The organism is Marinobacter changyiensis (assembly GCF_009193265.1).
In the GTDB taxonomy this organism is placed as follows: Bacteria; Pseudomonadota; Gammaproteobacteria; order Pseudomonadales; family Oleiphilaceae; genus Marinobacter; species Marinobacter changyiensis.
In genome coordinates, this window is record NZ_VZZZ01000001.1 from 397,580 (window position 1) to 512,922 (window position 115,343).

Consider the following 115,343-nt stretch of genomic DNA (forward strand, 5'->3'; position numbering starts at 1 on the left):
CTTCTTCGGCTACGGAGTCACCCTTGCTGACGGTGATTTCGATAACCTCGACTTCATCCGCCCCGCCGAGATCCGGAACTTTGATTTCCTGTTCACTCATGGCGGTCTCCTTAGCTCAACACCGGGTTCGATTTATTGCGATCAATGCCGTACTTGCGCATTGCCTCCAGAACCTGGTCTTCCTTGACCTCGCCGTCACGAGCCAGTGCAGTCAAAGCAGCCACCACAACGTGATAACGGTCCACTTCGAAGAAGCTTCGCAGCTTCTCACGGGTATCACTGCGGCCGAAGCCATCCGTACCCAGAGTCACGTAAGTGCCAGGCATATAGGCCCTGACCTGCTCCGAGTGCAGCTTGATGTAATCTGTGGATGACACCACCGGGCCTTTCATTTTCTCCAGGCACTGGGTGATGTACGCTTTTTTCGGGGTGTCGTCGGGGTGGAAACGATTCCAGCGGTCAACGTGCTGCCCCTCACGGGCCAGTTCATTGAAGCTGGTCACACTCCAGATATCACTGCCGACGCCAAAGTCGTCTTTGAGCAACTGGGCACCCGCACGCACCTCATTCAGGATGGCACCGGAACCCATCAGCTGAACCCGAGGGCTCTTGCTTTTACCCTTCGCTTCGACCGACTCGAACAGGTACATGCCTTTTATGATGCCTTCCTCGATACCTTTGGGCATGGCGGGCTGTTCGTAGTTCTCATTCATGATGGTGATGTAGTAGAAGACATTTTCGTTGCGCTCGTACATGCGCTTCATGCCTTCGTGGACCACCACCGCCATTTCGTAAGCGTAGGCCGGGTCATAGGCAATGCAGTTCGGGATGGTTTGCGCCAGTACATGGCTGTGACCGTCCTGGTGCTGCAGACCTTCGCCGTTCAATGTAGTGCGCCCGGAAGTACCGCCCACCAGGAAACCACGGGCCTGAATGTCACCCGAGGCCCAGGCGAGATCTCCAACGCGCTGGAAGCCGAACATGGAATAGAAGGTGTAGAACGGAATCAGCGGGAAGTCGTTGGTGCTGTATGACGTTGCCGCTGCCATCCACGCAGCCATCGAGCCGTGCTCGTTGATGCCCTCTTCCAGAATCTGGCCCTTTTTGTCTTCCCGGTAATACATGATCTGGTCACGATCTTCCGGTACATACTTCTGACCTTCGGCGGTATAAATACCCAACTGCCGGAACATGCCTTCCATACCGAAGGTCCGGGCTTCGTCCGGCACAATCGGAACCACACGCTTACCGATGCGCTTATCCTTGGTCAGTGCCGTCAGCAGGCGGACAAATGCCATGGTGGTGGAGATCTTGCGGTCACCGGTGCCTTCCAGCAGGTTCTTGAAGATGTCCAGCTCGGGTATCTTCAGCGGCTGGCTATCCTTGCGGCGCTTGGGATAAAAGCCACCCAGATCCTGCCGGCGCTTCTTCATGTAGACCAATTCCGGGCTGTCTGGCGCCGGTCGGTAATAGGGCACCGCTTCCAGCTCATCGTCTTTCAGCGGTATCGCGAACCGGTCACGGAAGGCCCTCAGCTGATCAATGTCGAGCTTTTTGAGGGAGTGCGCGGTGTTCTGAGCTTCCCCTGCTTCGCCGAAGCCGTAACCTTTGATGGTATGGGCCAGAATGACCGTCGGGCGGCCACCGTTGTTGTGCACCGCGTGATGATAGGCAGCGTAGATCTTGTAGGGGTCGTGGCCGCCGCGGTTGAGCTTGCCGATCTCGTCATCGGAGAGATTCTCGACCATTTTCGCAAGTTCCGGGTATTTGCCGAAGAAGTTCTTGCGGGTGTATGCCGGACCATTGCTCTTGAAGTTCTGCAGATCGCCGTCACAGGCTTCTTCCATCACGCGCTGCATGAAACCTTCCTGATCACGGGCAAACAGCGGATCCCAGTGACGACCCCAGACCACCTTGGCTACGTTCCACCCGGCGCCCCGGAACACACCTTCCAGTTCCTGTATGATCTTGCCGTTACCGCGCACCGGCCCATCCAGTCGCTGCAGGTTGCAGTTGATCACGAAAATCAGGTTGCTGAGATTTTCACGCCCTGCCATGGAAATGGAACCCAGGGTTTCAGGCTCATCACACTCGCCGTCACCCACAAAGCACCACACCTTGCGGTCACCCATTTCAATCAGTTCCCGGCTGTCCAGGTACTTCATGACATGGGCCTGATAGATGGCCTGGATGGGACCCAGACCCATGGAAACGGTAGGGAACTGCCAGTAATCCGGCATCAACCAGGGGTGAGGGTAAGAGGGCAGGCCTTCGCCATCGACTTCCTCGCGATATTTATCAAGCTGGTTTTCTTCCAGCCGTCCTTCCAGGTAGGAGCGCGCATAAATACCCGGAGAGGAGTGGCCCTGGAAATAAATCAGGTCCGATTCCCGCTTTTCATCACCGCCATGAAAGAAGTAGTTAAAGCCCACATCGTAGAGCGTGGCCGCTGAAGAGAACGAGGAGATGTGGCCGCCGAGCTCGCCTGGACGCTGGTTCGCTCGCAAAACCATGGCCATGGCGTTCCAGCGAATCAACGAGCGAATTCTCCGCTCCATAAAAAGATCACCGGGCATTGGCGCTTCCCGGGAAACGGGAATGCTATTCCGGAACGGTGTCGTGATGGAGTAAGGGAGTTCAGTGCCGTCCCGACTCGCCCTTTCGGACAATCGCTCGAGAATGTATTTGGCGCGATCAACGCCTTCTTGTTCTATCAGAGACTCCAGTGCATCTAACCATTCACTGGTCTCGATGGGATCATCGTCCTGGTACATCAAACCCTCCCCTAACCTTATTTAGTGCAGCGGCTTCCGCTAAAACAGGCAACCGGCCGCGCGATGTGAAATTCAAACCGTTACAAATGCAGGTGTCTACTCGAATGTTTCCTATACAGCATAGAACAGGATTATTAACTTTCCTGTCTAAATTGGCCGCAACTGCCAAGCCCGGGAGAAACTCGATTAATGAATACCCTCGGCAAAACCTGATGGATCAGTGCGGCTTTAATTTTGTAGTATTTTTACTACGAATTCGCTCAAAAACTCTAAGAATAGTGAGGAATAATGCCCTTAGTTGCGATTTCAAACAACCTGCATACGACCAATGTCGTAGCATTACGAATGGTGAGCCAAATCCTTGCCACTCTAAATAAAATCTTCACGATAAAGCCCCTTTATACCGACACGATTCCGTTCATTTCAACACCAGCCAAGTGTTTGGTCCGCATTAGAGCGCAAGACAGGCAAGAATTTTGATTAGACCTGAAAACAGTTTCACACTTCTGTATACTTTCTCGCCTATTTTTAGTCGATGGGCGAGCCGCCAGATCCTCTCGCCGACAACACAATGCAACTCGAGGACGCTCCATGAACTCTATCGTCAGCTTTCCAGATCGCATCCCCGCTGTCGAATTCGAAGAACGGCGCTTTCAGGTGTTCACCGATCGCCAGATGGACAAAATCGAGGTGATTCAAAACCTGCCGGAAGCCACCCTGTTTGAAATGAAAGTGGTTGCCAGCGTATTGCCGTTCCGGGTCAACGAGTATGTGATCAACGAGTTGATCAACTGGGACAAGGTCCCCAACGACCCGATCTATCAACTGGTGTTTCCCCAGAAGGGCATGTTGAAAGACGAGCATTTTGAACGCATGGCAAAAATGCATCGCGATGGCGCTGATAAAAAACTGATTCAGGCGGTGGCCAAGGAAATCCGCGACGAGCTCAACCCGCATCCGGCCGGGCAAATGGAGATGAATCTGCCCGAGTTTGATGGCGAGGTTCTTGAAGGCGTTCAGCACAAGTACCGGGAGACCGTGCTGTTTTTCCCGTCCCAGGGCCAGACCTGCCACTCCTATTGCACATTCTGTTTTCGCTGGGCGCAGTTTGTGGGTGACAAGGACCTGAAAATGGCCAGCACCGATGCCGGCAAACTTCACGGCTACCTTAGGGAGCACCCGGAGATCAGCGACCTTCTGGTTACCGGCGGCGACCCCATGGTGATGAAGACCAAACATCTGGTGCAGTACCTGGAGCCATTGCTGGAACCGGAATACGACCATATCCAGACCATCCGGATTGGCACCAAAGCCCTCACCTTCTGGCCCTACCGCTTTGTCACTGACAAGGACTCCGAAGAGCTGCTGGACCTGTTCACCCGGCTGGTAGACGGCGGCAAGCACGTGGCTATCATGGCGCACTACAACCACTGGCAGGAAATCACCACCGACATCGCCGAAGAGGCCATCCGTCGCATCCGTGCCACCGGCGCCGAGATCCGCGCCCAGGGCCCGCTGATCAAACACGTCAACGACAACGCCGACGACTGGGCCAGACTGTGGAAGAAAGAAGTACAGCTGGGCATCATCCCCTACTACATGTTTGTGGAGCGGGACACCGGCGCCAAGAACTACTTCGAGGTGCCATTGGTGGAAGCCTTCCACATCTACCGCGATGCCATCAAACAAGTCTCCGGCCTCGCCCGCACCGCCCGCGGCCCCTCCATGAGCGCCGGTCCCGGCAAGGTGGAAATTCAGGGCATCACTGAAATCCACGGCGAGAAGGTGTTTGTGCTGCGCTTTATCCAGGGCCGTAACCCGGACTGGGTGCAGCGCCCGTTCTTTGCCCAATACAGCGAGACGGCCACCTGGCTGCATGAACTGAAGCCGGCTTTTGGGGAGGAGAAGTTCTTCTTTGAGGATGAGTTTGAGGAAATGAAGAGGGGGAATGGCTGAGTCAGAAACCGAAGAACGGGGGTCGGAGCCCCCGTTCGTCTGTCAGTGCATCAGGGTATACAGCTTACGCCGGTATGTCCGCACGTCCGCGTTGTTATTACCCAGCTTGTCGAACAGCTCGATCAATGTGGTTTTGGCGATGCCGTCCTTGTAGGAAGCGTCGGACTGGATCAGTCGAATCAGCAAGTCCATGGCCTCGGCATTATTGTCTTTCAGTACATGCTGCAAGGCCAGCTGATGCAGCGCAGCGGAATCCTTCGGGTTGGCGTCGAGGGTTTTCTCGAGCTCCTGTATTGGCGGCAGTTCACCGGCCTGCTTCATGAATTTCAGACGGGCGGCGAGTTGTCGGGCCTGGGGCTGCATTTTCTCTTCGGGAGGCAAGCTGTTCAACACTTGCTCTGCCGTTTCGATGTCTCCCAGCTCGGCCTTGATCTGGGCCAGGTCAATGAGCACCTTGAGATCACCGGGATCATTCTGGTTCATTTCGGTCAACACGGTGAGCGCACCGTCCAGATCGCCTTCTTCCCAGAGCCGGTGGGCTTTGTCGTGGGGGTTCTCGGCCGGCGCTTCCACATGCTTGTCCAGCACCTTGCGAACCTCCCCCTCCGGCAGAGCGCCATTGAAACCGTCCACGGCCTGGCCATTCTTGACGAGTATGACGGTCGGCAGGCTGCGCACGCCCAGGCTGCCGGAGAGCTCCTGCTGCTCATCAGCGTTGACTTTGGCCAGCATGAAGCCGCCTTTGTAGTCATTCGCCAGTTTCTCCAATACCGGTGTCAGCTGTTTGCAGGGGGCACACCAGTCAGCCCATACATCCACCAGTACCGGCGTTGTCATGGAGGCCTGCATGACTTTTTCCTGAAAGTTTTCAGCGGTGGCATCGAAAATATACGGCGAACTGCTCATGGTTGAGTCCCGATCCATAAAATAAAAATGATACCTCAATAGGTAGAGGCGGGGCGGGCAAATTCAAGTCCTGACCGAGCCCAGCCTTGAAATAACCGCCAGCGCCGTCACATTACGGGAATAGCCTTTAAACCTGTTGAACCATATAGGGACGCATACGCCGCATGAATGACGACAGCCAGCAGGACCCACATGATGATGTCACCGAATACATCGGTAAAGACGAGAGTAAGAACAGCCTCACGCTTGCCCGTCAGTCCATGCCCCGGCGCATGTACGTCATTCCGGTGTCCAACCGCCCATTTTTCCCGGCCCAGGTTCAGCCAGTTGTAGTTAACCAGAAACCCTGGCACGAGACGCTCAAACGCGTCAGTGAAACGGACCACCACATGTTGGGGCTCTGCTTCGTGGACAATCCTGTTCAGGATGACCCGGTGCCGGAGAGTGACGAGCTCGAAACCATGGGCTGTGCCGTGCGCATACATCACGCCCAGCAGGAAGACGGCAAGATCCAGTTCATCGCCCAGGGCGTGCAGCGGATCCGGATTGTGCAATGGTTGCGTCGCAAACCGCCGTACCTGGTCGAAGTCGAATACCCGGAGGAACCCGAGGAGCAGAAGGAAGAGCTCAAGGCATACACCCTCGCCATCATTAGTGCCATCAAAGATCTGCTTCGCACTAACCCGTTATACGGCGAGGAGGTCAAACAGTACCTGTCCCGCTTCGGGCCGGAGGACAGCTCACCGCTTGCGGATTTTGGTGCTTCGATGACCAGTGCCCGGGGTACCGAGCTGCAAGAGGTGCTGAACACCGTTCCCCTACTGCGGCGAATGGAAAAAGTCTTGCTGCTGATGCGCAAGGAACAGGAAGTTGCCCGGCTGCAGGCCGAGATCAACGAAGAAGTGAACGACAAGGTCCAGAAGCACCAGCGCGAGTTCTTTCTCCGGGAGCAGCTCAAGGTCATCCAGCGTGAACTGGGCATGGCGAAGGATGACAAAACCGCCGATGCCGAACGCTTCCAGGCCCGGATGACCGAACTGTCACCACCGGATCACGTGGTGCAGCGCTTTGAAGACGAGCTGGAAAAGCTGCGGGTGCTGGAACAGGGTTCTCCGGAATACGGCGTCACCCGGAATTACCTGGACTGGCTGACCCAGGTGCCCTGGGGCCAGACGTCCAAAGACCACTTCGATCTCGCGGAAGCCCGCCGCATTCTCGATCAGGATCATGACGGCCTGGACGATGTTAAGGACCGCATCGTGGAGTTCCTTGCAGAGGGCACCTTCAAAGGCGAAGTCTCCGGATCGATCCTGCTTCTTGTTGGCCCGCCGGGGGTCGGCAAAACCTCTATCGGGCGCTCGATCGCCGATGCACTTGGCCGCGAATTCTACCGCTTCAGTGTCGGGGGCATGCGGGATGAGGCGGAAATCAAGGGCCATCGCCGCACTTATATCGGCGCCATGCCCGGTAAATTTGTTCAGGCTCTGAAAGACGCCAAAGTCGCCAACCCGGTCATCATGCTGGATGAGATCGACAAGATCGGCGCCTCCTATCAAGGTGACCCGGCCTCGGCCTTGCTGGAAACCCTGGACCCGGAACAGAACCGGGAGTTCCTTGATCACTACCTCGACGTGCGGATGGATCTGTCCAAAGTGCTGTTTATCTGTACTGCCAACCAGCTGGACACCATTCCCCGGCCCTTGCTGGACCGCATGGATACCATCCGCCTGTCGGGCTACATCACCGAAGAAAAGCTGGTAATTGCCAAACATCATCTGCTGCCACGCCTGCTGAAACGGGCCGGGCTTTTGAAGAAGCAGTTCAACGTGACCGATGCGGCCATTCGTCAGGTCATCGAAGGCTACGCCCGCGAGGCCGGTGTTCGGGGCCTGGAAAAACTGCTCCACAAACTGATTCGCAAAGGCATCGTCAAGCTCCTGGAAAAGCCGGGCACCCCGGTAAGGGTCGGCATTTCCGATCTTGCCGGTTATCTGGGGCAGCCCCAGTTCAAGCGCGAAAAAGCCATGAAAGGCATCGGTGTAGTAACCGGGCTGGCGTGGACGGCCATGGGGGGCGTGACATTGAGTATTGAGGCATCGCGTATCCACAGCAACCAGCGCGGCTTCAAACTGACCGGTCAGCTTGGTGACGTCATGAAGGAGTCCGCAGAAATCGCCTACAGCTATGTGTCCTCCAACCTGAAGCGCTTCAAAGGTGACCTGACCTTCTTTGACAAATCGTTCGTGCATCTTCATGTGCCCGAAGGCGCCACGCCGAAAGACGGCCCCAGTGCCGGCATCACCATGGCCACCGCCTTGCTGTCCATCGCCCGGGGTGAAGCTCCGCAGCAGAATATCGCCATGACGGGCGAACTGACGCTGACCGGGCAGGTGCTGCCCATTGGCGGGGTGCGGGAAAAAATCATCGCGGCCCGGCGACAGAAAATCGATACCTTGATCTTGCCAGAGGCCAACCGGGGTGACTATGAAGAGCTTCCGGACTATCTGAAGGAGGGGCTGGAGGTAAACTTTGCCAAGCACTATTCCGATGTTTACTCGGTGTGCTTTGGCAACAAGCCGCGAAAGGAATCCAGCGTCCATTAATATTTCTGGTCTGACCAGTGTGGGCGCGCATTGACACCAATCATGCCGTTATCTTTACTGAATTCGTCGTAGATCAAAAAAAACAAATAGCCGGTCTCTCCCAAGTCACCGGTTCCCAACTCGATGATCAAAGAGAGCGGCAAACAATGCACAAAAAATTCTCGATCCTGTATGTGGCCGCAGGCCTCGCTTGCGTTCCTTTCGCTTATAGCCAGTCCGACGACACCCTCAAGAAACTGGGTAATTTCCAGACCACCGGAAAGTCCGAATTTACCGTAATCGACCAGAAAGGCGACAGCGCAGACGCCATCCGGAAAACCCTTGAAAAGATCCAGCTCCCAGAGGGTTTCGAGATCAGTCTGTACGCGCTGGTTCCGGATGCCCGCCACATGGCTGTCGGACCCCAGGGGGTGGTTACCTTTGTGGGTACCCGGAAAACAGAGGTCTGGGCCGTGACCGACCGGGACAAAGACCGGGTCGCCGATGAAGTCAAAAATTTCGCGCCCTCGCTGGCCAAAGCTGTGCCCAACGGCCCCTGTTTCTCACCGGACGGCGTGCTTTATATCGCAGAGCAGAACCGGGTGCTGGCTTACCCCGCCGCCGAGTTTTTCTATGAGGGCGGAGACGTGGTGGCTTCCGAAGTCATTCCCGGAGGCAAGCTGATTCCCGAGCAGTTCGTGAGCTACAATCACACCGCGCGGGTATGCGATGTCGGGCCCGACGGGAAACTCTATATCTCCCTGGGACAACCCTACAATGTCGCACCTCCCGAGCATCTGGATACGTTTAACGAGGTCGGTCTCGGCGGCATAATCCGGGTCAATCAGGATGGCACAGGACGGGAGGTATACACCCGGGGCGTCCGGAACTCCGTCGGCCAGGATTTCCACCCCTCCACCGGAGAACTCTGGTTTACGGATAACCAGGTCGACGGCATGGGTGATGACATTCCACCAGGAGAAATCAACCGCCAAACCGCTATGGGCCAACATTTCGGCCACCCCTGGTACGGTGGCGGTGACGTGCGTACCAATGAATATAAAGGCGAGGAAGTGCCGGTGGAGGTGGTGTTCCCGGTTGTTGAAACCGTGGCCCATGCCGCGGACCTCGGCATGATGTTCTACACCGGCAAGATGTTTCCGAAGCAATACCAGGGTGGGATATTCTCAGCGCAACACGGTTCCTGGAACCGGACCACGCCCATCGGCGCCCGTGTCATGTTCACGCCGGTAGACCCGGAGGGCAACATTGCTGGAGAGACGGTTCCGTTCGCCGAGGGATGGCTGGATGAGAACGGCGAATACTTGGGACGCCCGGTCGATGTGACGCAGCTTAAGGATGGCTCACTACTGGTCTCCGACGACCTGGCTGGCGCCGTTTACCGAATCGCCTACACCGGTTCAGACTCCTGAACTCAGCACCGGGGGGAGCACCCCCGGGTCTTTCGGAGAAACCCTATGACAAGAACAACCCAGGCGGCCCTGTCAAGAACATTGATTCTCGCATCTTTTCTGGCTACCGGCTCGATTGCCCAGGGTGCAGATCCTGCAGAAGGGCGGAAACTCGCGGCCCAGTGCAAGACCTGTCATGGTCTGGACGGGATTGCAAAGATACCCATCGCACCACACCTCGCTGGCGAAAGTCAGATTTATATCGAAAAACAACTAAAGGCTTTTCGCAGCGGCCAGCGGGTGAACGAGATGATGTCTGTGGTGGCAAAAAACCTGACGGATCAGCAAATTTCTGACCTTGCAGCCTGGTACCAATCTATCGAGATCACCGCAAAGATGCCGGAATAAGCCTTAAAACCGATGCCGGGTTCTCAGGACCCGTCATCGGCTTTTCCAGCCATCTTCCCGCAGCATTGGCCCGAGGTCGAGTACGGGCGAGGCATCGATGTCGTCGGCGTCCATCATATTGGCGACCCGCTGCAGTGACGCGATGATCATGGTTTGTTCCCATTCGTGCAGGCTCTGGAACTTCTTTACGAACTCTTCCTGCAGGGGTTCCGGGGCACGGGCGAGAATGTCGACCCCGTCTTCGGTCAGGTGGGCGTGAACCTTGCGCTTGTCCTGGGTGTTGCGCACCCTGTAAACCAGCTTGCGGAGCTCGAGGCGATCAAGAATGGTCGTCACCGTGGCCTGACTGAGGCTGACCTTGTCAGCGATGGTGCCGATGGTGACTTCTCCGAGATCCCGGATGGTTCTCATAATCAACAGTTGCGGGCCGGTGAGTCCCGAGTGTTTACTCAGTCGCTTGGAGTGCAGATCTGTCGCACGAATAACCCGCCGGAGCGCAATCAGCACCTGCTCATAATTGTTCACGTCCCTACTCCTCAACTGACCTTACATCAAAAAAGGCCCCTGACCGCTGCCTACGCATTTTATTTATACCACTAACTATTAGAGGTCTTTGCATCGTAGAATGCAAGCGTGGCTGGTTGCTTTATTTCTGCTCCAATTCGTTCCTGAACTTGACAACAAGCAAGGCCTGGTGTTCTTTTAATCCGTTGAGAACATAAGAATAACCCTGACCCAAAGTAGGACAGACCCAATGAATACATCCGTAAAGAAACTTGTAGCAGGTATTGGCGCTTCCATTGCTCTGATGGGCGCCGGCAGCGCATTCGCTGAAATCAAGATCGGTATCGCCGGCCCAATGACCGGCCCGGTTGCCCAGTATGGGGACATGCAGTTCTCCGGTGCCCGCATGGCAATCGAGCAGATCAACTCAAATGGCGGTGTCATGGGGGAAAGTCTCGTTGCCGTCGAACTTGACGACGTGTGTGATCCCAAACAGGCCGTCACTGTTGCCAACAGAATGGTGAACGACGGTGTTCGCTTTGTTATCGGCCACCTCTGCTCAAGCTCCACACAGCCTGCCTCGGACATCTATGAAGATGAAGGCATCCTGATGATCACACCGGCATCGACCAGCCCGGATATTACCGAGCGCGGCTATGAGTTGATCTTCCGCACTATCGGCCTCGACAGCATGCAAGGCCCTGTTGCCGGTGAATACCTGGCCAGCCTGAACCCGGAGCGGGTCGCTGTTATCCACGACAAGCAGCAGTATGGTGAAGGTATTGCCACAGCCGTACGCGATACGCTGCTGGAGAATGACGTTGAAGTTCCCATGTTCGAAGGCATCACTGCTGGCAGCAAAGACTTCTCGTCACTGGTGACCAAACTGCGGGACGCCGGTGTCGACTATGTCTACTACGGCGGCTACCACCCGGAGCTCGGGCTTATCCTGCGCCAAGCGCGTCAGGCTAACCTGGATGCGGTCTTTATGGGCCCCGAGGGCGTTGGCAACAAAGATATCAACACCATCGCCGGCGAAGCTGCGGAAGGCCTGCTGGTAACCCTGCCGCCTGCCTTTGACGAGAAGGCCGAGAACCAGGAGCTGGTCAAAGCGTTTGAAGACAAGGACGAAGACCCATCAGGCCCCTTCGTGCTGACTTCATACACCGCGGTTCAGCTGGTGGCTGAGGGTATCGAACAGGCCGGATCCACCGACCCGTTTGAAGTCGCCGAAGCACTTCGCAGCAACACATACTCCACTCCGATCGGGACTGTTGAGTATGATGAGAGGGGCGATATGAAGTCGTTTGAGTTTGTTGTTTACGAATGGCATTCAGATGGCAGCAAAACTCCGGTAAACTAAGCCGCAATCGTTAATTAACGGTAATGGAACACCTTCTCACCGCGATCCGGGAGAAGGTGTTTTTTTAAGCCCCCGGAAGTTTTCACTTCACCCCTGGCGGCACCCCGGCAGGGGTGAAGTGAAAACTGAAAGGTGCGGGTTTTCGGAGCCAAAAAACAATGCAAGACCTCCTGTACTTCATTCAACAGCTCATTAACGGGCTGACGATCGGGAGCGCCTACGCCCTGATCGCCATCGGCTACACGATGGTTTACGGCATTATCGGCATGATCAACTTCGCCCATGGCGAGGTCTACATGATCGGTGCCTACACCGCGCTCATTACCATAACTGGCCTTGCGACCCTGGGTGTGGCCTGGCTGCCCCTGGTTCTGTTGATTGCCCTGATTTGTGCCGTCATTGTCGCCAGCTCAATGGGCTGGGCCGTTGAACGGATCGCCTACCGACCGGTGCGGGGTCGACACCGGCTGATCCCCCTGATCTCCGCCATCGGCATGTCGATCTTTCTCCAGAATTATGTGCACCTTGCACAGGGCTCGAGAAACATGGGGTTTCCGCTGCTGATCGAAGGCGGCTTCCGGTTCGGCGCTGAAGACTCGTTCCAGACCTCTATCTCTTACATGCAGATCACTATATTCATCACCACCCTGATCTGTATGACAGCGCTCTCCCTGTTTATCGCACGCTCCCGGACCGGCCGCGCCTGCCGCGCTGTCTCCCAGGATTTGGGCATGTCGAACCTGTTGGGTATCGACACCAACAAGATCATTGCGGCAACGTTCGTCATCGGCGCCGCACTGGCCGCCGTTGCAGGCTTGCTGCTCGGCATGTACTACGGCTCCATTGACCCGCTGTTCGGCTTTATCGCCGGCTTGAAAGCCTTTACGGCTGCGGTGCTTGGCGGCATTGGCAGTATCCCTGGCGCGATGTTGGGTGGACTTATTCTCGGCGTATCGGAAAGTATGACCTCGGGCTACCTGAGTGGCGAGTACAAGGATGTGGTGTCCTTCGGACTACTGATTCTGATCCTGCTCTTCAAACCCACCGGCCTGCTCGGCAAACCGGAGGTGGAGAAGATCTGATGGCAACTCACAACATCAAGCACGCGCTGTTTAGCGCCATCATTACTCTGATCATTTCCGCCCCGATCCTGGGGCTTGACCTGGAGTCTGCGGGCACCGAGCTGAAACTGACAGGTGCCAGCACCTCTACGCTGGTGTCCATTGTGCTGGCGGCGATTGTCGTTTTCCTGTTCCAGACCTTCCGCGACAGCATCATGGGCGCGCTCGGGCAGATGCCAAAACTCAACCGGTTTGCAGACCGTGAGCCGATGCCCCAGGAGAAGCGCCTGAAGCTGGAAAACATCTTTCTGATCGTGCTGGTTGCCGGCGCTCTTTTGTGGCCGTTCATCGCCTCCCGAGGCTCGGTCGACCTTGCCACACTGGTGCTGATCTACGTCATGCTGGCGCTGGGTCTGAACGTCGTTGTCGGCCTGGCGGGCCTGCTGGACCTTGGCTACGTGGCCTTTTACGCCGTGGGGGCTTATACGTTTGCCTTGCTGTCCCAGTACTTCGGCGTGTCGTTCTGGGTGGCCCTGCCGACCGGTGCCCTGATCGCGGCCTTATTCGGTTTTCTGCTGGGCTTCCCGGTACTGCGCTTGCGGGGTGACTACCTGGCCATCGTGACGCTCGGGTTCGGCGAGATCATCCGCATTCTGCTGAATAACTGGACGTCACTTACCGGCGGCCCCAACGGCATCGGGGGCATCCCAGACCCAACCCTGTTTGGTATGGAGTTCGGCCGCCGGGTCAAAGAGGAAGGCAACATCTCCTTCCACGACTTTTTCGGTATCGCCTACGACAGCACCCATAAGATCATATTCCTGTACCTGATCGCCCTGGTGCTGGCGCTGGTCACTTTCCTGATCATTCGCCGCCTCATGAAAATGCCCGTGGGTCGTTCCTGGGAGGCCCTGCGAGAAGATGAAATTGCAGCCCGCTCCCTGGGCCTGAGCCGTACCGGCGTAAAACTCTCTGCCTTCACCATTGGCGCGTTCTTTGCCGGCTTTGCCGGCACTGTCTTCGCCTCCAAGCAGGGGTTTATCAGCCCCGAATCCTTCGTATTCCTGGAGTCGGCCATCATCCTGGCCATTGTGGTTCTCGGCGGCATGGGGTCGCAGTTTGGCGTCATCCTTGCTGCGGTTGCCGTTACCGTCCTGCCGGAGCTCGCGCGGGAATTTTCGGAATACCGGATGCTGATATTCGGCGCCGCCATGGTGCTGATGATGGTATGGCGCCCCCAGGGGCTGATGCCGATGCGCAGAATTCACATAATACTCAAGAAGCAGGAGTGACGGATCATGCTTGAAGTACGCAATCTGTCGATGCGCTTTGGCGGGCTCCTCGCGGTGGACCAGGTATCCCTGGACGTTCAGGAACACGAAATTGTCTCGATTATTGGCCCCAACGGAGCCGGTAAAACAACCGTTTTTAACTGCATGAGCGGGTTCTATAGCCCCACCGGCGGGCAGATCCTGTTCGAAGGCAAGGAAATCCAGGGCACTCCGGATTACAAAATCTCCCGAATGGGTCTGGTCAGAACCTTCCAGCACGTCCGGCTGTTCGGGAACATGTCGGTAGTGGAAAACCTGCTGGTTGCCCAGCATCGTCATCTCAACACGAATCTGTTGTCTGGCCTGATCAAAACACCCAACTACCGGGAAAAGGAACGCAAATCCCTCGACCGGGCGGCCTACTGGCTGAACCGGGTTGGCCTGCTTGATCTCGCCAACCGGGATGCCGGTAATCTCGCCTATGGGCAGCAAAGACGGCTGGAAATCGCCCGCTGCATGGTCACCGAACCGAAGCTGCTGATGCTGGACGAGCCAGCAGCAGGTTTGAACCCGGCCGAAACCCGGGAGCTCAACCAATTGATCATCAGCCTCAAGGAGGACTATCGCGTCTCCGTTGTGCTTATCGAACACGATATGAGCCTGGTAATGGAAATTTCAGACCGCATCAACGTCATCAACCAGGGCCGGCCGCTGGCCAGCGGTACCCCGGAAGAAATTCGCCGTAATGATGATGTTATCAAAGCCTATCTGGGCGAGGCCTGAGGAACTCACATGCTTTTACTTGAAGATATTCATACCCATTACGGCAAGATCGAAGCCCTGCACGGGGTCTCCGTTGAGGTGAAAAAGGGCGAGATCGTCTCCCTGATCGGCGCAAACGGAGCGGGCAAGACCACCTTGCTGATGACCGTCTGCGGCAGTCCCCAGGCCACCTCTGGCCGGGTGGTCCTGGAAGGCAGAGACATTACCCGCGACAAGACCTCCGACATCATGCGCTCGGGAATTGCCATTGTGCCGGAAGGGCGCCGGGTGTTCCCCGGGCTCACCGTGGAGGAAAACCTGCACATGGGCGGTTTTTTCAACACCAAAGCCGAAATCCGCAAAAGCCAGCAGCATGTGTACGGGCTCTTTCCCCGACTCAAGGAACGCGAGCACCAACGCGCCGGCACCATGTCCGGAGGTGAGCAGCAAATGCTGGCCATAGGCCGGGCCCTGATGACCAAGCCCCGGATGATCATTCTGGATGAGCCCTCCCTGGGACTGGCGCCGCTCATTATCAAGCAGATTTTCGAGATTATCGGTCACCTACGGGAGGAGGGCATTACGGTGTTTCTGGTCGAGCAGAATGCCCACCAGGCACTGCACCTGGCAGACCGGGGCTATGTGCTTGAAAACGGGCTCATTCGCCTGCAAGACACCGGCGCCAACCTGCTGGCCAATCCGGACGTTCAGAATGCCTATCTGGGGGGCTGAGACCGCGCATCCATCTGTTTGATATCCAGTTGGCGTTTTCATTTTCTGGTCTATACTGACAGCAACGGTTTTTCCGCTTGGAGCGTTTTGGAGTCAGGACCGTTAACGCTTTGTTTTGCCTCAGCGATTCGGGGTCAGCATTGCGTTCAAATGCGACGACAGCTGAACAATCTATCAAGGAGTGGACAATGAAAAAACTGATCGCGGGTGCGCTGCTTATGGGTGCCTCTACCCTCGCTTTTGCCCAGCCTGGTTGCGGTGTAGGAGCCATGATCTGGAAAGGACAATCCGGTATTGCGCCGCATGTTCTGGCCGCCACCACGAACGCCACCTTCGGCAACCAGACTTTTGGCATGACAACAGGCACGCTGGGCTGTCAGACCAACGAGTCCGTTCAATCCATGGCGATGTACATGGACAGCAACATCGACAAGGTCGCCCGTGACATGTCCCGTGGCAGCGGTGAAAACCTCGATACGCTCGCTGTTCTGCTAGGGGTTGATGACGCCGACCGTGATGCCTTCCGGAGTGTGTTACAGAACAATTTTGCTACCATTTTCCCGTCGTCAGACACCACGTCTGACCAGGCCGTCAATGCCATTGTGGCACTGCTTGAAAAGCACGAGTCTCTGAACAAATACGTTGCAGCCTAGACAGGCCGGCTCTGAAGGACTGGAAGGGCGCCAGGGACGGCGCAAACTTCGACTAACCCTCTAACATCCGATCATTCATGCGCTCACTGTTCCGTCTCGGGCTGGCTGCTCTCAGCCTCGCCACCAGCACGTGTTCGCTGGCCGATCTGGCGACCATACCTCCCGGGCTCCATCAGGACCCGACCTGGCTTATGCTCGGCCACTATCAGATGGACCGGTTCGGGAGCGGCTACACCAGCCAGGCCGACGACCCGGCATTCTTTATCAGCCCGAATGGCAAACATTCTCCTAAAGCCGAACTTGAAGCCACGCTCGGCGCCATCCAGTTACCCGGGACCGGGAATGGTCACGCCCGCTGCCGATTCCCTGCCCGGGACAAATGGCTGAGAGCACGCCTGAATCTGCCGCAAGAGCCGGCCAAATGCGGCGACTACCGTGAGTGGCGCGAGGAACTCAATACCGAAACCGTTACACTGGTCTTCGCCGCCTCGTACCTCAATAGTCCCTCGTCCATGTTCGGCCATACCTTTATTCGGCTCGACCCACCGAAGGACGAGGAAGGTACTAACCTGCTCTTGGCCAACACCATTTCTTACGCCGCCGACGCGGAAGCTCACGACAATGAACTGGTGTTCGCCTACCGGGGCATTTTCGGCGGCTATCCCGGAATCACCACAATTCAGCCCTATTACGAAAAAATTCGCCTCTACTCGGACATCGAAAACCGTGACCTGTGGGAATATCAGCTCAACCTCAAACCCGATGAAATCGACATCATGGTGGCCCATGCCTGGGAGATACGGGACCGGAACTTTGACTATTACTTCTTCGATGAGAATTGCGCTTACCGGCTGCTCGCGCTGATCGATGTGGCCCGGCCCGGTACGGACTTGCTCGGGGAAGTCAGCACCCATGCCATTCCCTCCGACACCGTACGCTGGGTGGTGGATAAAAAGCTGGTGGCATCGGTGCACTACCGACCCTCCGCGGCCACCAGTGTCAGTTATGCGCTCGATCAGTTGCCTGACGATGACCAGAACCTGGCTGCAGCCATTGCCAATGGCTACGTCGCTGTGGATAGCAATGAAGTCACCCGGCTTGAACCCGAACGACGTGCGCAGCTGATCGATGCTACTTATGATTACGTGCGCTACCAGACCGAAGCGGAGAGCTGGCCCAGGGGCCATGCAGCACCCCTCTCCCATGACCTGCTGCGGGCCCGCAGCCAGATTCAGGAAGCGGAGCCACTCCGGAAGCCGTCCGCACCGGAGGTTCGTGATGACCAGGGCCACGATACGTTTCGCGCCAGCGTCGGCGGCGGCCAACAAGGCGACCGGAATTATGCCCAGCTTACCCTGCGCCCTGCCTACCACGACCTGCTCGACCCACCAGAGGGCTATCGCCCGGGCGCGCAGCTGCAGTTCCTGAGACTGGACGCGAGGCTCTACACCGATAATGAGGAAGTTCAGCTCGAGCAGCTTACCGGTGTGGAGATTCGCTCCCTGTCCCCCCGCGACCAGTTCTTTTCTCCCCTGTCATGGCAGGTGGGTGTTGGGGGGCGGAGAACCGAGCTGGCGTCGGGCAAGCGCGTATTTGCTCCCTATCTTGAAGGTGGTGCCGGTGGCAGCTGGCGCCTTGGTCCGAGGACCCAGGCACTGGCAATAGCTACTGCCGATATAGAAATCGACGATGATATCCGACGGGGCTACGACGTTGCGCCGGGTGCCGACCTTGGCCTGCTGCATCAGAACAAGCGCTTCAGCCTACTCTCCGGCGCCCGCACCAAAGCCTGGATAGTCAGTAACCAGCACCGTCAGGATGAGCTCTACCTCAGAGCCAATTGGCATTTTGGACGCGACTTCAGCGTTGGCACTGAACTCACCCGGCAACATCACTACCAAAGGTACCAGACCCAATGGCAGCTCGGACTAAACGCCTACTTCTAGGCCTGATACTGGCAATCACCCTGCTCATGCAGGTCGGCTGTAGCGGACTGTTCTTCTATCCTGATCGCAATGTCTACATCACCCCTGACCGACTGAACCTGAGCTACGAAGACGTTTACCTGGAGACCGGTGACGGTGAGACCCTCCATGGCTGGTGGCTGCCCTCTGAAGGCGCTGCAAAGGGTCATATCTACTTTCTCCACGGCAATGCCCAGAACATCAGCAGCCACCTGTTGAACGTAGCCTGGCTGCCCGAGAGAGGCTACAACGTCTTTCTGATCGACTATCGCGGCTACGGGCAGTCTACCGGCGCCCCTGACATCGAGGGCACCCTGCACGATGCCGAGACCGGCCTGCGCTGGCTGGTGAATAATCGTGACCCAAAACCCATCGCGCTAATGGGACAGAGCCTCGGTGGGGCGCTGGGTATCGCGTTGGCCAGTGAATGGAGCCAACGCAGCGAAGAGCCCGCGCTGAACGCCGTCATTCTCGACGGTACCTTCTCGGGATTTCGCACCATCGCCCGGGAAAAGCTGTCGGCGTTCTGGCTTACGTGGCCCCTGCAGGTGCCCCTGAGCCGGACCGTACCGGACGATTACGAAGGTACCAACTACATTGCCGGTATCAGCCCCACCCCGGTCATGGTCATTCACAGCGTGAGGGACGGCATCATTCCCTTTCACCACGGCCAGGCCTTGTTTGAGGCCGCCAGTGAACCCCGGGTATTCCTGCGGACCGACACCCCCCACGCTGCTACCTTTGTGATACCGGCATACAGGGACCGGGTTATTGAATTTCTGGAGCAATAAAAAAACCCACCAACCGTTTCCGGAAGGTGGGTTTCTGGTCTCACTTCACTAATCAGATAGCGGCAAGATCGGTCGGCTGTTCACCTTCCTTGACTTCCTTCATGGACAATTTGACTCGTCCACGGGCGTCAACATCCAGCACCTTGACCAACACTTCCTGACCTTCACTCAGCTCGTCGGTCACGTTCTCGATGCGACGATCGGATATCTGGGAGATGTGGACCAGGCCGTCTTTACCCGGCAGGATGTTCACAAAGGCGCCAAAGTCCACTATGCGCTCAACCTTGCCCTTGTAGATCGCCCCTACCTCGATTTCCGCGGTGATTTCCATCACACGCTTCATCGCTGCCTGCGCTGCGATCTGGGTGTCGGCGTAGATCTTCACGTAACCATCGTCGTCCAGGTCAATCGAGGCACCGGTCTCTTCGCAGATACCACGGATGGTAGCGCCGCCCTTACCGATCACGTCACGGATTTTCTCCGGATTGATCTTGATGGTGGTGATGCTTGGTGCACGATCGGACAGCTCGGCGCGGGGCGCTGAAATTACCTTGGCCATCTCGCCGAGGATATGCAGACGGGCTCCGTGAGCCTGCTCGAGCGCCAGTTCCATGATCTCGTCGGTAATGCCGTTGATCTTGATATCCATCTGCAGGGCGGTGATGCCCTCGGAGGTACCGGCAACCTTGAAATCCATATCGCCCAGATGATCTTCATCACCCAGAATATCGGTCAGGATGGCGAACTTGTCGCCTTCCTTGACCAGACCCATGGCAATGCCCGCAACCGGCGCCTTGATCGGTACGCCAGCGTCCATCAGTGCAAGGCTTGAACCGCACACGGAGGCCATTGAGCTGGAACCGTTGGATTCAGTGATCTCGGACACCGCCCGAATGGTGTACGGGAACTCTTCAATCGTGGGCATAACCGCAGCCACACCACGTTTGGCGAGACGGCCATGGCCAACCTCACGACGACCCGGTGAACCCACGCGGCCAGCTTCACCAACGGAGTACGGAGGGAAGTTGTAATGGAACAGGAACGGGTCACGACGCTCGCCTTCCAGCGCGTCAATAATCTGCATGTCACGGGCAGTACCCAGCGTGGTGGTAACAATCGCCTGGGTTTCGCCACGGGTGAAAAGCGCCGAGCCGTGAACACTGGGCAAGATACCGACTTCAATCTCGATAGGACGGACAGTTTTGGCGTCACGACCGTCAATACGGGGCTTGCCCTCAATCACGTGGTTACGAACCACGGACTTCTCGACTTTGCCGAAGTACTTCTTGACCTCGTCAGCAGACGGCTGGCCTTCTTCTTCACCGGCCAGTTTCGCAACAACTTCGGCTTTGATGATGCTCAGACGGGCATAGCGTTCCATCTTGTCGCGGATGGCATAAGCTTCCTCGATCGCATCGGCAAAGCCTGATTTGATCGCTGCGATCAGGTCGGTGTTTTCGGTGGCTGGCTGCCAGTCCCAGCGGGGCTTACCCGCTTCGTCTGCCAATTCCTGAATTGCCTTGATGGCAGTCTGCATTTCCTGATGGGCAAACAGTACGCCGCCCAGCATCTGGTCTTCCGACAGGCCTTTGGCCTCGGACTCGACCATCAGAACGGCATCTTTAGTGCCGGCAACGACCATGTCCAGCAGCGACGAGTCGAGCTCTTCAAACGTCGGGTTCAGAAAATACCCGCGCTCGTTCGTGTAGGCCACACGGGACGCACCAACCGGACCGTCAAACGGAATGCCCGAGATGGACAGTGCTGCCGACGCCGCCAGGATGCCGGCGATATCCGGATCCTGGGATTTATCAGACGACATAACCGTCAGGATAACCTGCACTTCGTTCATGAATCCGTTCGGGAACAGCGGGCGAATCGGACGATCGATCAGGCGCGACGTCAGTGTTTCTTTATCGGATGGGCGACCTTCGCGCTTGAAGAAACCGCCGGGAATTTTGCCCACAGCGTAGGTTTTTTCGAAGTAATTGACGGTCAGTGGGAAGAAAGGCTGGCCCGGCTTGGCATCCTTGGCACCGACCACGGTGCCCAGAACAGCAATATCACCAACAGTGACCAGAACCGAGCCAGTTGCCTGGCGGGCAATACGGCCCGTTTCGAGAGTGACGGTCTTGCCGCCGAGTTCAAATGTCTTTTTTACCGGGTTCACGGTAACTCCTTATCTATCGTGTCAGTTCAGTCTGATAGCACACCCATGCGCGCTATCTCGATCGCTGCAATTCGTCCCTGCCGGGTGAATGACGAAGGCATGCCGGCCTGAAAGCTAACAGGCTGTTGCAAAAACCCGGTATGGAACCGCCGGGCGTTTCAACAACCTGCTATGGTTTTGGCTTTCGGTTACGACAGACATCCTGCGGATATCACCGGACACAGCCGGAAGCGCAGCGTTGCTGGAGGTGTTGTCGATGCGCCGGAGCGCAAATTACACAATCAGCACGTTAAGCAGTCCTCCTGAACAGGCGGGAGAACCGAATGGCGAGAAGCACAAACAGCGGGGGCAAGCCCCGCGGTTTGATGAATGGCGCAGCATGCGCTGCACCACCCAGACAGATCACTGGACCCAGACGGATCAGCGACGCAGACCCAGACGCTTGATCAGCTCAAGATAGCGATCAGCGTTTTTCTTCTTCAGGTAGTCAAGCAGCTTACGACGCTGGTTAACCATCCTGATCAGGCCCCGGCGGGAATGGTGATCCTGCTTGTTGACCTTGAAGTGACCCTGCAGCTTGTCGATGTTGGCGCTAAGAAGGGCCACCTGAACTTCAGGGGAACCGGTATCGCTTCCATCTTGCTGGTAGTCTTTTACAATCTGTGACTTCTCTGCGGCAGAAAGTGCCATTACTCACCTCATTGTTTGCGATGCGAATGTGACATCCGGCCGGACCGCGCATCTCTGCAGCCCGGCTAGACAGTGACGTTACCCCCGAGGGGGAACCTCAGCTGTTTTTGACCAGACGACGGGGCACAATTTTAATGTCACCGTCATCGGGAATTCCTTCACCCAGACCCACAAACCGATTGTCACCATAAAGACGAACCGGCCCTGTGACGGTCTGATCGGATATTCTAACGGGTTGTCCGTTCAATATCGACCGTAACCTGTCCGACGCCAACTCGAGGCTGGGGAACATCGACAGGGCAGCATCCGGCTCGACCAGCAGAGCATCCAGCGACTCGTCACGGGAACGAATAGCTTCCAACTGATCAATGGTGTGCGTCTGCTCCAGCGTAAACCCGGAAGCCATGGTACGGCGTAAGGCAATAACATGGGCGCCACAACCCAGGACCTGGCCGATATCTTCTACCAATGAGCGAATATAGGTGCCCTTGGTGCAACTGACGGATATATCAAATTCGTTCTCCCGCAACGCCAGCAGGCGAAGCTCATAGATTGTCACCGGCCGGGCCGGGCGCTCTATTTCAATGCCTTCGCGAGCGTACTCGTACAGGGGTCTGCCTTTATGTTTGAGCGCCGAATACATGGAAGGCACCTGCTGGATATCGCCCCGGAAGGCTTCCAGCACGCTTTCAAGGCGGACTTCTGTCAGATCCGACGGCACCGCCTTTTCAACGACAACCTTGCCCTCACTGTCGCCCGTCTCGGTTGTGACGCCCATCCGGGCTGTCGCCACGTAGGCCTTGTCACTGTCGAGCATCATCTGGGAAAACTTGGTGGCCTCGCCAAAGCAAAGCGGCAGAACACCGGTGGCCAACGGGTCAAGGGCACCGGTATGACCGGCCTTGGCGGCACCGAACAGGTGCTTTACCTGTTGCAGAATCCCGTTAGACGTCAAGCCCATAGGCTTGTCGATAACCAGAATGCCGTTAACGTCGCGGCCTTTACGCCGGCGACTCAATCCTTTGGCTCCGCGTGGTGATCAGAGACATCAGAGGCATCGCTGTCATCCGGGCTTGTGTCCTGATTAACAACCACAGCGGACTTCTTGCCTACCGCCTCGTTGATCAATGCGTCCATGTGACGGCTCTTGCCAAGCAGGGCGTCAAAATGAAACCGCAGGTTTGGCACCATGCGCAGCTTCATCGCGCGACCCAACTGACCACGGAGAAAACCCGCGGCCTTGTTGAGCACAGCGAGCGATTCTTTCACGGGCTCCGATTCCGCCGTCAACTCTTCGGTCGTCAGCAGTGACACATAGATGTCAGCGTATCCCATGTCGCGGCTCACTTTTACCGCGTTGACCGTCACCATTCCGACTCTCGGGTCTTTGATATCCCGCTGAATCATCTGGGCCAGTTCGCGCTGTATCTGATCGCCAATCCGATCAATACGGCTAAATTCCTTGGGCATAATTAGGCCTGCAATAGTCAGGGCGCGCTGTCACCAGCGCGCCCCGGGGGTCAATCAATCATCATCTGGCTTCGTTCAGCCTGCGGATTCCAGCTTGCGCTCGACCCTGACGCGGTCGAATACCTCAATCTGGTCACCGACCTTGACGTCGTAGCCTTTAACACCGATACCGCACTCCATGCCGTTACGGACTTCCGCGGCATCATCTTTGTAGCGACGGAGGGATTCCAGCTCACCTTCAAAGATAACCACGTTATCCCGCAGCACACGAATCGGCTTGCTACGGTAAACCGTGCCTTCGGTAACCATGCAGCCCGCAACCTGGCCAAACTTCGGTGACCGGAAGGTCTCACGCACGTCCGCAATGCCAATGATATCTTCACGGAACTCAGGTGCCAGCATACCGGTCAGCGCAGCTCGCACGTCATCTATCATGTTGTAGATGATGCTGTAGTAACGAAGATCCAGGCCTTCCTGCTCAACCAGGCGCTTGGATGCAGCATCCGCACGCACGTTGAAACCGAAGATAACGGAGTTAGTGGCCATCGCCAGACTGACGTCGGTTTCGGCAATACCACCGACACCGGAGCTGACGATTTTAACCTGTACTTCGTCATTGCCCAGATCCTGAAGCGCCTTGGTAATGGCTTCCAGTGATCCGCGCACGTCGGTTTTGAGCACAACGTTGAGGGTTTTGACCTCATCCTTGCCCATATTTTCAAACAAGTTTTCGAGTTTGGCTGCCTGTTGGCGCTTGAGGCGGGATTCACGCTCCCGGCCCTGACGGAATTCCGCCAGTTCTTTCGCCTTGCGCTCATCAGCTACGGCGAAGAATTCATCACCTGCGTCCGGTGTCCCGTTCAGGCCCAGAATTTCAACAGGAATCGACGGGCCGGCTTCTTTGGATGGCTTGCCGGCTTCGTCCGTCATGGCACGCACTTTACCGAAGTAAGCGCCCGCAACGACCATATCACCCTGTCTCAGGGTACCGTTCTGGATCAGCACCGTTGCAACCGAACCGCGACCACGCTCAAGGCTGGATTCGATCACCACACCCTTTGCCGGAGCGTCAGGCACTGCGGCCAACTCAAGGACTTCCGCCTGCAGAAGAATGGCTTCGAGGAGATCGTCAATACCGTCACCGGTGTGGGCAGACACAGGAACAAACTGGACGTCACCGCCCCAGTCTTCCGGTATCACTTCCATACCCGCCAGTTCGGTTTTGATCCGGTCAGGGTCGGCCCCTTCCCTGTCCATCTTGTTAATGGCTACAACCAGCGGAACCCCGGCTGAACGTGCATGCTGAACCGCTTCCCTGGTTTGTGGCATAACACCATCATCAGCGGCGACCACCAGGATCACGATATCCGTGCACTGGGCACCGCGGGCACGCATGGCTGTAAAAGCTGCGTGGCCCGGAGTATCCAGGAAGGAGATCATGCCATGACCGGTTTCCACATGGTAGGCACCGATGTGCTGGGTAATACCTCCGGACTCACCGCTGGCAACCTTGGTGCGTCGGATATAGTCGAGCAACGAAGTCTTGCCATGGTCAACGTGACCCATAACACTGACAACCGGTGCACGCTTGACCTTTTCGCCTTCAAACGAAATCTCGCTCAGCACGGACGCCTCAAATGCGTCGTCACTAACGGCTTTGGCTTTGTGGCCCAGTTCTTCAGTCACCAGAATCGCGCTTTCCTGATCCAGCGGCTGATTAATGGTGGCCATGATACCCATGCCCATCAAGGTCTTGATCACATCGGCGGATTTAACAGCCATGCGCTGAGCAAGATCACCCACGGTAATGGTCTCGGGAATTTCGACTTCTCTAACCATCGGTTTGGTCGGCCTCTCGAAAGCGTGTTGCTTTTCTTTCGGTTTCTTTTTCGCCCGCAATGGCTTACGCAGCGTTGTATCTTCTTCGTCCTCGGCAAGGACCACTTTGGGCTCCTCGGCCGGACGGTTTCTCGGACCACGGTGACCGGCAGACTTTTTCTTCGGCTTACCGTCATCAGGCTCATCCACGACGCGCTCGCGAGCCTTCTCTTTCTTTTTCTTCGGCTTGCGGTCTTTGTCTTTCGCGTTTTCCGGATCAGCAGGCGGGATCGCCATTTCCGGATCGATCAGATCTCCCGGCTTGTCAACCACCGGAGTCTCTTTCGACGGCTTCGCAGGCTCTTCAGAAGCAGTTGCAGCCTCTGACGCTGCGGGTTTCGCCTCATCCGTCGCAGCAGCCACTACCGGTTGCTCCGGTACTTCCGCCGGAGTCACCTCAGCAACTTCCGGGACCACCGGCTCGACTTCTGCCTCCGGCTGGTTGTCTTCACGCTTGATGTACGTTCGCTTTTTCCGAACTTCAACGTTTACTGTCTTGGCGCGACCTGCACCGCTTCCGGCTTTCAGCGTGGTTGTCGTTTTGCGTTTGAGAGTGATCTTCTGCGGCCCTGAGTCTGACTCGCCGTGGTTCTTTCTCAAAAACGCAACCAGCTGCTGCTTCTCATCACTGGATACAGAGTCATTTTCTGAGCGGGCTTTCAGGCCAGCCTCTACAATCTGACGCAGCAAGCGATCCACGGGAGCGCCTACATCTGCGGCCAGTTGTTTTACCGTTACTTCAGCCATACTGGTCATCCTCCCGATTAAGCCTGGTCCTGAAACCAGGGTGCGCGTGCTGTCATGATAAGCTGACCGGCACGCTCTTGTTCCATTCCGTCAATTTCGAGCAAGTCGTCCACCGACTGCTCAGCAAGATCTTCCATGGTGCGGATACCCATGCCCGCCAGCTTGAACGCCAGCGAACGATCCATCCCTTCCATGGCCAACAAATCTTCGGCGGGCTCACTGCCCTCAAGAGCCTCTTCACTCGCCAGGGCCTGGTTCAACAAGGCATCCTTGGCGCGACGACGAAGCTCCGTCACCGTATCTTCATCAAACCCTTCGATTGCCAGCATTTCCTCCATCGGAATGTAGGCTACTTCTTCTATAGAAGTGAACCCCTCATCGATCAACACACCGGCGAATTCTTCGTCGACATCGAGATGGCTGGTGAAGTGCTCAAGCAAGCGACTCTGCTCCTGCTCTTGCTTCTCACCGGCTTCTTCTTCGGTCATCACGTTGAGCGTCCAGCCCGTCAGCTCACTGGCCAACCGAACATTCTGACCATTGCGGCCTATGGCTTGCGCCAGGTTGTCTTCAGCTACCGCGACTTCCATGGTGTGACCATCTTCGTCCATCACAATGGAAGCGACCTCTGCAGGCGCCATCGCATTGATAACCAACTGGGCCGGGTTGTCGTCCCAAAGCACAATATCGACACGCTCACCGCCGAGCTCGTTCGATACGGCCTGAACCCGCGAGCCCCGCATACCAACACAAGCGCCAACCGGGTCGATACGACGGTCATTGGTTTTGACAGCAATTTTTGCCCTTGAGCCCGGGTCACGGGCAGCTCCGCGGATCTCGATCAGCTCTTCAGCGATTTCAGGCACTTCGATGCGGAACAACTCAATCAGCATTTCCGGGCTGGTCCTGCTGAGAATCAGCTGGGGGCCACGATGATCGGTACGAATTTCCAACAGCAGCGACCGTACCCGGTCACCCATGCGGAACGTCTCACGAGGAATTAACTGATCCCTCGGCAGCAGTGCTTCGGCGTTGGACCCCAAATCAACGATTACGTTATCGCGGGTCACTTTCTTAACTGTTCCGGACACTAACTCACCGACACGGTCGCGGTAACTGTCAACAATTTTTGCCCGCTCGGCCTCGCGCACTTTCTGGAAAATAATCTGTTTGGCTGCCTGGGCACCAATACGGCCGAAGGCGACGGATTCAACCTTTTCTTCATGGGTATCGCCGGGCTGGAGCGCCTTATCAATTTCCTCGGCCTCCTGCATGGTGAGCTCGCTCCCCAAAGCCGGTACCGCATCGTTGTCAACTATCAACCAGCGCCGGAAGGTTTCGTACTCACCGGTACGACGATCAATCGAAACACGGATGTCCGCATCTTCATCGTCGTACCGTTTTTTGGCGGCAGTGGCGAGAGCCAGTTCAATGGCCTCAAAAATTACGTCCTTATCGACACCCTTCTCATTCGAGACGGCCTCAACCACCAGCAAAATCTCTTTACTCATTGGATTGCCCTGCCTTTAAAATTAGACTCGCAGTCAACCGATTTACTCGAAAACCGGAATGATGTTTGCCCGCTCAATACTATCGTATGGAAGCAGGTACTCATGGTCGTCGACAACGACCACCACGTCCTGATCCTCAACACCTTTGAGCAGTCCCTGAAAGTTTCTGCGTCCTTCGAACGCCATGCGGAGTCGGACCTGTACTTTATGGCCCACAAACGCCTCGTAATGTTCGAGACGAAACAGGGGTCTGTCCATACCGGGCGAGGATACTTCCAGGGTGTACTCGGACTGGATCGGATCCTCAACGTCCAGTACACCGCTGACCTGACGGCTGACCTTTTCGCAGTCTTCGACTCCGATACCGTCTTGTGCATCGTCAATAAATACCCTGAGAAGGGACTGATAACCCTGCGATCGAAACTCAAGACCCCAGAATTCATACCCCAGGCCTTCTATGACCGGCCGCAATATGGCTTCAAGTTGCTGTAACTTAGCTGACAAGTGGCTCACTTCTCCGTAACGGTTTTGGTTGCCCTACAAACAAAAAAAGGGCTGTCTATCAGCCCTTTTCATGCACCAGGGCCTGCTGCGCCAGGCCCCGTAATCAAAAAGCCCCTAATACTCAGATGCGCTGGAAACACTCAGCGCCATCTGCCTTGGGGCTCCTTGTAGCAAGAACTAGCAGGTGCCTTTCCAGCCCCTGCCGACAGACACCTGGCCTGTCATGAGCGAATCTGGCACTGCCAAAACCCGCTGCATCAATCGCCGGAGTATAAGGATGCCGGCCATACTGGTCAAGGACTGACCAAAAAAAACGGCTTGGGTCTTCCAAGCCGTTCTTCAAAAAATGGTGCCGATGGCCGGACTCGAACCGGCACAGCTTTCGCCACTACCCCCTCAAGATAGCGTGTCTACCAGTTCCACCACATCGGCTACAAACTTCACTCGAGCTCGGGGATGGAAGACTCTTCCCCGCTCTCGCCTTCACTGGACCGCACTTCACCCGCTGGCGATTCATCCGCCGCGGCTGGTGATTCCTGAACCATCGGGATTCCCGCCTGGCCTGCCACTTCCGCACGCTGCTTGGCAAAAATCGCCAGAGAAAAACTGGTCGCGAAAAACACGATCGCCAAAAAGGTTGTGGCACGGGTCAAAAAGCTGCCACTGCCCTGGCTTCCGAATACTGTCTGCGAGGCTCCGCCGCCTCCAAAGGCTGCGCCGGCGTCCGCGCCTTTGCCGTGCTGGATCAGAACAAGACCCACCAGCGCCACCGCAATCACGACGTGCACAACGACTACCAGCGTTTCTATCCAATCCATAAATTATCTCTCAAAACTCGCTTGAAACTTTGGGCTTCGTTTTCAGACCGCGCGACAAATACTCGCGAAATCGTCTGCCAGCAGCGATGCTCCGCCTATCAGGCCGCCATCAATATCCTGCTGTCCAAACAGTTCGCGCGCATTCTCAGGCTTGACGCTACCTCCGTAAAGGAGCGATATATCAGAAGCAGGAGCACCTAATGATCCCAGCACGCCCCTCATATGGAGATGCATTGCCTGGGCATCCTCTGCCGTCGCTGTCTTACCGGTCCCGATGGCCCAAACCGGCTCATAGGCGACCACTATCTTGTTCCACTTGTCGCTTGCCAGCCCCTGCAGCGCTATCTGCAACTGCCTCGACACGACCTCTTCAGCCTGGCCCGCCTGGCGTTCTGCCAGGGTCTCACCTACGCAAACCAGAGCAACCAATCCTGACTTCAAAACCTGCTGAACCTTCTCCGCTACAACCTGATCGGACTCGGCAAATAACTGTCTGCGCTCAGAATGACCTACGAGCACATACTCACAACCAACATCCGCCGCCATGCCCGCCGAAATCTCACCCGTAAACGCGCCTTGATTCCATTGTGCCACGTTCTGGATGCCGACGGCGAACGGGGCATCCGATACCAAACGCTTAACCTCAGCAACGTAGAGCGAGGGTGGAATAATAACAACCTTAACATCTTTATCAAGTACTGAAAGCTGAACTTTCAATTCACTAATCAGAGACTTGGCAAAGCCTTCTGATCCGTTCATCTTCCAGTTTGCGGCTACTATTTTGCGTCGCATCATAACCCCATAATTCACGGGAGGCGGAACTATACAGCAGTCAATTCGAACAGACAACCGGATTCAGGCTGATGAATTGGAAACCACGACCGCAAGCTCTTCGGCTACCCGGGCTATCACCGCGGCGTTTTGGCCTTCCGCCATAACGCGTATCAGGGGCTCAGTACCGGAAGCCCGCAACAGGATACGACCGGCGCTCCCAAGCTCCTGCTCTGCGGCCTTCACGGCATCGGAGATATCCGACCGAGAGAGCGGATCAAAGCGTTCGGCAATCTTCACGTTTATCATGGTCTGCGGCAGCTTGGTCATGGCCTGGCGTAACTGGTTCAGAGGTTTTCCGGAACGCCAGACTGCTAACAGCACCTGAAGAGCGGACACGATACCATCCCCGGTGGAGGTGGAATCCCGAAGCACCAGATGGCCAGACCCTTCGCCACCAAGCAACCAGCCATTCTTGACCAACTGCTCCATGACATAACGATCGCCCACTTTGGCACGCTCGAAGGCTATACCCTGATCCTGTAGCGCCAGCTCAACCCCGAGGTTGGTCATCAGGGTGCCGACGACACCCCCGACCAGCGTACCCGCAGCTTTGCGCTGGGAGGCGATGATAAACAGCAACTCGTCACCATCAACATAGGAACCGTCGCGGTCAATCATCAGAACACGGTCGCCATCCCCGTCAAATGCAATCCCGAGATCGGCCTTGTTCTCCAGAACAGCGTTACGAAGCCTCTCCATATGGGTTGAACCAACATTGAGATTGATATTCAGCCCGTCGGGATCAGCGCCTATAACAGATACCTCGGCCCCCAGCTCTCTGAACACTTTGGGCGCTACGTGATAAGTCGCACCGTGGGCGCAATCAAGGACAATTTCCAGCCCTTCAAGGGTAAACTCGTTGGGCACTGTGCTTTTACAAAATTCGATGTAGCGCCCCGGTGCATCGTCAACCCGAAACGCCTTACCGAGTTCACCTGAGTCACAGACTACCAGTGGCTCATCCAGCCAGCGCTCTATTTCAGACTCAAGATGATCATCCAGCTTGGTGCCGGCCGCCGAGAAAAACTTGATGCCATTATCATGATGCGGATTATGGGAGGCGCTGATCACAATTCCTGCCGAGGCGCGAAACGTTCTGGTCAGGTAAGCAATAGCGGGTGTTGGCATCGGGCCCAGCAGTTTCACGTCAACACCAGCTGCGGAAAGTCCGGATTCCAGCGCGCTTTCAAACATATAACCGGACAAGCGGGTGTCCTTGCCAATCAGCACGCTATTACGCTGCCCATCACGTTTGAAGGCCATTCCTGCGGCCCAACCCAACTTGAGCATAAAGTCCGGAGTAATCGGAGCTTCGCCGACCCGGCCTCTTATGCCGTCCGTTCCAAAGAATTTTCGTTCTGTCATTGAACCATTACCTCCATAGCTGTGACGACCTTCACTGCATCCACGGTCTCCCTGACATCATGAACCCGAATGATGGATGCTCCTTTCATAGCCGCTATTGTCGCGGCTGCGAGGCTGGCAGGCAACCTTTCCGACACATCCCTCCCGGTAATCTGTCCTAACATGCTTTTTCGTGACAGCCCAGCCAGAACAGGGTAACCCAAGGCCCGCATTTGCTCCACGGCGGCCAGTAGCTGCAGGTTGTGGTCGAGGCTTTTGCCAAATCCGAAACCGGGATCGAGCAGGATATTGTGTGCCAGCACTCCTGCCTCTTCAACCAGGCGCACCCGGGACATTAAAAAGCTGGCCACTTCACGGTTAACGTTGTCGTAGCCGGGCTTGACCTGCATGTCACCGGGCTGGCCTTTCATGTGCATCAGACATACCGGCACCCCGGCTTCGACTGCGGCCCTCACCGCCCCGTCCCGCTGCAAGGCGCGAACGTCATTGATAAGGCCCGCCCCCAGCCGTACCGATTCGGCGATCACTTCCGGAGTGCTGGTATCTACCGAAATGACCGCGTCCAACTCGGCGGCTATCGCCTCCACCACAGGACATACCCGGTCCAGCTCTTCCTGCACCGACACCGGGGACGATCCGGGTCGCGTGGATTCACCGCCGACATCAATGAATGCAGCCCCGTCACTTACCATTCGCCGGGCCTGCATAAGAGCTGCATCGCGCCGAATGAAGCGCCCACCATCGGAAAACGAATCCGGCGTAACGTTAAGGATGCCCATCACGTGGCACTGGGCGAGGTCCAGAGAGCGTCCGGCAAAATTCATCAACATGTCAGGGCTTCCCATTTCGGGCTGAGCTAAAAGCAAAAAAACGCCGCCCGTAACAAGGGCGGCGTTTAGTGGGTGCTGTCACAAACAGGCTCTGCGAAACTTCCCGTCTGGCCTGTGGCAGCGAACTCGTCTAGTGCTCTCCCGCCGGCCGACCAACGCCACCAGTCGGGCGACCTTCGTCCGGGGAGCCTTCAGGCGTCGACCGGCCATCCGACCCTTCCACCGGCACACCACCACTGGGGCCTCTGTCATTCCAACCCTTCGGCGGGCGCGGCGTGCGGCCTTCCATGATGTCATCGATTTGTAGCCGGTCGATGGTTTCATACTTCATCAGGGCGTCAGCCATGTTATCAAGCTTGTCCCGGTTATCAGTCAGTAACTGACGAGCCTTCTCATAACACTCATCGATGATGCTACGAACTTCCTCGTCGATACGCTGAGCAGTTTCAGGCGAGTAAACCGTCTGGGCCTGCCCGGCTGAGCGGCCCAGGAAAGGTTCCTCACTGTCGGTGTCGTACTGCAATGGCCCCAACTTTTCCGACAGACCCCAACGGGTGACCATGTTACGGGCAAGTTTCGTCGCCCGCTCGATGTCATTGGAGGCACCAGTTGTTACACCATCAAAACCAAGCGTCAACTCCTCGGCCAAACGACCACCAAACAAGCTGCAGATCTGACCAATCAGGAAGCGCTTGCTGTGGCTGTACTTGTCCTCTTCAGGCAAGAACATGGTCACACCCAGTGCCCTGCCCCGGGGAATAATACTGACCTTATAGACTGGATCATGTTCAGGCATCAGGCGCCCGATGATGGCATGGCCGGATTCATGATAAGCCGTGTTCAGCTTTTCTTTCTCGTTCATCACCATGGACTTACGTTCAGCGCCCATCATGATCTTATCTTTTGCCAGCTCCAGCTCTTCCATGGTGACCAAGCGCTGGTTACGGCGGGCCGCGAACAAGGCGGCCTCGTTGATCAGGTTGGCAAGATCAGCACCCGAGAAACCAGGCGTGCCTCGCGCAATCAGGGCAGGCTCCACACCATCTGCCAGGGGCACTTTCTTCATGTGCACCTTGAGGATCTGCTCGCGACCAATGATGTCTGGCAAACTCACCACGACCTGGCGGTCAAAGCGGCCCGGGCGAAGCAGGGCCGGATCAAGCACATCCGGACGGTTGGTGGCGGCAATGACGATAACGCCTTCGTTGCCCTCGAATCCGTCCATCTCCACCAGCAGCTGGTTGAGTGTTTGCTCACGCTCATCGTGACCACCACCCATGCCAGCACCACGATGACGACCCACCGCATCAATCTCGTCAATGAAGATAATGCACGGGCTTTGCTTCTTGGCCTGCTCAAACATGTCCCGGACCCGGGATGCACCCACGCCCACGAACATCTCGACGAAATCAGAACCCGAGATCGAGAAGAAGGGAACCTTGGCTTCGCCTGCAATTGCCTTGGCAAGCAATGTCTTACCGGTACCAGGCGACCCCACCATCAACACGCCTTTCGGAATACGTCCACCGAGACGCTGAAACTTGCTGGGATCCCGAAGGAAATCGACGATTTCCTTGACGTCTTCTTTGGCCTCATCAACACCGGCCACGTCTGCGAAGGTCGTCTTGATCTGATCTTCGCTCATCAGGCGGGCTTTGCTTTTGCCAAAGGACATCGGTCCTTTGCCACCGCCACCGCCTTGCATTTGACGCATAAAGAACACGAAAAGAGCAATTATGATCAGGATCGGGAAAGCAGCGACCAGAAGCTGGGTCCAGATGCTCTGACGCTCTGGCTCCTTACCGATGATTTCAACATCGTTCGCCAGCAGATCATCCATCAGCTTGTTGTCAGGCACCTGGGGCCGAATCGTTTCGAAACGGCTGTTATCGCCCGACGTGCCCTGGATTTTCAGGCCATCTATGGTGACTTGCCGTACTTGTCCCTCTTGGACCATCTGTACGAACTGCGAGTAATTAACTTGCTGACCGGTGGTTGTCGGTGTGAAGTTCTGAAACACCATCAGTAGCACGGCGGCTATTATGAGCCATAAAACCAGATTTTTTGCCATATCGTTCAAGGATCGTCACCTGTGAATTGAAAGGTTGCGTGTCAGACAGACCTCTTTCGACACCTTACACTACTTGTACGCCTGTCCACCAGAAACAGCCCATCCGTATCGACCCCAAGGCGTGCGTCAACCTTTGAAACCTTTACAGACCTGATATACCTCCCGGGAACGCGCCCGGGATGAATCCGGTTTTCGACTTACCACGCTGCTGAACGACTGACGCATAGCCGCCAACAATGCTTCGAAACCTTACCCTGAAATACACTCATTACAAACACTCCTTATGGAGCAAGTACTTGCCGAGTCATATCCAGAGCCAGTTCAATCAAACCCAAGGCTTTCGGGATGCCTACCGAAGCCATACTACTAATATTGGGTGCCATATCTGAAATTACAACGTCAGTACGCCGACATCCCGATAATTCCAACCCATCAGCTTGAAAACCTTTGACCCAGGTACCGTCAAAATGTTCCCTGAGCCAGCGGTCGCTGGATTTTGAGCGACCCCCTCTGCACCTCCGGCCCGGGATTCCTGAATGAACGCCACCATAAGTGGTATCGGCAATTTAACCACCGGCGGACTCTGATACAATCTCACTATAATACGGATTTGGCGGCCAGGGTGTCGCCGGCATTTTATCAATAACCTCCATCAAGAGATTGAATTATGAGCCTGTCGCCTGAACAGCGTCGCGAATACCGGGCGATTGCCCACAACCTGAAGCCGGTAGTAATAATCGGCGACAAGGGCCTGACAGAGAACCTTCAGCAGGAACTTGACCGGGCTCTGAATGACCACGAATTAATCAAAGTGAAAATTGCCAGCCCGGACCGGGAGCAGCGCCAGGAACTTACCGACGCGCTTTGCAAAGCCTCGGGAGCCCAACTGGTGCAAAGCATCGGCAAGATTGCCGTGATTATGCGCCGCGCCGCCAAGCCCAACCCCAAGCTGTCGAACCTGCAGCGCACTCAGTAGATCGGGTCGGAACAAGCATTAAAAAAGCCGGCATCAGGAAGACCTGTGCCGGCTTTTTAGCGCTTTCGAATAAGCCTAAACGTGCTCCACTTTCTCAATTTCATACTCGACGGTGCCCGAGGGTACGCGAATGGCGACTACATCGCCTTCGCTCTTACCGATCAATGCCCGGGCAATCGGCGACGACACAGACAACCGGCCGGCCTTGATATCCGCCTCATCCTCACCGCAAATCTGGTAGTGAACCTGCTCGTCCGTATCCACATTCAAAAGATGCACGGTCACACCGAAAATCACCTTGCCGGTATTTTCGATAGTGGTGACATCAATAACCTGGGCTACGGACAGCTTGGATTCAATTTCCTGAATCCGCCCTTCCATAAAGCTTTGCTGCTCGCGCGCCGCATGATACTCGGCATTTTCTTTCAGATCACCATGTTCTCGGGCGGTGGCGATTGCCGCAATTACCCGGGGACGATCCTCAGATTTAAGCTGTTTGAGCTCTTCTCGAAGGTTGGCTTCGCCCTTGACGGTCATTGGAACTCGGGTTGTCATAACATTCACTTTCCTGTGTGCAGTTCCTGGAGCCGGCGTACCGTTCTCTCAGGCCCAAAATTAATTGCCCGGCAGAAAGCTTCACCCCCCGCCAGAGTCGTTGTATAGGCCACTTTGCGCTGCAAGGCGGACTGGCGAATCTGGGCTGAGTCCGATATTGCCTTGCGGCCTTCTGTGGTATTGATAATCAACTGGATCTGGTTATTTTTGATCGCATCAACAATGTGCGGCCGGCCCTCGCGCATCTTGTTGACCCGTTCGACGGCAATGCCTGCAGCGCGTAGCGATTCCGCCGTACCGGTGGTGGCGACCAATTTGAAGCCTGCAGCTACCAGATCCCGAGCCACTTTGAGCGCGCCGGGCTTATCCACATCCCGAACCGAAATGAAAGCAGTGCCCTGCACCGGCAGGCACTCGCCCGCTGCCAATGCAGCCTTGGCAAAAGCCTCATCAAAGCTGTCGCCAATACCCATCACTTCGCCGGTGGACTTCATTTCCGGCCCCAGAATCGGGTCCACCGCCGGGAACTTACTGAACGGGAACACCGACTCCTTCACCGCAAAATGCGTAGGTATGATCTCCTTGGTGAAGTTCTGTTCTGCCAAAGATTTACCCGCCATGCAGCGTGCCGCGATTTTCGCAAGCGAGACACCGATGGCCTTTGACACAAACGGCACTGTTCGGGACGCTCGCGGATTCACTTCAATAACGTAAACCTTGTCATCCTGCCATGCCAACTGCACATTCATCAGGCCAACAACATCGAGCTCCAGGGCCATCTTGCGAACAGTTTCCCGCATTTCGTCCTGCACGGCTGCCGGCAACGTGTAGGGCGGAAGTGAACACGCCGAATCACCGGAATGAACCCCCGCCTGTTCGATGTGCTGCATGATGCCACCAATGACCACATCCTTGCCGTCGCAGATGGCATCAATATCAACCTCGATGGCAGCATTCAGGAAGTGATCCAGCAATACCGGGCTGTCATTGGAAACCAGCACGGCGTTACGCATATAACGCACCAGCTCGGCTTCATCATAGACAATTTCCATGGCGCGGCCACCCAGAACATAAGACGGGCGCACCACTAACGGATAACCTATTTCACGGGCGGCCAGAAGGCCCTCTTCGTGGCTTCGCACGGTGGCGTTCTCAGGCTGAAGCAGGTTGAGCCGGGTAATCATCTGCTGAAACCGCTCCCGATCCTCAGCACGGTCAATCGCATCGGGGCTGGTACCAATGATGGGCACACCGGCGGCTTCGAGGCCCCGGGCCAGTTTCAGCGGGGTTTGGCCACCGTATTGGACGATCACACCCTTGGGCTTCTCGATGTGAATAATTTCCAGCACATCTTCAAGGGTTATGGGTTCGAAGTACAACCGGTCGGAAGTATCGTAATCCGTGGACACGGTTTCCGGATTGCAGTTGATCATGATGGTCTCGTAGCCATCTTCCCGCATGGCCAGAGCCGCATGCACACAACAATAATCGAACTCGATACCCTGGCCGATGCGATTCGGCCCGCCACCGATAACGACAATTTTCTCGCGATCCGTCGGCTCCGCCTCGCATTCTTCCTCATAGGTCGAATACATATACGCCGTGGAAGAGGCAAACTCAGCCGCGCAGGTATCCACGCGCTTGTAGACCGGGCGGATATTCAGTTCATGGCGCAGTTTGCGCAGGCTGACCTCGGAGATGCCCAGCAGTGTGGCAATCCGGCCGTCGGAAAAGCCCTTGCGTTTGAGGCGGAACAACGTTTTGTGATCAATATCCGCCTTACCGGCCGTCTTGAGCTCGGCCTCTTCCCGGATCAGATCCTCGATCTGGGCCAGATACCAGGGGTCAACCTTGGTATGCTGGAACACCTCATCTACCGACATACCCTTGCGAAACGCGTCGCCGATATACCAGATGCGCTCGGCACCGGGAACGTTAAGTTCACGGGTCAGGTTCTCACAGCCGTCCTTGGTGGACAGGTCAACCATTTCCTCAAAGCCCTCGGACCCGACTTCCAGCCCACGTAACGCTTTCTGTACCGACTCCTGAAACGTCCGGCCAATGGCCATAACTTCACCCACGGATTTCATCTGGGTCGTGAGACGCGCGTCCGCTTGCGGGAACTTCTCGAAGGTAAAACGAGGAATTTTGGTAACGACGTAGTCGATGCTGGGTTCGAACGACGCCGGTGTAATCCCGCCGGTGATTTCGTTCTGGAGCTCATCGAGAGTGTAGCCCACCGCCAACTTGGCAGCGACCTTGGCAATAGGAAAACCGGTGGCCTTGGATGCCAGTGCCGACGATCGTGAAACCCTGGGGTTCATCTCGATCACCACCATACGGCCGTTTTCCGGATTGATACCGAACTGGACGTTGGAACCGCCGGTTTCCACACCGATTTCACGCAGTACCGCCAAAGAGGCGTTCCGCATGATCTGATATTCTTTATCCGTCAAAGTCTGGGCAGGTGCCACAGTGATGGAGTCGCCGGTGTGAACACCCATGGCGTCGAAATTCTCGATCGTACAGATGATGATGCAGTTGTCGTTGCGGTCACGCACCACTTCCATCTCGTACTCTTTCCAGCCGATCAGCGACTCGTCGATCAACAGCTCATTGGTGGGGGAAAGATCCAGACCGCGGGTGCAGATCTCTTCAAACTCATCGCGGTTATAGGCAATACCACCACCGGACCCACCCATGGTAAAGGACGGGCGGATAATGCAGGGGAAACCAATGCTGTCCAGTACCTGGAAGGCTTCTGCCATGGAATGCGCAATCGACGCCCTGGGCGTATCCAGGTTAATGGCCTTCATCGCCTTATCAAACCGGTCGCGATCTTCGGCCTTGTCGATGGTGTCCGCATTGGCGCCGATCATTTCAACACCGTGTTCCTTCAATACACCGTGCTTCTCAAGGTCCAGCGCGCAGTTCAGAGCAGTTTGTCCGCCCATGGTAGGCAGCAACGCATCGGGTTTTTCGCACTCTATAATCTTGGCGACGGTTTTCCAGGTAATCGGCTCGATATAGGTCGCGTCGGCCATCGCCGGGTCGGTCATGATGGTGGCCGGGTTGGAGTTGACCAGGATGACGCGAAAACCCTCTTCCCGCAGGGCCTTGCAGGCCTGCGCTCCGGAATAGTCAAACTCACAGGCCTGGCCGATGACGATGGGGCCGGCACCCAGGATAAGAATGCTTTTGATGTCGGTACGCTTTGGCATTTCGTTGTAAACCTGTCAGCAAACTATAAGTTCATGCAGCGCAGAACGCGGCTGTGAAACGGTGGAAGACCCGCAATCAGGCCACTCGCTCTTCCATCAGTCGGACAAACTCATCAAACAGGGGCGCCACATCGTGGGGGCCCGGGCTTGCTTCCGGATGTCCCTGAAAACTGAATGCCGGCTTGTCCTTGCGCCGGATGCCCTGCAGAGTGCCGTCAAAAAGTGACTTGTAGGTAACCTCCAGATTGTCCGGCAAGCTGGCCTCATCCACGGCAAAGCCGTGGTTCTGACTGGTGATCATCACCTTTCCGGTGGCGAGATTCTGGACCGGATGGTTTGCACCATGGTGCCCGTGTCCCATTTTGAGCGTCCTGGCACCACTGGCCAGGGCTAACAGCTGGTGACCGAGACAGATACCAAAGATCGGGATTTCAGTTTCAAGCACTTCCCGGATTGCCTGTATGGCGTAATCACAGGGTTCCGGATCACCGGGGCCGTTGGACAGGAAGATACCGTCCGGCGCCATCGCCAGAACGTCCGCCGCCGATGTGGTCGCAGGCACAATGGTGACGTCGCAGCCGCGAGAGGCGAGCATGCGCAGGATGTTGAACTTTATCCCGTAATCCCAGGCCACCACGTTGAACCGTGTGTTTGCACGCAAGCCATAGCCAGAATCCAGATCCCATTCGGTCTGGTCCCATTTCCACGTTTTCTGTGCACTGACTTCTTTTGCCAGATCCATACCCTTGAGGCCCGGGAAGGCGTTTGCCAGCTCCAGTGCCCGCTCGGCAGTCGCACCAGCACCCGCCACGACGGCTCCGCTCTGGGAACCCTTGTCTCGCAGAATTCGGGTTAGCCGACGAGTATCGATATCGGCGATGCCAACAACATTGTTATCCCGCAGGTACTGATCAAGGGTTTTGGTGGAGCGCCAGTTGCTGGCCAATAATGGCAAATCCCGAATTACCAGCCCGGCAGCCTGGATACGATCAGACTCGACGTCTTCCTCGTTGACTCCGGTGTTGCCGATGTGGGGATAGGTCAGGGTGACAATCTGGCGCGAATAGGAAGGGTCGGTCAGGATTTCCTGATACCCGGTCATGGCAGTGTTAAAGACAACCTCGCCGCTGGTTTCTCCGTCAGCGCCTATGGCGATACCGTAAAACAGGCTGCCGTCTGCGAGTGCAAGGATTGCTGGTGTGCTCAAGGCTTGTATCCTCATCGAGTGGCGTATCGTCAGTTCCGAATCGAGCCCTGCAAACAGTGGACTCCAACGTCACGAACAGGAACGCAAGCGCAAATTCAGGTCGCAAAAAAGCGAGAGGGGTACTGAAACCTCTCTCGCTTTTTCGATGCTAGCTTTTCAGGCTACGCTTGGTGCAGTTAAACCGCCTTATTGTAAGAAAATGGGCGGTCTGTGTCCACGGCTAATGTCCTGCTCGCTGCCAGGGCTACTTCAGGGAAAGCACATCCTGCATGTCGTACAGGCCGGCCGGCTTGTCGGCCAGCCACTGAGCGGCGCGCACCGCACCTTTGGCGAAGGTCATCCGGCTGCTTGCCTTGTGGGTGATTTCAAGCCGTTCCCCGATACCTGCAAACAGCACCGTGTGATCACCGACCACATCACCGGCCCGTACAGTCTCAAAACCGATCTCTGTTCGCGAACGCTCACCTGTGAAGCCTTCCCGGCCATAAACCGCACACTCTTTGAGATCCCGGCCGAGAGCGCCCGCAACCACCTCCCCCATGCGAACCGCCGTGCCGGAAGGCGCGTCTTTTTTGTGACGGTGATGGGTTTCTATGATTTCAACATCATAGTCGTCACCCAGGGCTTCGGCCGCGGTTTTTAACAGATTCAGCGCAACGTTGACCCCTACACTCATATTGGGCGCAAACACCACCGGCACAGACTCCGAAGCTGCCCCAAGCTGGAGTTTTTCAGACTCGGTCAAGCCGGTGGTGCCAATCACCATCTGCTTGCCATGCTCTTTGCAGTAGGCGAGATTCTCGAGGGTCAGGTCCGGGAAAGTGAAATCGATCAGAACATCGAAATTAGCAACAGCTTCGTCAAGGCTGCCAACCATCAACACACCAAGCTTGCCTACGCCGGCAATTTCCCCGGCATCGGCGCCGATAAGTGAACTGTCCGGATTGACAATGGCGGCCCCCAGGGTAACGCCATCCGCATCCTGCACCGCTTCAATCAGGACCTTGCCCATGCGCCCTGCTGCTCCGGTTATCGCTACCCTCATGATGACTGTCCTTAAAACTTCATTTCGTCGAAGAAACTTTTAACACCTTCAAACCAGGAGGTCTTCTTGGGGCCATGCCGGCCGCTACTGCTGTCATCCAGCGTGCCCTGGAACTCCTCAAGCAATTCTTTCTGGCGCTTGGTCAGATTAACAGGCGTTTCCACCATCACCCGACATAACAGATCACCCGCCGGACCACCGCGTACTGGCGCCACGCCCTTGTTTCTGAGACGGAACAGCTTGCCGGTCTGGGTCTCTGGCGGGATCTTCAGTTTGACCCGACCGTCCAGTGTTGGCACCTCGAGTTCGCCGCCCAGAGCAGCATCAACAATGCTGATCGGCACTTCACAATACAGGTTCCGGCCATCCCGGGTGAATATGGAATGTTCACGTACCGCGACCTGCACATACAGATCGCCTGCCGGGCCACCATCCATGCCCATCTCGCCTTCCCCGGTCAGACGAATACGATCACCGGTATCCACGCCCGGCGGCACTTTCACAGACAGTGTTTTCTGCTCCTCAACCCGGCCAGCGCCCCGGCACACCTTACAGGGATTCTTGATAATCTGACCGGCGCCCCGACAGGTCGGGCAGGCCTGCTGAACCGTGAAGAAACCCTGCTGCATCCTTACCTGACCCATACCATTACAGGTACTGCAGTTCTCCGGGCGAGAGCCTTTTTCCGCCCCGGAACCGTCACAGGTGTTGCACTCAACGTGGCCTGGTACGCGAATCTTGACAGTCGTCCCTTTGACCGCCTCTTCCAGGTCAAGCTCAAGGGTGTAGCGAAGATCTGCACCACGAGTGGTGCGACCCCGGCTCCCGCCGCCGCCACCAAAGATATCGCCAAACACATCGCCGAAAATGTCCGAGAAACTGCCCCCAGCGCCACCGAAGCCTCCGGCACCACCAGCCTGCCCATCAACACCCGCATGGCCGAACTGGTCATAAGCGCCACGCTTCGATGAATCCGCAAGCACTTCGTAAGCCTCACTGGCTTCCTTGAACTTGTTATCGGAGTCTGCATCGTCGGAATTTCTGTCCGGGTGATACTTCATTGCAAGCTTACGATAAGCTCGCTTGATGTCTTTCTCATCCGCATCCCGGGCGACACCCAGAATCTCGTAATAATCGCGCTTGGCCATGCTTTAAACCCTGTTTTTTGTGCCGGCAGCGTGAGGCCGGAACATCATCATTCTGGTTCGAAAACGCAGCAGGGCTTTTCCCCACCACACGGGATACCCGACGGGCATCCTTTAGAACGCGGAAAACGCGGGGAGAACTCCCCGCGTTTTTCCAGACTGACAATCGCCTTGTTTAGCGTTTGTCTTCGTCTTTGACCTCCTCGAACTCAGCATCCACGGCATCATCCTTGGCACCACTTTGCTCAGCGCCCTGACCTTCTGCTTCTTGAGCTTGCCCGGCCTGATCCGCGTACATTTTCTGAGCCATTTCAGAAGACGCTTCGGTGAGCTTCTGGGTCTTGGCTTCGATGGCATCCTTATCGGTGCCGGTCAAAGCTTCTTCCAGCTCCTTGATGGCGGTCTCAATGGCTTCCTTATCGTCCGCACTGACCTTGTCGCCAGCTTCATTCAGCGTCTTGCGAACGCTGTGAACCATGGCGTCACCCTGATTTCGCACGGTGACCAGCTCTTCGAATTTGCGGTCTTCGTCCGCATTCGCTTCAGCGTCACGAACCATTTTCTCGATCTCTTCCTCATTGAGGCCGGAAGAGGCCTTGATGACGATCGACTGCTCTTTACCGGTTGCCTTGTCTTTGGCAGACACGTTCAGAATACCGTTGGCATCAATATCAAAGGTGACCTCGATCTGCGGCACACCCCGTGAGGCCGGTGGGATATCGGCCAGATCGAAACGTCCCAGAGACTTGTTCTGGGCAGCCTGCTTACGCTCCCCCTGGACCACGTGGATGGTAACCGCAGTCTGGTTATCGTCGGCGGTCGAGAAGGTCTGCGACTTCTTGGTCGGGATTGTGGTGTTCTTCTCGATCAGTGGCGTTGCAACACCACCCATGGTCTCGATACCCAGGGTCAATGGCGTCACGTCCAGCAGCAACACATCCTTGACGTCGCCGGACAGCACCGCGGCCTGAATGGCAGCACCGACGGCTACAGCTTCGTCAGGGTTAACGTCTTTACGGGCTTCTTTGCCGAAGAAGGCTTTAACTTTTTCCTGAACCAGCGGCATGCGGGTCTGGCCACCGACCAGAATCACTTCTTCAATCTCGCTGCTCTTCATGCCAGAGTCTTCCAGCGCCACTTTACACGGCGCCAGGCTGCGCTCGACCAGCTCTTCAACCAGTGATTCGAGCTTGGCACGGGTCAGTTTCACATTCATGTGCTTCGGACCGCTGGCATCAGCCGTAACATAAGGCAGGTTTACGTCGGTCTGCTGGCTGCTGGAAAGCTCGATTTTCGCCTTCTCGGCCGCTTCTTTCAGACGCTGCATCGCCAGGGAATCACCGCGCAGATCAATGCCGCTGTCTTTCTTGAACTGGTCGGCAAGGAATTCGATGATTTTCATATCGAAATCTTCACCACCCAAGAAGGTGTCGCCATTGGTGGCCAACACTTCAAACTGGTGCTCACCATCAACATCGGCGATTTCGATGATGGAGATATCAAAGGTACCACCACCCAGGTCATAGACAGCGACGGTGCGATCACCGCTCTTCTTGTCCATACCGTAGGCGAGCGCAGCGGCGGTGGGCTCGTTAATAATCCGCTTCACGTCCAGCCCGGCGATCCGGCCGGCGTCTTTGGTGGCCTGACGCTGGCTGTCATTGAAATAAGCGGGAACGGTGATAACCGCTTCGGTCACCTTCTCACCCAGATAGTCTTCTGCCGTCTTCTTCATCTTCTTGAGAATTTCAGCAGCCACCTGCGGCGGCGCCATTTTCTCGCCTTTCACTTCAACCCAGGCATCGCCGTTGTCTGCCTTGGAGATTTTGTAAGGCACCATCTTGATGTCTTTCTGCACGACACTGTCTTCAAAGCGACGGCCAATCAGACGCTTGATGGCATAAAGCGTGTTATGAGGGTTGGTAACCGCCTGGCGCTTTGCTGACTGCCCGACCAGGATCTCGCCGTCATCGGTGTAGGCAATAATGGACGGCGTGGTGCGGTCACCCTCTGCGTTTTCAATAACTTTGACCTTGTCGCCATCCATGATGGCAACACAGGAGTTGGTTGTACCCAGGTCAATACCGATAATTTTGCTCATTGATTCGCTCCAATTCGTAGTTCAATCTGGTTTTGGGCTTACGATCCGTTCTATTCAGCGCGGGTGCCGTTTAGTGCATATATTGGCGCCACATTCGACTTTTCAAGCCTGCTCATCGATTTTTGGTGCATCCTGGGCCTTGGCAACCACCACCATGGCCGGACGTACCAGACGTCCATTCAGGGTGTAACCCTTCTGGACCACAGCCACTACGCTGTTCGGTTCCGCATCCGGCGCAGGCACCATCGACATAGCTTCGTGCAACTGCGGATCAAAAGGCTCTCCGATCGGGTTTATCTGAGCGACGTTGAATTTGCTGATGCTGTTCATGAACAGGTCAAGCGTCATCTCAGCGCCTTCACGTATCGTCGCCACCAGCTCGCTGTCCGTTTCTTTGCCTTCGGTATTTTCAACAGCTTTCTCGAGACTGTCCGCAACCGGGAGCAGCTCCTTAACAAATTTCTCGACCGCGAATTTATGGGCCTTCTCGACATCAATCTCGGCCCGGCGACGCACATTCTGCATTTCAGCCTGGGTCCGGAGCATCTGTTCCTGGTAATCCTGAACCTGCCCGCGCAGAGCCTCAACCTCGTCTGTCGTCAGTTCTGACGCTTCTTCGGGCGGTGTTGGCTGCTGCGATTTTTTCGGTTGCTCCACAGGCTCTTCGCTGATGGCGTCTCTCAGCTCTTTCTCCGGATCGTCGTAGCGTTTTTCGTCCGCGCTCATGAATCACTCCTGCTTAAATCATGTTGAACCGGCGACCGCCGGCCATCTTTAATAACTTGTTGTCGGATATGGGGCCGGTTAGTCCGGTTTCAACCTTACACAAATCACAAACCGATGATTTGCAAACATCAAAAACACTGTATATATTCACATGTACTGTACGTAAAAACAGTGCTGGCATCACAATGAACAGCGCGAAGCACACCGAAGGAGAAAGGCATGCTCACACAACTGACGGTATCCAACTACGCCATAGCAGAAAGGGTCGAACTGCAGTTCAATGGAGGCATGACGGCACTTACAGGTGAAACCGGCGCAGGTAAATCTATTGTGCTGGACGCGCTGGGGCTGGTGATGGGTGGCCGAGCAGATGCAGGCGCGGTGAGGCACGGAGCAAAACGGGCAGACATAACGGCCATCTTTGATGTCACCAACATTTCCGAAGCCACCACCTGGCTGATTCAGAATGATCTCGATGATGATGCCCACTGCATTCTCAGACGCGTGATCAGCAAAGACGGCCGCTCGCGCGCTTACATTAACGGGCAACCCTGTCCGCTTGGCCACCTGCGCGAACTGGGCAGCACCTTGATGGACATACACAGCCAGCACCAGCATCAATCACTGCTGCAGAAAGATACCCACCGCAAGCTACTGGATGAATTCGCTGGCGCCCAGGCGCTGGCACCGGCTGTCAAAGCCGCCTGGAAAGCCTGGCACAAAACCCGGAACCGCCTGACCGAACGCCAGCATAATGCCGACGAAGCGGAAGCCCGGCTGCAATTGCTACGCTACCAGGTTGAAGAGCTTGATCGCCTGGCGCTCGAAGCCAATGAACAGACTCAACTGGAAGAAGAACAGGCGCAACTAAGCCATGCCGATGACGTACTGCAGCGCAGTCAGCAGGCCGCTCTGTTATGTACCGAGGACGACACCAATGCTGCCCAGATGGTTCGGCAGGCCCTGAACCAACTGGAGCAGATGCCCGTTGAGGTCGCGGCCCTGTCAGAAACCCTGCAGATGCTCAATGAAGCCTATATTCAGCTGACCGAAGCCGGGGACAATCTACGCCATTTCATCGAAGACTATGATGCCGACCCGCAGCGGCTGGCGAGCGTGGAGGAGCGCCTGAGCGCGATTTATCAGATGGCCCGTAAACACCGAATTCAGCCCGAGGAGTTGCCGGAGCTTCATCAGCGCTTGTCGGAAGAACTTGCCTCACTGGACCAGGGGGAAGGCAGCATTGAGAAACTGGAAGAAGAGCTTGCGGAACAACTGAGTGCCTATCGTGAACTGGCCGGCGAGCTCTCAGGCCTGCGACAGCATGCAGCCGGTGAGCTTGACCAGAAGATAGCTGCCGAGCTGACACAGCTCAGTATGCCCGCTGTTCAGTTTATCACTCACCTGAACACACAGACCGACGCCGAGCCATTGCCCCACGGCTATGAGGATATTGAGTTTCTGGTCAGCACTAACGCGGGCCAGCCAGCACGACCGCTTGCGAAGGTAGCCTCAGGCGGTGAGCTGTCGCGCCTCAGTCTGGCCATAGAAGTGGTGGTTGCCCAGACCTCCACGACTCCGACCCTGGTATTCGATGAAGTGGACGTCGGGATTGGTGGCGGCACCGCGGAAGTGGTAGGCCGGCTGTTACGCGCCTTGGGCTCAGGCGGTCAGGTGCTTTGCGTTACCCACCTGCCACAGGTTGCCGCGCAATGCCATCAACATCTGTTTGTCAGCAAATTCACTGAAAAGGATGCGACCTTCTCCAAAATCGAACCCCTGGATGACAATGGCCGTGTAACGGAGGTTGCCCGGATGCTGGGTGGGGTCGATATGACGGAGCAAACCATTGCTCACGCCCAGGAAATGTTCAGCAAGGGCCAGGCGACCCACCACTAAACACTCCGATAAACACTCTGATTTCACTATTCCCCTCTCGATCCTGAGAGATTTTCGGGTAGGCCTTCGGGCCTACCCTTTTTTATCACCTTGACAACGTCAGCGAGGGGCAGCTCAGGACTTACGGGGTTTAACGTAAAGAATCAGGCTGTGGTCAACAATTTCAAAGCCGTGCTCTTCAGCAATTTTCTGCTGGCGCTCTTCGATCACCGGATCGCAAAACTCTACCACCTGTCCCGTTTGCGTACATACCATGTGATCGTGGTGGTCATCGCCCGCCATCTCAAACACGGCATGGCCGCCCTCGAAGTTGTGACGAAGAACCAGTCCTGCCGCTTCAAATTGCGTCAACACCCGATACACAGTCGCAAGGCCGACGTCGTCACCCTGCTCCAGAAGTCGTTTGTAGACATCTTCAGCGCTGAGGTGGTGATTCTCAGAGTTCTCCAGAATGTTGAAAATTTTAACCCTGGGCAGCGTAACTTTCAGACCTACCTTGCGTAATTCGACGTTTTCAGATGACATGTTGCTATTCACTCTTTGGTGTACCCTTGGCTTCCGGTATCATAGCCTTCACTAAAGCCGGTTAACCCGTGTCACACCTGCCCTTGGCAGGCGATTCAAAGATAGAGGATTTCCCCCACTGATGCAAAAGCTTGCAGCACTTCTCCTTACCACCCTTGTTCTCGCCGGCTGCTCCTTCCCCGGTGTATACAAAATCAATGTGCAACAGGGAAACATCCTGACGGAGAAAGAACTCACCCAGCTTGAAAAAGGCATGACACGGCAGCAGGTCCGGTCAGTGCTTGGCTCGCCCATTATGCTGAACCCGGTAGACCCGAGCCGTGAATACTATACCTACACCTTCCAGCGGAGTGGTGGCGAGATCAAGGAACAGCGGGTGATTGTCTATTACGAAAACGATGTCTACACCAACTACGAAGCTCAACTGCTGGAAGAGACGCCTGCCTACTGAAGAACTTCAGGATTGTTTTCTGGCCCGGTTCAACCGTGCCTGTTTGGGGTCAATCCTGAGCGGCCGATATAGCTCAACCCGGTCGCCATCCCTCAGCTGATGGGATTTTGGCGCCTTTATCACTTTGCCAAAAATTCCCATATCCACTGTTTCAAGATCAATCTCAGGAAAAACCGCGTCAATACCGGACAACATCGCAGCCTTGAATGCGGTGGTGCCCTCGGGCACATCCACCTTCAGAATCTGTTGCTTGTCCGGTTTTGCGTAAGCCACTTCAACTTTCATAGCCTCTCACCTGCCCGGCAACATCATTTATACAGTTCGTCTGCGCGACGACAGAAGGCATCTACCATGGTATTTGCGGCCTGACTGAATACCGGCCCGAACGTCATCCGGGAAAGCGTGCCCGAAAATTCAAATTCGAGTCGCAATATTACCTTGCATGCGTCATCCGCCAATGATTGAAAGTGCCAAGCTCCCCGAAGGCTCTGAAAGGGCCCGTCCACGAGCTTCATATTAATCGTCTGAGGAGCCACAAGCTGATTCTGGGTAGTCAGACGCTGGCGAATGCCACCCCGGGCAACCTCAAGCGACGCCGTAATTTCGGAGTCATCCTGCTGATGGACCTCGGTAGAGGCGCACCAGGGCAAAAACTCCGGGTACCGGGAAATATCGTTTACCAGTGCAAACATGCGCTCGGCGGAGTGCATAACCAATGCGCTTTTATCAATCTGATGGGCCATAGAAGCCTGCGCGTCCTGTTCAAGAGCGATGGAGATTCATTATCACACGCTATGGTAGAACAATTCATCTTCCTGCGCGGTATCACCACGACCACTCCCTTCCTCCATCACCTGGGGTGACTGCGGCGGTAAATCCGGAACCAGAGGAACCGGCCCCGGCGACTGAGGCAGATCCGGAACAATAGGTTCCAGTGATGGCATGGGGGGAGGGGCATCAATACCTGTGGGAAAACCCGAGGAATCGTTGTCGGGCTGCTCGCACCAGAATGCCCGTTCATCGTTATCGCACATGGCGGTAACGGACGATACGCCATAGGATGCACCGATATAAACGATCACCAGCGGCAATATCAAGCGGAGCACCCAGAACCAGATCACCGAGAGCAATTCCGGCGTTTGCCCTATCAGCGAGAGCGCTCTCACCCTACCCAATTTCCAACCCACAAACACCGCGATAGCGATACTGACCAAAGGAATCAGCAAACCGCTGGCCAGCAATTCCACCCAGCGGAAAATAGTGCCGCCGGCCAGCGTTACGTCTGACCAGATATTGAAGGAGTAGAGTGTTCCCAGCCCTGACAGCCAGGCCAACACCCCGATCAGAAAAGCCGACCAGCCTCTGGGGGCTCCAATCCATTCCTGAAACCAGCCGATCACGGGTTCCAACAGGGCAAGAGTCGACGTCCAGGCCACCAGTAAAACCGCAACGAACATAGCCGTCGCCACAAACTGCCCGAACGGGGCATCCGAAAGACTGCCGGGAAGAGCAAGGAACACCAGTCCGAAACCTTGGCCCATCTCGTCGGACCCGCCGCGGAAGACCAAAGCGTAAATCACCAACCCGGCCATGACCGCGATCACCGTATCCATCAGGACCACCGCGATGACAGAGCGCTTGAGCGGGGAGTCAGGGGGCATATAGGAGCCAAACACTACCCACACCCCCATTCCCAGCCCTAACGTATAGAACGCGTGAGCCAGGGCCAGCTGCAGGCTGTTCCAGTCAAGCTGGTCCGAGCGCAGGCCGAGCATATGCTCCGCCGCCCGGCTTAGCTCGCCGTAAAGATAGCTGTAGACCAACAATCCCAGCAGCAGCAACAGAAACGCGGGCATGATTAACCGGAAAGCACGCTCTAAACCTTCTGTAACGCCCTGTATAGACACCACAATAACCAGCACCAGAAACAAGACATGCCATGCCATGAAATCCCGGTACTGTGACGGATCTTCCACCAGCTCTGAAAGCATTGAGCTGATCTGCGCGTCGGACGCATCAACAAAGAATCCCAGCGCAGCAAAAAACACGTAGGCGAGACAGATCCCGCCGATGACCGCAGTAAATGACAGCACCAGAAAACCGGAAACAATGCTGAGCCGGCCAGCCCACATCCAGCAGCGGGACACTTTGACCGACCGGATTAGACCATCAAGGGACAGCATCAGCCCATGGCGTGTGCTTCGGCCCACCGCAGTCTCCGTCAGCATCAGCGGCAGCGTCACCAGCAGCAGGCAAGCGATGTACATCAGCACAAACCAGCCGCCGCCATTGCTGCTGGCCAGATACGGAAACTTCCACAGGTTACTGAGGCCGACTGTGGCACCGGTTGCCGCCCAGAAAAACGTCGAGCGCCCGGTCCAGGAACCAATCACCGCATGGTAGGGAATAGGCATTCAACATCCTGAGTCTTGGTAAGATAACATTGTAGCCGAAAGGGACGGATGTGCTAATGGCCCTGCGTAGCCGATTTCGTGACCACACCGGCAGTACTGCGCTACAATGCTCGGCTTTATAACGGCCAATTTACGAATCCCTCCAGGATTCCGCAACTCCAGATCGGGCATCCATGAGTAAAAAGAAACCGGGCACGTCCAGCGGCACCATTGCCCTGAACAAAAAGGCCAAGCACGAATATCACATCGAAGAACGCTTTGAAGCGGGGGTGGTATTGCTGGGCTGGGAAGTCAAATCCCTGCGCGCTGGCAAGGGGCAGCTAACGGATGCCTACATACTGCTGAAAGACGGCGAGGCGTTTCTGCTGGGCGCGCATTTCATGCCCCTGACCACGGCCTCAACCCACGTCATCGCGGATCCCACCCGCACCCGCAAGCTGTTGCTTCATGCCCGGGAACTCGGACGGTTGATCGGCCAGGTGAACCAGACCGGCCACACCTGCATCCCGCTGGCGCTTTACTGGAAAAAGAACAAAGTAAAATGCGAGATCGCCCTGGTGAAGGGCAAGAAGCAATTTGACAAGCGGGCCACCGAGAAAGAACGGGACTGGAACCGCCAGAAGCAGCGCATCCTGCGGGACGCAAACGCCACCACCTGACACCTGTAGCCAAGACAGCCTCTTTCCCCCTGCAGTTGTCCGACCTATACTGGCCTGCTCGGGTGGGGGCGCGTTTTCCTGCCGTAAGCGATACGTCAAAACGCACAGCTCACCCTCTCGCATATGGCAAGAAGAGAGGGGTACATGACTGCACCAGATCCTGAATCGCTCAAATATACCAAGATGTCCGCGGTCGACCGATCGTGGCTCAGAATGGAATGCGTCGAAAATCCGATGATGATATCGGCGGTGCTGATTTTTGAGCAGCCCATCCCGATGGCACGATTGCGTCAGGTCCTCGGCGAGCGCTTTCTGAGGTTTCGCCGGTTCCGCCAGAAGATTATTCAGAAGGGCGACAAAGTCCACTGGCACGATGACCCTCTGTTTGACCTCGACAACCACGTCCATCGCATCGCCCTGCCGGGCAAAGCCAACAAGCAGAACCTCCAGCGCCTGACCAGCGATCTCAACAGCACACCACTGGATTTCAATCACCCGCTCTGGCAAATCCATTACATCGACAACTATCGGGGCGGTTGTGCACTGCTGATCCGTATCCACCACTGCATTGCCGACGGCATATCCCTGGTGCGCGTAATGCTTTCCCTGACGGATGCCAGCCCAGACGCCAGCGATACCCGGGTATTCAGGCTGCCTTCCCAGACCCCCCCGACCGTGGATGAACGGTTCTCGCTCAAGCGGGTCATATCCCGCGTATCCGAACTGGGTAGCACGGCTTTAAACCAGCTGGCCGTGCTCGGTGATGCCATTCGAAAAGACGCCCGTTACCCGATCAAGCTCGCAGATACTGCCGGCAAGATCGCGATGGAATGCGTCAAGTTGGCACTCATTCCCTGTGAGCCAAAAACCGGCCTGACCACACCCCTGTCTGGCCGGAAACGCGTCGCCTGGGCCGATCCACTGAGCCTGGCAGAAGTCAAAGTATGTGCCCGAGCATTAAAGGGAACGGTAAACGACGTGCTGATGGCCTGCGCCACCGGGGCTCTCCACAAACACTTCCACGAAACCGGTGAGGCTATTCCGGAGTGTGGCATTCGGGTGGCAGTGCCCTTCAATTTGAGATCACTGCGTCAACCCATCGAAACCCTCGGCAATCAGTTCGGGCTCGTGCTGTTGACATTACCCGTGGATGTGGATTGCCCCATTATGCGATTCCGCCAGGTTCAGGAGCACATGAACCGGCTTAAACGCTCCTGCCAGGCCCAGGTAACCTACAGCCTGCTTGACCTGTTCGGGCGCGGCCCGGACATGCTTGAACGCCGTGCGCTCAAGATACTGAGCCAGAAAGCCTCCGCGGTACTGACCAACGTGCCCGGCCCGAAAAAAGCCGTCTATCTGGCCGGCTCCAAACTCAAGCAGCCGATGTTCTGGGTACCCCAGACCGGCAGCATCGGAATCGGCATGAGCATCTTCAGCTACGCCGGCACGGTGCAGTTCGGTATGACCATCGACAAAAACATCAAGGCTGACCCTGACGTACTGATGGATTATTTCCGGGAGAGCTTCCACGAACTCCGAGACCGGGCGCTACAGCTACAACACCCGCTGCAGGACGACATGAAGAATGGCGAAAATGCTGGTCAGGCATTCACCCTATAGGTGTAAGACGCAGCCTCCGACATAAAAACAAAGGCGGTTTAACCTTGAAGTCAGCGCAGACGGACGCATATACTGTGCATAAGGGGACGACATGGCTTCGACGCTGGTTGCAAACCCTTGGGTGCATGTCGAGATGGCAGCCAATCTCGTTAATCCAAAGCTGCAAACAAATAGTCGCAAACGACGAAAACTACGCACTAGCAGCGTAAGCTGCTAGTCGTCCTGACCGAGGCGCCTGTAACTCGGAAGCTACATCTCAGGACGTCATCGCTTACAGGCTGCTTCGCTATCCAGAGTTCACTGGCTAGCGACTAAGATTTAAAGAACTCGCCTCTTACACCCTGACCTTCGGGTCGTTTGAGGTTAAATCAATAGAAGGAAGCTAAGCATGTAGATCTTGAGGCAGAGTACTGGCGGACGCGGGTTCAATTCCCGCCGTCTCCACCAAACCTTAAAAAAGCCCCTGAATTCAGGGGCTTTTTTTATGGCCAGCTTTCGAAGCATGCCTAAGTGTCCACGGATTGACCACCATTATGAAATTACCCGTCAAGAGTCTCAGAGACCCGAGCGCAACCCTTTTCAGCAGTTACGCATTCTGGTTTGCGATCGGAATACCTATTGTTTTAGCTGTTACACTAATTTCAATCGCCTCCTATAATTCGGGCCTGCACCCTTCTGTAACCGCGGAAGGCTTCAAAAACATCTACGAATTTTTTAAGCTCCCTATAGCCATTGCTGAACTTTCCATTCCATCCGCACCGCTAGTTGGGGGAGATTCCGGAAGGATGGGAAGTCACCCCAATATCTGATTTTGGGAAAGTTGTGTGTGGTAAGACTCCATCAAAACAGAAGCCCGAGCTCTATGGCGGCTACGGTCCTTTCATCAAGATTCCCGACATGCATGGAAACATGCTTGCAACCAAGACAAGCGACCACCTGAGTGCAGTGGAGCCAGCCTTTCAGTCGAAAAAGGCCATCCCGAACGGGAGTGTTTGGTAAGCGCGTCCAGTGATCCCACCTTGAGCCTGGCGCTGCCGTTGTCCTCGAACTTCCAACAAAGAATAAGCAGCGCTCTCCTGTCATCTGCGAGCGAGGAGAGCACGTGTTCCATTCTGGAACGCATGGCTAGAGAAAATCGGAAAACTCCCGAAGCTTCGAAACCGTTTGAGGTAATTGCTGTTTTTGAAGTGTTGCCAAAAAGGATTCGACACTAAGCGGGGGATGCCTGAGCGCCAAACGCTGGGCCTGAAAGGCTCGGCAACACAGCGTTGGTGCCATATCGATCTGGCACAGGATAAAATCGTCTGGGTGGATCACCTCTATATCGTATTGGCGAAGTGGTTCTTCGGGGAAGTCCTTCAGATTAAAGGTAACAATGGCGTTGGCGTTACAACGAATAGCGGCTGCCAGCACGTGGCGATCATCGGGGTCCGGAAGGTCCAGCCCCTCAATCAGCGGTTCGTAATCGTGCACTTTTGCATCGCTCACGTGCTAGTCCATAAGATCCCTTGCTCGCAGCAAACTCTCCCGGGAATGTTTTTGAGCCCTTAATAACGCGTTAATCCACTCATCGTGAATATGATCCGTCCAATGAGCCATGAACAGGTCCGTCAATGCCAGCGGCATAAACGCATCTCTTAAGGGCGCGGGATACAGCACGCAAGCATCGTAGACGACGGTAAACTTGCTCATGGCCTGTCAATACCCAATACCCCATTCCATCGTCCTGTGACAATTGAGCCAACTCGTCCAGTGTTGCATGCCGTTGGCTGTCTAACTGTTCCTTGTAGCTCAATACATCCTGCAGCTTCACTCGCCGGTGAGCACCCACCTTTCGGAATGGTATATCACCACTCTCCAGAAGTCGCACAAGGAAGGGACGGCTAACATTCAAGAGATTCCCAGCATCTTGTGTGCTAATTTCCTGATGATAGGGGATCAGGCTAATGGCATTTCCTTGAGACACTTGTGCCAGAACGTCGAGGAGAATTTGAAGCCCAGGTCCAACACGAAAGCGGAACAAGATCCCCGGTTTTTGACTCTTTGCAGAAAAACCTCCCGCCTACTGAATAAGAAAGGCGAGCCGATCGCTCAGTACCAAAACCTTTGGTATCGCGAAGTTGATCTGATCCACGGCGGCAATGAATCCTATGCGGTTGGGGATGGCCATACTATCGCTGACTTTGAGACTTGTTCAGAGCCTCCCTAATACTCTTTAGCCAGCCTAGGGTCTCTGAGATCCGCCAGGAATTGATATGCCTCCCATGGATGCACATATGGGATAGCTTGTTCAGCGGTTTCGATTGCAATTTTAGCGATATCCTCATCTGGTGTATCCGGGCGAATATATTGTTCCAACTGTGGGTAGTCGTCGAAAACTTCATACGCGCCTCCAAGATTCCACCCAATTTAAGATAATCTGGCGGCATCGGGCCTGCTATGCTTCAATAAAAGGTGAATAGTCAGGTCAGCCTACAAGGCTGTCTCTTGGTACTTCAAGGCCTGGTGAAAAAACAATGAAAACAGATGAAAAAAAGCTCAAGCCCCGGCGCGCTTCACCTCGTGGCCGTCAACTGGAACCCGTCGTACTGGCGGAGCTACGGGACCTGATCGGTGACGAGCGTATCGACTCGTCTTTGCGCCGCCGCGATCGCCTGATCGAGCACCTGCATGTTTTGCAGGACAACTATGGCCACCTATCCATGCCCCGGCTCCGGGCCCTGGCGTCTTTCATGAATCTGCACATGGCTGCCATTTATGAAACGGCCACGTTCTACGCGCATTTCGACGTTATTCATGACGAACAATCGCCACCGCCGGCCTTGACAGTCAGGGTGTGTGACTCGCTCTCCTGTGGTCTGGCTGGAGCGGAGGCGCTGCATCAGGCGGTAACTGATGGAACCGATCCCGCAACGGTGAGGGTACTGCGCGCACCCTGCATGGGTCGCTGCGAAACAGCGCCCGTTGTGGCCGTGGGGCACCATCATGTACTGAATGCCAACGCCCAGAATGTTGGAGCCGCGGTAGAACAAGGCCAGGTTCAGCCAGAGGAAATTCGCTGGCAACGTCTGCCGGACTACCGCTCGGCCGGTGGCTATCGGCTGCTATTGGATTGCCGTCAGGGCAGTGTGAGCGTCAAAGCCCTTGCCGATGAACTCGAGGTTGCCGGCCTGCGCGGTCTCGGTGGCGCCGGGTTTCCCACCTTCCGCAAATGGCAGGCCGTGCGGGCCGAGCCGAAGCCACGCTACGCAGTGATCAACGCCGACGAAGGCGAGCCGGGCACCTTCAAGGATCGTTATTATCTGGAGAACGAACCCCATCGATTCCTGGAGGGCGCTCTGGTCAGCGCCTGGGCGGTTGAGGCGCAGGCGCTCTACATTTATTTACGGGATGAGTATCCCGGCCTGTACAGGGTGCTGACCGACGCCATCGCCGAGGTTGAGACGGCCGGAATTGCGGAGCCGGGCTTTGTTATCCTGCGCCGGGGCGCGGGCGCCTACATCTGCGGCGAGGAATCCGCCCTTATCGAGTCCCTGGAGGGCAAACCTGGCAAGCCGCGTCTTCGCCCGCCTTTCGTTGCCCAGAAAGGACTGTTTGGTCGGCCCACCCTGGTCAATAATGTCGAGACGGTTTACTGGATTCCGCGTATCCATGCCGAGGGCGCCGAGTGGTTCGCCAGCCAGGGGCGGCATGGTCGTCGCGGCCTTCGCAGCTTTTCGGTTTCCGGGCGGGTCGCCCGGCCCGGGGTGCACCTTGCCCCTGCGGGCATCACCCTCAATGAGTTGGTAGAGGAATACTGCGGCGGCATGGCGGAAGGGCATCGCCTTTTGGCCTATCTGCCCGGCGGGGCTTCCGGAGGAATACTGCCTGCCAGCAAAGCAGACATCCCCCTGGACTTCGATACCCTGCAGGAACACGGCTGCTTCATCGGCTCCGCCGCGGTGATCGTTCTGTCTGATCAGGACGACCTGGCCGCCGCGGCCTCGAACCTTTTGGGCTTCTTTGCCGATGAGTCCTGCGGGCAGTGCACTCCCTGCCGTGTGGGCACCGAGAAAATGCTCACGTTGCTGGAACGCGATACCTGGGAAGAAGAAACGCTCCAGCAGCTGGCCAGGGTAATGGCCGATGCCTCCATCTGCGGTCTGGGCCAGGCCGCACCCAATCCGGTGCTGAGTCTGCTGCGGGACTTCCGCAGCGAACTTGCCAGCCACAACCTGATCGCCAAGGGGTAACAGCCATGAGCGAATCAAAGACTGCCTCCAATACCAGTTTCATCCTGACACTGGACGACGTTGACGTTCACGCCCACCCCGGCGAAACCCTGTGGCAGGTCGCCAAGCGCGCCGGAGAGACCATTCCTCACCTGTGCTTCAAAGACACACCAGGTTACCGGGCTGATGGTAATTGCCGGGCCTGCATGGTGGAAGTGGAAGGTGAGCGGGTGCTCGCAGCAAGCTGTGTTCGCGAGGCTGCTCCCGGCATGGTTGTTCGCAGCGGGGGCTCCGCCCGCGCGCAGGAGGCTCGCAGAAGTGTACTGGAATTGCTGTTAGCCGACCAACCTGAGCGAGAAAATAGCCCAGACCAGGCCAGCCACCTGTGGAATCTGGTGGATGAATTGGCCATCGATGCCAGCGCTGTGCGCCAGCGCCTCCCGGCCCGTTCAGAGCGCGACGAGCCAACGGTTCACCATGTCCAGCCGCGATCGGATTCGCTGGCCCACAGCCGGGGCCATGACGCCACCCACTCTGCCATGAACGTCAACCTGGACGCCTGTATCACCTGCGGCTTGTGCGAGCGTGCTTGCGTTGAGGTTCAGGGCAACGATGTCATCGGTTTAGCGCACCGTGGCGCTGCATCCAAGGTGGTGTTCGATTTCGATGACCCCATGGGAGGCAGCACCTGCGTTGCCTGCGGCGAATGCGTGCAGGCCTGCCCGACCGGGGCGCTGATGCCCGCCACCCTGATTGATGCCCAGGGTCGCGGAGACTCCGCCATGGCCGATCGTACCGTTGACTCGGTCTGCCCCTATTGCGGGGTGGGCTGCCAACTGACCTATCACGTGAAAGACGAGCCTGCCCACGCCCAAAATGGAGCAGGCGAGCAACGAGGGCGTATCCTGTTTGTTGAAGGCAGAGACGGGCCCTCAAATCAGGGCCGGCTTTGTGTAAAGGGACGTTTCGGATTCGATTACCCCGCGCACCCGGCACGGCTCACCCGGCCGCTGATTCGCCGGGAGGGCGTGCCCAAGGAGCTCGACCTCGACTTTGATCCCGCCAACCCGTTAACTCACTTTCGAGAGGCAAGCTGGGAAGAGGCACTGGATCTGGCGGCAAGCGGATTAACCCAACTTAAAACACAACACGGACCAGATGCGCTCGCCGGCTTCGGCAGCGCCAAGTGCTCCAACGAAGAAGCCTGGCTGTTCCAGAAGCTGGTGCGCACCGGTTTCGGCTCCAATCACGTTGACCACTGCACGCGGCTCTGCCACGCCAGTTCCGTGGCCGCACTGATGGAATGCCTGGGTTCCGGCGCGGTCACTGCTTCGTTCATGCAGGCGCTTCAGGCCGATGTGGCGATCCTCATCGGCTGCAACCCAGCAGTGAACCACCCGGTGGCCGCCACCTACTTCAAACAGGCGGCACGCAACGGCACCAAGCTGATCATCATCGACCCGCGGGGCCAGGCCCTGGATGCCTATGCCTGGCGCAGCCTGCGTTTCTCACCGGGTGGCGACGTGTCCCTCCTTAACGCCATGCTCAATGTGATTATCAGCGAAAAACTCTTTAACCAGGCCTACATTGATGCCCACACCGAGGGCTTTGAGGCACTGGCAGCAAGTGTTGCGGATATGTCGCCGGAGGTGATGAGCCCACTCTGCGGCGTTGAGCCAGAAGCCATTCGTGAAGTGGCGCGCGCCTACGCGAAGGCAGAGCGAGCGATGATCTTCTGGGGCATGGGCATTTCCCAGCACGTGCACGGCACCGACAACGCCCGCTGCCTGATTTCCCTGGCCCTGGCATGCGGCCACACGGGCCGGCCCGGCACCGGCCTGCATCCTTTGCGTGGGCAAAACAACGTGCAGGGCGCCTCCGACGCAGGCCTGATCCCCATGGTACTGCCTGACTACCAACCGGTGGGGGATGCCCAGGTGCGCGCCGCATTCGAAGAACTCTGGGGGACAGAGCTTGACCCTGAGCCCGGACTTACCGTTGTGGAGATTATGGACGCCATCACGGCGGGCACGATCAAGGGCATGTACATCCTCGGCGAAAACCCCGCGATGTCCGATCCGGACCTGACCCACGCCCGGGCCGCGCTTGGCGCGCTCGAGCACCTGGTGGTACAGGACCTGTTCGTGACGGAAACCGCCCAGCTTGCCGACGTTATCCTGCCGGCGAGCGCCTGGTCAGAAAAGTCCGGCACCGTCACCAACACCAACCGGCAGGTGCAAATGGGCCGTGCCGCGCTGGCGCCGCCGGGGGAGGCAAAGCCTGACTGGTGGATTATTCAGGAAATGGCCCGGCGTTTCGGATTGGGTTGGGATTACGCCGGCCCCGAGCAGGTGTTTGCTGAGATGAAGCAGGGCATGCATTCACTCGATCATATCTCCTGGTCACGCCTGGAACGCGAAGGTTCCGTGGTCTATCCATGTCCCGCCGACGATGCGCCAGGGCAGGACGTTGTCTTCTCCGATGCCTTCCCGCGCAGCGGGGGCCGGGCCAGGTTCTCGCCGACCTGGCCGCTGCCGCCGGATGAGCCAGTGGATGAGGCCTATCCCATCGTGTTAACTACCGGGCGACTGCTTGAACACTGGCACACCGGCGCCATGACGCGTCGCAGCCGGGTGCTGGACGAGCGTGAGCCTGAGGCTGCAGCTTTTCTGGCGCCCGCGGATTTGGCTGGCCTTGGCGTAGCATCGGGTGATGCAATCCACATTGCCACGCGGCGCGGCAGCATCACTTTGACGGCACGAGCCGATCAGACTATGCCCAAGGGCATGGTGTTCGTACCCTTCGCCTTCGTGGAGGCGGCCGCCAACGTGCTCACCAACCCGGCGCTGGACCCGGACGGGAAGATTCCGGAGTTTAAATACGCAGCGTGTCGGCTGAGCCCGGCATTTGGTAAGCACCATTGACGATTGGTACGAATTTGGGACAGGTGAAGGCGACCCCGAAACAGGGTTGTGGTGGATCGTCAGGCAGGCACGGGCCGGTCAGAAATCTACTGCCTTAGCAGGCTCGACCGCGTGCCTAAACCAAATTTTACGCCCGCAAAACTAGGCTATTGAGTTCCAAACGTTGCCAGGAGTAGCGCCTTAATTATAGGCATCGCCGACGAACTCAATAAGACAAAAACCGTGACCAAACGGATCCGCGAAGGTGATGCATTTTGAACCTCTCCAATCCACACACTCGCTTTCCTGACAGGCTCCTGCCTTTATAGCCCGATCAGCGGACGCCGCAATATCGTCGACAACAAAATCAATGTGCACGGGTGTCCAATGCCTGGAATATCGGCGCGCCTCTGCAGCGGACCCGGCGGGAGCCGGTCCTGGTGCATTAGCTAACAGGTAAATGTCTGACGAAGCACCGGCGAGTTCTGCCACATCGTCATCGATGATGCGGCAGAGTTTTAGACCCAGAGCGGCCTCGTAAAATTCTATGGCTGGCGCGAGTTCTGGCACTTCAATGTTCACCACCATTCTCATAGCGTTGCTACCCACTCGGGTGAGGGCCAAGGCCGCAAGTGATGCGCAGTCCGGTACAAACAGGAGCGAATTGCTGAGTCTCGTTACGTGTCACTGCTTGATGACACCAAATGAATAATATTGGACGGGCTCGATATCCAGAATGCGCTGAACCCCTCAGGCAATGGCTCGATTTCGTCCCGACGAACACAACCCTGGTCCCTGAGATAGTCGGAGGCCTGGCCAATATCGCTGGCGACTATTTCGAGCCAAATCTCCGCTTGGCTTAAACTCGGCATACGGTCAAGCCAGAGAACCTTGTCTCCGAACTCAAATCTTGGCGTGGCGTCTGGGCCCTTCGCAGGGATTTCTTTCAGACGAAGCACATCTCTGTAAAAACGCACCGTACTTTCGTATTCGTGCGTGGGAATCTTCATGGCCATGTTTCTACCTGGGTGAAATTCTGGATCCATAGATCTTCCCCCTCTTTAGGTGTTTTCCACACGGCGTCCACATCAAGCAATACGAGTACAATTATTATTCAACTATCCCCGCTCTGGGAACCAGGCAATTCATCGCCGTAATGGATAAATCCCGAAATACGGCTTCCGAGGCAATAACAGCCGGGAACCGGTCATAGATCATGCGTCGGCAGCTCGATGTTCGAGCTTCGCTTTCACTGACACAGTTTGAGCGGGCCTCGGCATCGCGGCTTTGTTCCGTTGCATCCGCGCAAAGAGCCGGGATTTGAGTAACGATCCAGTCCACGGCAATACTGCGCTCGACCGGATTCGCAGACAGATTGGTAAAGCGGCTGGCAGTAGCGGGCTCTGGCTGTTCCCGGGTTTGCTGCCACAGAATGAACAGCAGCGCTGCGGATACCAGTACCACGGTGACTTTGGGAAACTTCATAGGCGCCTTTTCTGTCCGATAAAACAGGCTTTGGATGATAAACGCTTGGGAATGCTCTGTCCCGGTTTGCGCGGCTACCTTGAGATTGAGGGACGCTCAACAATCAGGCTCCCACCAACTTCAAAACTCGATCCAGCATAGGATCTCGCTCCTGTTCCCGGCCTTTTCTGCCCAGAAACTGCAGGCGAATATGGGGGGGGATGCCGACGTCTTCGTATAGCTGGCCATCGTATGCGCGATAGATTTCGTTGGAGAGGGTGAAGTGCCAGCCGTTTGGGAGGTGGCGCTCCAGGGTGTCCGAGAGGATTCCCTGGGTGGGTTCGCCGATCAGGGTCAGGCGTGGGTGCTGGAGTAACGCCAGCACAAAGATTTCGGCTGCGCTGGCGGTAAGTTCGCTGGTCAGGACGTACAGGTTACCCCGGTAGGTTTCGGTGGCCGGCGGTGTAACGTGGATTTTCTGTTGGCCGGTGAAACCGTTTCCGTGGCGGGCGGACTTACTGAAGGCGAATCGCTTTCTGTCCATCAGGTGGGAGGCAAAATGCAATGCCACTCCATCGTAGCCGCCGCCGTTGCCCCGGATATCAACAACAAGATTCGGTAAATCTCCGAGTTCTGTCAGTATGGTTGTCATGACCGCCGCTGTGGCCGTCAGATCGTCTGCCGGGTGGCCTATCTTGCCGCTCTGGCCGGCCATTGCACGGATGTTCAGGTAACCGGTGGTACTACTGAGCCGGCCCCAATCCACGGTGTGGTTGGCACCATGTCGAATCCCACCCCTTAGATAATCGTCCTGGATGATTTCGTGCAGTCGCTCTCTGAGTTCACCGAGGTAGTTTGCGATGCCACGATCATCTTGAGCGCCTTCCAGTTCGGATTCCAGCCGTTTGTAAAGTGCAGGCCGAGCGCCCGCGCCGTAATGTCCCCAGGGTGTATGGAGACGGATATGGCCGTCACGGAGCGGGCGCAGCATCGCAGCCATGTTGGCAAACAGGGTCTCCCTTGGGCAGTCAGCGGCAATGCGGGGCCGGAACGTTCGGTATGACTGCTCCCACGCGACCCCTTTGAGTTCGAAGAGGGCATAGTGCTCAGCGAAGGTGTGCCAGAAGACGTCAAAATTATACTCGGGATCGCGGCTCGCCTTGCTGCGCTCATCAAAAACGGCCGGCGGGAGCTCCTTCAAACGACGAAAGCCTACTCGTGTCACTCCCGTTGCCCGGTGAGCGCTGAACGCCTGCCTTCCGGGGGATATCTGTACATCTTCGTAATACAACCCCAGCTCCGGAAGCGTGCCGGAATAGAGCTTTCGACAACTGATGGCCGTTTCCTCAAAAAATACGTAGCGATCTCCGTCAATGAGCAGGACTTTCCCATACCCCTGGGATCGCCACACGCCCTGGAGCTGGCTGAAACTTTCTGCAGCTCTGGCAGCCTTATCCGAATTTTCGGTCTTCATAACGTAGTCACTCCGTGCCAGTACACCACTACACTTGGGAGCTGCGTACTTCTTCCACTCAGCATAGCACTCGGCTGGCAGGGCACCTTATCGTGGCGGTATCAAAGGGCAGTATTGCAGTTATGTAACTGTTGCCACCGTGCGACGGGTGACCGCTTAATGATAACTTTGTCGTTATCGTAATGTAACGCTGACGGTGGGCACCCCGGACTGGCAAGGGAGTGGCGATGAGCAGCTCTGAAAACCTGACGAATATGGAACAGTTACTGGACCGCATCCGGAGTTCAACGGAAGGCAAGGACCGGGTCTCCGTGGGGGACATTCTTGCGGCGGTGGGAAAACGGTCATTTGGGCCGGTAATTCTTGTGGCGGGGCTGATTACCATAGCACCGTTAATCGGGGACATCCCGGGGATGCCCACCTTGCTTGGCCTGATTGTTCTGCTCACCCTGGGACAGCTGCTGTTTCGCCAGCAGCATATATGGCTGCCAAACTGGATAACGGCTCGCAACATACAACGTGACAAGCTCACCAAGGGTCTGGACTGGCTCCAGAAACCTGCCCGCATACTGGATAAGCTTACGCGGCCACGACTGGTTTTCCTGGTGGAGGGGCCAGGGCTTTATGTGATGGTTGCGCTTTGTATGGCAGTCGCGCTGGCGATGCCCGCGATGGAAGTCATCCCCTTCAGTGCCAACGGCGGAGGAGCGGCGATGATGGCGTTCGGGTTGGCAATTATTGCGAGTGACGGTGTGGTAGCGCTCATGGCTACCATCATTACCGTTGCTACCGGATGGGTGATATTCAGCAATCTACTCGGTTGACGCATTGTTTACCCCAGCTCCACTTAAACGAAGGCTGCTCAAATAGACACTTCGCGGCGCTGTCAGACCGGTCGCAAAAAAACCCAGTCGGCGGACGTCCGCCATATCCATGAGACGAGTGGCGGGGGCTGACTCGACTTCAGACAACTCAACACGGTAGGTATTCCACCCTGGCTCCGCCACAAACCTGCGATTGAATCGGTCGTTGTGGGCATTGTCACCGCGATCATGGACCGAATCGTTTATCCGAAGGGTCATTTCCAGCGGCAGAGTATCCGGGTTATAAAATTCAAACACCAGTTGCTGGTAGCCCTGCCAATCCCCCGGCATGTTGTCGAGAAAGGCGCCAGAGTATTTCGCAGTTCCCATTCTGATCTCGAGAGTCTGGCCGGAGACCTCCCCTGGCGAGGGCACCCGCGCCACATCACCGCTCCAGTAGCGAACAGCCTGGGGCTGGCCAATGTCGAAGACCATTGGCAGCTGTCGAGCCATCCGATACTGCTGAAAGCCGATCTCGATCACTGGAACTACCTGAAACAGCAACAAAACGGTCACAAGAGCTCTCAACGGCCAAAGCACAGCCGCCGGAAGCCAGCGGCCTGCTCCCCTGGATGGCTGGTGCCATGCCATGACCAGCCAGGCCCCTAACATATTGCGAACCACATCCTGCCAGTCGAGCGCCCGACCCAGACCGTTTTGTATCAGCTCGACAATGGCACCGACAATGAAGATCGCAGCGCTGAGCAGCAACCACTGTCGCCACCCACCGATGCCGAAAACAACCTGCCAGGTGAAGACGACCAGACCAAAAAATAACAGATGCCCGAGATTCCACGCGGAGCGGTACAATGGCCCTGACGCCCAGTCTGGCCCACCGACAAAAAACAACGGGAATATCACGCATAATGATAACCCCAGGACGACCGGAGTTGCTGGAAATCTGGTTTTCATCAATGAAAATTCCTGAAAAAACCCCCAAGCCAAAGCCTGGGGGTTCAGATGCTCCCTGTAAGACTAACTCACCCGGCCGAGGAATCGACGCCCGTGCTGGCCTGGAACTCCATCGCCGGCACCCGGTCAGCACCCCAGCTACGATGAACGTGGCCGATAACACGCTGGAGCTCTTCCTCCGTCACGGTCGCCAGTTCGCCACGCTCGAGGGGGTCAAAGTGAAATATGTAAAGCCTGGAGGCGAACTGCTCAACAGGCAATGACGCCTCACCGAAACGCTCACCGTGGCCGGAAGTACTGACCACCACACCATCACCCCAATTCTGGCCACTGTCATTATTCGGGTTGAAGAAGTACACCCGCATCACCTCCTGAGGGTCCAGGGTGACTCGCAAGATCGTGATCGCATGCCAGCCGATAAACCGTGCGGCGCTGTCAGTCACCGCAATGCCTGCAGGCTGTGGATGGATCAGCGGCTGATTGCCATTGTAATAAGGATGATAACTGGCGTAGAAATGCCGGAGAAAATCTTCCAGATCCTCCAGTTGCCCAGTGGCCACGTCCACGTTGATCCGGAATCCTCGCCCTGACCACCAACCGTGGAATTCCGGGTTTACCCAGCGGTGGGGGTCGCCTTCCCGGCCAACGCACCGGCGGCCCATTTCGGCGTAAATACGGTCCAGGTGCGGCACCACAAGCAGGGATACCGGGTCCAGGTCAATGGGCAGGCTCGTCGCAACCCCTGACAAACTCGCCATGGAAGAGATCGGCTGACCCTCGAAGTGGATGATGATCTCATCGTCCCGGGCTGCCCAGACCACCATCTGCAACAGGTAGTCCGGATCGTTGTAAGCCCACATCGACATGGCGCGCGCTGACTGACACGTGGGGTTGTTGCCCTGACCCACCCCTAATGGCTGGCCCAGCATGCACAATACCCCTTCCAGCAAGCGGGCACGGGGAGACGGGTCATCCCCGTACGCAAGATTTAACCGCTCACGGGAATAGTGAGACAATGGCAAAGCTACTTGCCGCCAAAGCGCTGGCGCCACTGGCGGCTGGTAGAGGATACCACGCTCCAGCATCAGCGCCAGGCCATAGATACCCTGGGCGGTGCGAGGGTGAATGGCTTCGCCAACTATTGCCTGAACCAACTCGTCGTAGCACAGCAGACAATCGCGGCCCGTGCTGGAAAGTCCGAGCGCCTCACCAAGCAAGTGCGTGCTATGGCCAAGCAGATGCCGAACCAGAACAGCATGGTAAGGCGATACCAGTCCAGTATCGTGCATGGCCCGGGCGAAGCCGGTCGCCTCATATTGCAAGGCACCGGCATCCATGGTTTCGAGACGTTCGAGATATATCCCTATACCCGGGTCTTCCCGGCTCGCCTGAGTAGTCCCGTACAGACTGCTGATCAGTCGGTCAGCGCCCTGGCCGCTGGAACCCAGATCGATATCCGGATTAGCCCGACAGACCGCTATCTGGGTAACCATCTGCTTGATGCTGTCGACCTGAATCGGCCGCTGCTGAAGGATCCGCCAGATCTCGTCGATCAGCTTATCGATGACATGCTCATAACCGATGCGTTCAGCCAGATGCTTGACCAGGGACCGGCTGATAATGGCCAGGCGGCCCTGAGACTCACGCTCTTCCTCACCGGCAGTGCCGAACAGCAGTTCGAGGTTGATGGCCAGCACCTGGGTGAGGTAATGGTGCGCCTGCTCCACCGACATGGAAGGATGTTCGTAATCGCCCATGGCAATAGCGAGCAGGCGCAGCTCACTGATGGCCTCGATGACTACGGTATCGGCCTGGGGGCTTTTCAGGGCAAAGGTGCTCAATGACGGCACCAGAAACTGGGGATTTGCCCAGTCTGAGCCTTGAAAGATACCTGCTTCTTCAAAGCGCTGGGCACGCTGCTCGACCAGCGCGCAGCCACCTTCTTGCATCAGCACGCGTTTGGTTGCTTGAAATACGCGACCCAATTTCATGGGTTTGGCAAAATCCGGCGCCTCCGCCAGCGACTGCAAAGCCTCATCCAATCGCTTGGACAAAGACTCCAGCTTGCTGGCATCAGCGCTACTGTTAGCCTCTGAGTAACTCAAGCTGACTCCTCGTATCGGGTTGCGGCAACGACGAAGTACTGGCCGCTGCCCTTAATTATACATAGAAATCGAGGTCCTCCTGATGCTTGAGCAAGTCGCGCATAACATGAGGGTCCTCACCGAAGAAATATATCAAACCCCAGTGGGTACCAAATGCCGTTCGCTTGGTGACCGTCTCTTCGACCGGCGGCGTCAGTTCATGGGACTCGAAGTAGTCGTGATCTTCGGTCTCGGCTGGAATTTCCAGCTTGCTGACAACACGACGACGGGGATACACCCCAAAACAACCAGCTACACCCTTGGCATCGACCACTGCTTTCGGGAAGAAAGCGGTGATTTCTTCTTCGGTGGTCTTCGGATCGAACGCCATGATCATACCCTGATAGGCGTTAAACCCATAGGCACGCTCAAGTAGCTCAAACACCTTGAAACCCGGTGGACGATAAGCCACCTCACCAAAGTACATTTCACCATCGCTGGTAACAAAGTACTCAGGGTGAATAAAGCCGAATTCAATATCAAAGGTCTTGATCAGCTTCTCGATCTGCCGGGTGATAGCTTCCCGGTATTGCTCAAGTTCGGGAGTGGCCGGCACGAACACCGAATAACCGAGAGTGACATACTCGGAGATGTTGAGGAACCGGATTTTGCCATTGTGAATCCAGGCTTCAACCGCAAACTCCCAACCATCAAGGTGTGATTCCATCAACACCGGAAACTCTTCTTCCGGAATGCTGTCGACTTCATCCGGGGTACGAATCACCCGGTGACCCAGGCAGCCTGCCTTATCAAAGGCCTTCAGGTGAATCGGGTCATTGGGGTCACCATCCAGCTTGAGCAAGGTCTGGTTGACCCGCTTCAGGAACCGGATGACGTCTCCCTTGTCGTGGGCTTCCTCAAAAATACCCACCCGGATACCACCCAGCTGTGCACGGCGCTTCATAAGCGCCTTGTCACGAAGCAACATGGCCTGGCCAAACAGGCGGGGGTTATCCATCAATACCGAGTTGATAGCACCGGCCCACTCGACCGTTTCCTCGAACAGCGGGATTGCCACATCCACACCCATATCCTGCAGGGTTTGGGCAATCTCCATTGAGCGGTCGTTCAGGCGTTCAAAGTTCCAGGGCACGTAGGGAATATCGTGCTCCTTGCAGTAGGCCTCAGCCCATTCCGGCGCCACAACCACATAGCGTCGATCAAACCGGTCAGCTGCCTCAACCGCGTTCAGACTCCAGCCCAACAGTGCGACATAACCTTTGTTCGGATCACGGTTTACAGTCTCTCGCTTCGCCATTCGTTGTACCTCTTGCTGCGACATATTTCGTTACAAAGGTACACGTTTTTGCGCTGTATTTGAAATCCGGAACCTGATCAGGGGCCTCAGAAAAGCCCTGAAAGCCTTGCGCTATCAGGGCTGGAACGCTGACAATACCGCTTCGCTTAACGACTCATTTGTGTTGCTAACCGACCTCTCCAGAGAGCCCCAGCGTGGCCAGAGTCCGGGCCCGCACATCTTCCAATAATGATTTGTCGTCCACAAGAGACCGCCCGTAGGATGGCACCATGGTTTTCATTCGCTGCTGCCAGACAGGATCCTTCATGCGTTCGGGAAAGCATCGCTCGAGCACGTCAATCATGGCGTGAGCGGCGGTGGAAGCGCCTGGAGAAGCCCCCAGCAGAGCGGAAAGTGTGCCATCCTTAGAGGCCACAATTTCAGTACCGAACTCCAGTTTGCCTCCGCCGTTCGGGCCTTCCTTGATAATCTGCACTCGCTGGCCTGCCATCTGCAGCTTCCAGTCTTTTTCGTCGGCATCCGGATAGAAGTTCTTCAGAGCTTCGACGCGATCTTCGTGAGACTGAAACACCTCACCGATCAGGTAACGCGTCAGATCCATATTGCTCTTGCCGGCAGACATCATTGAACGCAGGTTATTAGTCTTGACCGTGCCGAATAAATCGAACACCGACCCCTGCTTCAGGAATCGGGTGGTGAAGCCCGCGTAAGGGCCGAACAGCAGCGCGGGCTTGCCATTGATAATCCGTGTATCCAGGTGGGGGACCGACATCGGCGGCGCACCCACCGGTGCCTTACCGTACACTTTGGAGCGGTGTTGCTTGACAATTTCCGGCTTCTGACACACCAGCCACTGGCCACTGACGGGAAAGCCGCCATAACCAGCAGCCTCGTCAATGCCGGACTTCTGCAGCAATGGTAAGGCACCGCCGCCAGCCCCGAGGAACACAAAGCCGGCTTCCAGCTTTTTGGTGATCCCGGTTTTTTCATCCCGCACCCTCACTTTCCAGCGGCCGTTGTCCCGCTGAGCCAAGGAGCGGACCGGATGGCCCAGCAGCAACTCGAAGTTGGGCTGGCTTTGCAGGTATTCCACCATGCTTCGGGTCAGCGAGCCAAAATCAACGTCCGAGCCGTGCTCAACCCGGGTCGCGGCAACCGGTTGCATAGGGTCCCGATGATTGACCACCAGCGGCATCCACTCTTTCAATTGCTCCGGAGCATCAGAAAACTTCATCTCCCGGAACAGATGATGGCCACTAAGTTTTTCGTGGCGCTTGCGCAGAAACTCGACATTCTCCTCACCCCAGACAAAGCTCTGGTGAGGAGTCCGGTTGATAAACGAAGAAGGCCTGGGCAGCATGCCCTGCTCCACCATGTACGACCACAACTGCAGCGACACTTCGAACGCGGCATTGATTGTCAGTGCCCGCTGAATCTCTACCTCTCCGGCGTCTGTTTCGGGGGTATAGTTGAGCTCACAGTAACCGGCGTGACCGGTGCCGGCGTTGTTCCATCCGTCAGTGCTCTCATGGGCGACGTGATCAAGACGCTCTACCATGATGATGTCCAGGGTCGGATCGAGCTGCCTGAGCATCGTGCCGAGGGTGGCGCTCATGACGCCACCGCCGACCAGCACTATATCTGCCTGTCTAGCGGACATTAGTTTCTCACTTTAGCAAGTTGGAAATCGCGCCGATTATCCCGCGTTTTTTCCGGTTAATAAATTGCGTTTGACACTTGATTGAAACGAGCACGGCTAAATACCGGTTTATACGAGCAAATCTGAGCTGGGCCGCTAAAAAACCGTGTTCCTGATCTCGCGATTCATGAGCGACGACAGTGATCTTGACCCCATTCTGGAATACGTCCGTGCCATTGAGTTTGAAACCCTGGTGTTCTTCCTCGGTATTCTTTTACTGGTCCGTATGCTGAGAGAAATTCGGGCCCTGAATTCACTGGTGGTAGGTTATGACCTGATACCGCCGGGATCGTGGCGATGAGTAAATACCGGGCCTTACTTTTGCAAACTACCTGAGGTATTTTATCCTCCTTTTTATCGCTTACACCGTGGGTTATGCGGGGATTTTCCTGCTTGGCCAGGTAATCAACCGAGGTTTTACGATGACAATGGCTTTTCTGGCAATCCTTGGTGGACTGGTCCTGCTGGTCTGGAGTGCCGACCGATTCGTGGAGGGTGCAGCCGCCACCGCCAAGCATGCCGGGATGCCGCCACTGTTAATAGGTATGGTGGTGATCGGTTTCGGCACTTCGGCCCCGGAAATGGTGGTGTCTGCCATGGCGGCCGCGGATGGCAATCCTGGCCTTGCTCTGGGTAACGCTTACGGCTCCAACATAACCAATATCGCGCTGATCATTGGCCTGGTTGCATTGATCAGTCCGATCAATGTGCACTCTCAGGTTCTGCGTAAAGAACTGCCGCTGCTGTTCGCCATCTCACTATTGGCGGGCTGGCAGTTACTCGATGGCGAGCTCTCCCGCATGGATGCCTGGGGTTTGCTGGGTGCGTTTGCGGTGGTTATGGGCTGGTCGATTGTCCAGGGCATGCGCAAAGGCCCTGATGCCCTGGCCGGAGACGTTGATAACGAGTTGATCGCCCACCCCATGGCGCTGAACAAGGCGCTGATGTGGTTGGTTATCGGGCTGGTGTTATTGGTGGTCAGTTCCCGCTTTCTGGTTTGGGGTGCGGTAACCGTGGCCCAAAGCCTCGGGGTAAGCGACCTGGTCATCGGCCTGACGATCGTAGCCGTAGGTACCTCCCTGCCCGAGCTTGCATCATCACTGGTGGCGATAAAGAAAGGCGAACACGACCTGGCCCTGGGGAACATCCTGGGCTCGGGCATATTCAACACCCTGGCGGTGGTGGGTATCGCGGCGGCGATTCACCCTCTGGCGGTCGAATCTGCGGTTTTGTATCGGGACTGGGCACTGATGACCGCATTAACGGTTGCCCTGTTCTTCATGGGCTTCGGTTTCTCCGGTCGGCAAGGCCGCATCAATCGCCTGGAAGGCTCCGCCCTGATGGTGGTTTACGCCCTGTATACCGGCTATCTGGTATCAACCGTCATTCGTTGAGGGGGATTATCTTTTAAAAATGGCCCTCCTTGGCCTTGTCGGGCATCCAGCCCTCAATGAAACCGTCGGGGATGACGGGCACAACTACAATGCAGACCCTTGCAGTGTGCCGACTGAACATGACGTTCTGGTGACAGTTCCGATCAGATTTGTGCCGGGCGAAAGTCCAGTGCTACGGAGTTGAGGCAGTAACGCTGGCCGGTCGGTGGCGGACCATCAGGGAAGACATGCCCGAGATGGCTATCACACCGGGGACAACGCACTTCAATGCGGGTCATACCGAGACTGGTGTCCTCGATAGCGCGTATGTGGCCAGAGTCGAACGGCTGGAAAAAACTGGGCCAGCCGGTTCCGGAGTCGAACTTGGCGTCCGAGCGAAACAATGGCAAATCACAAAGACGACAGTAATAAACACCGTCTTGCTTGTTGTCGAGCAAGGTTCCACAGAACGGCCGCTCAGTGCCATGATCCAGCAGCACCGTGCGCTCCTCCGGTGTCAGCTTCGCAGCCAGGCGCTCGATCTCGGCAGGGCTCAGGGGTTGCAGGTCATAACCGGATGCAGATGTGCTCATAATGGCCTCCTCAGGCTATGAATGATCAGAGTATTCCGGCTTGAGCCGGTCGGGAAATCCTTCGATGAGTTTATTCAGTTTGGGGGCCGCAACGGCCATCACATAAGGCTGATAAGGATTTCGGGCGGCAAAATTCTGATGGTAATCCTCGGCCGGATAAAACGCTTCCAGTGGTTCCAGGGTCGTTGCTATGGGCGCCGGGTATACACCCGCGCTATCAAGCTGCCGGATATAAGCCTCAGCGACCCGCTTTTGCTCTTCGTTTTCATAGAAAATGACGGAGCGGTACTGGGTGCCGCGGTCATTGCCCTGACGATTGAGTTGGGTCGGATCATGGGCCACGGAAAAGAACACCTTCAGCAACTCGCCAAAACTCACAGCGGACGGATCGTATTGCACCGCGATCACTTCCGCGTGGCCGGTCTGGCCCGAACACACGCTGTCATAATTTGCGCTGTCGGCAGCACCACCGGCATAGCCGGAGACCACGCTGTTTACGCCACTGATCGCCAGATACACAGCCTCCACACACCAGAAACAACCACCACCCATTACCAGGCGCTGCTCATCCCCTGAGGCAGGGGCGGGTAAGTCGAATTCCGGACCGGGAAACCGGCTTTTCGGGACGGTCAGGCCCGGAAGGTCGCAGGATGTGCTCGAAATGCTCATAGGTCCCCTCATCGTCTTGATAAACTTGAGTCCCCATTCTGGGAGCTCGATAACACATTTGCCAGCCCTCATTTGGCGGCAGACTTACAACCACCCTGCTCCTGCCAGAGCGCAAGTCGGTGCCATCAGCCAGACCGGAATGCGCCAGAGGGCCAGCGCAGCCCATATCAGCAATACAAATGCCAACGCCTCCGGGGATTTTACTGCGGCCGTCCAGACCGGGTCATAGAGCGTAGCCAGCAACAAACCCACAACCCCTGCACTGACACCCGCCAGAAAATAACGGGCACCCGGATGTCGGCGCACGTATGTCCAGAGCGGCAGCCCGGCGAAAACCAGCAGGGTGCCCGGCAGAAAGATCGCCACCACCGCGATCAGCCCACCGACAAAACCGGACGCTGCTGTACCAAGAAACGCCGAAAAGCTGAACAAGGGGCCAGGCATTGCCTGCACGATGCCGTAGCCCGCCAGAAAGGTATCTGCCGGCATTGCGCCGGAAGCAACAAACGAGGATTCCAGCCAGGGTAGAACCACGTGGCCACCACCAAACACCAGGGCACCAGACCGATAGAGTTCGGCACCAATCCAGGGCAGACTGCCGGTAGTGAACGGCAGCAAAGACGCCAGCAGCAAGATTACAAACGCTGCCGCAAAAGCCAGTGGTCTGCGGCCCTGGACGGGCATCAGCAGAGCCTCGTTGCCGGGGTCACCGGCTGTCTTTAAACCCATGCCTGCTGCTCCTGCGGCAATAAGGGCAAGCACCTGAACCCACACTGAACCGACGAGCAGAATGACGGCTGCGACAGCCAGAGCGACGGTCAGGCGGGCAGCATCGGGACACAGTGTTTTACCCATCTGCCACACTGCCTGCGCAACAACTGCCACCACAAACAGCTTGAGCCCTTCTACCCAGCCACCCTGGCCGGCTTCCGGCCAGACCGCAAGGCCGGCAGCAAATAACCCCATCAATAACGCCGAAGGCAAAGTGAATGCCAGCCATGCCAGCCCCGCGCCCCGGTAGCCCCGTTGCAGAAAACCCAAAGCCAACCCCACCTGGCTGGAGGCAGGGCCCGGCAGCAACTGACACAAAGCCACCACCTCTCCAAAGGCTGCGTCCGACAGCCATCGTCTACGGTGGACAAATTCATCGTGGAAGAATCCCAGGTGCGCCGCCGGCCCGCCAAACGATGTCAAACCCAGGCGGAGAAAAATCCAGAACACTGTCGGCAATGTCGGGCTGTCATCGGGTCGCGGGCGGGTCATAACCTTTCCTGAACGTTACAGTTTGCGTTGTATTCGTTGCGAGAGTTGCGAGTTTCCCAGAGCGAACCATACTGGAGGAAGCTTCACTCCCCCTGTCGATAACAACGGTTACTCACACTATCAGATCACTATGACGGCACAGGCTCATTCCTACAGAACGACGGACGAATTACTGGAATACCGTTTAAGTCTCCGGCTGGGCCCGGTACACGCCCGCCAGCGGCTGCGCATAGAGCAGGAATCGGAAGCGCTGGTGTTTGGCCAGGACCATCATTCCTTTCATCTCGAAAACTGGAGCGCAGCCCACCGCTGGATCCGGGGATGTCTCTGGGTTTCTGGCATGTTGAAACGTGGCCAGAACAACAGCCGCAAGCTCCGAACCGCTTACAACACCTTCAGCCTGCCCAATTTACCAGTGGCATTTGACGGACTTCGTATTCTGCATCTGACTGACCTGCACGTCGATATGGATGCCGCCAATCTGCAAGCCGTCACAGATCATATCGCTCCGCTGGAGTATGACCTGTGTGTGTTAACCGGAGATTACCGAAAGCAGACCTGGGGAGCCATCGACGATGCCCTGGCGGGCATGAAAAAACTCCGGTCAGCAATCAAGGGAAGAGCCATCGCGGTATTGGGCAATCACGACAGCATCCGCATGCTGCCCGGGCTGGAAGATATGGGCTATCAGGTATTGCTGAATGAGCACGCCTGGCTCGAACGAAAGGGCGAAACCCTCTACATTGCGGGTGTTGACGATGCCCACTTCTACAAAGCTCACAACCTGCACAAGGCTGGCGACCAGATCCCCAATGGCTCAACCACCATTCTGCTCAGCCACACCCCGGAGATCTGGCGGGAGGCAGGTTACGCCGGTTATGACGTTTTCCTCTGTGGCCACACCCACGGTGGCCAGATCTGCCTGCCAGGCGGCATTCCCGTCACGCTGGATTCGGATTGCCCCCGGTCCCTCGGTCGGGGAGCCTGGCAGCGCAATGGTATGCAGGGTTACACGTCACCGGGCTCCGGCACCTCGGTGGTCAATGTGCGGTTGAACTGCCCGCCGGAAGTAACGCTCCACACGCTCACCCGGGGCCCTACCTGATACCCGGGCAGCCGACCGGTACCAGACACGCCTGGATCAGTGGGGTTGCTTACGAATACCGAGGCGATGCATCAAAGGTGACAACACCATATTGGCGATCACGAACAGAATCGTCACCGCCAGGGTAACGGCCCAGCCAAGGTCCAGCCACAGGGCCGCAAAACCCATCGGAAGTATGGCTTCCGGAATCTGGTCAAGCCCGGGGACACGAGCACTGGGGAGCAAACCGAACCGGCGTTTGAGAAAACTGCTGATCAAGTCACCGGTCAGCGCCAGTAAACCGAAGACAGCTCCAAAGACCAACCCTGCGCCCGCCAGGCTACTGACCAGTGCACTGGCAAGCACGCCGGCAACGACACCCCGCCAGGTCTTGTTGGCACCGAAAATACGCCGCCGGTCAAACCAGTTATGGCCGCCATCAACCGGGTAATTCCAGCGCTGATGCAGCAATTTTCTCGCGATTACCGGGGCACCGTTGGCCACGATCAATAGCGCCAACAGTAGCAGCGCAAGCATGTTCCCCCCGGTCAGCCCAAGGTCGGGCCCGGGCTCAGCCCAGGCCACCCCGGGTCAGTTTGAGCGGATCAAGCAAGGCTTCCAGTTGCGCCCGACTGAGATCACAACGCTCTTCTGCCACATCAATGATCGGCCGGCCGGTTTTGTAGGCTTCCTTGGCAATATCAGCGGCCAGGGCATAGCCGATTTCTGGGTTGAGTGCCGTCACCAGAACCGGATTTTTCCCCACCGCCGCATCCAGATGGGCAGAGTTGACCGTGAACCCGGTAATGGCTTTATCCGCCATCAGACTGGCCGCGTTGGACAGCAGGTTGATCATATCGATCAGGTTGGCACCCACCAGGGGCAGCATGACGTTAAGCTGGAAGTTACCAGACTGCCCCGCTATGGCCACAGCGCTGTCCAACCCGGTGACTTGAGCCGAAACCATCGCCACCGATTCCGGAATCACCGGGTTGACCTTGCCCGGCATGATACTGCTGCCGGGTTGCAGGGCCGGGAGACTGATTTCCGCCAGCCCGTGAATCGGGCCACTGTTCATCCAGCGTAAGTCATTGGCGATCTTGGTCAGCACGATACCCACACCCCGCAACTGGGCAGACAATGCAACCGGAGCATCGACCGCACTCTGGCCCACAAATTTGTGTTCCAGCGAGCGGAAGTGGAAGCCAGTATGGTCTGACAACGCCTCGACAAAGCGGCTGGCAAAATCGTCATGGGCATTCACGCCGGTGCCAACAGCCGTACCACCCTGGGGCACTGCGAGCAATTCTTCACAGGCGTGCTCCACGCGTCTCTCCGCAGCGTGCAACTGCTCCCGCCAGGTCCGCAATTCCTGACCGAGCGTTACCGGCATGGCGTCCATCAAGTGAGTGCGACCGGTTTTGACCTGTTCTGAAAACAGTGCCTCCCGTTCATAGATCATGCCCTGAAGGTGCGACAGTGCAGGCAGTAGCTGTTGATGTACCTGAGTAACGGCACTGAGATGGATAGCCGTCGGAATTACGTCATTGGAGCTCTGGCTCATATTGACGTGGTCATTGGGGTTAATCGCCTGTCCCGCCTGTTCAGCCAGCCGGGCGATAACCTCGTTGACATTCATGTTGGTGCTGGTGCCGGAGCCGGTCTGATAACGATCAATCGGGAACTGGTCCCGGTGGTCGCCTTGAAGTAACCGGTCGCAGGCATCCACAATTGCTCCCCGCTGGGGCTCATCCAGCAAACCAAGAACTTTATTGGCTTCCGCAGCGGCGCGTTTGATACGGACAACCGCGTCAATAAATGCAGGCGGCATCGGCAACCCGCTGACCGGGAAGTTTTCAATGGCCCGCTGGGTTTGGGCGCCCCAGAGTGCCGAGGCGGGCACGTGGACCTCCCCAAGGCTGTCCCGCTCTATCCTGTCATCGCTCATGGCTGTTTTGTCGCTCATAGCTGTTTGGTCGCTCATGGTAGCTCCTCCCGTGTGAACGGCACTTGCTCTATCAACCAATACGAATCTTAAGCCCTTATGTCTCAGGGCGGCACCCCGATGCAAACTCGACGTCAGCTGTGCTTCAGCCTGACATGATCACAAATACCGGTGACCTGTTCAAAGCTGAGGATCAACGTGTGTACCGTATTGGTATAGGTGTCGTGCAGGTGGAATTTGAATCGGCGCTGCTTCTCCCCCAGGAGAAAACCGTCGTACTCCTTTACCAGTTCCCTGACGTCTCCGCCCTGATCCTTTGACCAGGTTGCATTAAAGGGCCCCAGTATTGCGCCACCGGCCAGACACACAGTAACTTCATGATTGGTCAAAGCATTTTCCGAATTCAGCATACAGAACCCTCGCGATCAAAAGGTGGTAGTGACACCTCAAGTGTAGACTCGATTCGAGTCAAGCCTAAACAACTCAACGGCAACATGACGCGACTTTAAGGGTTGGCGATTGCAAGAGACTGGCTTGGCGGCTATTTAACGGCGCTGTCCAGGTGTGAAGGGCTGACCAGGCTCGCCAGTAACGCCCGCAGCCGATTGGGTTTTACCGGCTTGTTGAGTACCGGAAACGCCTGCGCACGCAGCGATCGCAGGCAGGTATCACTCCGGTCTGCGGTAATGATGGCGGCGGGTATCTCCTGCTCAAGCGCCCGCCGAACCGCCTGAATTGCATCACAACCGGTTTTGCTGTGGTCCAGGTGATAGTCTGCAAGAATGGCATCCGGGGCTCGAGAAGAGGCCAGGCAATGGTCAACAGCATTTTCCGGACCGGTCGCGGTGAGTACGTCGCAGCCCCAGCGCTCAAGGAGCGCCCGCATGCTGACCAGAATCGCTGGCTCATTATCAACCACCAGTACCCGAAACCCTGCCAGCGAACCGTCCGGGGCTGCTTGCACGGGCTGAGAAAAAGCAGGCGGCAAAACATCCACCACCTCAAGCGGTAAAGACAGCGAGAATCGTGACCCTTTGCCGGGCACTGACGCCACGTCAATGCCACAACCGAGCATTCTCGCCATGCGCTCCACGATAGCCAGACCCAGACCAACACCCTGACGCCCGCCCGACTGTGGTGGCAGTAATTGGTGAAACTCCGTAAATATGTCCGTCAGCTTGTCGGCGGCAATACCTACGCCGGTGTCCCAGACGTCGATGCGCAGAGCCGTGCCGCGTCGGCGCATCGCCAGTAAAATCCGACCTTCAGGTGTGTAACGGAAGGCATTACTCAGCAAGTTCCTCAGGATGCGCGTCAGCATTCTGGGATCGGTTCGCACCAGTGCCTCCTGTGAGCGCAGGTGAAAAGCCAGCCGGGCATTGCGGGCAACCGGCTCGAATTCGTCTGCCAGGCCTTCAACCAGCTGGCGGATATCCACCCAGCTGATATCAGGCTGCATCGCTTGCTGGTCAAGCTTGGAGATATCCAGCAGGTCCGCCAGCAAATCTTCGGCGCCTTCCAGGGCGCGGTGAATCTGCTCGATCAGCCGGCTTTCGCGCACCGGCAGCGCACTGTCCTGCAAGGTGCTCACCAGCAGGCGGGCGGCATTCAGTGGTTGCAACAAGTCATGGCTTGCAGCAGCCAGATACTTGTCTTTGCTGCGATTGGCTTCTTTTGCCGCTGCCACGGCGATGGTCAGTTCGCGCTCTACTTTTTTACGCTGCTCAATGTTGTAACGCAGACCGTCATTGGCATTCTGCAGCGCCTCCGTGCGTTCCTCCACCCGCCGTTCCAGTTCGGCATTCAGCTGCACCAGCCTGACCCGGGCGATGTGACGCTCGGTGATATCGGCCACAAAGGCTTCTACCACTTCAACGCCCAGATCCGGACGACGCAGCAGGGTCATGGCAACGGTAACAGGTTCACCGTCAGCCCGGCGTAACTGGACTTCCCGGGCACTGATGCGGCCCTCAGACAGCAACTCGTGACGAACCTGATCAAAATCATGGGCACGCCAGAACAGTTGCTCCCGCAGTCGGATAATACGACGGCCAAGGTCCTCGGGGCTGTCGTAGCCGCAGATTTTGGCCATCGCGGGGTTTATGGATAAGAAACCGCCTTTCAGGTCACCCTGGAAGATACCGTGCAGGGCGTTCTCGAACAGCCACTTATACCGGTTACGTTCTTTTTCCAGCTCTTCAATGCGGGCCAGCATGGCGGGATAATGACTCTTTCGGGCCGAATGGCTGCCCAGCCCGAGCAGGTCGCCGACATCGTAATCTGGCTCTGCCGGGTCAGAGGGCTTCTTCATAAACCACTTCAACATCTCGCTGGGAGGACTTTCGGGGGTTGGTCAGAATGCAGGGGTCCTGCATCGCAAAACCGGACAGCGACGGGATATCGGACCTCGTCACGCCCAGTTTGGCCAGTTTGGCCTCCAGCCCGACCGCACGCTTGAGCAGGATAATGCGCTCCATCAACCTCGACTTCACCGTCGCCATGGTCATGCCACGGGTATCAATGCCCATGGTTTCCGCTACCCGCTTGAAGCGCTCATCGGCGGAAGCGAAATTATAGGCAACCACGTGCTCCAGCAGCATGGCATTGCACAGCCCGTGGGGCAGGTCCAGAAAACCACCAAGACTATGAGACATGGCGTGCACCGCACCGAGAATGGCATTTGAAAACGCCAGGCCTGCCTGCATGGACGCCAGCATGATGTGCTCACGCAACTGGCTGTCGGACGGATTTTTAACCAGGGGTTCCAGATGCTGGTTGATCAGCCGGATTGCCTCCAGCGCGTGGCTATCGGTCAGCGGGCCGCTGCCGGTTGACACATAGGCTTCAATTGCATGCACCAACGCATCGACCCCGGTGCAGGCCGTGAGAAACGGGTCCATGGTCCCGGTCACTTCCGGATCTATCAGTGACACATCCGGCACCACAGCCTTGCTGATGATCGAGAATTTGAAGCGGCGAACGGGGTCGGAAATGATGGCAAACTGGGACACATCCGCCGAGGTGCCTGCCGTGGTGGGTATCAGTATCAGCGGCGGCGATGGCAGGGTAATGGTATCGACGCCTTCAAACTCGAGAATATTCCGGCCATGGGCGCTGACAATCCCGATGCCCTTGGCACAATCCATCGGGCTGCCACCACCGATGGCCACGATGACATCACATCCCGCACTCTTATACAGCTCGGCACCGGCCATGACCTCATCCACTTTGGGGTTCGATGTCACACCAGTAAAGGTAACGTAATCAATACCTCCTGCACGCAGGAGTTCCTCGATTTCGGCCACCCAGCCAACGGCCTTAACTCCCGGATCAGAGACCAGCAATACCCTGCGCGCGGCGAAATTACTGGCAAAATTGGCAACCGTTTTGCGTGAACCTGCACCGAAGACAATCTCCGGAGAGACAAATTTGCGCAAGGTCGAAATGTCGTGACTCATAAGCGCCCTCAATCAAATTATTGTTATTGTCACAATCCACTCTTAGTGTACTCCCAATGCACTCTCGCTGCTCTTTAGTGGATGAGTGGATTAGTGGGCACCCGCGGCTGCACAATGACGCTGATAGAAATCCAGCAGCCGCTCCAGCATGAAAACCTGACGGTCCGGCTGGCGAAAGCCATGGCCTTCCTCGGCGAAGTAATGATACTCAGGTTCGAAGCCTCCGCGGCTGAGCGCTGCCACCATAGCTTCAGTCTGTTGTGGCACCACCACTTTGTCCTGACCGCCCTGAAAAAAGATCACCGGGTGTTTTATCCGGTGGCTTTGAGCCACCGGGGTACGGTCTTGCCAACGCCGGGCATGGGTTTCCGGATCACCCAGCAACCAGTCCAGATACCCGGATTCAAACCGGTGGGTCCGGGTGCGTAAGCGGGCCGGGTCACTGACACCGAACAGGCTGGCACCGGCCAGGAAGACGTCAGAATCCACCAGTGCCATAAGCGCGGTGTAGCCGCCGGCACTGCGACCCTGGACGAAGGCTCGCCCGGCATCCGCCAGTTTTTTCCCCGCCAGATAAACAACGGCAGCCTGGACGTCTTCCACATCCGATACGCCCCATTGTTGCGCCAATGACTGCCGGAAGAGGCGGCCGAACCCGGTACTGCCACGATAATTCACCGCTGCCACCGCAAAGCCATGGTGGGCCCAGAACTGCACCTGCGGATCAAACACCGGGTAAGCGGCCGAGGTCGGACCACCGTGGACCAGTACGATCAAGGGCGGCGGCTGAGTCGGGATAACCGTTGAATTTTGTGGGCCAGGCGGCCGGTAATATAGCCCGGTGACCGTTTGTCCGTCTTTGGCCTGAAACCGGAAACGGCTGGGCAAAATACAGTCGCTGGCGGGTAAGGGTTGTTCGCCACCGGCCAGAACTTTCACACTACCGGAGCGCAGGTCAATCTCAAGCACGCTGTCCGTTGCATCCGACCGTCGCGCAATGCAGATGAGACGGCTCCCGACTCCCTGCAGAGCGCGGAAATCCACATACCCGATAGCCAGCCGTTGAGGCGCGGCATGATCACCGGAGTGATACCAGAGCTCACCAAACCCCTCCTGATACCTGACACTGGCCCAGCCCGAGGCCTCGACCCCGGTCCATTGGCGCTCGCCCAATTGCCAGGGCGCATTGCCGTGGTCGGCAGCGACTTCCGAGAGCGCTTGCCATCGAGTTCTGCCAGCGCCCGTAGCTTCGACCCGAAATGGCTGCCACCAGCCCAGATGATCCGACAGTACCACCAGGTCATTGCCAATGAAACCGGGCTGCTGCACCGACGCCGGGGTGGGGGTATCACAGCTACAAACGTCCGACAGTTCACCGGTTTCTTCCACTGTGGCGAACCAGAGCCGGCTTTGCTGCCAGGGCATATCGGGCAACTGCCAGGTCACCCAGGCCAGGCACCCGCCATCATCACTGACCGCGGCAGCGCCATAAAAATCATCCCCTTCCCGAACAACCTTGAGGGAACCGGACGCGATATCCACCGCTACCAGCTGCTGCCGGACAGCTCCGTCCGTCAGAGTGAGCTCCCGGACCGCCAGCAGACGATTGCGCACCGGGTCGGCCACCAGCCCGCCAAAGCTGCTGTCAGAATCCCGGGTCAGCGATGCCATACTGCCGGTAGCCAGTTCCACTTTGCTGATCTGCTGGCTGGCACCATCGACCACGTAGGCACAGTCGCCCAGCAGGCAGAGGGCGCCACCGCCATAGCCGTTGACGTTACTGCGTATTGTCATATCAGGATGGCTGGCCAGTACCGGCTGGTTGTTTTCCAGCCGCCAGAGCCGCACTGAACCATCGCCAGGATCGAACTCCAGCCACGCCAGGAACTCGCCGGCAACCCGGAGACCATCGCGCTGCCGCAGTGCCGCCGCAGCTTGCCGGGCGCTGAAGACCGAGGGGATTTCAGCTCCGGAAGAACAGCCGGGAGTTGTTGGCGTTACGATAGGTCAGATCCTTGAGTCCGGCGGTGGCGTGGTCGGCAGCGCGCCGGGCGGCCAGCACCCTGTCGTGATGGGGAGATTTGTCACAGACCGGATCGGCATTGTCGGCGTTGCCTGTCAGCAGATACGCCTGACATCGGCAACCACCAAAATCCTTGCCCTTTTCATCACAGGAACGGCAGGGCTCCGGCATCCAGCTGTCACCCCGGTAGTGATTGAAACCCGGGCTGTCGTACCAGATCGATTTCAGCGTGCTCTCGCGGGTGTTCGGGAATTCAATCGGCAGCAATCGGGCACTGTGACAGGGTAGCGCCGTGCCATCCGGCGCCACCGTCAGGAACAGGCTGCCCCAGCCGTTCATGCAACCCTTCGGACGTTCCTCGTAATAGTCCGGAGTCACAAAAATCAGCTTCATGGCCGAACCGCTGTCCGCCAGCCGCTGGCGATAGACATTCACTTCCCGCTCTGCCACTTCCAGCTGCCCGGCGGAGGGCATCAGCCCTTCCCGGTTCTTGAAGGCCCAGCCGTAATACTGGCAGGTGGCGAGCTCGACGTAATCGGCGCCCAGTCGATCACACAGTGAGATGATGTCATTCATCTGGTGAATGTTGTGGCGATGTATGACGAAGTTGAGCACCATCGGGTAGCCGGCTTCCTTGACCGCCCGGGCCATGGCCAGCTTCTGTTCGAACGCTTTGCGGGAACCGGCGACGGCATTGTTGAGCTCGGGGTCGGAGGCCTGAAAGCTGACCTGGATGTGGTCCAGACCGGCTACCCGGAAGTCGTTAACCTTGGCGTCGGTAAGCCCGATTCCGGAAGTAATCAGGTTGCTGTAATAACCCAGGTGCCGGGCCTCGGCAATCAACTCCGCCAGATCCTGCCGCACCAGAGGCTCACCCCCTGAAAAACCGAGCTGGGCCGCACCCATTGCCCGGCCCTGGCGCAGCACGCTCACCCACTGTTCGGTGCTGAGTTCGTCCTTACTCTGGGCAAAATCCAATGGATTGGAGCAATAGGGACATTGCAGCGGGCAGCGATAAGTCAACTCCGCCAGCAGCCACAGTGGCGGGCCTATGGCTTTTTCCTGACCGTTCAGCAGCCTCGTCATTGCAACAGGATCCAGTGCTTGCCCAGGGCGTCGGCCAGAAATTCACAGACGTCCTCCTTCAACGGGCCGGCCTCGGGAAACTGTTGCTCCAGCCGGGCGACCACCTGCTCCACCGTGCGGGTGCCGTCCAGCTCCGCCAGAATTGCCGAGGCGCTGTCATTGAGCTTGACCATGCCTTCCGGGTAAAGCAGCACGTGGGCGTTCTGCACCGGCTCCCACTGGAAGCGAAAGCCCGGGCGCAGCGCTGGCACCTGGTCGAGCATCATTCCAGCCCCCGGTGGTAGACCTGTTGCGCGGTGACGGTGTGATACGGCGGCGTCTGGTGCACATACGCCATAGTCATGGCATCCAACATAGACCATAAAATATCCAGTTTGAACTGCAGGATTTCCAACGCCCGGCTCTGGGCCGAGGCGGTGTCAAAGTGATCAAGGGTGATGGACAGACCATGCTCGACATCCCGACGGGCTTCCGACAGGCGTTTGCGGAAATAGGCGTAGCCCTGGGCATCAATCCAGGGGTAATGGGTGGGCCAGCTCTGCAGCCGGGACTGGTGAATCTCCGGGGCGAAGAGCTCCGTCAGGGACGAACAGGCGGCCTCTTGCCAGCTGGCGCGACGGGCGAACTGGACATAGGCGTCGACCGCAAAGCGCACCCCGGGCAACACGTGACGTTGATCGATGACTTCTTCCCGGCTGAGTCCGACAGACTCCGCCAGCGCCAGCCAGGCTTCGATACCACCGGCATCGTCGCCGCTGCCATCGTGATCCAGCACTCGTTGCAACCATTGGCGTCGAATCGCCGGCTCCGGACAGTTGGCCATGATGGCGGCGTCTTTGCGGGGAATGCTGATCTGGTAGTAATAACGGTTAGCCACCCAGCCCCGAATCTGTTCCGGTGTGCATTGCCCGCTGTACATGGCCTGATGGTAGGGATGATGAATGTGGTAGAACTGCCCTTTTGCGCGCAATGCCTTTTCGAAGGCTTCCCGATTCATAGCGGGCTCAGGCCTGTGACTGACTATGGCGTTCATGCTGCCCCCGGCAGTTCCAGATGGAGACCGTCCCACGCCACCTCGATGCCATGCTGGTTCAGCACTGCGCGCTCTGCCGAGTCCTCATCCAGAATCGGGTTGGTGTTGTTGATGTGGATCAGGATCTTGCGCCTGGCCGGCAGGCTGTCCAGCAACTCGATCATGCCGCCAGGGCCACTCTGGGCAAGGTGACCCATTTCCTGACCGGTCCGGGTGCCGACTTCGCAGCGCAGCATTTCATCGTCATTCCAGACGGTACCGTCCACCAGCAGAGTGTCGGCACGGGCCATCCACTGGCGGATAGAATCATCGGGCTGGCCCAGCCCCGGGGCGTAAAAAAGCGTGGCACCGGTGCGGGCATCTTCAATGAACAGACCCACGTTGTCCCCCGGATGGGTCTTGTTGCGACGCGGTGAATAAGGCGGCGCATTACTGAGCAGAGGGATGGCGGTTATCGTCAGGGAGGGCGCGCAAGGGACGTTAAATGACTGGCCCTCCCGACAGGGCATTTCGTGCCAGCGCAAGCCGCCGTTCCAGTGCTCAAGTATAGTAAACAGGGGAAAGCCTGTACTCAGGTCTTCATGGACCTGGGCGGTACACCAGACGTCCAGCGGGCAACCTTCCCGCAGAGCCAACAGACCGGTGGTGTGGTCGACCTGGCTGTCGATCAGAATAATGGCGTTGATACCGGTATCCCGGAGGCTTCGGGCGGGTTGCATGGCAGGAAAAGAAGCCAGCTGAGCCCGAATATCCGGCGAGGCATTGCAGAGAATCCAGTGCTCCCCATCCTCACTGATGGCAATGGAGGACTGCGTGCGCGCGCTGGCATTCAGTGTGCCCTTGCGGATGCCATCACAATTGCTGCAGTTGCAGTTCCATTGAGGAAAGCCCCCGCCGGCCGCCGAGCCGAGAATATGAACGTACATGGAGTGTCTCCGGAGTGGAAAACGGCCAGCGGTTTAAGGCTGGCCGTCAATTTTCAGCGGTTGGCGAAGTACATGGTGACTTCGAAGCCGATCCGCAGGTCTTCATAGGCAGGTTTGGTCCACATAAGCTGTTCCTCTTGTTGTTTGGATCATTCGTTACCTGAACTCTCACGATAACGTTCTTTCATACTAGAGCTAGTTCAACTCCCGCTACATGGTACTTTGGAACGAGATTACAACTTACCAGAGGCCGGGAGCTCTCTATAGCTTAGCCTAGTATTGGATATCCCGGCCGACCAGAAAGTTCCTCAAAAAAAACGGCCCTGGGAAGGGCCGAAAAATAGCAGGAAGACCCAGGATCTCCGAAACGATGCAGTACGGAAACCACCCCGCCACATGGCGGGTTAAACAGGACACCTCCCTGTGTCAGCTGGCCTCACGGCCAGCGTTGGCACAACAACTCTCAACCGTTTTTAACAACTCTCACCAGGTCCGACTCAGAAAAAGCCCAGCGGATTCGTGTCGTAGCTGACCAGCAGGTTTTTGGTCTGCTGGTAATGATCGAGCGCCATCTTATGGTTCTCGCGACCCACACCGGACTTCTTGTAACCACCGAACGCCGCATGAGCAGGGTACTGGTGGTAGCAATTGGTCCAGACCCGACCGGCCTGAATAGCGCGGCCCATGCGATAGGCCCGGTTGATGTCGCGAGTCCACAGACCGGCGCCCAGTCCGAACTCGGTATCGTTGGCAATTGCCAGTGCTTCTTCCTCGTCCTTGAAGGTCGTGACACCCACGACTGGCCCGAAGATTTCCTCCTGGAAGGTACGCATGTCGTTCCTGCCCTTCAGCAGGGTCGGCTGAATATAGAAGCCGTTGGCGTATTCACCTGACATCTCCTGGCGGCCACCGCCGGTCAGCACTTCTGCGCCTTCCTGCTTGCCGATCTCGAGATAGGACATGATCTTGTCAAACTGCTCTTTGCTCGCCTGTGCACCTACCTGAACGTCGGTATCCAGCGGATTGCCGCGCTTGATGCTCTTGGTGCGGTCGATAACCATGGCCATGAATTCGTCGTACATGTCTTCCTGTACCAGGGCACGGGACGGACAGGTGCAGACTTCACCCTGGTTGAAGAACGCCAGCACCAGACCTTCCACACACTTGCTGATGAACTCGGGCTCGGCTTTCATGACGTCAGAGAAGTAGATGTTAGGGGACTTGCCTCCCAACTCCACGGTCGACGGAATGATGTTCTCGGCCGCACACTTCATGATGTATGAGCCCACCGGGGTAGAGCCGGTAAACGCAATCTTGGCGATACGCTTGTTGGTGGCCAGAGCCTGACCGGCTTCAACACCGTAGCCGTTGACGATGTTCACCACGCCCGGGGGCAGCAGATCACCGATCAATTCCATCAGCACCAGGATGCTGGCAGGAGTCTGCTCAGCTGGCTTCATGACCGTGCAGTTACCGGCAGCGAGACAGGGCGCCAGTTTCCAGACCGCCATCAGGATTGGGAAGTTCCAGGGAATAATCTGACCTACAACGCCCAGCGGCTCGTGGTAGTGATAAGCCACGGTGTTGTTGTCAATAGCGCTGGAAGTGTCTTCCTGGGCCCGGATACAGCCGGCGAAATAGCGGAAATGGTCAACCGCCAGAGGAATGTCAGCGTTGATGGTCTCGCGAACGGCCTTGCCGTTATCCCAGGTTTCCGCCACTGACAGCATTTCGATGTTCTGCTCAATGCGGTCAGCGATTTTCAGCAGGATATTTGAGCGTTCGGTCGTTGAGGTCTTACCCCAGGCTGGAGCAGCTTTGTGGGCGGCGTCCAGCGCCAACTCGACATCTTCAGCGCTGGAGCGAGGAATCTTGCAGAACACGTCGCCGGTAATCGGCGTAACATTATCAAAGTATTGACCCTTCACCGGTGCGACCCATTCGCCACCGATGTAGTTTTCATATTTGGGCTTGAAGGAGACGACTGAGCCTTCCGTACCTGGATTTGCGTAGATCATGATGGTTTCCTCTTATTCTGATTAATGCTGTTCGATGCGATGTGCGCATTTACCCAATTACTGTAGACCTGACACCCTCACCCTTAAACAGTTCCTTCGGTGCGTAAAACACCTCATTTAGTATTAGATGCCAATGCCGGGCTTTTCTATACGGGAGTCCTGATGCCGGACCACCAGTACCGAACTATCCATGTAGTGCTTTCAATGCAGTGAGGGCCGCGGTGCGGCCCTCACTTATCTCTGCTTTGGCTTAACGACTTGCTACCCGGTCTTTCGGCAGTTTGAACGTCCAGACCATGCCACCCTGGTTGAAGTCCTTGACCACTTTGGCCACTTCTCCACCCCACAGCGGTACCGCGCCACCCCAGCCGGAGGCAACAGACACATACTGTTCGCCGTCCATCATCCAGGTAACCGGCGTGCCCACAACGCCTGAGCCGGTATTGAACTTGTAGAGCTCTTCGCCGGTTTTGGCATCAAAGGCTTTCAAGTAGCCTTCAGGAGTTCCGGTAAAAACCAGATTGCCAGCGGTGGTCATTACCCCACCCCACAATGGAGCCGGATTCTCATAGCGCCAGACTTCCTCGCCGGTTTTGGGGTCCATGGCCCGCAGTACTCCGATGTACTTGTCATTGGTCGGCTTGATGGTGAAGCCCGCGCCCAGATAGGCAGCACCTTTTTTGTAGGAGACCGGCTCGTTCCAGATATCCATGGACCACTCGTTGGAGGGCACGTAAAACAGGCCGGTGTCCTGACTGTAAGCCATTGGTTGCCAGTTCTTGCCACCGAGGAACGACGGCTGCGCCAGCACGGTTTCGCCCTTTTCACCCTGGGTGTCTGCAGGATTGCCCGGGCGACCATCCTCGGTGTTATAGATTGGTCGGCCGTCTTTATCCAGCCCTTCCGCCCAGGTAATCTTGTCGACAAACGGAAATCCACGAATGAAGTCTCCGTTGGTCCGATCCAGGACATAGAAGAAACCGTTCCGGTCCGCCGTCGCGGCGGCCTGGATGGTTTTGCCACCGTCCTCGTAATCAAATGAGATCAGTTCGTTGACGCCATCATAGTCCCAGCCATCGTTAGGAGTGGTCTGGAAATGCCACTTGATTTTGCCGGTATCAGGATCAATTGCCAGGCGTGAGGAGGAGAACAGGTTGTCACCCGGACGCAAGTGCGAATTCCAGGGCGCCGGGTTACCGGTACCAAAAAACAACGAATTGGTACTGGCGTCATAGGTGCCGCCAAGCCATGGGGCCGCACCACCACTTTTCCACAGGTCGCCCGGCCAGGTTTTTCCGGCTTCACCCCCGGTAATACCGTTTTCAACTTGCTCGCCATCCTTGTAGGTGTAGCCCATATGACCTTCTACGGTCGGACGGGTCCAGACCAGATCACCCGTCTCGGCGTCATAGGCTTCGACTTTGCCAACGATACCGAACTCACCTCCGGATACCCCGGTGATGATTTTACCGTCCACCACGGTAGGTGCCGCCGTAATCGCATAGCCGGCCTGATAATCCGCTACCGTCTTGATCCAGACGGGCTTGCCGGTGTCCTTGTTCAGGGCAACCAGCTTGGCATCCAGTGTACCGAAATAAACCTTGTCGCCGTACAAGGCAACACCCCGGTTAACCACGTCGCAGCAGGGCATGATGCCGTCTGGCAAACGTGCATCGTATTGCCAAATTTCTTCCCCGGTCTTAGCGTCGATGGCGTAAACCCGTGAGTAGGACGCCGTCACATACATGACGCCGTCTTTGATCATCGGCTGGGATTCCTGGCCACGCATTTTCTCGCTACCAAACGAAAAAGCCCATGCCGGCTGCAGGAACTGGATGTTATCGGCATTCAGGTCCTTGATGGGGCTGAAGCGCTGGCCCTGTTGGCCCATGCCGTAGCTGACAATATCTTCAGGGCTGGCCTGATCGTTCAGGATATCTTCGTCGGTGACCGCCTGGGCCCCCATCGAAATCGCCAGCGCAAGGGCGCTGGCGGCAAACTGCTTTCCGATCGTATGCGATCTCATTATGGTGCTCTCCAAGTCTCTTGTTTTCAGTTTCAGCGGAGAACCGGGAACTTTCCCGCTTCTTTTACCATTCTTGGCCGGGCTGCCGACCACAACAATTACCCCCCCGACCAACTTCTCTCATTACTTGGTCGTACGACCCTGTAACGCAGACCCCGCGGATCCGGCGCCTTGCCTGCCTACTCCGCGCTCACACCGAGAATTTCATCGTAGAAGGCGGGCATGGAATAACGCAGCCCGTGGCGGGCAAAAATTGCCTCGATCTCGCCGTCGCGAACCATGCCGTCGACGATAGCTTCGATCGCATAACCGAGCTGGCGGTGGGTATGTTTCACCGCCATACCGACATCCCAAACCTGCTTGCCGATCGCAGGAAACCCGTTGGTCGCCGCCACGAAACCGCTGTCCGGACGTTTGTGGAGTTCCAGGTCGACTTCGGCCCGCATGCCCATGACCGCACTGACCTCACCGGCGTCCATGGCGTCAAAGGCGGCCCGGATGTTGGTGTAATGTTTAACATTGTTCCGGAGCCGTCCCTGAAAGGTGGAGCTCAGGTAAAAATCCGGCAGGGTGTCGATCTCCACACCGATCGGATGGTATTGAAACAGTGCGATGGTGGTTACTTCCTGGATCTTGTCCGGGTTGTAGGCGATCTGCCATTGTTCCTGATGATACGGCCCGAACAAAACCACCTGCTCGTTCATGTATTCGCCGGTGGAGTCCTGCATGTAGGCGTACTTCTTATCGTAGGGCACCCGCATCATGATGTCGGCAATACGCCGTTTGGCCAGGTAATGACCTTTCCAGACGTTGTTGCGCAAATCGTCAGAGAGGTTTTCATCCGGCACGATCCAGTGCGCCCGGAACTCCACCCCCAGCTCTTCGGCGATCCGGTGGCCAATATCGATATCCACCCCGGTGGGCTTGCCATCCTTCAGATAGGAATAGGGCGGGAAGTTTTCATAAGTACCAACCTTGAGAAAACCGGACTCTATGACAATGTCATAAGGCCGCTCCGGGGGGCGGTCCAACAAACTCTCCGCCTGTGCCGGAAAAGCAAAGAGCAACGCCAGTAATATGCCTGTCAGGCAACGAGTCGCTAGCACTTGGCCTCCTTTTATTGCTTCGTCAGTGCCCTTGATGAATCCACCGAATCAGCAGAAAACCCGCCACTTATTGCGGCTTTGCCAGCGATTCGACGTAGGTCTTTATCGCCCACATTGCGTTCTGATCAAGGGTGCCACTGAACGATGGCATGTTGCCATACCCTTTCATGACACGGCCGATAAAGTACTCGTCATCCCACTCCGTCAGCTCTCTCAGATCCGGCGTCATACCCCCGGACATCGCCTGAATGCCGTGACAGGCCGCACAGTTACCAGCATAACCGCTCTCACCAACAGCAATGGCCTGAGCGTTCATGTCGCCGTGTTTGCCGCCCTCACGGAATGGGTTTTCAGCCAGCGGTTCGGATCCGAGATCCGGCAAGGTACCGGTGTCCGCCCCTTGCGGCGTGACATTACCGTGGCCGATCGCAACCGTGGCGCTGCCCAGAACTGCCGCTGCAACAATTAACTTTAATGAAAAATGCACTGACATACACATACCTCGATAGAGTTCTCACACATTTCCGCAGATTGCTTCTGCGAAACGAATAAACGGATGCCACAAGTTTAGGAACCTGACAGCAGGTTCCGAATGCCACTTTCGGGTCTTCGTGCTAGTTCCTTGGTCGTAGGCTTTGCGTCTCTCACCGCCCGGATTGCCCGGACAATTAGTCCTTTGGTACTGCCAAACTTCTACTTTCTGAATATTTCAGTGCGGTGGGTGCTTCTCTAAACTATTAATTACTTGCGACTCAATGATTTTTGCGCCACCGGAGCGACACATGTTGCGACTGCCTTACATCTCCCACGCTGTGTGCATGCTTGCGCTCACTCTGGTGGCATTGGCTGCGGCCCCCGCGGCAGCTGTCGACATCCGCATGGGCTACATTCAATGGGTGCCCGATCGGGGGCCGGTGCTGTCAAACATCATTCCGGAACCCGAGGATGGTGGACTCCGGGGTGCGGAGCTGGCGGTGCAGGACAACAATTCGACGGGGCGATTCCTGCAGCAGAGTTACAGCCTGAAAACGGTCATGGCGGATTCGGCCGAGCAGGCCGTACAGACTCTGTCTACGATGATGGACCAGGGTATCGAGCTATTTGTCCTCAATGTTCCGGCAACTACCCTGCGCACCATGGCCGCGACCGCAGGGGACAAGGTGTTGTTGTTCAACGCAGGCGCCAAGGATGATGCCCTGCGCATCAGCGAGTGTTCCCCCAATACCCTGCACACCATTGCCAGTTACAGTATGCTCACCGATGCCCTCGCCCAGTGGCTGAACAGTCGACGCTGGAACGATATTTTCCTGATCACCGGCCCCACCGACCAGGACATCCAGTGGGCCGAGGGTTTTCGCCGGGCCAGCAAGCGCTTCAACCTGGATATCGTGACCGAAAAGCCCTGGACCTTCGACGGCGACTTGCGCCGTACCGCCTCCAAAGAGCTGCCTCTCTTTACCCAGGGGGCGGACTACGATGCCGTAGTGGTCGCCGACGTGCGTGGTGATTTTGGTGAGTACGTGCCCTACAACACCTGGCTGCCGCGCCCGGTCATCGGCACCCAGGGCTTGACCCCTGTTACCTGGCACCGGGTGGTGGAGGCCTGGGGCGCCGCTCAGCTTCAGAGCCGGTTCCGGGATCTGGCAGACCGCGGCATGAACGACCTGGACTACGCTGGCTGGATTGCCGTCAGATCGATCGGGGAGGCTGTGACCCGGGCCGGATCGCCAGCCTCCGGAGATGTCCGTGCCTACGTTCTTTCCGACCAGTTCCAGCTTGACGGGTTCAAGGGCCGTAAACTGAGTTATCGCTCCTGGAATGGCCAGTTGCGGCAGCCCATTCCGCTGGTACACCCACGCGCCCTGGTCGCCCAAACGCCTATTGAGGGTTTCCTGCATCCCAAGACCGATCTCGATACGCTCGGATACGATGCGCCCGAGAGCACCTGCAGGATCAGCCGATGATAAATGCTGCAATGCGGTCAGAACGCCCGCATTCCAATAAAAGAACAGGGAAAACTCCATGAACAAAAAAAAAATCAAAACCCTTACTCTCACTGCCCTGGTCAGCATAGCGTCACCGCTTTGGGCCGAGATGGCCTATGTTTCCAACGAAAAGGACAACACAATCTCGGTGATCGATCTGGACGCCATGGAAGTCGTGGACACCATCGATGTCGGTCAACGACCCCGTGGCATTCTGCTCTCCAAGGACAAGAGCACGCTGTATATCTGCGCCAGCGATGACGACACGGTTCAGGTGATGGATCTGGCCACCCGCAAGATTGTCGACTCCCTTCCCTCCGGCGAAGACCCGGAACAGTTTGCCCTCCACCCAAACGATCGCCACCTCTATATCGCCAACGAGGATGACGACATCACCACCGTGGTGGACGTAAAGACCAAAGAGGTGCTGGCCCAGATTCCGGTCGGGGTCGAGCCGGAGGGCATGGCCGTCAGTCCCGACGGGCGCTGGGCAGTCAACACCAGTGAAACCACCAGCATGCTGCACTGGATCAACACCGAGACGTTCGAAATCGAGAAGAACATTGTGATTGGCCAGCGCCCCCGCCATGTCGAATTCAGCCATGACAGCAAATTCGCCTGGGCATCCGCCGAGATCGGCGGCACTGTGCACATCATTGATGTGGACAAACTGGAAGCGGTAAAAGTCCTCGATTTCAAAATACGGGGGGTGAACCAGGACAAGGTGCAACCGGTTGGCATTGAACTGACTTCTGACGGCCGTTACGCCTTTGTCGCACTGGGTCCCTCAAACCACGTTGCGGTGGTTGACGCACAAACCTATGAAGTCCTGGATTATCTGCTGGTAGGCAGCCGGGTATGGCAGCTTGACCTCAACGCTGACCAGTCTATGCTCTTGACCACCAACGGCGTGAGCGGTGATATTTCAGTCATTGATGTAGAGGATATGAAAGTGATCAAATCCATCAAGGTGGGCCGCTACCCCTGGGGTGTGGTGATCGCACCGTCGTCCTGATACGGAATCAAAGCAAAGCCATGACCATTGAAGCTCGTAACATCGGTTTCCGGTACGGCTCGAAACAGGTTCTTACGGAGGTCAGCTTTACGCTGGCCGCTGGCCGTTTTCATGCCCTGCTCGGCCCCAACGGCGCCGGTAAATCCACGTTGTTCGGGTTGATGACCCGCCTGCTGGCGCTGCAAACCGGTGACTTGTTCCTGGATGGTCAATCCCTGCGCAAACAGCCAGCGGATGCCATGAGGCACATCGGTGTGGTATTCCAGCAGAACGCCCTGGACCTGGACCTGACAGTACGCCAGAACCTGCTGTACCACGCCGCCTTGCACGGATTATCCCGCAAGGAAGCGCGCCTGCGCAGTGACCGGGAACTGGAGCGGTTCGCCCTCGCCGAGCGCGCCAATGACCCGGTACGGCTGCTGAACGGCGGCCACCGGCGCCGGGTAGAAATTGCCCGCGCCCTGCTGCATCACCCAACCTTGCTGTTGCTGGATGAACCGACCGTCGGCCTCGATGTGGCCAGCCGCGCCGCGCTGAACAGTCACGTCCGTAAGCTCTGTGCCGAGGATGGCCTGACGGTGCTCTGGGCCACGCATTTGATTGAGGAGGTACAACCGGAAGACCGGGTGCTGATCCTGCACGAGGGCGTGTTGCTGGCCAACGGCGAAGGTCAGGCGCTGTGCGACCACGAAGGTCAGCCGGACCTTGCCACCACCTTTCACGCCCTCACCGGAGCCGGATCTTCATGAAACCCGTCCATTACTGGCACTGTTTTGTCGGCATCCAGGTTCGCGAGTGGCTCAGGTTCTGGCAACAGCGTACCCGCTTCTTCAGTGCCCTGGTGCGCCCGTTACTGTGGCTGGTGGTGTTTGCCGCCGGGTTCCGGGCAGTCCTTGGGGTGTCCATCATTCCGCCTTACCAGACTTACATCACCTACGAGACCTACATCGCCCCCGGCCTGTGCGGCATGATCGTGCTGTTCAACAGCATGCAGGGCGCACTCTCCATGGTATATGACCGGGAACTGGGTAGCATGCGGGTGTTGCTGATGAGCCCTTTGCCGAGGCCCTTCCTGCTGGTCACCAAACTGCTGTCCATGGGAATCGTATCGATCGGCCAGGTATATGTGTTCCTGCTGGTGGCCCGGCTGCTGGATGTGGAACCGCCCGCCTGGGGTTATCTGGCGGTGCTGCCGGCCCTGCTGTTGGCGTCTTTGATGCTGGGCGCCCTGGGGCTGCTGATTGCGACCTGGATCAAACAACTGGAGAACTTCGCCGGGGTGATGAATTTCGTCATCTTCCCGATGTTCTTCCTGTCCTCGGCGCTCTATCCGCTGTGGAAAATGCAGGAAGCCAGCCCCTGGCTCTACTGGCTGTGCCAGTTCAACCCCTTCACCCACGCCGTCGAGGCCATCCGCTTCGCCCTCTACCTGCAATGGAATCCCCAGGCCTTTGGCATCACCGCCGCTGTCACCCTGGTGCTCGCCGGCCTCGCCACCGCGGGCTTCCGGCCACAGCGCACCAAGATCCTGGATACCAAAACCGCTTAGGCTGGGCCCGCGAGTGCCCGTAGCCGCAGTGTCAACGACTCTGCGGTCGCGGATGCGGTCAGTGGATCATCCCACTGCAATCGTGCCGGCACACCATCCAGATACCAGAGGCGGTTGGCGAGGCGGTCTGCGTCCCGGGGGTCGTGGGTGACACAGATCATTGCCATGGCGGGGTAATCGTCCAGCAGGGTGCTGATCAAGGCCCGCAACTCATCTGCGCGATCCGGGTCCAGGGAGGCGAAAGGCTCATCGAGCAACAACAGGTCGGGCTTGATCGCGAGGCAGCGGGCCAGGGCAGCGCGGCGCGCCATGCCCAGGGAAAGCTGGTCTGGCAGCACATCGCCGGCGCCGCCAAGACCCACCTGTTCGAGCAGCCGGTCGACTTCCCGGGGGCTGGCTCCCACCAGCAACAGGTTCTGCCTAACGGTGCGCCAGGGCAGCAAACGGTGCTCCTGGAACAGATAACCGATGCGAAGGCCTGGCTGGGTCCTGATCATCTCACCGGTCAAGCGGCGGTCGAGGCCCGCAATGCCATTGAGCAAGGTGGTTTTGCCCACGCCGGAGGGGCCCAGCAGGCAGATGCGATCCCCTGCGTCTACTTGAACAAAAATCTCTCCCAGCACCGGATGACCTGCCGCGATGCCGTCGATCCGCAACTCAAGCATGATGCATTCCCGCTGTGCGCCAGCGCGAAGCCTTGCGTTCCAGCGGTTGCAGCAGGGCGAGTTCGATCAGCTGCACCACCGCAATAAACGCCAGGCTGTATGCCAGGATACTCGCCACATCGAAGACCTGAAACGCCATATGAAGCTGGAAACCAATGCCATCGGAGCGACCCAGCAGCTCCACCACCAGCACGATTTTCCAGATCAGTGCCAACCCACCCCGGGTTGCTGCCATCATGTAGGGGAACAGTTGCGGCACCCAGACATGCACGGCCCGCTGCCAGTGACTGAACCGGTACACCCGGGCCATCTGTTCCAGCCGCCCGTCCAGACTGCGAGCGCCCTCCCGCACAGTGACAGCAACGTTGGGCACCTTGTTGATCACCACCGCCATTACGGCAGCAGTTTCGACCAGCCCGAACCAGACGTAAAGCAGGATAATGACGACCAGCGCCGGTAGGTTGAGGAACAGCACCAGCAGCGGATCAAGCAGCGCATTGGCGAGCAGGGAGCGTCCCATCCAGATACCCAGCAGGGTGCCGAGGGTCATAGCAAGAACAAAGCTGATGATCACCCGGCGCAGAGTCACGCCCAGGTGGTATTGCATGTCACCGGTCTGGACCGACTGCCAGAAGCTCTCCAGCACGATGGCCGGCGTCGGTAGCAATGCTGTATCCAGGACTGCTGCCGTCAGGGCCCACACCAGCACCGCCAGGGGCAGCATGATCCAATAGGCCCAGCGCGGGGGATTCATGGGGTGGGCCTGAAAAACAGACTGTCCGGCAGCGGCCTGTGGTTTTGCGTTCCCGCTGAAAGTCGGAGCAAACGCTGGAGATCGTTGATACGACTCGGGTCCAGAGGCTCCGGAATGCCCGCGACGAAGCCCTCGCGCAGGGCCTGGAATACCCCGTCATCCTCGGCACGCATCAGCGGCCTCAAAGCCGCCCAGTGCGCCGGATTGGCTGCAAGCTCGGCTTTGGCTTGCCGCAATGCCCGGTCAAACCGGCTTAGCAAGGTCGGGTTCCGGTCGGCCCACGATTCGGGAAAAACATAGCCCAGTACCGGCAGGTCAGGGTTCAGCTCCAGCGCGCTCAACAGGTCGTCCATGCTGAATGCGGTGCGGACCCCGCCTTCGCCTTTCAGCCGGGCGGCAAAGTGCCAATAGGTAATCAGGGCATCCACCTGCCCTCGCCGCAACGCCTGGCTTAGCAACGGAGGCGCCGCATACTGCACATCAACATTACCTGCCAGCTCAATGCCCTGCTGTTGAGCCACTTTTTGCAGCAGTATCCAGCCCTTGGCGTCCGGCCCGCCAGCCACCCCGATACGTTTGCCCAGCAAGTCCGGCAACGCTTGTATCGGGGAGTTTTCCGGTACAACGATGTCACCGATGGCGGATGAGAAAGGCAGGTAAAGAAAGGGAGCACCAGAGTCGTAACGGGATTGCACCCACAACAGATCCGCCACCGCGCCGTTGACGTCACCACTGGACACGGCCAGATGGGATGCTGCCAAATTGGCTACCTCGCGCACCTCAAGCGTGAAACCGTGGGCGAGGTCCAGCTGTTGCCGTTGCAGATGATCAAGCTCCCAATGGGCGGTGCCGAACTGGAGGACACTGAGCGACAGCACGGGTAAGGGCTCGGCAGGCCCGCCTGGCGGGGCATCTGCTAGCGCCGTCAGGGTGACAGAGAAACAACTGAACACCAGCAAATACCGGCACAACCTGTCACACAGAACTCCGGTTAGAGCCCCCATGACACCGGAGTCAGGGCGAAATATCTCTGAAAATTTTCTCATTTGTTCACGATACGAACCCTGGCCACTGACAAGAATAGTACTTTGGTGCATCTTTTTTGCTGCGATGGTCTCATTCACCCAAAGCGAAAATCGGCGTCTACTGACAGGACTATCATAGCTGCCTGAAGTTTGTCCAGACACCCGATAGCATCATCCGGCTCTAACACCCGAATCGATAACAACAACAGAGGGATAGCCATGCTGACCCCGACACGGGAAGCAATACCGGCCAAAACCGACTATGCTGAAAAAAATAGCGAACTGGCCAAAAGTGAAGCTGACACCATGGAAGTGACTACACCGGTATACAAAATTCTGATCGCGGATGATCACCCGTTGTTCCGCGAGGCGATCACCAGTGTGATCGAGTCCGGGTTCGCAGGCAGCGAAGTGATCGAAACCGCAGATCTGGACAGCGCCTTGCTGCTTACCCACGAACATGACGACCTCGATCTGATTCTGCTGGACCTCAACATGCCGGGCATGCATGGCCTGAACGGGCTGATTTCCCTGCGCAATGAGGCCCCGACCATTCCGGTAGTCATCGTCTCGGCGGAAGAGGACAAGCAAGTCGTCTTACAGGCCATTACTTACGGCGCCATTGGCTTCATCACCAAATCGTCGCCCCGGGCCCAGATGACGGAAGCCATCCAACAGATCCTCAATGGCAATGTGTACCTGCCCTCTGACATCATCCGCACCGGTAAAGAGAGCACCCGCCGGCACCGGCAGGACGACAACCTGATCTCGGCTGAATTGCTGAACTCCCTGACCCGAAGGCAGCTGCTGGTACTGGAGCGTATGTCCAAGGGCGAATCCAACAAGCAGATCGCCTATAACCTCAATATTGCGGAGACCACCGTTAAGGCTCATGTATCGGCCATCCTGCGCAAGCTGGGCGTTCACAATCGGGTACAGGCTATCCTGTCGGCCAGTGACGTGGACTTCAGCCAGTACCTGAAGCGCTAGCAAGGCGAAGCGCAACGCTCAGGCGCTCCTTAACAGATGCGTCAGGGCGCTCCGCAGCTTCAGGGGCTTGACCGGCTTGTTCATCAGCAGATAACCCTGAGCCCGGATATGCTGTTTGAGTTCATTGCTGTAATTCGCGGTAATCATCAGCACCGGTAGTGGCTGGGCACGACGCCGGTTAACCTCTGCGACGGCGTCTACCCCGTTCTCGTCGTTGTCCAGATGATAGTCCGCCAGAATCACGTCAACCTTCTCGTTAGCCAGATCAACTTTGCCGGCCAGGTCCTCCAGCGATACCGCTGTCACCACCTCGCAACCCCAGCCTTCCAGCAATGTAGCCATACCGCTGCAGATCGCACGATCATTGTCGATCACCCAGATGCGGGCATCATTCAGATCCTGATCCTGCCGGATGCTCAGGGCGACATCTTCCTGCATCTGTTTGGGCTGCAGCTGTCCCAGGGGCACCTCGACGGAAAAGACCGAACCCTTACCCTCGGTGGAACTGACGGTGATTCGATGGTTCAGCATACGGGCGATTTTATCGACGATAGCCAGCCCCAACCCCAGCCCCTTGTCGGCGGGTGAGCCCGCGGGGCGGATGCGTTTGAACTCCTGGAAAATCTCGGTCAGTTTGTCCGCCGGAATGCCAGGCCCGGTGTCCCATACCTGCAGCAGTAAACTGTTCCGGCGCCGACGGCAGCCCAGCATGATCCGGCCTTTGCCGGTATACCGGATGGCGTTGGTTAGAAAGTTACGCAGGATCCGCGCCAGTAACTGGGAATCCGACTGCACCACCACCGACGAAGCTACAAAGTCCAGCTCCAGACCTTCCGCCAGCGCCATCTGGCGGAACTCCCGGGCCAGGTTGTTGAGCAGGTCTCTCAGATCAAACGCCGTGACATCGGGTTTGATCACGCCGGCATCGAGCTTGGAAATATCCACCAGCGTGCCCAGCAGGCTTTCGACATCATCCAGGGAGGTGCTGACCGAGCGCACCAGGCCTTCCGCTCTGGAACCGAAGGAATGCTCCAGCAGGGCACTGGTAAACAGCCTGGCTGCGTTCAGAGGCTGCAGCAGATCGTGGCTGACCGCCGCCAGAAATTTGGTTTTGGACAGGTTCGCCCGCTCGGCTTCCAGCTTGGCATCCCTCAGGCGCGCTTCCACGGCGGACCTTTCGTTGATTTCCTGGCGCAGCTGGCTGTTCAGTCCGGTCAAGGCTGACGTGCGTTCTTTTACCCGGCGCTCAAGGTTGTCGTAGGCCTGCTGCAACGCCAAAGCGGTCCTGCGCCGGTCAGTAATATCGCGAATCATCACGAAGAACCCTACCACTCGGCCCTTATCGTCAGTATTGGGCACATAGGAGCGCAACATGTAACGCTGCTCGCCCCGGGCATTGGACTCTTCGAACTCAAAGGTTACGTTTTGCCCCGCCATGGCTTCCTGCATCTTGGGTAACAGGCGCTTGAAGAGCTCTGGCCCATGAACGCTGGAGAGATCACGGCCCAGCAAGGACTGCTGGCCATCTCCGTACCAGGCATCGTAGACCTTGTTGCAAAATTGGATGGTGAAATCCGCCCCGATGTACGCTATCAATGCTGGCACATGGTCGGTCACCAGCCGGATCCAGCGTTCGCTTTCCTTGAGCGTTTCGGCGTAACGGTAACGTTCGGTGATATCGGTATAGGTGTTGACGAAGCCACCGTCGGGCATCGGGTGAGTCTTGATTTCCAGCACCGTGCCATCTTTCTGGCGGTGCACTTGCTCTTCCCGGGCCACTCGTTCGGTACCATCCGATCTGGCCGCCGGCAAAGGCAAAGCCGAGCTGGCCATGATGGCGGCAAACGGCGAATGGGTGCTGATCCGGGTAGCATCCAGGCCTGTCAGGGCCAGAAAGCCATGGTTCCAGATCTCCGGATAGCCCGCTTCGTTGACCAACACCACACCCTGGGAGAGATTATCCACTGTGGACTGCAACAGGCGGGATTTCTCTGCCAAAGCCAGTTCACGACGAGCGGTTTCCGTATTCTTGATATCGGTGATGTCGGAATACAGAACCACCAGCCCGCCCTCCCGGGTCGACCGCTCAGTCATCTGTACCCAGCGCCCATTGGACAGCAGAAACACCGAACCCTCGGCGGCGGGATCATTGTGCTCTTCCACAATCAGCCCCGAACTCAGTGCCCGCGCCTTGACGTCGCCAATCAGCGTGCCCGGTTCAATGCCTTCGCCATGGGCACTCCAATAACTGCGAAACCGGCTGTTGGCCTGAATCAGGCGGTGCTCGTGATCAAACAGTACGAAGCCATCGGCAATGCTTTCAATCGCATCGCTCAGGCGCTGGCGGGTAGTTTCGGCTTCGTACCGGGCCTTACTGAGGGCTTTGTTGCTGGATTTGAGGTCGCCCATGGCGATGTTGAGGGCTTCGGTGCGCTCACGTACCTGCTCGGCCAGGATGACGGAATGCTCAAAGGCAGCATAGGGCTCCGGTTTATGAGCCGTGCTGGACTCTACCCGGGTAATCAGGGCATCCCGGATTCTGTGCAGACGCAGATTTTCTGCCTCAAGCTCGCGAATCCGGATATCCTTTGGGTCCTCAGGCGGAATATCAGAGGTCTCCGGCGCTGGCATCAGGTTGCCCAATCACCACCCCCGTGAATGTCTGATTAATATGCATGCCCTCAAACTGCTCGCCGTAGGTATTGAATCCGATCACCTTGTGGGCTTTCAGGAACTCGGAGGTCTGCTCTGCGACACCCGTCAGTTCGGCTTCCAGGCGCCGCAGGAAACAGTCACAGCCAATAGTCAGCAATGGAGGTCCGACCTCTGCTTCGGCTTCCTGCAGGTGCTGCCGCAGGTTGTCCAGTAACGGCCCCGGCTCCATGGCAGTCATGACAATACCGGTTTCAACCGCGCAGTAAAAAGTCAGGCTCTTGTCCGGATTCACCCGCTGGATAGAACGGATAAAGTAGTGATTGCCGATTTTGACCGCCATCGGCCGCAGCGCAAAGGTCTTGCGGTCAAGGTCTTCAAACGCCACGCCTGCCGCCCGGGCATAGGCTTCCCCCGCAGGCTCCGCGTTCAGCTCGAACACCGTTCGGCTGTCGCTGTCTGCTGACGTCACCACCAGCTTGTCGTTACGTTCCTGCATGTGGTGAGTGGAAAACACCCGGAAATCCAGCGACGTGTTTACCAGCAGCACCGTCGCGGCCCGGGTGTGAAAGCAGCCGTCATAAAAAACATGCGTGTTGGCCAGGCGTTCGTCATCGCCGGCGGAACCACCGAAATGTGGAATGCTCCCCAGGGCTGAATTCAGGGTGGCAAGCACGAGTTCCTCACGGCTGGACAAACCGTCGAGCAGGGTTATGGCAAATGTGTTGCCCTTCACCGGGGCAATGTTTCCGCCTTTGCAGGTGCTCAACAGGCCATCGATCAAATCCTGGGCACCCTGCAGGGAGAAACTTTCCAGCTCGCTGATCAATGCGCAGCCAATGGCAAAGTAACGCTGGTCGAACCCGATGGCAGTGATACAACCCCGGCCATAGCCTTCGGGCGTGATTTCCCCTGCCGACGTACATCCGCATACGCGCACACCCGCAAACACGTGTTCAAGGGCGGTACCGAGCCGTAGGAGGTCATATTCAGCCGAGCAAAAGAACAACACACACCCCAGGTGTTCATGGTTGAGCTGGCTGGCCAAATGGGTGGCTGCCAGCACCGGATCTCGCGTATTGGAGCTGGCAACACGCACCGCAGATACGGCAGCGGTAGAAAGAGTAGTCGCGGACTTCATCAACGCTGGCTCCAACATCGGGGGCTGATCTGTCGATTGTACGACTTCCCCTGGCCGGGCCAATGAGACTTCAGTGCTTTTGATCGGCGCGCCAAATCTCATGTAGGCCATTGATTATCATGCCTCCAGAACAAAACCCCTTCATTTTGCAAGGCGCGAGACTCAGCAAAACAGCACTTTAGTGCTAGATCCTTTGCTAACTCCTTTACCGCTTCTCTGGTATTCCGGCAATGCAGGGCCGTTGTTGCCCCGACATTGCCAGAGAACGAGCTACTAGAACATAACTACTGCGCCAAGTGCGAGGGTGTCGGCTTCGTCGGTGGTATCGCCGGCGTTATTGGCGGACTCGAACATGTTGTACTCGGCCACCAGCTTTAAGTTGCTGTTTACATCGTGGAACACAGCAAAGGAGGTGTTCTCCGTCTCGAAATCGCCCTGATCCGAGTCCGTTTCGCCGTAGGAAACCACAAAACGGTTGGCGCCCAGTGTATAGGAACCCTGCACCAGGTAGCCGTCGGCATCCTCCTCGGAGGCAAGGGGCGTATCTGAAATCAATACGGGAACATCACCCTCGGATGTGAAGCCCGATGCGGTTAATGAGAAACCCGCCACCGACGCATTAAGGCCGTAACCGATACCCTGGCTATCCACTTCGGTAGTTGAGTTTTCAGAACTCTGATGACGGCCGTTCAGCCAGCCAGTCAAAGCCACGCCACTGAGGTCAGCACTATAGGTCACCTCGGCTTCAAAGCGCGGCGCCGACTGCTCGGACTGCGCACCTGGGGTCGTATCGGCCGGTTCAAAAATACCCGCTGCAACCTTCAGGCCACCCATATCCGGAGTCCGGTAGGTAATCTGTGCTGACGGATTCGGATAAGGGTAGCCCGTGCGGATATTGCCGAAGGATACACCGGTTGCCGCACCTGGGGACCCGAACCCCATGAGAATTTCATCCTGGAATATATTGGAACGGGCGTACAAGCCGAAATCCTTACCCAACAGGACCTGGCCGAAGGAACCGTCCACGGTGGCGTAAAACTGACGCACATCGATGGCGGTGTCAGTAGGCGACTGCAGGCTGTCGTTGATAGTGGTCCAGAATGAAGACCGGCCGCCCACGGTCAGATCGCCCATCTCTTTGCTGAAGTTGAATCCGATGGTGTTGGGCAGAAAACCCATTTTGACATCGGAATTGGTGACGTCATTCACTTTATCATCACGGTTGATGTAAAAAGCGTTGAAATAGCCATCTACCGAGAAGGTCGTGCCGTCCTCGTTATACAGCTCGACGGCGGCCTGAGACGTGGCGCTCATCCCCGACAGTGCGGCCAGCGCAAGTGCCAGCCCAGACAATTTGAAGTTGTTGTTTTTCATAGCTCCCCCGGAAATGTTCGACTCGATGTTGTTTTAGTAGGGAAAGCCGGCGCATCAGTACCTCCGGGCCTCCCCAAGGCCGTCAATCCAGACCCAATAGCTATAATCGGATAAGCGCTTGCGCAGAGGTATAAGCAAAGGGAATCGTTTGTCTGCTCATTTAGTAGGCCGCAAAACCAGCACTTTGGGATTACGACTGCGAGGGATTAAGGCAGAATTCATACGACGAATTGATCAACGATGGGGCGAGCCGGGTTAGTCGGTGTAACCCGGATAGTCATTAAGTGCCTGAAGGCAGTCGGACAGGAAACCGGCAGGGTCAGCCATCACGGCTTCGTCGGATACGACGCCGAACTGCACCCGGCCGGCGTAGCTGACAATGCTGATGCCCAGGCCGATATCGCCAGCCTGGGGCACCCAGTACATCTGCTCCATAATCCGGCAACCGGCAAGGTAGCGGGGCTCTGGTGTGCCGGATACATTCGAGACCACCGCGCTGGCTTTTCGACACAGCAGTTCCCGGAAGGATTGCCGTACGGGTGATGGCAGCAGACTGGCGCTGCTGGTCAGCCCCCAGGCGATGCAGGGTTGCCAGCTCTTTTTGAGTTTCCGGGTTTCATGTTTAACCCGGTACAGCCGCTCAAGTGCGCTTTCGCCATCCACCGGCAGCGGTACAAATACCGTGCCGAAATAGTTTCCGAGGGTGCCCGGTTCCGGCTCTATACCCTCCGGAAGGCAGCCCCGGATATTCACCGGCACGGCGGCGTGGAGCACCACCTCATCAAGGTCCAGACCGGCGTTTTCAAGCTGTTTGCGAACCGCGCCGGATACACAAGCCAGCAGGACATCGTTGATGGTGCAGCCGGTCGCCCTGGCGGCCGAACGAAAACGGGACAGCTCGACTGGCACGCTCCAGCGACAGCTTCTTCGCCCCAGCAGCGGCGTCGTCAGAGGCGAATCGGTATCCTCTGGCTCAATCAGGAACTGGCTGAGCTCATTCACCAGGCGGAGGCCGTTAAAAGCCGCTCGCTCAAGGGGACGCCGCGGCCCGGTCACTTTCTCAAGGTCCGCCACGCCACCGGTCTGGCGAGCATCCGCCCGGGTTTGCAGCGAGTGCAACCAGGCCTGGGCTGCCCGGCCCCAACGACCCAAATCCGCGCGTTCCAGGGCTCCATACAACACCGGCGCCTGTTGCGGGGAGCGGGTACAGATCCGCTCAAATACCCCCATAAGGGCAACGCCATCACCGTAACAATGGTGAATGCGCAGCAACAATGCAGCCCCACCCTCGGCATTGGGTAACAGCCAGAATTTCCAGCGCGGACGATACTCCGGCAACGGCTGGTTCAGCCGCGCCGAGACCCAGGTCTGAAGCTGAGTCTCATCAAGAGCGTCCGGTACCGTTTCGATATGGTGCTGCAGCGCAAAGGTCGGGTCAGACTCCCACCACCAGCCGGATAAATGTTGAACCGGCATGAACCGGAACCGCTCCCAGGCCATCCAGTAGATTTTTAGAAAGTCGATTAGCCGGTCGGTGGTCAACGCTTCTACCCGCATCAATACAGTGATGGTCATCGGGTTGTTGGGACGCTCCAGCGCCAACCAGGCCGAATCCACGGGCAAGAGCAAACATGATTCCTCGTGACTCAAGGCCTGACTACCCCGGCTGATAAAGAAGAGAGTGAAAATCGACCCGGCATTGTGCCAGACAAGCACCTGTGGCTCCACAAGGCCTGAAAAACAAAAAATTACACCATGTTCAGGTTCACCGCTTATAATCAAAATTAAGCAGTATTTAACATTTGTCGGGGCTGATTGGCCCGGGGGAAGGCCGAACTAACTCCGGCCGCGGTCGTATCCCGGCCGCCCTGAAAGGATACAGAGAGCATTGTTGCGAGTATAAACAAGCATTAAGGCAGTGCCCCGTCTGGCTAGCCTTTGGGAGAGTGGTCATGAAAGCAAGCCATGTTCGAAAGCTGACCAAACCGATCGACAGCGCCTATTCGGAAATGTTTTCCGGCCGCGTCTACCGGGTCGGACGGGGCGCCGTCTCTGTGCGCAATCACAGCGGCAAGGCAGAGCAAACCGTGATCGGCGTTCATGGCTTTCTGGAAAATCACTGCTACTTTACCCAGGCTTACGAATCCCCCAACACCGAACTGGTGCTTCTGACCTGCAGTAATTATCACATTCCGGTTAACGGCGTGAACCTTGAGGCCCCGGACTGGGAAGTCCCCATCAAGCACCTTGAGGCAACGATTGAATACGATGCCTGCATACTGAACCAGGCACTGGCCAACCTTCCCAGCACCAATAATATCCGGGTGCACGGCCATTCCCGGGGCGGGGCCGTTGTACTGGAAGCGGCCATCCAGTGCCCGGAGTTGTTCGAGCACGTGGACATTGTGCTCGAAGCGCCAGTGCTACCCAAAGCCAGGCTGCATGCTCTGGTCACAACGCTGCTGGAGCCGGTCAGCCACGGCATGTGGCCATGGCTGATTCGCCTGATTAACAGTGCGCCCTCCTCCGCCTACGGACAAACCTTTTTTGGCAAGATGAACCCCCGCAAAAAGCAATTGCTGGCGAAAATGTTTTCCGCCACCCAGGACCATCTGACTATTGTCCGTAACCTGGAAAACCTGATGGCGTGGATGGAGCGTACCGATACCGATGTGTTTGACAACGTCCGTCACGGTACCTTCCTGATTCCACAGATTGATCGTATTCTCGATCGCACGGCGATGCTGGCCAGCGCACGCAAGAGCCCGACCACGATGCGAATCGTTGAAACCGAGGCACCCAGCCACTTTATTACTCTCGATAGCAAAGAGTGGATACCCGGCTTCGAACACCTGCTGGCCACTGCCCAAGGCTGAATCCAGACTGCCATCACAGCCGATGCTCCGGTAAACTGTCGGGTTTCACCGACACAATTACGCGGAGGCTCGCCTGCCATGTTTCGTAAACGCCTGGTTGCGACACCGGTACGAAGCGAGAGCGCTCGACAGTTGCAGTCCCGGCTGCTCGCCTATCACGATTTCCGTTATTCGAAAGCCAACCATCCTCTGGCAGGCTATCAGGCCGCACTGGCCCAATGGCAGAGCGAGCGGCTGAAAACCACCCATGCCGACCTTTATCGTCACCCATCGTACCACCAGGGCCTGGCCTTTCTGCTCAGCGATTTATATACGCCGGTTGCAGACAACCGCCGGGATGACGACATCGATCGGGTATTCCCCAAAATGATCAAGTGGCTGCCGGACTCTTTGCTGGACACGTTCGCCAGCATGGTGGAGCTCAACCATGTCACCCAGCAACTTGACCTGAGCTTGCTGGAGCAACTCGTCCAGACCGGCGTCAACCTCGATTTTCTTCATCAGGAGGCCTACTGCGCGGCCTTCCGCGCCACCGGAAGTATTGATTCGAGAGAGTGCCAGATCAGTCTGATTGCAAAAGTCGGCAGTCAGCTGGACCGCTACGTCAAAAGCCGAAGTGTTGGGTGGTTACTCGGAATGAGCCGTGGCCCCGCAGACATGGCAGGGCTGGAGGATTTACACGCTTTCCTGCATCGGGGCTACAGCGCCTTTCAGTCCATGGACCGCGTCGAGGTGCTGATTAATGAGGTGGTGGCGCGGGAGCGCCAGGTGTTGGCACAGATCCTGGCAGGCGCCCGCGAGCCCTTCAGCGTCACCGGCCGCCTGCGCATCTGAACTGACTCAGGCCTTACCCACGAGCTGGTCCAACTGACTGTTTATCTCCTGTTCAATGCGTGACTTGAAAGGGCGCAACATAAGGCCCAGCTCCAGATGGATGTGAATGGTGTCCGGGCTCAGATCCATATGACCTTTAACACCGGTACGCTTGAACCGGAGCAGGTCGCCGTCCCACTGGTAATCCACATCGAACTGCTGGGAAAGGTCCCGGGCCAGGGCTTCAGCCGCGTCGCGGGCATGGGATTCATCAAGTGTGTGGTTGCGGCGAACATCAATAGTGGACATGTTGGGTCTTCCCGGTCAGCAAAGTTCACGACAGTTTAAGAAAATGACGCCCGAGCGCAAATTTAAAACCAGACCGCCTGATTTGGGGAATGTGCTTGTAGCCAGCCCCGTGACCGTTAGAATACAGGGTTCAGACTCAATCAGGATCATCACATGACCCAACAACACACGCCCACCCCGCCGCCAGGCGAGCAGCTGCCCCGGGATGACACCACGCACTTCGGTTTCCGCTCTGTCGCCAAGGATCAGAAGGCGAGCCAGGTGGCGGATGTGTTTCATTCCGTGGCGGGCAAATACGACCTGATGAACGACCTGATGTCGATGGGTGTCCATCGGCTCTGGAAACGCTTTACCATCGAGCTCAGCGGTGTCCGTCCCGGTCATCGGGTACTCGACATTGCCGGCGGCACTGGTGATCTGACCATGAAATTTGCGGATCTGGTTGGCCCCGGTGGCCAGGTCGTACTGGCCGATATCAACGCCTCAATGCTCCAGGTAGGGCGCAGCCGCCTTACGGACCGGGGCTACGCCGGCAACATCGAGTACGTTCAGGCGGATGCCGAGCGGCTGCCCTTCCCGGACAACAGTTTCAATGCCGTCAGCATCGCGTTCGGCCTCCGGAATGTAACCGACAAGGACCAGGCCCTGCGAGACATGACCCGGGTCCTGAAGCCCGGCGGCAAACTCATGGTGCTGGAGTTTTCCAAACCCACCAACCCGCTCCTGAGCAAGGCCTACGATCTGTACTCGTTTAACGCCCTGCCCCTGATGGGCCAGCTGATCGCCGGTGATTCTGCCAGTTACCAATACCTGGCGGAATCCATCCGCATGCACCCGGATCAGGATACCCTGAAAGGCATGATGGACGCGGCCGGACTGGTCAACTGCAAATACTACAACATGACCGGTGGCGTCGTGGCACTGCACGTGGGAATCAAGCCCTGATGTTCCCAGGGCCTACTTTACAGGCAGCGCTGACCCGGGTCATCGAAGGCGCTCTTAATCAGGCCCTGAACATGGACCCTGCCGGGCGTACGGCCTTGCTTGACGTTCTGGCCAGACCCGTTCAGTTCTCCGTGACTGAGCCCGCGCCCCTGACGCTGACCCTCACCGCAGTCGGCCAGCAGATCAGCGTTGGCAGCATCGCGGCAGAGAAACCCGCGCTGGAATTATCCGGCCGGCCACTGGCATTTGCAGCCCTGGCGTTAGGGGACAACAGCGTATTGGCCAACGGGCGGCTGACCGTGACGGGTGATGCCGCGACCGCACACCAGTTCCAGCGTGCCCTGAGCCAACTCGATCCGGACTGGGAAGGCGCGCTGGCCCAATACCTCGGCGACATTCCGGCTCATTTTATCGGCCAGCGCCTACGCGGGGCGATACGCTGGAGCAAATCGGCAGCTTCCGTGCTCAACGCCAACGTAGAAGAATATATCCACGAAGAAAGCCGGAGCCTGCCCGGCAGACGGGAACTGGAGGCCACTTTTACCGATATTGACCAGCTGAGCCTGCAGGTCGAACGTCTGGATGCACGCATTGGACGGCTCAGTCACCAGGCTGACTCCTCCGACCCCGCCGATATACCACCGGAGCACTCGTGACTCGCCTGCAACGCCTCTTCCGAATTGCCTGGGTATTCTGCAAATACCGGCTCGATACCTTTTTACCGATGGCGGAACTGCCCACGGTACTGAAAGTTCTGTTCCTGCTGGCGCCCTGGCACCTGTTTCCACAACCGAAACTGGACCGGGGGGACAGGCTGCGGCTTGCGCTGCAGGAACTTGGGCCGATTTTCGTCAAATTCGGCCAGATACTGTCAACCCGGCGGGACCTGCTGCCTGACGATATGGCGTTATCGCTGCAGCAACTCCAGGACCGCGTACCACCATTTCCGGGGGCGCAGGCCCAGGCCATTATCGAGCGTTCGCTGGAGGCACCGGTGGGTGAGCTGTTTGCCGAATTTGACCCGGCACCGATGGCGTCCGCCTCGGTCGCACAGGTTCATGCCGCCACTCTGAAGACCGGTCGTCGGGTGGTGGTCAAGGTCATCCGTCCGGCCATCCAGCGCACCATTCGCCAGGACATCGCCCTGATGTACTTTATGGCCAACGGACTCGAGCGCTACTGGTCGGAGGGCCGCAGGCTTCGACCCGTGGACGTTGTGCGGGATTACGAAACCACCATATACGATGAGCTCGACCTGCAACGGGAAGCCGCTAACGCCAGCCAGCTGCGGCGTAATTTCGAGGGCTCCTCCCTGATCTATATCCCGTCCATTGACTGGGACTACACCCGCAAGTCAGTGCTGGTCATGGAACGCATCCAGGGAATTCCGGTGGCCGATATTGATGCCCTCAACGCCGCCGGAGTCAATATGAAAGTGCTGGCGGAGAAAGGTGTAGAGATCTTTTTCACCCAGGTGTTCCGGGACAGCTTCTTCCACGCCGACATGCACCCCGGTAACATTTTTGTCGATGCCACCCACCCCAATGACCCTAAGTACATTGCTATTGATTTCGGTATCGTGGGCACCCTGGCGCCGGATGATCAGAGCTATCTCGCCCGTAACCTGCTGGCATTTTTCAAGCGGGATTATCGCCAGGTGGCGCAACTGCACATCCAGTCCGGATGGGTGCCACCGGAAACCCGGGTAAACGAATTTGAAGCCGCGATACGCACCGTCTGCGAGCCTATTTTCGAGCGTCCGCTGAAAGATATTTCCTTTGGCCAGTTCCTGCTGCGCCTGTTCCAGACCGCCCGTCGCTTTGAAATGGAAGTTCAGCCCCAGTTGGTGCTGTTGCAAAAAACCCTGCTCAACGTGGAGGGGCTGGGGCGTCAATTGTATCCGGACCTTGATCTCTGGAGCACCGCCCAGCCGTTTCTGGAAAACTGGATGCGCAAGCGCATCGGACCTTCCGGCCTGCTACACTCCTTGCAATCACATTTGCCTGCCTGGCTCGAGCAGTCACCGGAAATGCCTCAACTGGTGCACGACGCCCTGGTTCAGATACGCAGTGCCCGCCCTGCTGGGGCACAGCACGAGACCATGCTGGCCCAGCTCCGGGAACAGCAGAACAGGGTCAACAAGCGTTGGCGGTATACCCTGCTGGCCGCCGTCCTGGTCAGTGTTACCTGGCTGACCACTCAGGCCGATGTACTGACACTGACCCGGGACTTGCCTGCTCATGGGTGGCTGATGCTGGGCGCAGCGGCATTCCTGGTGTTTCGGGGCACGCGCTGAACAATTTTGATTAACGAAAAGCTCGGGATTCACAGAAATGCAAGATTCAACACCTACTGTTGAAAGCCTCGACTGGCTGGATGCCATCCGCTGGACGGATGATGGTCTGGTCCCTGCCATCGCTCAGGACGCCACCACCGGTGACATTCTGATGATGGCGTGGATGAACCGGGAAGCTCTGGCGCTTACTGCCGCCGAGGGCCGGGCCGTGTATTGGTCGCGGTCAAGGGGCAAGCTCTGGCGCAAGGGCGAGTCATCCGGGCACCGTCAGAGGATTGTCGAGGTCCGGCTGGATTGCGACGAGGACGTCGTGCTGCTAAAAGTGGAACAGGAGGGTGGCATAGCCTGTCACACTGGACGCCGAAGCTGTTTCTATCGCCGTCTTGAGGACGGGCAGTGGGCAAGTGTTGACCCTGTCCTGCGAGACCCGGGTGAGATTTATGGCACCAACCACGGAGGCAGCCAAGATGAATGATGTACTGGAGCAACTCGCACAGGTTCTGGAGGCTCGTAAGGAAGCGGACCCGGACAGTTCCTATGTCGCCAGCCTTCATGCCAGGGGTCTGAACAAGATTCTCGAAAAGGTGGGTGAGGAATGCATCGAAACGGTCATTGCCGCCAAGGATGCCCAGCAGTCGGGGGAGACAGACGATGTCGTCTATGAAACCGCTGATCTCTGGTTTCATAGCCTGGTGATGCTGTCGAATCTGGGCCTCGGCCCGGACGATGTGCTGAAGGAACTCGCGCGCCGGTTCGATTTATCCGGGCACGATGAGAAAGCGGCCCGAAAAAACACTTGACGCCTCCGGACCAAATTTTCGATTCCGGGCAACAGTGGCGTACAATCAAACTGACATTATGTTCTTGTTGATGAGGACCCGGTTATGGGTATCAGTATCTGGCAACTGTTAATCGTACTTGGCATTGTAATTCTGCTGTTCGGCACCAAGAAACTCCGCAACATCGGTACTGACCTTGGTGGCGCTATCCGTGGATTCAAGAAATCCATGGGGGATGAAGACACCACCAAGGACGATGCCAACACCAACATCGAGAGCAAGTCCGACGAACAGGTTTACGAAGCTACGGCAGAAAAGACCGAAGACAAGCCTCGCACCTGAGTATGGCCTGAATGTTCGATATCGGCTTTCTTGAACTCCTGATATGCGGCGTCATAGCGCTGCTGGTTCTCGGCCCCGAGCGGCTGCCCACGGCAGCCCGAGCGGCAGGTCGCTGGGTCGGCAAGACCCGCCGTATGGTGGGGCAGTTTACCTCGGAACTGGATCGTCAGCTGAAAGCAGACGAGCTTCGGGAAGAATTGCGTAAGGCCGGCGATATCGGTCTTGATGACGTCCAGAAAAACGTTCGCGGTGCCCTGGACGAAGCCAAACGATACGAACACATGATTTTGCCTGACGACAAAGCGAAGCGCCCGGCGCCCGCAACACGGCGACAAGCCCCACCCCGGACAACCGAGGCAGGTGCTGCTTATACCCCCCAGGCATCATCGGTGCAGGCTGAAAAAACCGAGCCGCCGGTAGCACAAACTTCTACCCCGACATCCCAGGATAAACCGCCGGAAAACCATTCATGACCGCGATACCCCCCGACCATGAAACGTCGGAGCCGACGACACCGGAAGAACATCAGGAGATGCCGCTGGTCGAGCATTTGCTCGAACTGAGGAATCGGCTGCTCAAAATCGTTCTTGCTGTGGTGGTGTGTTTTGCGGTGGTTTACCCGTTTGCCAACGAACTTTACCTCTGGCTGTCCCAACCACTGCGGGATTTGCTGCCGGAAGGGCAGATGATGATCGCAACCGATGTCACCTCGCCATTCTTCGCGCCTCTGAAGCTGGCGCTGGTGGTGGCGGTATTCATAGCCATTCCCTATATCCTTTATCAGATCTGGAGCTTTATTGCCCCGGGGCTCTACAAGCATGAGAAAAAGCTGGCTTTCCCACTACTGGCGACATCCGTTCTGCTGTTCTATCTTGGCGCCGCGTTTGCCTATTACGTGGTGTTTCCGCTGGTGTTCGGTTTCTTCACGGCCATCGGCCCCGAAGGCATTGTCGAGTTACCGGATATCAACAGCTATCTGAATTTCGTGCTGAAAATGTTTTTCGCCTTCGGGGTCGCGTTTGAGATACCCATTGCGACCATATTGCTGATTCTGTCCGGCGCTACCACGGCCAGCGATCTCGCTGCCAAACGCCCCTATGTGGTGGTTGGGTGTTTCGTCATCGGTATGATGCTGACACCTCCGGATATCATTTCTCAGACCTTGCTGGCGGTACCCATGTGGGTACTGTTCGAGCTCGGCATTCTGTTTGGCCGTTTAGCCCAGCGCCGGGTGCCTGCTGAAGATACGGAAACTGCTGGCGAATGAATCTGGCGTTACTGTTCGAGGAAGACTTCACCCGTCCGGATCAGGTACGCCTGACCGGGCGACGTCGGGACCATCTGGCCACCATCGTCAAAGCCGGAGAAGGTGACTCCATACTGGTGGGTAAGGTCGATGGGCTGATAGGGGTCGGAAAAGTACTTCAGCAGACGGCAAGCTATATCGACCTCGAGGTCGCTTTTAACCAACCCCCTCCCAACGCTTTACCACTTACGCTGATTCTTGCCATGCCTCGCCCCAAGATGCTCCGCAGGGTGCTCCAGACCTGCGCAACGCTTGGGGTAAAGGACATCTGGCTGATCAACGCTTACAAGGTTGAGAAAAGCTTCTGGCAGACCCCTTTACTGGAGGACGCCGGCATCCGTGCAGACCTGACCCTCGGTCTTGAGCAAGCTCGCGACACCGTGATGCCGGAAGTGCATATCCGCAAGCGGTTCAAACCCTTCGTTGAGGATGAACTGCCCGGGCTGCTGGCGGGCCGACAGGCGCTGGTTGCGCACCCCGGCACCTCGACTCCCTGCCCCATGCAATTGCGCGAACCCGCCGCTCTGTGCATCGGCCCGGAAGGCGGCTTTATCCCCTACGAAGTGGATAAACTGGTATCCGCAGGCTGCCAGGCCGTGCATCTGGGCGCGCGTATTTTGAGAGTGGAGACTGCAGTGCCGGTGTTGGTAAGCCGGTTGTTCGACGCCTGCCAATAACAACCGTTTACCGATTGCCTTTATCACCGGCCCGTTTTTGCCACCACGCCAGCAAAGGCGTAATCATGGCGACCAGAATGGCACCGGCGATCAGACCCACAAGGCCATCGACCAGAATGGGCAACACGGCCTCCATAGCTCCGCCGAACGAGACGGCAAAATCATGGATGGCCTGGTATACCGGAGGCACCCCATGAGTCAGGATGCCGCCACCTACCAGGAACATCGCAATGGTTCCGAGTATCGACAGAGTTTTCATCATATGAGGCGCCAGCCATAAAATGCCTCGCCCCAGGGCTTGTTGAAACTGGTTATCCCGCTGGCTGAGATAAAGGCCACCATCATCCAGTTTCACGATACCGGCGACCAGGCCATACACTCCGATGGTGATAAACAGGGCCACCACCGCAAGCACCAGAAACTGCATGCCAATAGACTCGGCACTGACCGTCCCCAGGGTGATGGCGATAATCTCCGCTGACAGGATGAAGTCAGTACGGATAGCACCTTTAATTTTTTCTTTCTCGACGGCTTTTATATCGACCTTGGGGTCTGCAAGTGCCTTTCTCAGTTCATCCTTATGGGCCTTGTCTTCCTTGCCATGCAAGAATTTATGGATCAGCTTTTCAAAACCTTCGTAGCACAGGAACCCGCCACCAAGCATCAACAAGGGCGTCACCAGCCAGGGCACAAAAAAACTGATGGCCAGGGCCGCCGGGACCAGAATCGCCTTGTTGAGCAGCGACCCTTTCGCTACCGCCCAGACCACCGGCAGCTCCCGGGCTGGCTTGACACCACTGACCTGCTGAGCGTTAAGTGCAAGGTCGTCCCCCAACACACCGGCGGTCTTCTTGGCCGCGACCTTGGTCATGACCGAGACATCGTCAAGCACGGTGGCAATATCGTCGATCAGCAGTAACAGGCTACTTCCGGCCATGGCATTCAGTCCTTATGGATTTGATGAACACGATCACTGCTTTGATAAGCACTAGCGATTCAACCCCATCGCTTCGGCAGCAAGTCGATTTTTGAGGGGGCCAAGCCGGTCCAGCCAGCGCATACCGGTGTTGCGCAGCCAGCGCAGAGGCAATTCATCCCTGGCGAACAATTGTTTGAACCCCTCCATGGCCGCCATCATCGCCAGGTTGTCGCCTTTGCGGCGACGCTGATAGCGGGCAAGAACCTGCTCGTTGTCAGGTCTCAGCCCACTCTGGCGGGCTCGGGCTAATTCCTCGAGCAACACCGTCACATCACTGTATCCCAGGTTGGCACCCTGGCCCGCCAACGGGTGAATCGTGTGGGCCGCATCGCCAATCAGGGCAAACCCGGGGCGAACGTAATCCTTGGCGTGGCGCTGTCGCAGCGGGAAAGCAAAGCGCCTGGATACCGCCTTGATCTGGCCTAACTGCTGCTCAATGGTCATTTCCAGGGCGCTGATAAACTCGCTGTCTTCCAGAGCCATCAGACGTCGGGCTTCGGCGGTATCCTGGGACCAGACGATCGAGCAGAAATGGTTATCGCCCGCCTCACTCTGCAACGGCAGGAACGCCAGCGGGCCGGTAGTTGAAAAGCGCTGCCAGGCAGTGAATTGGTGAGTCTGGCTGGTTTCCACGGTGCAGACAATGGCCTGCTGGTCGTAGTCCCACTCCCGGGTCGGCAGACCGACCCATTGCCGCATCCGTGAGTTACCACCATCGGCGGCCACCACCAGCGAGGCACTGAGCTGGCGTCCGCCCTCAAGGCGGATG

At 57.1% G+C, this 115,343-nt stretch carries 104 protein-coding genes, 1 tRNA gene, 1 other RNA gene and 2 pseudogenes (2 of these 108 running past the window's edge); 41 read left to right on the forward strand and 67 right to left on the reverse strand.

The genetic code is table 11. From position 1 onward, the window contains the following. Both aceF and aceE read right to left on the reverse strand, forming a co-directional pair. A protein-coding gene (gene aceF / locus F6Y09_RS02005; RefSeq protein WP_152205251.1) for a dihydrolipoyllysine-residue acetyltransferase crosses the window boundary here: on the reverse strand, nt 1–100 show its start. The gene continues 1,607 nt to the left of window position 1, outside the view; 100 of the gene's 1,707 nt are visible here — the first part of the coding sequence; the start codon lies at nt 98–100; its stop codon lies off the left edge, out of view. 10 nt (nt 101–110) lie between these two features. Further along, entirely contained in the window at nt 111–2,774 is a 2,664-nt protein-coding gene (gene aceE, locus F6Y09_RS02010) for a pyruvate dehydrogenase (acetyl-transferring), homodimeric type (RefSeq protein WP_152205252.1), read from the reverse strand. Nucleotides 2,775–3,365: 591 nt separating this feature from the next. Here aceE and F6Y09_RS02015 point away from each other — a divergent pair. Next, nucleotides 3,366–4,730: a KamA family radical SAM protein gene (locus F6Y09_RS02015; protein WP_152205253.1), complete on the forward strand. Its 1,365-nt coding sequence runs from the start codon at nt 3,366–3,368 to the stop codon at nt 4,728–4,730. 42 nt (nt 4,731–4,772) lie between these two features. Here the strand turns inward: F6Y09_RS02015 and trxA are convergent, their stop codons facing one another. Further along, nucleotides 4,773–5,636 (reverse strand): thioredoxin, encoded by an 864-nt coding sequence (trxA, locus tag F6Y09_RS02020; RefSeq protein WP_152205254.1) that lies wholly within the window; start codon nt 5,634–5,636, stop codon nt 4,773–4,775. Nucleotides 5,637–5,800: 164 nt separating this feature from the next. On the opposite strand from trxA, the gene lon reads away from it, so the two are divergent. The 3 genes from lon to F6Y09_RS02035 all read left to right on the forward strand — a co-directional run bounded on the left by lon (nt 5,801) and on the right by F6Y09_RS02035 (nt 10,038). Continuing rightward, nucleotides 5,801–8,239 (forward strand): endopeptidase La, encoded by a 2,439-nt coding sequence (gene lon, locus F6Y09_RS02025; RefSeq protein ID WP_152205255.1) that lies wholly within the window; start codon nt 5,801–5,803, stop codon nt 8,237–8,239. A 146-nt stretch (nt 8,240–8,385) separates the two neighbouring features. Then, nucleotides 8,386–9,651: a PQQ-dependent sugar dehydrogenase gene (locus F6Y09_RS02030; RefSeq protein WP_152205256.1), complete on the forward strand. Its 1,266-nt coding sequence runs from the start codon at nt 8,386–8,388 to the stop codon at nt 9,649–9,651. Nucleotides 9,652–9,696: 45 nt separating this feature from the next. After that, on the forward strand, nt 9,697–10,038 hold the full coding sequence (locus tag F6Y09_RS02035) for a c-type cytochrome (RefSeq protein WP_152205257.1): 342 nt from the start codon (nt 9,697–9,699) through the stop codon (nt 10,036–10,038). Between the two features lie 33 nt (nt 10,039–10,071). Here F6Y09_RS02035 and F6Y09_RS02040 read toward each other — a convergent pair whose 3' ends face one another. After that, entirely contained in the window at nt 10,072–10,563 is a 492-nt protein-coding gene (locus tag F6Y09_RS02040; protein WP_152205258.1) for a MarR family winged helix-turn-helix transcriptional regulator, read from the reverse strand. 229 nt (nt 10,564–10,792) lie between these two features. On the opposite strand from F6Y09_RS02040, the gene F6Y09_RS02045 reads away from it, so the two are divergent. The 8 genes from F6Y09_RS02045 (at nt 10,793) to F6Y09_RS02080 (ending at nt 19,139) form a co-directional block, all read left to right on the forward strand. Then, nucleotides 10,793–11,905 carry a branched-chain amino acid ABC transporter substrate-binding protein gene (locus tag F6Y09_RS02045; protein WP_152205259.1) on the forward strand — a complete coding sequence of 371 codons (1,113 nt, stop codon included), beginning with the start codon at nt 10,793–10,795 and terminating at the stop codon, nt 11,903–11,905. Between the two features lie 158 nt (nt 11,906–12,063). Continuing rightward, complete coding sequence (gene livH / locus F6Y09_RS02050) at nt 12,064–12,987, forward strand: high-affinity branched-chain amino acid ABC transporter permease LivH (RefSeq protein WP_152205260.1); 924 nt, start codon at nt 12,064–12,066, stop codon at nt 12,985–12,987. Continuing rightward, on the forward strand, nt 12,987–14,258 hold the full coding sequence (locus F6Y09_RS02055; protein WP_152205261.1) for a high-affinity branched-chain amino acid ABC transporter permease LivM: 1,272 nt from the start codon (nt 12,987–12,989) through the stop codon (nt 14,256–14,258). The genes livH and F6Y09_RS02055 overlap by 1 nt, the downstream gene beginning before the upstream one ends. A 6-nt stretch (nt 14,259–14,264) precedes the next feature. Then, nucleotides 14,265–15,020, forward strand: a complete 756-nt coding sequence (livG, locus tag F6Y09_RS02060; RefSeq protein WP_152205262.1) for a high-affinity branched-chain amino acid ABC transporter ATP-binding protein LivG — start codon at nt 14,265–14,267, stop codon at nt 15,018–15,020. 9 nt (nt 15,021–15,029) lie between these two features. After that, entirely contained in the window at nt 15,030–15,731 is a 702-nt protein-coding gene (locus F6Y09_RS02065; protein ID WP_152205263.1) for an ABC transporter ATP-binding protein, read from the forward strand. Between the two features lie 188 nt (nt 15,732–15,919). Beyond that, on the forward strand, nt 15,920–16,384 hold the full coding sequence (locus F6Y09_RS02070) for a DUF3015 domain-containing protein (protein ID WP_152205264.1): 465 nt from the start codon (nt 15,920–15,922) through the stop codon (nt 16,382–16,384). Between the two features lie 77 nt (nt 16,385–16,461). Further along, the gene (locus F6Y09_RS02075; RefSeq protein ID WP_152205265.1) at nt 16,462–18,330 is read left to right on the forward strand and encodes an Lnb N-terminal periplasmic domain-containing protein; all 1,869 of its coding nucleotides are present in this window, start codon (nt 16,462–16,464) and stop codon (nt 18,328–18,330) included. Further along, nucleotides 18,300–19,139: an alpha/beta hydrolase gene (locus F6Y09_RS02080; RefSeq protein ID WP_152205266.1), complete on the forward strand. Its 840-nt coding sequence runs from the start codon at nt 18,300–18,302 to the stop codon at nt 19,137–19,139. The genes F6Y09_RS02075 and F6Y09_RS02080 overlap by 31 nt, the downstream gene beginning before the upstream one ends. A 52-nt stretch (nt 19,140–19,191) precedes the next feature. On the opposite strand, the gene pnp is transcribed toward F6Y09_RS02080, so the two are convergent. The 14 genes from pnp to F6Y09_RS20795 all read right to left on the reverse strand — a co-directional run bounded on the left by pnp (nt 19,192) and on the right by F6Y09_RS20795 (nt 34,252). Then, on the reverse strand, nt 19,192–21,309 hold the full coding sequence (gene pnp, locus F6Y09_RS02085; protein ID WP_152205267.1) for a polyribonucleotide nucleotidyltransferase: 2,118 nt from the start codon (nt 21,307–21,309) through the stop codon (nt 19,192–19,194). 420 nt (nt 21,310–21,729) lie between these two features. Next, a complete protein-coding gene (gene rpsO / locus F6Y09_RS02090) occupies nt 21,730–21,999 on the reverse strand; it encodes a 30S ribosomal protein S15 (protein ID WP_152205268.1) in 270 nt (89 codons plus the stop codon). Between the two features lie 97 nt (nt 22,000–22,096). Beyond that, entirely contained in the window at nt 22,097–23,017 is a 921-nt protein-coding gene (gene truB, locus F6Y09_RS02095) for a tRNA pseudouridine(55) synthase TruB (protein WP_152205269.1), read from the reverse strand. Next, the gene (gene rbfA / locus F6Y09_RS02100) at nt 23,014–23,469 is read right to left on the reverse strand and encodes a 30S ribosome-binding factor RbfA (protein WP_152205270.1); all 456 of its coding nucleotides are present in this window, start codon (nt 23,467–23,469) and stop codon (nt 23,014–23,016) included. The genes truB and rbfA overlap by 4 nt, the downstream gene beginning before the upstream one ends. 75 nt (nt 23,470–23,544) lie before the next feature. Beyond that, a complete protein-coding gene (gene infB / locus F6Y09_RS02105) occupies nt 23,545–26,094 on the reverse strand; it encodes a translation initiation factor IF-2 (protein ID WP_152205271.1) in 2,550 nt (849 codons plus the stop codon). A 17-nt stretch (nt 26,095–26,111) separates the two neighbouring features. Next, on the reverse strand, nt 26,112–27,605 hold the full coding sequence (nusA, locus tag F6Y09_RS02110) for a transcription termination factor NusA (RefSeq protein WP_152205272.1): 1,494 nt from the start codon (nt 27,603–27,605) through the stop codon (nt 26,112–26,114). Between the two features lie 42 nt (nt 27,606–27,647). Further along, nucleotides 27,648–28,109 carry a ribosome maturation factor RimP gene (gene rimP, locus F6Y09_RS02115; protein ID WP_152205273.1) on the reverse strand — a complete coding sequence of 154 codons (462 nt, stop codon included), beginning with the start codon at nt 28,107–28,109 and terminating at the stop codon, nt 27,648–27,650. 347 nt (nt 28,110–28,456) lie between these two features. After that, nucleotides 28,457–28,541: transfer RNA gene (locus F6Y09_RS02120), tRNA-Leu, on the reverse strand. Nucleotides 28,542–28,549: 8 nt separating this feature from the next. After that, nucleotides 28,550–28,927, reverse strand: a complete 378-nt coding sequence (gene secG, locus F6Y09_RS02125) for a preprotein translocase subunit SecG (RefSeq protein WP_152205274.1) — start codon at nt 28,925–28,927, stop codon at nt 28,550–28,552. A gap of 42 nt (nt 28,928–28,969) precedes the next feature. Continuing rightward, on the reverse strand, nt 28,970–29,719 hold the full coding sequence (tpiA, locus tag F6Y09_RS02130) for a triose-phosphate isomerase (RefSeq protein ID WP_152205946.1): 750 nt from the start codon (nt 29,717–29,719) through the stop codon (nt 28,970–28,972). A gap of 63 nt (nt 29,720–29,782) precedes the next feature. Then, entirely contained in the window at nt 29,783–31,126 is a 1,344-nt protein-coding gene (gene glmM, locus F6Y09_RS02135; RefSeq protein WP_152205275.1) for a phosphoglucosamine mutase, read from the reverse strand. Then, a complete protein-coding gene (gene folP / locus F6Y09_RS02140; protein ID WP_152205276.1) occupies nt 31,123–31,956 on the reverse strand; it encodes a dihydropteroate synthase in 834 nt (277 codons plus the stop codon). The genes glmM and folP overlap by 4 nt, the downstream gene beginning before the upstream one ends. A 130-nt stretch (nt 31,957–32,086) precedes the next feature. Beyond that, nucleotides 32,087–34,027, reverse strand: coding sequence for an ATP-dependent zinc metalloprotease FtsH (ftsH, locus tag F6Y09_RS02145; RefSeq protein WP_152205947.1), 1,941 nt, complete (start codon nt 34,025–34,027; stop codon nt 32,087–32,089). 126 nt (nt 34,028–34,153) lie between these two features. Beyond that, entirely contained in the window at nt 34,154–34,252 is a 99-nt protein-coding gene (locus tag F6Y09_RS20795) for an SAM-dependent methyltransferase (RefSeq protein ID WP_246180258.1), read from the reverse strand. Between the two features lie 442 nt (nt 34,253–34,694). Between F6Y09_RS20795 and yhbY the strand changes: the two genes are divergently transcribed. Further along, nucleotides 34,695–35,003: a ribosome assembly RNA-binding protein YhbY gene (yhbY, locus tag F6Y09_RS02155; RefSeq protein ID WP_152205277.1), complete on the forward strand. Its 309-nt coding sequence runs from the start codon at nt 34,695–34,697 to the stop codon at nt 35,001–35,003. A 75-nt stretch (nt 35,004–35,078) separates the two neighbouring features. On the opposite strand, the gene greA is transcribed toward yhbY, so the two are convergent. The 7 genes from greA to grpE all read right to left on the reverse strand — a co-directional run bounded on the left by greA (nt 35,079) and on the right by grpE (nt 45,003). Then, nucleotides 35,079–35,558, reverse strand: a complete 480-nt coding sequence (greA, locus tag F6Y09_RS02160; RefSeq protein WP_152205278.1) for a transcription elongation factor GreA — start codon at nt 35,556–35,558, stop codon at nt 35,079–35,081. 5 nt (nt 35,559–35,563) lie between these two features. Further along, nucleotides 35,564–38,779 carry a carbamoyl-phosphate synthase large subunit gene (gene carB, locus F6Y09_RS02165; RefSeq protein ID WP_152205279.1) on the reverse strand — a complete coding sequence of 1,072 codons (3,216 nt, stop codon included), beginning with the start codon at nt 38,777–38,779 and terminating at the stop codon, nt 35,564–35,566. Between the two features lie 76 nt (nt 38,780–38,855). Continuing rightward, complete coding sequence (gene carA / locus F6Y09_RS02170; RefSeq protein ID WP_152205280.1) at nt 38,856–39,986, reverse strand: glutamine-hydrolyzing carbamoyl-phosphate synthase small subunit; 1,131 nt, start codon at nt 39,984–39,986, stop codon at nt 38,856–38,858. 244 nt (nt 39,987–40,230) lie between these two features. Continuing rightward, on the reverse strand, nt 40,231–41,031 hold the full coding sequence (dapB, locus tag F6Y09_RS02175) for a 4-hydroxy-tetrahydrodipicolinate reductase (protein WP_152205281.1): 801 nt from the start codon (nt 41,029–41,031) through the stop codon (nt 40,231–40,233). A gap of 11 nt (nt 41,032–41,042) precedes the next feature. Further along, nucleotides 41,043–42,179, reverse strand: a complete 1,137-nt coding sequence (gene dnaJ, locus F6Y09_RS02180; protein WP_152205282.1) for a molecular chaperone DnaJ — start codon at nt 42,177–42,179, stop codon at nt 41,043–41,045. 172 nt (nt 42,180–42,351) lie between these two features. Beyond that, nucleotides 42,352–44,277 carry a molecular chaperone DnaK gene (gene dnaK, locus F6Y09_RS02185; RefSeq protein WP_152205283.1) on the reverse strand — a complete coding sequence of 642 codons (1,926 nt, stop codon included), beginning with the start codon at nt 44,275–44,277 and terminating at the stop codon, nt 42,352–42,354. A gap of 102 nt (nt 44,278–44,379) precedes the next feature. Beyond that, nucleotides 44,380–45,003: a nucleotide exchange factor GrpE gene (gene grpE / locus F6Y09_RS02190; protein ID WP_152205284.1), complete on the reverse strand. Its 624-nt coding sequence runs from the start codon at nt 45,001–45,003 to the stop codon at nt 44,380–44,382. A 219-nt stretch (nt 45,004–45,222) separates the two neighbouring features. On the opposite strand from grpE, the gene recN reads away from it, so the two are divergent. Further along, nucleotides 45,223–46,902 (forward strand): DNA repair protein RecN, encoded by a 1,680-nt coding sequence (recN, locus tag F6Y09_RS02195; protein WP_152205285.1) that lies wholly within the window; start codon nt 45,223–45,225, stop codon nt 46,900–46,902. 114 nt (nt 46,903–47,016) lie between these two features. Here the strand turns inward: recN and fur are convergent, their stop codons facing one another. Continuing rightward, nucleotides 47,017–47,427 carry a ferric iron uptake transcriptional regulator gene (fur, locus tag F6Y09_RS02200; protein WP_152205286.1) on the reverse strand — a complete coding sequence of 137 codons (411 nt, stop codon included), beginning with the start codon at nt 47,425–47,427 and terminating at the stop codon, nt 47,017–47,019. Between the two features lie 121 nt (nt 47,428–47,548). On the opposite strand from fur, the gene F6Y09_RS02205 reads away from it, so the two are divergent. Continuing rightward, nucleotides 47,549–47,878, forward strand: a complete 330-nt coding sequence (locus F6Y09_RS02205; RefSeq protein ID WP_152205287.1) for an outer membrane protein assembly factor BamE — start codon at nt 47,549–47,551, stop codon at nt 47,876–47,878. 6 nt (nt 47,879–47,884) lie between these two features. On the opposite strand, the gene F6Y09_RS02210 is transcribed toward F6Y09_RS02205, so the two are convergent. The 3 genes from F6Y09_RS02210 to F6Y09_RS02220 are packed head-to-tail and all read right to left on the reverse strand — an operon-like array spanning nt 47,885 to nt 50,292. Then, nucleotides 47,885–48,163, reverse strand: a complete 279-nt coding sequence (locus F6Y09_RS02210) for an RnfH family protein (protein ID WP_152205288.1) — start codon at nt 48,161–48,163, stop codon at nt 47,885–47,887. A 23-nt stretch (nt 48,164–48,186) separates the two neighbouring features. Continuing rightward, the gene (locus tag F6Y09_RS02215) at nt 48,187–48,621 is read right to left on the reverse strand and encodes a type II toxin-antitoxin system RatA family toxin (RefSeq protein ID WP_152205289.1); all 435 of its coding nucleotides are present in this window, start codon (nt 48,619–48,621) and stop codon (nt 48,187–48,189) included. A gap of 42 nt (nt 48,622–48,663) precedes the next feature. Beyond that, complete coding sequence (locus F6Y09_RS02220) at nt 48,664–50,292, reverse strand: sodium-dependent transporter (protein ID WP_152205290.1); 1,629 nt, start codon at nt 50,290–50,292, stop codon at nt 48,664–48,666. Between the two features lie 173 nt (nt 50,293–50,465). Between F6Y09_RS02220 and smpB the strand changes: the two genes are divergently transcribed. The 4 genes from smpB to F6Y09_RS20800 all read left to right on the forward strand — a co-directional run bounded on the left by smpB (nt 50,466) and on the right by F6Y09_RS20800 (nt 53,570). Next, nucleotides 50,466–50,951, forward strand: a complete 486-nt coding sequence (gene smpB, locus F6Y09_RS02225) for an SsrA-binding protein SmpB (RefSeq protein WP_152205291.1) — start codon at nt 50,466–50,468, stop codon at nt 50,949–50,951. A gap of 144 nt (nt 50,952–51,095) precedes the next feature. After that, the gene (locus F6Y09_RS02230) at nt 51,096–52,571 is read left to right on the forward strand and encodes a wax ester/triacylglycerol synthase family O-acyltransferase (protein WP_152205292.1); all 1,476 of its coding nucleotides are present in this window, start codon (nt 51,096–51,098) and stop codon (nt 52,569–52,571) included. Between the two features lie 82 nt (nt 52,572–52,653). Next, nucleotides 52,654–53,018, forward strand: a transfer-messenger RNA (tmRNA) gene (gene ssrA / locus F6Y09_RS02235). 318 nt (nt 53,019–53,336) lie between these two features. Further along, a complete protein-coding gene (locus tag F6Y09_RS20800; protein ID WP_152205293.1) occupies nt 53,337–53,570 on the forward strand; it encodes a restriction endonuclease subunit S in 234 nt (77 codons plus the stop codon). 126 nt (nt 53,571–53,696) lie between these two features. Here the strand turns inward: F6Y09_RS20800 and F6Y09_RS02245 are convergent. Continuing rightward, a pseudogene (locus F6Y09_RS02245) lies at nt 53,697–54,230 on the reverse strand (VapC50 family PIN domain-containing toxin). Then, on the reverse strand, nt 54,139–54,537 hold the full coding sequence (locus tag F6Y09_RS20430; RefSeq protein ID WP_281347740.1) for an excisionase family DNA-binding protein: 399 nt from the start codon (nt 54,535–54,537) through the stop codon (nt 54,139–54,141). Before F6Y09_RS20430 ends, F6Y09_RS02245 begins: the two are co-directional and overlap by 92 nt. Nucleotides 54,538–55,087: 550 nt before the next feature. On the opposite strand from F6Y09_RS20430, the gene F6Y09_RS02255 reads away from it, so the two are divergent. Beyond that, nucleotides 55,088–56,803: an NADH-ubiquinone oxidoreductase-F iron-sulfur binding region domain-containing protein gene (locus F6Y09_RS02255; protein WP_152205294.1), complete on the forward strand. Its 1,716-nt coding sequence runs from the start codon at nt 55,088–55,090 to the stop codon at nt 56,801–56,803. Nucleotides 56,804–56,808: 5 nt separating this feature from the next. Further along, nucleotides 56,809–59,706, forward strand: coding sequence for a formate dehydrogenase subunit alpha (fdhF, locus tag F6Y09_RS02260; RefSeq protein WP_152205295.1), 2,898 nt, complete (start codon nt 56,809–56,811; stop codon nt 59,704–59,706). Nucleotides 59,707–59,886: 180 nt separating this feature from the next. On the opposite strand, the gene F6Y09_RS02265 is transcribed toward fdhF, so the two are convergent. The 4 genes from F6Y09_RS02265 to F6Y09_RS02280 form a co-directional block, all read right to left on the reverse strand. Continuing rightward, on the reverse strand, nt 59,887–60,267 hold the full coding sequence (locus F6Y09_RS02265; RefSeq protein WP_218944084.1) for a VOC family protein: 381 nt from the start codon (nt 60,265–60,267) through the stop codon (nt 59,887–59,889). Between the two features lie 95 nt (nt 60,268–60,362). Then, nucleotides 60,363–60,701, reverse strand: a complete 339-nt coding sequence (locus F6Y09_RS02270) for a VOC family protein (RefSeq protein WP_246180260.1) — start codon at nt 60,699–60,701, stop codon at nt 60,363–60,365. A 94-nt stretch (nt 60,702–60,795) separates the two neighbouring features. Then, nucleotides 60,796–61,170, reverse strand: coding sequence for a hypothetical protein (locus F6Y09_RS02275; RefSeq protein ID WP_152205298.1), 375 nt, complete (start codon nt 61,168–61,170; stop codon nt 60,796–60,798). 103 nt (nt 61,171–61,273) lie between these two features. Then, nucleotides 61,274–62,623, reverse strand: a complete 1,350-nt coding sequence (locus F6Y09_RS02280) for a S41 family peptidase (RefSeq protein WP_152205299.1) — start codon at nt 62,621–62,623, stop codon at nt 61,274–61,276. 227 nt (nt 62,624–62,850) lie between these two features. Here F6Y09_RS02280 and F6Y09_RS02285 point away from each other — a divergent pair, with 227 nt between their 5' ends. Next, on the forward strand, nt 62,851–63,447 hold the full coding sequence (locus tag F6Y09_RS02285; protein ID WP_152205300.1) for an exopolysaccharide biosynthesis protein: 597 nt from the start codon (nt 62,851–62,853) through the stop codon (nt 63,445–63,447). Here the strand turns inward: F6Y09_RS02285 and F6Y09_RS02290 are convergent. The 4 genes from F6Y09_RS02290 to mqo form a co-directional block, all read right to left on the reverse strand. Beyond that, the gene (locus tag F6Y09_RS02290) at nt 63,436–64,398 is read right to left on the reverse strand and encodes a VanZ family protein (RefSeq protein WP_152205301.1); all 963 of its coding nucleotides are present in this window, start codon (nt 64,396–64,398) and stop codon (nt 63,436–63,438) included. The genes F6Y09_RS02285 and F6Y09_RS02290 overlap by 12 nt on opposite strands. 68 nt (nt 64,399–64,466) lie before the next feature. Then, on the reverse strand, nt 64,467–66,503 hold the full coding sequence (locus tag F6Y09_RS02295) for a hypothetical protein (protein WP_152205302.1): 2,037 nt from the start codon (nt 66,501–66,503) through the stop codon (nt 64,467–64,469). Between the two features lie 55 nt (nt 66,504–66,558). Then, nucleotides 66,559–67,800: an ATP-grasp domain-containing protein gene (locus F6Y09_RS02300; protein ID WP_152205303.1), complete on the reverse strand. Its 1,242-nt coding sequence runs from the start codon at nt 67,798–67,800 to the stop codon at nt 66,559–66,561. A 166-nt stretch (nt 67,801–67,966) separates the two neighbouring features. Then, nucleotides 67,967–69,460, reverse strand: coding sequence for a malate dehydrogenase (quinone) (mqo, locus tag F6Y09_RS02305; RefSeq protein WP_152205304.1), 1,494 nt, complete (start codon nt 69,458–69,460; stop codon nt 67,967–67,969). Nucleotides 69,461–69,605: 145 nt separating this feature from the next. Here mqo and F6Y09_RS20805 point away from each other — a divergent pair. Further along, a pseudogene (locus F6Y09_RS20805) lies at nt 69,606–69,909 on the forward strand (sodium:proton antiporter); the annotation flags it as partial. A 12-nt stretch (nt 69,910–69,921) separates the two neighbouring features. Next, entirely contained in the window at nt 69,922–70,893 is a 972-nt protein-coding gene (locus F6Y09_RS02315) for a calcium/sodium antiporter (RefSeq protein WP_179959349.1), read from the forward strand. A 143-nt stretch (nt 70,894–71,036) separates the two neighbouring features. Here F6Y09_RS02315 and msrB read toward each other — a convergent pair whose 3' ends face one another. The 3 genes from msrB to chrA form a co-directional block, all read right to left on the reverse strand. Then, a complete protein-coding gene (gene msrB / locus F6Y09_RS02320) occupies nt 71,037–71,465 on the reverse strand; it encodes a peptide-methionine (R)-S-oxide reductase MsrB (RefSeq protein WP_152205305.1) in 429 nt (142 codons plus the stop codon). Between the two features lie 15 nt (nt 71,466–71,480). Beyond that, nucleotides 71,481–72,134: a peptide-methionine (S)-S-oxide reductase MsrA gene (gene msrA, locus F6Y09_RS02325; RefSeq protein ID WP_152205306.1), complete on the reverse strand. Its 654-nt coding sequence runs from the start codon at nt 72,132–72,134 to the stop codon at nt 71,481–71,483. A gap of 84 nt (nt 72,135–72,218) precedes the next feature. Then, nucleotides 72,219–73,397: a chromate efflux transporter gene (gene chrA, locus F6Y09_RS02330; RefSeq protein WP_152205307.1), complete on the reverse strand. Its 1,179-nt coding sequence runs from the start codon at nt 73,395–73,397 to the stop codon at nt 72,219–72,221. 130 nt (nt 73,398–73,527) lie between these two features. On the opposite strand from chrA, the gene F6Y09_RS02335 reads away from it, so the two are divergent. Beyond that, the gene (locus tag F6Y09_RS02335) at nt 73,528–74,502 is read left to right on the forward strand and encodes a metallophosphoesterase (RefSeq protein WP_152205308.1); all 975 of its coding nucleotides are present in this window, start codon (nt 73,528–73,530) and stop codon (nt 74,500–74,502) included. A gap of 36 nt (nt 74,503–74,538) precedes the next feature. On the opposite strand, the gene F6Y09_RS02340 is transcribed toward F6Y09_RS02335, so the two are convergent. The 15 genes from F6Y09_RS02340 to pedF form a co-directional block, all read right to left on the reverse strand. Further along, nucleotides 74,539–75,018, reverse strand: coding sequence for a CDP-archaeol synthase (locus F6Y09_RS02340; protein WP_152205309.1), 480 nt, complete (start codon nt 75,016–75,018; stop codon nt 74,539–74,541). A gap of 34 nt (nt 75,019–75,052) precedes the next feature. Further along, nucleotides 75,053–76,429 (reverse strand): class II fumarate hydratase, encoded by a 1,377-nt coding sequence (locus F6Y09_RS02345; RefSeq protein WP_152205949.1) that lies wholly within the window; start codon nt 76,427–76,429, stop codon nt 75,053–75,055. A 131-nt stretch (nt 76,430–76,560) separates the two neighbouring features. Beyond that, entirely contained in the window at nt 76,561–76,836 is a 276-nt protein-coding gene (locus F6Y09_RS02350) for a hypothetical protein (protein ID WP_152205310.1), read from the reverse strand. Nucleotides 76,837–76,967: 131 nt separating this feature from the next. After that, nucleotides 76,968–78,737, reverse strand: coding sequence for a hybrid sensor histidine kinase/response regulator (locus F6Y09_RS02355; RefSeq protein WP_152205311.1), 1,770 nt, complete (start codon nt 78,735–78,737; stop codon nt 76,968–76,970). After that, entirely contained in the window at nt 78,721–79,884 is a 1,164-nt protein-coding gene (gene ercA, locus F6Y09_RS02360; RefSeq protein ID WP_152205312.1) for an alcohol dehydrogenase-like regulatory protein ErcA, read from the reverse strand. The genes F6Y09_RS02355 and ercA overlap by 17 nt, the downstream gene beginning before the upstream one ends. Nucleotides 79,885–79,974: 90 nt before the next feature. Beyond that, the gene (locus F6Y09_RS02365) at nt 79,975–81,732 is read right to left on the reverse strand and encodes an alpha/beta hydrolase family protein (protein WP_246180264.1); all 1,758 of its coding nucleotides are present in this window, start codon (nt 81,730–81,732) and stop codon (nt 79,975–79,977) included. A 115-nt stretch (nt 81,733–81,847) separates the two neighbouring features. Next, nucleotides 81,848–82,993: a pyrroloquinoline quinone biosynthesis protein PqqE gene (gene pqqE / locus F6Y09_RS02370; RefSeq protein WP_152205314.1), complete on the reverse strand. Its 1,146-nt coding sequence runs from the start codon at nt 82,991–82,993 to the stop codon at nt 81,848–81,850. After that, nucleotides 82,990–83,259 carry a pyrroloquinoline quinone biosynthesis peptide chaperone PqqD gene (gene pqqD, locus F6Y09_RS02375; RefSeq protein WP_246180265.1) on the reverse strand — a complete coding sequence of 90 codons (270 nt, stop codon included), beginning with the start codon at nt 83,257–83,259 and terminating at the stop codon, nt 82,990–82,992. The genes pqqE and pqqD overlap by 4 nt, the downstream gene beginning before the upstream one ends. Next, nucleotides 83,256–84,026: a pyrroloquinoline-quinone synthase PqqC gene (pqqC, locus tag F6Y09_RS02380; protein ID WP_152205315.1), complete on the reverse strand. Its 771-nt coding sequence runs from the start codon at nt 84,024–84,026 to the stop codon at nt 83,256–83,258. Before pqqC ends, pqqD begins: the two co-directional genes overlap by 4 nt. Next, on the reverse strand, nt 84,023–84,952 hold the full coding sequence (gene pqqB / locus F6Y09_RS02385) for a pyrroloquinoline quinone biosynthesis protein PqqB (RefSeq protein ID WP_152205316.1): 930 nt from the start codon (nt 84,950–84,952) through the stop codon (nt 84,023–84,025). The genes pqqC and pqqB overlap by 4 nt, the downstream gene beginning before the upstream one ends. A gap of 53 nt (nt 84,953–85,005) precedes the next feature. Further along, on the reverse strand, nt 85,006–85,077 hold the full coding sequence (gene pqqA / locus F6Y09_RS02390) for a pyrroloquinoline quinone precursor peptide PqqA (RefSeq protein ID WP_007153157.1): 72 nt from the start codon (nt 85,075–85,077) through the stop codon (nt 85,006–85,008). A 372-nt stretch (nt 85,078–85,449) separates the two neighbouring features. Further along, nucleotides 85,450–86,970 (reverse strand): acetaldehyde dehydrogenase ExaC, encoded by a 1,521-nt coding sequence (exaC, locus tag F6Y09_RS02395; RefSeq protein ID WP_152205317.1) that lies wholly within the window; start codon nt 86,968–86,970, stop codon nt 85,450–85,452. 250 nt (nt 86,971–87,220) lie between these two features. After that, the gene (locus tag F6Y09_RS02400; protein ID WP_152205318.1) at nt 87,221–88,996 is read right to left on the reverse strand and encodes a PQQ-dependent methanol/ethanol family dehydrogenase; all 1,776 of its coding nucleotides are present in this window, start codon (nt 88,994–88,996) and stop codon (nt 87,221–87,223) included. A 179-nt stretch (nt 88,997–89,175) separates the two neighbouring features. Beyond that, entirely contained in the window at nt 89,176–90,102 is a 927-nt protein-coding gene (locus F6Y09_RS02405) for a substrate-binding periplasmic protein (protein WP_152205319.1), read from the reverse strand. Between the two features lie 67 nt (nt 90,103–90,169). After that, the gene (gene pedF, locus F6Y09_RS02410) at nt 90,170–90,595 is read right to left on the reverse strand and encodes a cytochrome c-550 PedF (protein WP_152205320.1); all 426 of its coding nucleotides are present in this window, start codon (nt 90,593–90,595) and stop codon (nt 90,170–90,172) included. Nucleotides 90,596–90,884: 289 nt separating this feature from the next. Here pedF and F6Y09_RS02415 point away from each other — a divergent pair, with 289 nt between their 5' ends. The 4 genes from F6Y09_RS02415 to F6Y09_RS02430 are packed head-to-tail and all read left to right on the forward strand — an operon-like array spanning nt 90,885 to nt 94,651. Then, entirely contained in the window at nt 90,885–92,066 is a 1,182-nt protein-coding gene (locus F6Y09_RS02415; RefSeq protein ID WP_246180266.1) for an ABC transporter substrate-binding protein, read from the forward strand. 58 nt (nt 92,067–92,124) lie between these two features. After that, the gene (locus F6Y09_RS02420) at nt 92,125–93,102 is read left to right on the forward strand and encodes a YVTN family beta-propeller repeat protein (RefSeq protein ID WP_152205321.1); all 978 of its coding nucleotides are present in this window, start codon (nt 92,125–92,127) and stop codon (nt 93,100–93,102) included. A 20-nt stretch (nt 93,103–93,122) separates the two neighbouring features. Continuing rightward, a complete protein-coding gene (locus F6Y09_RS02425; RefSeq protein ID WP_152205322.1) occupies nt 93,123–93,851 on the forward strand; it encodes an ATP-binding cassette domain-containing protein in 729 nt (242 codons plus the stop codon). Continuing rightward, on the forward strand, nt 93,848–94,651 hold the full coding sequence (locus F6Y09_RS02430) for an ABC transporter permease (RefSeq protein WP_152205323.1): 804 nt from the start codon (nt 93,848–93,850) through the stop codon (nt 94,649–94,651). The genes F6Y09_RS02425 and F6Y09_RS02430 overlap by 4 nt, the downstream gene beginning before the upstream one ends. Here the strand turns inward: F6Y09_RS02430 and F6Y09_RS02435 are convergent. Genes F6Y09_RS02435 through F6Y09_RS02445 form a run of 3 tightly spaced genes read right to left on the reverse strand, consistent with a single transcriptional unit; the run spans nt 94,648 to nt 97,116 of the window. Continuing rightward, complete coding sequence (locus F6Y09_RS02435; protein ID WP_152205324.1) at nt 94,648–95,316, reverse strand: ABC transporter ATP-binding protein; 669 nt, start codon at nt 95,314–95,316, stop codon at nt 94,648–94,650. The genes F6Y09_RS02430 and F6Y09_RS02435 overlap by 4 nt on opposite strands. After that, nucleotides 95,309–96,070, reverse strand: a complete 762-nt coding sequence (locus F6Y09_RS02440; RefSeq protein ID WP_152205325.1) for an ABC transporter permease — start codon at nt 96,068–96,070, stop codon at nt 95,309–95,311. Before F6Y09_RS02440 ends, F6Y09_RS02435 begins: the two co-directional genes overlap by 8 nt. Then, complete coding sequence (locus tag F6Y09_RS02445; RefSeq protein ID WP_246180267.1) at nt 96,067–97,116, reverse strand: ABC transporter substrate-binding protein; 1,050 nt, start codon at nt 97,114–97,116, stop codon at nt 96,067–96,069. The genes F6Y09_RS02440 and F6Y09_RS02445 overlap by 4 nt, the downstream gene beginning before the upstream one ends. Nucleotides 97,117–97,401: 285 nt before the next feature. Between F6Y09_RS02445 and F6Y09_RS02450 the strand changes: the two genes are divergently transcribed. Further along, a complete protein-coding gene (locus tag F6Y09_RS02450) occupies nt 97,402–98,085 on the forward strand; it encodes a response regulator (protein WP_152205953.1) in 684 nt (227 codons plus the stop codon). An 18-nt stretch (nt 98,086–98,103) separates the two neighbouring features. Here F6Y09_RS02450 and F6Y09_RS02455 read toward each other — a convergent pair whose 3' ends face one another. From F6Y09_RS02455 to F6Y09_RS02470, 4 genes are all read right to left on the reverse strand, one after another. Beyond that, nucleotides 98,104–100,716 (reverse strand): hybrid sensor histidine kinase/response regulator, encoded by a 2,613-nt coding sequence (locus F6Y09_RS02455; protein ID WP_152205954.1) that lies wholly within the window; start codon nt 100,714–100,716, stop codon nt 98,104–98,106. Further along, the gene (gene nosP, locus F6Y09_RS02460) at nt 100,694–101,878 is read right to left on the reverse strand and encodes a nitric oxide-sensing protein NosP (protein WP_152205955.1); all 1,185 of its coding nucleotides are present in this window, start codon (nt 101,876–101,878) and stop codon (nt 100,694–100,696) included. Before nosP ends, F6Y09_RS02455 begins: the two co-directional genes overlap by 23 nt. 273 nt (nt 101,879–102,151) lie before the next feature. After that, nucleotides 102,152–103,252, reverse strand: a complete 1,101-nt coding sequence (locus F6Y09_RS02465; protein WP_152205326.1) for a porin — start codon at nt 103,250–103,252, stop codon at nt 102,152–102,154. A gap of 255 nt (nt 103,253–103,507) precedes the next feature. Beyond that, nucleotides 103,508–104,902, reverse strand: a complete 1,395-nt coding sequence (locus tag F6Y09_RS02470; RefSeq protein ID WP_152205956.1) for a WS/DGAT domain-containing protein — start codon at nt 104,900–104,902, stop codon at nt 103,508–103,510. A gap of 302 nt (nt 104,903–105,204) precedes the next feature. On the opposite strand from F6Y09_RS02470, the gene F6Y09_RS02475 reads away from it, so the two are divergent. Together F6Y09_RS02475 and F6Y09_RS02480 are read left to right on the forward strand one after the other, a co-directional pair. Further along, the gene (locus F6Y09_RS02475; RefSeq protein ID WP_152205327.1) at nt 105,205–106,128 is read left to right on the forward strand and encodes an alpha/beta fold hydrolase; all 924 of its coding nucleotides are present in this window, start codon (nt 105,205–105,207) and stop codon (nt 106,126–106,128) included. A 78-nt stretch (nt 106,129–106,206) separates the two neighbouring features. Continuing rightward, the gene (locus F6Y09_RS02480; RefSeq protein ID WP_152205328.1) at nt 106,207–106,962 is read left to right on the forward strand and encodes a DUF8198 family protein; all 756 of its coding nucleotides are present in this window, start codon (nt 106,207–106,209) and stop codon (nt 106,960–106,962) included. A gap of 6 nt (nt 106,963–106,968) precedes the next feature. Here F6Y09_RS02480 and F6Y09_RS02485 read toward each other — a convergent pair whose 3' ends face one another. After that, entirely contained in the window at nt 106,969–107,250 is a 282-nt protein-coding gene (locus F6Y09_RS02485) for a polyhydroxyalkanoic acid system family protein (RefSeq protein ID WP_152205329.1), read from the reverse strand. 153 nt (nt 107,251–107,403) lie between these two features. Here F6Y09_RS02485 and ubiE point away from each other — a divergent pair, with 153 nt between their 5' ends. From ubiE to F6Y09_RS02530, 9 genes are all read left to right on the forward strand, one after another. After that, on the forward strand, nt 107,404–108,195 hold the full coding sequence (ubiE, locus tag F6Y09_RS02490) for a bifunctional demethylmenaquinone methyltransferase/2-methoxy-6-polyprenyl-1,4-benzoquinol methylase UbiE (RefSeq protein WP_152205330.1): 792 nt from the start codon (nt 107,404–107,406) through the stop codon (nt 108,193–108,195). Further along, on the forward strand, nt 108,195–108,851 hold the full coding sequence (locus F6Y09_RS02495; RefSeq protein WP_152205331.1) for a ubiquinone biosynthesis accessory factor UbiJ: 657 nt from the start codon (nt 108,195–108,197) through the stop codon (nt 108,849–108,851). Before ubiE ends, F6Y09_RS02495 begins: the two co-directional genes overlap by 1 nt. Then, entirely contained in the window at nt 108,848–110,491 is a 1,644-nt protein-coding gene (ubiB, locus tag F6Y09_RS02500; protein WP_152205332.1) for a ubiquinone biosynthesis regulatory protein kinase UbiB, read from the forward strand. Before F6Y09_RS02495 ends, ubiB begins: the two co-directional genes overlap by 4 nt. 37 nt (nt 110,492–110,528) lie before the next feature. Continuing rightward, complete coding sequence (gene hisI / locus F6Y09_RS02505) at nt 110,529–110,966, forward strand: phosphoribosyl-AMP cyclohydrolase (RefSeq protein WP_152205333.1); 438 nt, start codon at nt 110,529–110,531, stop codon at nt 110,964–110,966. Further along, nucleotides 110,959–111,291 (forward strand): phosphoribosyl-ATP diphosphatase, encoded by a 333-nt coding sequence (locus F6Y09_RS02510; RefSeq protein WP_152205334.1) that lies wholly within the window; start codon nt 110,959–110,961, stop codon nt 111,289–111,291. Before hisI ends, F6Y09_RS02510 begins: the two co-directional genes overlap by 8 nt. A gap of 84 nt (nt 111,292–111,375) precedes the next feature. Then, the gene (gene tatA / locus F6Y09_RS02515) at nt 111,376–111,612 is read left to right on the forward strand and encodes a Sec-independent protein translocase subunit TatA (RefSeq protein ID WP_152205335.1); all 237 of its coding nucleotides are present in this window, start codon (nt 111,376–111,378) and stop codon (nt 111,610–111,612) included. Nucleotides 111,613–111,623: 11 nt separating this feature from the next. After that, nucleotides 111,624–112,085: a Sec-independent protein translocase protein TatB gene (tatB, locus tag F6Y09_RS02520; RefSeq protein WP_152205336.1), complete on the forward strand. Its 462-nt coding sequence runs from the start codon at nt 111,624–111,626 to the stop codon at nt 112,083–112,085. Next, nucleotides 112,082–112,879 (forward strand): twin-arginine translocase subunit TatC, encoded by a 798-nt coding sequence (gene tatC / locus F6Y09_RS02525; RefSeq protein ID WP_152205337.1) that lies wholly within the window; start codon nt 112,082–112,084, stop codon nt 112,877–112,879. Before tatB ends, tatC begins: the two co-directional genes overlap by 4 nt. After that, nucleotides 112,876–113,595 (forward strand): 16S rRNA (uracil(1498)-N(3))-methyltransferase, encoded by a 720-nt coding sequence (locus F6Y09_RS02530; RefSeq protein ID WP_152205338.1) that lies wholly within the window; start codon nt 112,876–112,878, stop codon nt 113,593–113,595. The genes tatC and F6Y09_RS02530 overlap by 4 nt, the downstream gene beginning before the upstream one ends. Nucleotides 113,596–113,602: 7 nt before the next feature. On the opposite strand, the gene F6Y09_RS02535 is transcribed toward F6Y09_RS02530, so the two are convergent. Further along, a complete protein-coding gene (locus F6Y09_RS02535) occupies nt 113,603–114,532 on the reverse strand; it encodes a DUF808 domain-containing protein (protein WP_152205339.1) in 930 nt (309 codons plus the stop codon). A 51-nt stretch (nt 114,533–114,583) separates the two neighbouring features. Further along, nucleotides 114,584–115,343, reverse strand: the 3' portion of a protein-coding gene (locus F6Y09_RS02540; protein ID WP_152205340.1) for a UbiH/UbiF/VisC/COQ6 family ubiquinone biosynthesis hydroxylase. It continues 464 nt past the right edge of the window; the window shows 760 of its 1,224 coding nt (coding positions 465–1,224); its start codon lies beyond the right edge, outside the window — the gene reads right to left on this strand; its stop codon occupies nt 114,584–114,586.

What these genes read in the sequence shown, in the direction of transcription:
- F6Y09_RS02065 (WP_152205263.1), top strand. Translation starts at nt 15,030, where the DNA reads ATGCTTTTACTTGAAGATATTCATACCCATTACGGCAAGATCGAAGCC.
- hisI (WP_152205333.1), top strand. Translation starts at nt 110,529, where the DNA reads ATGCAAGATTCAACACCTACTGTTGAAAGCCTCGACTGGCTGGATGCC.
- F6Y09_RS02055 (WP_152205261.1), top strand. Translation starts at nt 12,987, where the DNA reads ATGGCAACTCACAACATCAAGCACGCGCTGTTTAGCGCCATCATTACT.
- F6Y09_RS02230 (WP_152205292.1), top strand. Translation starts at nt 51,096, where the DNA reads ATGACTGCACCAGATCCTGAATCGCTCAAATATACCAAGATGTCCGCG.
- F6Y09_RS02475 (WP_152205327.1), top strand. Translation starts at nt 105,205, where the DNA reads ATGAAAGCAAGCCATGTTCGAAAGCTGACCAAACCGATCGACAGCGCC.
- F6Y09_RS02530 (WP_152205338.1), top strand. Translation starts at nt 112,876, where the DNA reads ATGAATCTGGCGTTACTGTTCGAGGAAGACTTCACCCGTCCGGATCAG.
- F6Y09_RS02510 (WP_152205334.1), top strand. Translation starts at nt 110,959, where the DNA reads ATGAATGATGTACTGGAGCAACTCGCACAGGTTCTGGAGGCTCGTAAG.
- F6Y09_RS02450 (WP_152205953.1), top strand. Translation starts at nt 97,402, where the DNA reads ATGGAAGTGACTACACCGGTATACAAAATTCTGATCGCGGATGATCAC.
- F6Y09_RS02015 (WP_152205253.1), top strand. Translation starts at nt 3,366, where the DNA reads ATGAACTCTATCGTCAGCTTTCCAGATCGCATCCCCGCTGTCGAATTC.
- mqo (WP_152205304.1), bottom strand. Translation starts at nt 69,460, where the DNA reads ATGTCCGCTAGACAGGCAGATATAGTGCTGGTCGGCGGTGGCGTCATG.
- aceE (WP_152205252.1), bottom strand. Translation starts at nt 2,774, where the DNA reads ATGTACCAGGACGATGATCCCATCGAGACCAGTGAATGGTTAGATGCA.
- folP (WP_152205276.1), bottom strand. Translation starts at nt 31,956, where the DNA reads ATGTTGATGAATTTTGCCGGACGCTCTCTGGACCTCGCCCAGTGCCAC.
- F6Y09_RS02035 (WP_152205257.1), top strand. Translation starts at nt 9,697, where the DNA reads ATGACAAGAACAACCCAGGCGGCCCTGTCAAGAACATTGATTCTCGCA.
- chrA (WP_152205307.1), bottom strand. Translation starts at nt 73,397, where the DNA reads ATGACCCGCCCGCGACCCGATGACAGCCCGACATTGCCGACAGTGTTC.
- carB (WP_152205279.1), bottom strand. Translation starts at nt 38,779, where the DNA reads ATGCCAAAGCGTACCGACATCAAAAGCATTCTTATCCTGGGTGCCGGC.
- F6Y09_RS02535 (WP_152205339.1), bottom strand. Translation starts at nt 114,532, where the DNA reads ATGGCCGGAAGTAGCCTGTTACTGCTGATCGACGATATTGCCACCGTG.
- livG (WP_152205262.1), top strand. Translation starts at nt 14,265, where the DNA reads ATGCTTGAAGTACGCAATCTGTCGATGCGCTTTGGCGGGCTCCTCGCG.
- recN (WP_152205285.1), top strand. Translation starts at nt 45,223, where the DNA reads ATGCTCACACAACTGACGGTATCCAACTACGCCATAGCAGAAAGGGTC.
- F6Y09_RS02350 (WP_152205310.1), bottom strand. Translation starts at nt 76,836, where the DNA reads ATGCTGAATTCGGAAAATGCTTTGACCAATCATGAAGTTACTGTGTGT.
- F6Y09_RS02030 (WP_152205256.1), top strand. Translation starts at nt 8,386, where the DNA reads ATGCACAAAAAATTCTCGATCCTGTATGTGGCCGCAGGCCTCGCTTGC.
- greA (WP_152205278.1), bottom strand. Translation starts at nt 35,558, where the DNA reads ATGACAACCCGAGTTCCAATGACCGTCAAGGGCGAAGCCAACCTTCGA.
- pedF (WP_152205320.1), bottom strand. Translation starts at nt 90,595, where the DNA reads ATGTCAGTGCATTTTTCATTAAAGTTAATTGTTGCAGCGGCAGTTCTG.
- exaC (WP_152205317.1), bottom strand. Translation starts at nt 86,970, where the DNA reads ATGATCTACGCAAATCCAGGTACGGAAGGCTCAGTCGTCTCCTTCAAG.
- pqqB (WP_152205316.1), bottom strand. Translation starts at nt 84,952, where the DNA reads ATGTACGTTCATATTCTCGGCTCGGCGGCCGGCGGGGGCTTTCCTCAA.
- ubiE (WP_152205330.1), top strand. Translation starts at nt 107,404, where the DNA reads ATGACCCAACAACACACGCCCACCCCGCCGCCAGGCGAGCAGCTGCCC.
- F6Y09_RS02420 (WP_152205321.1), top strand. Translation starts at nt 92,125, where the DNA reads ATGAACAAAAAAAAAATCAAAACCCTTACTCTCACTGCCCTGGTCAGC.
- secG (WP_152205274.1), bottom strand. Translation starts at nt 28,927, where the DNA reads ATGGATTGGATAGAAACGCTGGTAGTCGTTGTGCACGTCGTGATTGCG.
- trxA (WP_152205254.1), bottom strand. Translation starts at nt 5,636, where the DNA reads ATGAGCAGTTCGCCGTATATTTTCGATGCCACCGCTGAAAACTTTCAG.
- F6Y09_RS02290 (WP_152205301.1), bottom strand. Translation starts at nt 64,398, where the DNA reads ATGAAAACCAGATTTCCAGCAACTCCGGTCGTCCTGGGGTTATCATTA.
- F6Y09_RS02430 (WP_152205323.1), top strand. Translation starts at nt 93,848, where the DNA reads ATGAAACCCGTCCATTACTGGCACTGTTTTGTCGGCATCCAGGTTCGC.
- msrB (WP_152205305.1), bottom strand. Translation starts at nt 71,465, where the DNA reads ATGAGCACATCTGCATCCGGTTATGACCTGCAACCCCTGAGCCCTGCC.
- dapB (WP_152205281.1), bottom strand. Translation starts at nt 41,031, where the DNA reads ATGAGGGTAGCGATAACCGGAGCAGCAGGGCGCATGGGCAAGGTCCTG.
- F6Y09_RS02210 (WP_152205288.1), bottom strand. Translation starts at nt 48,163, where the DNA reads ATGAAAGTTGAAGTGGCTTACGCAAAACCGGACAAGCAACAGATTCTG.
- ftsH (WP_152205947.1), bottom strand. Translation starts at nt 34,027, where the DNA reads ATGGCAAAAAATCTGGTTTTATGGCTCATAATAGCCGCCGTGCTACTG.
- F6Y09_RS02495 (WP_152205331.1), top strand. Translation starts at nt 108,195, where the DNA reads ATGTTCCCAGGGCCTACTTTACAGGCAGCGCTGACCCGGGTCATCGAA.
- glmM (WP_152205275.1), bottom strand. Translation starts at nt 31,126, where the DNA reads ATGACAGAACGAAAATTCTTTGGAACGGACGGCATAAGAGGCCGGGTC.
- pqqD (WP_246180265.1), bottom strand. Translation starts at nt 83,259, where the DNA reads ATGATGCTCGACCAGGTGCCAGCGCTGCGCCCGGGCTTTCGCTTCCAG.
- F6Y09_RS02485 (WP_152205329.1), bottom strand. Translation starts at nt 107,250, where the DNA reads ATGTCCACTATTGATGTTCGCCGCAACCACACACTTGATGAATCCCAT.
- F6Y09_RS02445 (WP_246180267.1), bottom strand. Translation starts at nt 97,116, where the DNA reads ATGAGAAAATTTTCAGAGATATTTCGCCCTGACTCCGGTGTCATGGGG.
- F6Y09_RS02075 (WP_152205265.1), top strand. Translation starts at nt 16,462, where the DNA reads ATGCGCTCACTGTTCCGTCTCGGGCTGGCTGCTCTCAGCCTCGCCACC.
- F6Y09_RS02300 (WP_152205303.1), bottom strand. Translation starts at nt 67,800, where the DNA reads ATGGCGAAGCGAGAGACTGTAAACCGTGATCCGAACAAAGGTTATGTC.
- F6Y09_RS02455 (WP_152205954.1), bottom strand. Translation starts at nt 100,716, where the DNA reads ATGCCAGCGCCGGAGACCTCTGATATTCCGCCTGAGGACCCAAAGGAT.
- nusA (WP_152205272.1), bottom strand. Translation starts at nt 27,605, where the DNA reads ATGAGTAAAGAGATTTTGCTGGTGGTTGAGGCCGTCTCGAATGAGAAG.
- F6Y09_RS02220 (WP_152205290.1), bottom strand. Translation starts at nt 50,292, where the DNA reads ATGCCTATTCCCTACCATGCGGTGATTGGTTCCTGGACCGGGCGCTCG.
- yhbY (WP_152205277.1), top strand. Translation starts at nt 34,695, where the DNA reads ATGAGCCTGTCGCCTGAACAGCGTCGCGAATACCGGGCGATTGCCCAC.
- pqqE (WP_152205314.1), bottom strand. Translation starts at nt 82,993, where the DNA reads ATGACGAGGCTGCTGAACGGTCAGGAAAAAGCCATAGGCCCGCCACTG.
- F6Y09_RS02045 (WP_152205259.1), top strand. Translation starts at nt 10,793, where the DNA reads ATGAATACATCCGTAAAGAAACTTGTAGCAGGTATTGGCGCTTCCATT.
- F6Y09_RS02335 (WP_152205308.1), top strand. Translation starts at nt 73,528, where the DNA reads ATGACGGCACAGGCTCATTCCTACAGAACGACGGACGAATTACTGGAA.
- F6Y09_RS02270 (WP_246180260.1), bottom strand. Translation starts at nt 60,701, where the DNA reads ATGGCCATGAAGATTCCCACGCACGAATACGAAAGTACGGTGCGTTTT.
- infB (WP_152205271.1), bottom strand. Translation starts at nt 26,094, where the DNA reads ATGGCTGAAGTAACGGTAAAACAACTGGCCGCAGATGTAGGCGCTCCC.
- F6Y09_RS02255 (WP_152205294.1), top strand. Translation starts at nt 55,088, where the DNA reads ATGAAAACAGATGAAAAAAAGCTCAAGCCCCGGCGCGCTTCACCTCGT.
- F6Y09_RS20795 (WP_246180258.1), bottom strand. Translation starts at nt 34,252, where the DNA reads ATGCGTCAGTCGTTCAGCAGCGTGGTAAGTCGAAAACCGGATTCATCC.
- F6Y09_RS02080 (WP_152205266.1), top strand. Translation starts at nt 18,300, where the DNA reads ATGGCAGCTCGGACTAAACGCCTACTTCTAGGCCTGATACTGGCAATC.
- smpB (WP_152205291.1), top strand. Translation starts at nt 50,466, where the DNA reads ATGAGTAAAAAGAAACCGGGCACGTCCAGCGGCACCATTGCCCTGAAC.
- ercA (WP_152205312.1), bottom strand. Translation starts at nt 79,884, where the DNA reads ATGAGTCACGACATTTCGACCTTGCGCAAATTTGTCTCTCCGGAGATT.
- nosP (WP_152205955.1), bottom strand. Translation starts at nt 101,878, where the DNA reads ATGAAGTCCGCGACTACTCTTTCTACCGCTGCCGTATCTGCGGTGCGT.
- tpiA (WP_152205946.1), bottom strand. Translation starts at nt 29,719, where the DNA reads ATGCGACGCAAAATAGTAGCCGCAAACTGGAAGATGAACGGATCAGAA.
- F6Y09_RS02280 (WP_152205299.1), bottom strand. Translation starts at nt 62,623, where the DNA reads ATGAAGACCGAAAATTCGGATAAGGCTGCCAGAGCTGCAGAAAGTTTC.
- fdhF (WP_152205295.1), top strand. Translation starts at nt 56,809, where the DNA reads ATGAGCGAATCAAAGACTGCCTCCAATACCAGTTTCATCCTGACACTG.
- F6Y09_RS02340 (WP_152205309.1), bottom strand. Translation starts at nt 75,018, where the DNA reads ATGCTTGCGCTGCTACTGTTGGCGCTATTGATCGTGGCCAACGGTGCC.
- F6Y09_RS02205 (WP_152205287.1), top strand. Translation starts at nt 47,549, where the DNA reads ATGCAAAAGCTTGCAGCACTTCTCCTTACCACCCTTGTTCTCGCCGGC.
- F6Y09_RS02415 (WP_246180266.1), top strand. Translation starts at nt 90,885, where the DNA reads ATGTTGCGACTGCCTTACATCTCCCACGCTGTGTGCATGCTTGCGCTC.
- dnaJ (WP_152205282.1), bottom strand. Translation starts at nt 42,179, where the DNA reads ATGGCCAAGCGCGATTATTACGAGATTCTGGGTGTCGCCCGGGATGCG.
- tatA (WP_152205335.1), top strand. Translation starts at nt 111,376, where the DNA reads ATGGGTATCAGTATCTGGCAACTGTTAATCGTACTTGGCATTGTAATT.
- rbfA (WP_152205270.1), bottom strand. Translation starts at nt 23,469, where the DNA reads ATGCCCAAGGAATTTAGCCGTATTGATCGGATTGGCGATCAGATACAG.
- F6Y09_RS02215 (WP_152205289.1), bottom strand. Translation starts at nt 48,621, where the DNA reads ATGGCCCATCAGATTGATAAAAGCGCATTGGTTATGCACTCCGCCGAG.
- F6Y09_RS02355 (WP_152205311.1), bottom strand. Translation starts at nt 78,737, where the DNA reads ATGAAGAAGCCCTCTGACCCGGCAGAGCCAGATTACGATGTCGGCGAC.
- tatB (WP_152205336.1), top strand. Translation starts at nt 111,624, where the DNA reads ATGTTCGATATCGGCTTTCTTGAACTCCTGATATGCGGCGTCATAGCG.
- grpE (WP_152205284.1), bottom strand. Translation starts at nt 45,003, where the DNA reads ATGAGCGCGGACGAAAAACGCTACGACGATCCGGAGAAAGAGCTGAGA.
- dnaK (WP_152205283.1), bottom strand. Translation starts at nt 44,277, where the DNA reads ATGAGCAAAATTATCGGTATTGACCTGGGTACAACCAACTCCTGTGTT.
- F6Y09_RS02315 (WP_179959349.1), top strand. Translation starts at nt 69,922, where the DNA reads ATGACAATGGCTTTTCTGGCAATCCTTGGTGGACTGGTCCTGCTGGTC.
- F6Y09_RS02435 (WP_152205324.1), bottom strand. Translation starts at nt 95,316, where the DNA reads ATGCTTGAGTTGCGGATCGACGGCATCGCGGCAGGTCATCCGGTGCTG.
- F6Y09_RS02070 (WP_152205264.1), top strand. Translation starts at nt 15,920, where the DNA reads ATGAAAAAACTGATCGCGGGTGCGCTGCTTATGGGTGCCTCTACCCTC.
- pqqC (WP_152205315.1), bottom strand. Translation starts at nt 84,026, where the DNA reads ATGAACGCCATAGTCAGTCACAGGCCTGAGCCCGCTATGAATCGGGAA.
- lon (WP_152205255.1), top strand. Translation starts at nt 5,801, where the DNA reads ATGAATGACGACAGCCAGCAGGACCCACATGATGATGTCACCGAATAC.
- F6Y09_RS02345 (WP_152205949.1), bottom strand. Translation starts at nt 76,429, where the DNA reads ATGAGCGATGACAGGATAGAGCGGGACAGCCTTGGGGAGGTCCACGTG.
- msrA (WP_152205306.1), bottom strand. Translation starts at nt 72,134, where the DNA reads ATGAGCATTTCGAGCACATCCTGCGACCTTCCGGGCCTGACCGTCCCG.
- F6Y09_RS02285 (WP_152205300.1), top strand. Translation starts at nt 62,851, where the DNA reads ATGAGCAGCTCTGAAAACCTGACGAATATGGAACAGTTACTGGACCGC.
- F6Y09_RS02425 (WP_152205322.1), top strand. Translation starts at nt 93,123, where the DNA reads ATGACCATTGAAGCTCGTAACATCGGTTTCCGGTACGGCTCGAAACAG.
- livH (WP_152205260.1), top strand. Translation starts at nt 12,064, where the DNA reads ATGCAAGACCTCCTGTACTTCATTCAACAGCTCATTAACGGGCTGACG.
- F6Y09_RS02465 (WP_152205326.1), bottom strand. Translation starts at nt 103,252, where the DNA reads ATGAAAAACAACAACTTCAAATTGTCTGGGCTGGCACTTGCGCTGGCC.
- tatC (WP_152205337.1), top strand. Translation starts at nt 112,082, where the DNA reads ATGACCGCGATACCCCCCGACCATGAAACGTCGGAGCCGACGACACCG.
- F6Y09_RS02440 (WP_152205325.1), bottom strand. Translation starts at nt 96,070, where the DNA reads ATGAATCCCCCGCGCTGGGCCTATTGGATCATGCTGCCCCTGGCGGTG.
- rpsO (WP_152205268.1), bottom strand. Translation starts at nt 21,999, where the DNA reads ATGGCACTTTCTGCCGCAGAGAAGTCACAGATTGTAAAAGACTACCAG.
- F6Y09_RS02400 (WP_152205318.1), bottom strand. Translation starts at nt 88,996, where the DNA reads ATGAGATCGCATACGATCGGAAAGCAGTTTGCCGCCAGCGCCCTTGCG.
- F6Y09_RS02275 (WP_152205298.1), bottom strand. Translation starts at nt 61,170, where the DNA reads ATGAAGTTTCCCAAAGTCACCGTGGTACTGGTATCCGCAGCGCTGCTG.
- fur (WP_152205286.1), bottom strand. Translation starts at nt 47,427, where the DNA reads ATGTCATCTGAAAACGTCGAATTACGCAAGGTAGGTCTGAAAGTTACG.
- F6Y09_RS02480 (WP_152205328.1), top strand. Translation starts at nt 106,207, where the DNA reads ATGTTTCGTAAACGCCTGGTTGCGACACCGGTACGAAGCGAGAGCGCT.